Source organism: Defluviitalea phaphyphila, from assembly GCF_001466305.1.
GTDB classification, from domain to species: Bacteria; Bacillota; Clostridia; order Lachnospirales; family Defluviitaleaceae; genus Defluviitalea_A; species Defluviitalea_A phaphyphila.
This window is the reverse complement of the sequence record NZ_JWID01000003.1, coordinates 173,015-259,480: the sequence shown is the minus strand read 5'-3', so window position 1 is coordinate 259,480 and position 86,466 is coordinate 173,015. Positions and strand designations below refer to the sequence as shown.

General features: G+C 27.8%; 81 protein-coding genes and 1 other annotated feature (1 of these 82 running past the window's edge). Of the genes, 72 read left to right on the top strand and 9 right to left on the bottom strand.

The genetic code is table 11. The features are described 5' to 3' along the window. Positions 1 to 180: 180 nt before the first annotated feature. Positions 181 to 403 (top strand) — a binding site (T-box leader). Between the two features lie 47 nt (positions 404 to 450). Together ileS and OM90_RS03920 are read left to right on the top strand one after the other, a co-directional pair. Continuing rightward, positions 451 to 3,567, top strand: a complete 3,117-nt coding sequence (ileS, locus tag OM90_RS03925; RefSeq protein ID WP_058485580.1) for an isoleucine--tRNA ligase — start codon at positions 451 to 453, stop codon at positions 3,565 to 3,567. Positions 3,568 to 3,755: 188 nt separating this feature from the next. Next, a complete protein-coding gene (locus OM90_RS03920; RefSeq protein WP_058485579.1) occupies positions 3,756 to 4,340 on the top strand; it encodes a hypothetical protein in 585 nt (194 codons plus the stop codon). A 16-nt stretch (positions 4,341 to 4,356) separates the two neighbouring features. Here the strand turns inward: OM90_RS03920 and OM90_RS03915 are convergent, their stop codons facing one another. Continuing rightward, positions 4,357 to 5,463, bottom strand: a complete 1,107-nt coding sequence (locus OM90_RS03915) for an HD-GYP domain-containing protein (RefSeq protein WP_058485578.1) — start codon at positions 5,461 to 5,463, stop codon at positions 4,357 to 4,359. A gap of 249 nt (positions 5,464 to 5,712) precedes the next feature. Here OM90_RS03915 and OM90_RS03910 point away from each other — a divergent pair, with 249 nt between their 5' ends. The 14 genes from OM90_RS03910 (at position 5,713) to OM90_RS03845 (ending at position 21,816) form a co-directional block, all read left to right on the top strand. After that, positions 5,713 to 6,267: a rubrerythrin family protein gene (locus OM90_RS03910; protein ID WP_058485577.1), complete on the top strand. Its 555-nt coding sequence runs from the start codon at positions 5,713 to 5,715 to the stop codon at positions 6,265 to 6,267. 347 nt (positions 6,268 to 6,614) lie between these two features. Next, on the top strand, positions 6,615 to 7,946 hold the full coding sequence (locus tag OM90_RS03905) for an ABC transporter substrate-binding protein (protein ID WP_058485576.1): 1,332 nt from the start codon (positions 6,615 to 6,617) through the stop codon (positions 7,944 to 7,946). Positions 7,947 to 8,038: 92 nt separating this feature from the next. After that, positions 8,039 to 8,914 (top strand): carbohydrate ABC transporter permease, encoded by an 876-nt coding sequence (locus OM90_RS03900; protein ID WP_058485575.1) that lies wholly within the window; start codon positions 8,039 to 8,041, stop codon positions 8,912 to 8,914. A gap of 67 nt (positions 8,915 to 8,981) precedes the next feature. Next, a complete protein-coding gene (locus OM90_RS03895) occupies positions 8,982 to 9,782 on the top strand; it encodes a carbohydrate ABC transporter permease (protein ID WP_058485597.1) in 801 nt (266 codons plus the stop codon). Positions 9,783 to 9,810: 28 nt separating this feature from the next. Then, the gene (locus tag OM90_RS03890) at positions 9,811 to 11,151 is read left to right on the top strand and encodes a glycoside hydrolase family 30 protein (RefSeq protein ID WP_058485574.1); all 1,341 of its coding nucleotides are present in this window, start codon (positions 9,811 to 9,813) and stop codon (positions 11,149 to 11,151) included. A gap of 98 nt (positions 11,152 to 11,249) precedes the next feature. Further along, positions 11,250 to 13,046, top strand: a complete 1,797-nt coding sequence (locus OM90_RS03885) for a sensor histidine kinase (protein ID WP_058485573.1) — start codon at positions 11,250 to 11,252, stop codon at positions 13,044 to 13,046. A 14-nt stretch (positions 13,047 to 13,060) separates the two neighbouring features. Continuing rightward, positions 13,061 to 13,801 (top strand): response regulator transcription factor, encoded by a 741-nt coding sequence (locus OM90_RS03880; protein WP_058485572.1) that lies wholly within the window; start codon positions 13,061 to 13,063, stop codon positions 13,799 to 13,801. A 114-nt stretch (positions 13,802 to 13,915) separates the two neighbouring features. Continuing rightward, complete coding sequence (locus OM90_RS03875) at positions 13,916 to 14,773, top strand: amino acid ABC transporter substrate-binding protein (protein WP_058485571.1); 858 nt, start codon at positions 13,916 to 13,918, stop codon at positions 14,771 to 14,773. A gap of 10 nt (positions 14,774 to 14,783) precedes the next feature. Next, on the top strand, positions 14,784 to 15,428 hold the full coding sequence (locus tag OM90_RS03870; RefSeq protein WP_242860857.1) for an amino acid ABC transporter permease: 645 nt from the start codon (positions 14,784 to 14,786) through the stop codon (positions 15,426 to 15,428). Between the two features lie 16 nt (positions 15,429 to 15,444). Then, complete coding sequence (locus OM90_RS03865) at positions 15,445 to 16,200, top strand: amino acid ABC transporter ATP-binding protein (protein ID WP_193391924.1); 756 nt, start codon at positions 15,445 to 15,447, stop codon at positions 16,198 to 16,200. Between the two features lie 238 nt (positions 16,201 to 16,438). Continuing rightward, positions 16,439 to 17,059 (top strand): metallophosphoesterase, encoded by a 621-nt coding sequence (locus OM90_RS03860; protein ID WP_330381823.1) that lies wholly within the window; start codon positions 16,439 to 16,441, stop codon positions 17,057 to 17,059. A gap of 536 nt (positions 17,060 to 17,595) precedes the next feature. Further along, positions 17,596 to 18,021 carry a universal stress protein gene (locus tag OM90_RS03855; RefSeq protein WP_058485569.1) on the top strand — a complete coding sequence of 142 codons (426 nt, stop codon included), beginning with the start codon at positions 17,596 to 17,598 and terminating at the stop codon, positions 18,019 to 18,021. A gap of 274 nt (positions 18,022 to 18,295) precedes the next feature. Then, positions 18,296 to 20,029 carry an ABC transporter ATP-binding protein gene (locus OM90_RS03850; RefSeq protein WP_058485568.1) on the top strand — a complete coding sequence of 578 codons (1,734 nt, stop codon included), beginning with the start codon at positions 18,296 to 18,298 and terminating at the stop codon, positions 20,027 to 20,029. Next, positions 20,029 to 21,816: an ABC transporter ATP-binding protein gene (locus OM90_RS03845; RefSeq protein ID WP_058485567.1), complete on the top strand. Its 1,788-nt coding sequence runs from the start codon at positions 20,029 to 20,031 to the stop codon at positions 21,814 to 21,816. The genes OM90_RS03850 and OM90_RS03845 overlap by 1 nt, the downstream gene beginning before the upstream one ends. Positions 21,817 to 21,819: 3 nt before the next feature. Here OM90_RS03845 and OM90_RS03840 read toward each other — a convergent pair whose 3' ends face one another. After that, positions 21,820 to 22,032, bottom strand: a complete 213-nt coding sequence (locus OM90_RS03840) for a helix-turn-helix domain-containing protein (RefSeq protein WP_058485566.1) — start codon at positions 22,030 to 22,032, stop codon at positions 21,820 to 21,822. 150 nt (positions 22,033 to 22,182) lie between these two features. Between OM90_RS03840 and OM90_RS03835 the strand changes: the two genes are divergently transcribed. The 12 genes from OM90_RS03835 to OM90_RS03785 all read left to right on the top strand — a co-directional run bounded on the left by OM90_RS03835 (position 22,183) and on the right by OM90_RS03785 (position 34,666). Beyond that, on the top strand, positions 22,183 to 22,911 hold the full coding sequence (locus tag OM90_RS03835; RefSeq protein ID WP_064505486.1) for an N-acetylmuramoyl-L-alanine amidase: 729 nt from the start codon (positions 22,183 to 22,185) through the stop codon (positions 22,909 to 22,911). Positions 22,912 to 23,096: 185 nt separating this feature from the next. Further along, positions 23,097 to 23,306: a FeoA family protein gene (locus OM90_RS03830; RefSeq protein WP_058485565.1), complete on the top strand. Its 210-nt coding sequence runs from the start codon at positions 23,097 to 23,099 to the stop codon at positions 23,304 to 23,306. A 10-nt stretch (positions 23,307 to 23,316) separates the two neighbouring features. Continuing rightward, entirely contained in the window at positions 23,317 to 23,538 is a 222-nt protein-coding gene (locus OM90_RS03825) for a FeoA family protein (RefSeq protein ID WP_058485564.1), read from the top strand. Between the two features lie 6 nt (positions 23,539 to 23,544). Next, positions 23,545 to 25,686, top strand: a complete 2,142-nt coding sequence (feoB, locus tag OM90_RS03820; RefSeq protein WP_058485563.1) for a ferrous iron transport protein B — start codon at positions 23,545 to 23,547, stop codon at positions 25,684 to 25,686. 12 nt (positions 25,687 to 25,698) lie between these two features. Further along, positions 25,699 to 25,839 (top strand): FeoB-associated Cys-rich membrane protein, encoded by a 141-nt coding sequence (locus tag OM90_RS12340; protein ID WP_084757955.1) that lies wholly within the window; start codon positions 25,699 to 25,701, stop codon positions 25,837 to 25,839. Between the two features lie 333 nt (positions 25,840 to 26,172). Further along, positions 26,173 to 27,186: a LacI family DNA-binding transcriptional regulator gene (locus tag OM90_RS03815; protein WP_058485562.1), complete on the top strand. Its 1,014-nt coding sequence runs from the start codon at positions 26,173 to 26,175 to the stop codon at positions 27,184 to 27,186. Between the two features lie 81 nt (positions 27,187 to 27,267). Beyond that, positions 27,268 to 28,638 carry a GH1 family beta-glucosidase gene (locus OM90_RS03810; RefSeq protein WP_058485561.1) on the top strand — a complete coding sequence of 457 codons (1,371 nt, stop codon included), beginning with the start codon at positions 27,268 to 27,270 and terminating at the stop codon, positions 28,636 to 28,638. A gap of 239 nt (positions 28,639 to 28,877) precedes the next feature. Beyond that, positions 28,878 to 29,366, top strand: a complete 489-nt coding sequence (locus OM90_RS03805) for a QueT transporter family protein (protein ID WP_058485560.1) — start codon at positions 28,878 to 28,880, stop codon at positions 29,364 to 29,366. A gap of 282 nt (positions 29,367 to 29,648) precedes the next feature. Continuing rightward, entirely contained in the window at positions 29,649 to 30,998 is a 1,350-nt protein-coding gene (gdhA, locus tag OM90_RS03800; RefSeq protein ID WP_058485559.1) for an NADP-specific glutamate dehydrogenase, read from the top strand. Positions 30,999 to 31,228: 230 nt separating this feature from the next. After that, positions 31,229 to 32,062 carry a sulfide/dihydroorotate dehydrogenase-like FAD/NAD-binding protein gene (locus OM90_RS03795; RefSeq protein WP_058485558.1) on the top strand — a complete coding sequence of 278 codons (834 nt, stop codon included), beginning with the start codon at positions 31,229 to 31,231 and terminating at the stop codon, positions 32,060 to 32,062. Then, positions 32,055 to 33,446, top strand: coding sequence for an NADPH-dependent glutamate synthase (gene gltA, locus OM90_RS03790; RefSeq protein ID WP_058485557.1), 1,392 nt, complete (start codon positions 32,055 to 32,057; stop codon positions 33,444 to 33,446). The genes OM90_RS03795 and gltA overlap by 8 nt, the downstream gene beginning before the upstream one ends. A 158-nt stretch (positions 33,447 to 33,604) precedes the next feature. After that, positions 33,605 to 34,666: an NAD(P)-dependent alcohol dehydrogenase gene (locus OM90_RS03785; RefSeq protein ID WP_058485556.1), complete on the top strand. Its 1,062-nt coding sequence runs from the start codon at positions 33,605 to 33,607 to the stop codon at positions 34,664 to 34,666. Positions 34,667 to 34,769: 103 nt separating this feature from the next. On the opposite strand, the gene OM90_RS03780 is transcribed toward OM90_RS03785, so the two are convergent. Both OM90_RS03780 and OM90_RS03775 read right to left on the bottom strand, forming a co-directional pair. Next, on the bottom strand, positions 34,770 to 36,044 hold the full coding sequence (locus OM90_RS03780) for a sensor histidine kinase (RefSeq protein ID WP_058485555.1): 1,275 nt from the start codon (positions 36,042 to 36,044) through the stop codon (positions 34,770 to 34,772). Further along, positions 36,045 to 36,722 carry a response regulator transcription factor gene (locus tag OM90_RS03775; RefSeq protein ID WP_058485554.1) on the bottom strand — a complete coding sequence of 226 codons (678 nt, stop codon included), beginning with the start codon at positions 36,720 to 36,722 and terminating at the stop codon, positions 36,045 to 36,047. A 120-nt stretch (positions 36,723 to 36,842) separates the two neighbouring features. On the opposite strand from OM90_RS03775, the gene OM90_RS03770 reads away from it, so the two are divergent. From OM90_RS03770 to spoIVA, 30 genes are all read left to right on the top strand, one after another. Further along, entirely contained in the window at positions 36,843 to 37,520 is a 678-nt protein-coding gene (locus tag OM90_RS03770) for a polyphosphate polymerase domain-containing protein (protein WP_330381821.1), read from the top strand. A 27-nt stretch (positions 37,521 to 37,547) separates the two neighbouring features. Next, on the top strand, positions 37,548 to 38,234 hold the full coding sequence (locus OM90_RS03765; protein ID WP_058485552.1) for a DUF4956 domain-containing protein: 687 nt from the start codon (positions 37,548 to 37,550) through the stop codon (positions 38,232 to 38,234). Positions 38,235 to 38,271: 37 nt separating this feature from the next. Then, entirely contained in the window at positions 38,272 to 40,137 is a 1,866-nt protein-coding gene (locus tag OM90_RS03760; protein WP_058485551.1) for a CotH kinase family protein, read from the top strand. Positions 40,138 to 40,292: 155 nt separating this feature from the next. After that, positions 40,293 to 40,637 carry a 50S ribosomal protein L19 gene (gene rplS / locus OM90_RS03755; protein ID WP_058485550.1) on the top strand — a complete coding sequence of 115 codons (345 nt, stop codon included), beginning with the start codon at positions 40,293 to 40,295 and terminating at the stop codon, positions 40,635 to 40,637. 48 nt (positions 40,638 to 40,685) lie between these two features. Continuing rightward, complete coding sequence (gene lepB, locus OM90_RS03750) at positions 40,686 to 41,210, top strand: signal peptidase I (RefSeq protein ID WP_058485549.1); 525 nt, start codon at positions 40,686 to 40,688, stop codon at positions 41,208 to 41,210. 25 nt (positions 41,211 to 41,235) lie between these two features. Beyond that, positions 41,236 to 41,778: a signal peptidase I gene (gene lepB / locus OM90_RS03745; protein WP_058485548.1), complete on the top strand. Its 543-nt coding sequence runs from the start codon at positions 41,236 to 41,238 to the stop codon at positions 41,776 to 41,778. A gap of 18 nt (positions 41,779 to 41,796) precedes the next feature. Beyond that, complete coding sequence (gene lepB / locus OM90_RS03740; RefSeq protein WP_058485547.1) at positions 41,797 to 42,333, top strand: signal peptidase I; 537 nt, start codon at positions 41,797 to 41,799, stop codon at positions 42,331 to 42,333. A gap of 32 nt (positions 42,334 to 42,365) precedes the next feature. Beyond that, positions 42,366 to 43,235 carry a ribosome biogenesis GTPase YlqF gene (gene ylqF, locus OM90_RS03735; protein WP_058485546.1) on the top strand — a complete coding sequence of 290 codons (870 nt, stop codon included), beginning with the start codon at positions 42,366 to 42,368 and terminating at the stop codon, positions 43,233 to 43,235. Continuing rightward, positions 43,228 to 44,007 carry a ribonuclease HII gene (locus OM90_RS03730; protein ID WP_058485545.1) on the top strand — a complete coding sequence of 260 codons (780 nt, stop codon included), beginning with the start codon at positions 43,228 to 43,230 and terminating at the stop codon, positions 44,005 to 44,007. Before ylqF ends, OM90_RS03730 begins: the two co-directional genes overlap by 8 nt. Positions 44,008 to 44,077: 70 nt before the next feature. Then, the gene (gene fliK / locus OM90_RS03725; protein ID WP_058485544.1) at positions 44,078 to 45,568 is read left to right on the top strand and encodes a flagellar hook-length control protein FliK; all 1,491 of its coding nucleotides are present in this window, start codon (positions 44,078 to 44,080) and stop codon (positions 45,566 to 45,568) included. A 2-nt stretch (positions 45,569 to 45,570) separates the two neighbouring features. Continuing rightward, entirely contained in the window at positions 45,571 to 45,849 is a 279-nt protein-coding gene (locus tag OM90_RS03720) for an EscU/YscU/HrcU family type III secretion system export apparatus switch protein (protein ID WP_058485543.1), read from the top strand. Then, complete coding sequence (locus tag OM90_RS03715; protein ID WP_058485542.1) at positions 45,842 to 46,207, top strand: YraN family protein; 366 nt, start codon at positions 45,842 to 45,844, stop codon at positions 46,205 to 46,207. The genes OM90_RS03720 and OM90_RS03715 overlap by 8 nt, the downstream gene beginning before the upstream one ends. A gap of 23 nt (positions 46,208 to 46,230) precedes the next feature. Further along, the gene (gene pgeF / locus OM90_RS03710) at positions 46,231 to 47,061 is read left to right on the top strand and encodes a peptidoglycan editing factor PgeF (RefSeq protein WP_058485541.1); all 831 of its coding nucleotides are present in this window, start codon (positions 46,231 to 46,233) and stop codon (positions 47,059 to 47,061) included. Positions 47,062 to 47,144: 83 nt separating this feature from the next. Next, positions 47,145 to 48,485: a DUF512 domain-containing protein gene (locus OM90_RS03705; protein WP_058485540.1), complete on the top strand. Its 1,341-nt coding sequence runs from the start codon at positions 47,145 to 47,147 to the stop codon at positions 48,483 to 48,485. Continuing rightward, on the top strand, positions 48,478 to 49,803 hold the full coding sequence (der, locus tag OM90_RS03700; RefSeq protein WP_058485539.1) for a ribosome biogenesis GTPase Der: 1,326 nt from the start codon (positions 48,478 to 48,480) through the stop codon (positions 49,801 to 49,803). The genes OM90_RS03705 and der overlap by 8 nt, the downstream gene beginning before the upstream one ends. A gap of 4 nt (positions 49,804 to 49,807) precedes the next feature. Beyond that, entirely contained in the window at positions 49,808 to 50,425 is a 618-nt protein-coding gene (plsY, locus tag OM90_RS03695) for a glycerol-3-phosphate 1-O-acyltransferase PlsY (protein WP_064505494.1), read from the top strand. Between the two features lie 2 nt (positions 50,426 to 50,427). Next, positions 50,428 to 51,468, top strand: a complete 1,041-nt coding sequence (locus OM90_RS03690; RefSeq protein ID WP_058485537.1) for an NAD(P)H-dependent glycerol-3-phosphate dehydrogenase — start codon at positions 50,428 to 50,430, stop codon at positions 51,466 to 51,468. 293 nt (positions 51,469 to 51,761) lie between these two features. Continuing rightward, positions 51,762 to 52,586 (top strand): nitrogenase iron protein, encoded by an 825-nt coding sequence (gene nifH / locus OM90_RS03685; protein ID WP_058485536.1) that lies wholly within the window; start codon positions 51,762 to 51,764, stop codon positions 52,584 to 52,586. A 118-nt stretch (positions 52,587 to 52,704) separates the two neighbouring features. Continuing rightward, positions 52,705 to 53,031 (top strand): P-II family nitrogen regulator, encoded by a 327-nt coding sequence (locus OM90_RS03680; protein WP_058485535.1) that lies wholly within the window; start codon positions 52,705 to 52,707, stop codon positions 53,029 to 53,031. A gap of 12 nt (positions 53,032 to 53,043) precedes the next feature. Beyond that, positions 53,044 to 53,430 (top strand): P-II family nitrogen regulator, encoded by a 387-nt coding sequence (locus OM90_RS03675; RefSeq protein ID WP_058485534.1) that lies wholly within the window; start codon positions 53,044 to 53,046, stop codon positions 53,428 to 53,430. 25 nt (positions 53,431 to 53,455) lie between these two features. Beyond that, entirely contained in the window at positions 53,456 to 55,057 is a 1,602-nt protein-coding gene (nifD, locus tag OM90_RS03670) for a nitrogenase molybdenum-iron protein alpha chain (RefSeq protein WP_202813783.1), read from the top strand. 1 nt (position 55,058) lies between these two features. Next, a complete protein-coding gene (nifK, locus tag OM90_RS03665) occupies positions 55,059 to 56,423 on the top strand; it encodes a nitrogenase molybdenum-iron protein subunit beta (RefSeq protein ID WP_058485533.1) in 1,365 nt (454 codons plus the stop codon). A gap of 97 nt (positions 56,424 to 56,520) precedes the next feature. Next, the gene (gene nifE / locus OM90_RS03660; RefSeq protein ID WP_058485532.1) at positions 56,521 to 57,921 is read left to right on the top strand and encodes a nitrogenase iron-molybdenum cofactor biosynthesis protein NifE; all 1,401 of its coding nucleotides are present in this window, start codon (positions 56,521 to 56,523) and stop codon (positions 57,919 to 57,921) included. Beyond that, complete coding sequence (locus OM90_RS03655; protein WP_058485531.1) at positions 57,878 to 59,263, top strand: nitrogenase component 1; 1,386 nt, start codon at positions 57,878 to 57,880, stop codon at positions 59,261 to 59,263. The genes nifE and OM90_RS03655 overlap by 44 nt, the downstream gene beginning before the upstream one ends. A gap of 41 nt (positions 59,264 to 59,304) precedes the next feature. Next, positions 59,305 to 60,195 (top strand): nitrogenase cofactor biosynthesis protein NifB, encoded by an 891-nt coding sequence (gene nifB / locus OM90_RS03650; protein WP_058485530.1) that lies wholly within the window; start codon positions 59,305 to 59,307, stop codon positions 60,193 to 60,195. Positions 60,196 to 60,206: 11 nt separating this feature from the next. Further along, on the top strand, positions 60,207 to 60,341 hold the full coding sequence (locus tag OM90_RS03645; protein WP_330381820.1) for a hypothetical protein: 135 nt from the start codon (positions 60,207 to 60,209) through the stop codon (positions 60,339 to 60,341). Between the two features lies 1 nt (position 60,342). Beyond that, positions 60,343 to 61,143 carry a molybdate ABC transporter substrate-binding protein gene (modA, locus tag OM90_RS03640; RefSeq protein WP_058485529.1) on the top strand — a complete coding sequence of 267 codons (801 nt, stop codon included), beginning with the start codon at positions 60,343 to 60,345 and terminating at the stop codon, positions 61,141 to 61,143. A gap of 8 nt (positions 61,144 to 61,151) precedes the next feature. Further along, complete coding sequence (locus OM90_RS03635; protein WP_084757954.1) at positions 61,152 to 62,006, top strand: molybdate ABC transporter permease subunit; 855 nt, start codon at positions 61,152 to 61,154, stop codon at positions 62,004 to 62,006. Between the two features lie 13 nt (positions 62,007 to 62,019). Then, positions 62,020 to 63,117: a homocitrate synthase/isopropylmalate synthase family protein gene (locus OM90_RS03630; protein WP_058485527.1), complete on the top strand. Its 1,098-nt coding sequence runs from the start codon at positions 62,020 to 62,022 to the stop codon at positions 63,115 to 63,117. A 98-nt stretch (positions 63,118 to 63,215) separates the two neighbouring features. Beyond that, positions 63,216 to 64,694 carry a stage IV sporulation protein A gene (spoIVA, locus tag OM90_RS03625; protein ID WP_058485526.1) on the top strand — a complete coding sequence of 493 codons (1,479 nt, stop codon included), beginning with the start codon at positions 63,216 to 63,218 and terminating at the stop codon, positions 64,692 to 64,694. A 13-nt stretch (positions 64,695 to 64,707) separates the two neighbouring features. Here spoIVA and OM90_RS13435 read toward each other — a convergent pair whose 3' ends face one another. The 3 genes from OM90_RS13435 to OM90_RS03610 form a co-directional block, all read right to left on the bottom strand. Continuing rightward, positions 64,708 to 64,974: a DUF1294 domain-containing protein gene (locus OM90_RS13435; RefSeq protein ID WP_242860856.1), complete on the bottom strand. Its 267-nt coding sequence runs from the start codon at positions 64,972 to 64,974 to the stop codon at positions 64,708 to 64,710. Positions 64,975 to 65,024: 50 nt separating this feature from the next. Next, on the bottom strand, positions 65,025 to 66,416 hold the full coding sequence (argH, locus tag OM90_RS03615; RefSeq protein ID WP_058485525.1) for an argininosuccinate lyase: 1,392 nt from the start codon (positions 66,414 to 66,416) through the stop codon (positions 65,025 to 65,027). Between the two features lie 89 nt (positions 66,417 to 66,505). Then, complete coding sequence (locus OM90_RS03610; protein WP_058485524.1) at positions 66,506 to 67,714, bottom strand: argininosuccinate synthase; 1,209 nt, start codon at positions 67,712 to 67,714, stop codon at positions 66,506 to 66,508. 197 nt (positions 67,715 to 67,911) lie between these two features. On the opposite strand from OM90_RS03610, the gene argJ reads away from it, so the two are divergent. The 3 genes from argJ to OM90_RS03595 all read left to right on the top strand — a co-directional run bounded on the left by argJ (position 67,912) and on the right by OM90_RS03595 (position 71,069). After that, positions 67,912 to 69,132, top strand: coding sequence for a bifunctional ornithine acetyltransferase/N-acetylglutamate synthase (gene argJ, locus OM90_RS03605; protein ID WP_058485523.1), 1,221 nt, complete (start codon positions 67,912 to 67,914; stop codon positions 69,130 to 69,132). Positions 69,133 to 69,143: 11 nt separating this feature from the next. Beyond that, positions 69,144 to 70,004, top strand: coding sequence for an acetylglutamate kinase (argB, locus tag OM90_RS03600; protein WP_058485522.1), 861 nt, complete (start codon positions 69,144 to 69,146; stop codon positions 70,002 to 70,004). A gap of 141 nt (positions 70,005 to 70,145) precedes the next feature. Then, positions 70,146 to 71,069 (top strand): cation diffusion facilitator family transporter, encoded by a 924-nt coding sequence (locus OM90_RS03595; RefSeq protein ID WP_058485521.1) that lies wholly within the window; start codon positions 70,146 to 70,148, stop codon positions 71,067 to 71,069. Between the two features lie 22 nt (positions 71,070 to 71,091). Here OM90_RS03595 and OM90_RS03590 read toward each other — a convergent pair whose 3' ends face one another. Beyond that, positions 71,092 to 71,958: a patatin-like phospholipase family protein gene (locus OM90_RS03590; protein ID WP_058485520.1), complete on the bottom strand. Its 867-nt coding sequence runs from the start codon at positions 71,956 to 71,958 to the stop codon at positions 71,092 to 71,094. A 141-nt stretch (positions 71,959 to 72,099) separates the two neighbouring features. On the opposite strand from OM90_RS03590, the gene OM90_RS03585 reads away from it, so the two are divergent. The 10 genes from OM90_RS03585 to OM90_RS03540 all read left to right on the top strand — a co-directional run bounded on the left by OM90_RS03585 (position 72,100) and on the right by OM90_RS03540 (position 84,563). Continuing rightward, positions 72,100 to 72,666 (top strand): HD domain-containing protein, encoded by a 567-nt coding sequence (locus tag OM90_RS03585; RefSeq protein WP_058485519.1) that lies wholly within the window; start codon positions 72,100 to 72,102, stop codon positions 72,664 to 72,666. A gap of 166 nt (positions 72,667 to 72,832) precedes the next feature. After that, the gene (locus OM90_RS03580) at positions 72,833 to 74,023 is read left to right on the top strand and encodes an aspartate aminotransferase family protein (RefSeq protein ID WP_058485518.1); all 1,191 of its coding nucleotides are present in this window, start codon (positions 72,833 to 72,835) and stop codon (positions 74,021 to 74,023) included. A 2-nt stretch (positions 74,024 to 74,025) separates the two neighbouring features. Next, positions 74,026 to 75,093 (top strand): glutamine-hydrolyzing carbamoyl-phosphate synthase small subunit, encoded by a 1,068-nt coding sequence (gene carA / locus OM90_RS03575; RefSeq protein ID WP_058485517.1) that lies wholly within the window; start codon positions 74,026 to 74,028, stop codon positions 75,091 to 75,093. Further along, complete coding sequence (carB, locus tag OM90_RS03570) at positions 75,086 to 78,280, top strand: carbamoyl-phosphate synthase large subunit (protein WP_058485516.1); 3,195 nt, start codon at positions 75,086 to 75,088, stop codon at positions 78,278 to 78,280. The genes carA and carB overlap by 8 nt, the downstream gene beginning before the upstream one ends. Before the next feature lie 51 nt (positions 78,281 to 78,331). After that, positions 78,332 to 79,267: an ornithine carbamoyltransferase gene (argF, locus tag OM90_RS03565; protein ID WP_058485593.1), complete on the top strand. Its 936-nt coding sequence runs from the start codon at positions 78,332 to 78,334 to the stop codon at positions 79,265 to 79,267. A gap of 159 nt (positions 79,268 to 79,426) precedes the next feature. After that, positions 79,427 to 80,509, top strand: coding sequence for a 3-phosphoserine/phosphohydroxythreonine transaminase (serC, locus tag OM90_RS03560; protein ID WP_058485515.1), 1,083 nt, complete (start codon positions 79,427 to 79,429; stop codon positions 80,507 to 80,509). A 10-nt stretch (positions 80,510 to 80,519) separates the two neighbouring features. Next, entirely contained in the window at positions 80,520 to 81,683 is a 1,164-nt protein-coding gene (locus tag OM90_RS03555; RefSeq protein WP_058485514.1) for a phosphoglycerate dehydrogenase, read from the top strand. A 123-nt stretch (positions 81,684 to 81,806) separates the two neighbouring features. Continuing rightward, positions 81,807 to 82,595, top strand: coding sequence for a DUF1189 domain-containing protein (locus OM90_RS03550; RefSeq protein ID WP_058485513.1), 789 nt, complete (start codon positions 81,807 to 81,809; stop codon positions 82,593 to 82,595). A gap of 163 nt (positions 82,596 to 82,758) precedes the next feature. Beyond that, positions 82,759 to 83,562, top strand: coding sequence for a DUF1189 domain-containing protein (locus OM90_RS03545; RefSeq protein ID WP_058485512.1), 804 nt, complete (start codon positions 82,759 to 82,761; stop codon positions 83,560 to 83,562). 191 nt (positions 83,563 to 83,753) lie between these two features. Further along, the gene (locus OM90_RS03540) at positions 83,754 to 84,563 is read left to right on the top strand and encodes a DUF1189 family protein (RefSeq protein WP_058485511.1); all 810 of its coding nucleotides are present in this window, start codon (positions 83,754 to 83,756) and stop codon (positions 84,561 to 84,563) included. Here OM90_RS03540 and pdxR read toward each other — a convergent pair whose 3' ends face one another. Next, the gene (gene pdxR, locus OM90_RS03535) at positions 84,564 to 86,021 is read right to left on the bottom strand and encodes a MocR-like pyridoxine biosynthesis transcription factor PdxR (RefSeq protein ID WP_058485510.1); all 1,458 of its coding nucleotides are present in this window, start codon (positions 86,019 to 86,021) and stop codon (positions 84,564 to 84,566) included. A gap of 204 nt (positions 86,022 to 86,225) precedes the next feature. Between pdxR and pdxS the strand changes: the two genes are divergently transcribed. Beyond that, a protein-coding gene (gene pdxS / locus OM90_RS03530) for a pyridoxal 5'-phosphate synthase lyase subunit PdxS (RefSeq protein ID WP_058485509.1) crosses the window boundary here: on the top strand, positions 86,226 to 86,466 show its 5' portion. The gene runs 632 nt beyond the window's last position; 241 of the gene's 873 nt are visible here — the first part of the coding sequence; it begins with the start codon at positions 86,226 to 86,228; its stop codon lies off the right edge, out of view.

The window sequence follows — 86,466 nt, the reverse complement described above, 5'->3', positions numbered from 1 at the left end:
CACCTAAATCATACATGATTTCTCACTATGGTTGTCAATTATTTTTTTTATATTTTTTTATCTGTTGCATTTAATTTTACAACGAACCTTTATTTAATAAAATTACAAAAAATTAAAAATCCCTTTACAAATATAAAAAATCTTTTTATAATAATGTATTGAGTTATATAGGAATAAATTATAAACACAAAGAAAAGGACAAGTAGATATCTTTGGAGTCCATAGCGAATTGGGGATGGTGGAAGCCCAAGATGAAGAAGATATCGAAAATCACCTTGGAGTGGCAGACTGAAAAATAATAGTAGGCTCTGACGGCATTCCACCGTTAACAGGAAGGCATATAAATGGTATGTGAGAAGCTTGATATCAGGTGGTATAGCGAAAGATGCCTTTCGTCCTGTTTAGGGATGAAGGGTTTTTTTATTATAAAAGAGGAATGGAGGGTGTATCGTGTATAAAAAAGTTTCTACAGATCTTAATTTTGTCGAACGGGAAAAACAAATATTAAATTTTTGGAAAGAAAACAATATATTTGAAAAAAGTTTATCAGCTAGAAAAGATGGACCTACATTTACTTTTTATGATGGTCCTCCAACAGCTAATGGGAAACCACATATAGGGCATATTTTAACTCGTGTTATAAAGGACATTATTCCAAGATATAAATCTATGAAAGGATATAATGTTCTTAGAAAAGCAGGATGGGATACCCATGGACTTCCAGTAGAATTAGAAGTAGAAAAAATGCTTGGTATAAGTGGAAAACCTCAAATAGAAAATTATGGAGTAGAACCATTTATTAAAAACTGTAAAGAAAGTGTTTGGAAGTATAAGAGTGAATGGGAAAAAATGAGTGATAGAGTAGGTTATTGGGTAGATATGAAAGACCCTTATATAACCTATGATAATAATTATATTGAATCTGTTTGGTGGTCTTTAAAGAAAATATGGGAGAAAGGATTATTATATAAGGGACATAAAATAGTTCCTTATTGCCCAAGATGTGGAACATCCCTATCAAGTCATGAAGTAGCTCAAGGATATAAAGATGTAAAAGAAGCTTCAGTATATGTAAAATTCCCAGTAAAAGGGGAAAAACAAGTATATTTAATGGCTTGGACAACAACTCCATGGACACTGCCTTCTAATGTGGCTTTAGTAGTTAATCCTAAAGAAACCTATGTAAAAGCAAAATGCTCTGATGAAGTTTATATCTTAGCAGAAGCTTTAGCTGATACTGTATTAAATGAAGAATATGAAATAATAGATAAAATAGTAGGAGAAAAATTAGTTGGACTAGAATATGAACCAATATTTGATTTTGCTAAGGTAGATAAAAAGGCATATTATGTTGTAGCTGATGATTATGTAACTTTAACAGATGGTACAGGTATAGTTCATACAGCTCCAGCTTTTGGGGAAGATGATGCTAGAGTTGGACGTATCTATGACCTTCCTTTTGTTCAACTTGTTAATGAGCAAGGAAAGTTTGTAGATGAAGTAACACCTTGGAAAGGTGTATTTGTAAAAGATGCAGATCCAGAGATTATAAAGAATTTAGATGAGAGAAATCTTCTTTATAAAGCAGCGGATTATGAACACTCTTATCCATTTTGCTGGAGATGTGATACCCCACTCTTATATTATGCAAGAGATACTTGGTTTATAAAAATGACAGAAGTAAGAGATAAATTAATTAAAAATAATAAGAAAATTAACTGGCTTCCTGAAAATATTAGAGATGGACGTTTCGGTAATTTCCTTGAAAATGTTATAGACTGGGGATTAAGTCGTGAAAGATATTGGGGAACACCTCTTCCAATTTGGGAATGTAGTTGTGGACATCGTCATGTTATAGGTAGTATAGAAGAATTAAGAAAGATGGGTAAAGATGTTCCAGAAGATATAGAGCTTCATAAGCCATATATTGATAATGTATACCTTACTTGTCCTAAGTGTGGAAAAGATATGAAAAGAGTACCAGAAGTTATTGACTGCTGGTATGATTCTGGGTCTATGCCTTTTGCACAATGGCATTATCCTTTTGAAAATAAAGAAAAATTTGAAGCACATTTCCCAGCAAATTTTATTAGTGAAGCAGTAGACCAAACAAGAGGATGGTTTTATACTTTACTTGCTATTTCAACTCTTTTATTTGATGAGCCTCCTTATAAAAATGTAATTGTTTTAGGTCTTGTACAAGATAAAGATGGACTTAAGATGAGTAAACATAAGGGTAATGTAGTCGATCCTTGGTCCGTTTTAGATAAACAAGGAGCAGATGCTGTTAGATGGTATTTCTATACTAATAGTGCGCCATGGCTTCCAAGTAGATTTTATGGAGAAGCTGTAAGTGAAGCTCAAAGAAAATATATGGGTACTTTATGGAATACCTATGCCTTTTATGTACTATATGCTAATATTGATAAATTTAATCCAACAGAATATAAATTAGAATATGATAAATTATCTTTAATGGATAAATGGATTTTATCAAGACTTCATACTTTGATTAAATTTGTAGATAAAAGTCTTGAAAATTATAAAATAATAGAATCCGCAAGAGCTCTACAAGAATTTGTAGATGATTTAAGTAATTGGTATGTAAGAAGAAGTAGAGAACGTTTTTGGTATAAAGATATGCCTCAAGATAAAATTAATGCATATATGACTCTTTATACTGTATTAGTGGAACTTACAAAGTTAACTGCTCCATTTACTCCATTTATGGCTGAAGAAATTTATCAAAACCTTGTGATTAATGTGGATAAAAATGCTCCAGAAAGTGTACATTTATGTGATTATCCACAGGTAAATGAAGATTTTATAGATAAGTCTTTAGAAGAAAATATGAATGAAGTATTAAAAATAGTAGTTCAAGGTAGAGCTTGCAGAAATACTGCTAATATAAAAAATAGACAACCTATCGGAAAAATGTATGTAAAATCAAATAAAGAATTACCAGAAAGCTTTAAAGAAATAATAGCTAATGAATTAAATGTAAAAGAGGTAATATTTACTGAAGATGTATCTGATTTTACTACTTATTCATTTAAACCACAGTTAAAAACTGTAGGGCCTAAATATGGCAAATTAGTAAATAATATAAGACAATCTTTAGCTGAAATTGATGGAAATAAAGCAATGGATGATTTAAAAAGTGGTAAACCATTAACTTTTGACTTTAATGGAGAAATAGTAGAATTATATGAAGAAGACCTTTTAATAGAAACAAAACAAAAAGAAGGTTTTGTAGCAGAAAGTGAAAAAGATGTAACAGTAGTCTTAGATACTCATCTTACTGAAGAATTAATAGAAGAAGGTTTTGTAAGAGAAATTATTAGCAAGATTCAGACTATGAGAAAAGAAGCTAATTTTGAAGTACAAGATTATATTAATGTATATTATAGTGGAAATGAAAAATTGGCAAAAATCATAGAAAAAAACAAAGAAAAAATAGCTGGAGAAGTGCTAGGTAAAGTAATTACCGAAGGAGATGGCCAAGGATATAAAAAAGAGTGGAATATAAATAAAGAAAATATTAATTTGGCAGTAGAAAAAGCTTAAAAAAGCAGGAATATTCCTGCTTTTTTATTTGTGCTTATTAAGTTAATATTTAAAAATCATTTTTAGTTAATTTAATAGTTTTACTTTTATAAGAAGTTACCCTCCTCATATTTTTATAATACGAACCAAATAGAATAAAATGAATATATTGGTATTGAGTAAAAAATATGGTATAAGGAGGAGGAATAATGCCTAAAAATTATAAGCAAGATAGATCTTGTTATAATGAAAAACAACAGCAAATGAAACAAACAGAAAATCAACAACCGATGATGCAGCAGCCAGCAATGCAACAACCAATAATGCAACAACCGATGATGCAACATGGGATGTATCCAGGAATATGCCAAATGAATATGTATGAATATATGTGTGATATGAATGAAAGAGATTTAGAACATATTAAAAAAATGCATTCAGATCTTAATAAAAAAATTCAAAGACACATAGAATGTGAATGTGATAGAATGGATTATGAGGGTAGTCCTATATATGATGAATATTTAGATAATAATATAATAGAACAAATAGTAGATAGGGTTTATGAGAGAATAGTAAACGAAATGCCTGAGATTTTAGAAGAAGAGGATATGGATAGACAAAGGATTCCAAGAAGTCGTTTAGTTCGTTCACTAGCAGGGGCTCTTTTACTTACTGAAATATATGGAAGAAGACAAAAATACAGAAGAAGATATCCATATTACGGAACTCCATATTATGGAAATTACTACTATCAAACACCATATTATGGATATCCATATTCATATTATTAAAAAAAGGGCTAAAAATTTAGCCCTCTTTTGCTTTAATAATACAAGAATTATCTATATATTCTTCTAATACTATTTCTTTTTCTATTTCTAAATTTTTTTCTATATGTAAATCTACTTGTTTAAAGACTTCTTGTTGTGTATTTAAATCAAATATCACTCTTACAATAGGAGCATCTATGTAATCAGGTCTGTTTTGTTCCACTATGGCTATAGTATTATCATTTAATAAAACAGTTGAGCCTACGGGATAATAGGAAATAATACTACGAAATACTTTAAATATGTCAGCATCCAATTTATTTTTAGTCATTTCTTCCATTTCGCTTAGAGTATCTACAACACTAAAAGCTTTTTTATAAACTCTTGTACTAGTCATAGCATCAAATACATCACAAATAGCACAAATTCTTGCACTTTCATGAATATTATCTTTAGATACACCTAAAGGATATCCACTTCCATCTATTCTTTCATGGTGTAAAAGAATCATAACCTTACTTATTGGAGTAAGCATAGAGCTTTCTTTAAGGATTTCATATCCGATGATAGTGTGTCTTTTAATAATTTCATATTCTTCATTGGATAGTTTGTCAGGTTTATTTAAGATTTCGTCAGGAATTAATAATTTTCCAAAGTCGTGGAGTATTCCTCCTATAGCTAATTTTTCTAAATACTCCCTATTAGCTCCCATTTTTATACCAACCATTACACATAATATACTAACGTTAATACAGTGAAGATAAGTATAATTATCTTTAGTTTTTAAATCTGCTACATTATATAATAGTTCTTTATTTTCTAATATACTATCTACAATTTCCATAGCAGCATTTTGTATTTTTTCTATTTTTATTTTTTGGGTAGATTTAAATAAAGAAACCATATCTTTTATAGATTTTAAAGATTGAACTCTTATTTTATCAGGGATTACATCCTTAACTTCTATACCCTCAGAAAAGTAGTCAGTAATATATACTCTACTAATGCCGCGTTCTTCCAATTTGAATCTATAAAAGTTCTTAAATTTTGTGTTCTTTGCAAGAAGGAGGTTTCCATTTTCGTCAAAAATATCTTTAGCAATTATCTCTCCGCCATATAAATGTTGTAATGGAACTAAACGCATAGTAAGCCTCCTCAAGTAAATAAAAATTAATTTATATGTAAGCTAAATTAATTATAAAACAAAATTTAATTATTTTCCACAGTGATTTTAGCCTATAAATGTTGAAAATTATAAAAATTTGATGAATTATGTCGAAAAAATGTATTTAAAATATTATAAATATTAAAAAAATAAATACATATGTATAGATATGGTATAAATTATGTAATATAATAAATATACAATAAAATATCAATAAGGAGGAATAATATGGTTAATAATGCTATGACTGCGGATTTTTTACGTTCGGCTTATGGTGGAGAGAGTATGGCTCATATGAGGTATCTTATCTGGGCTGAAGTGGCAAGAAAAGAAGGCTTTAAAAATATAGGTACATTGTTTGAAGCTATAAGTTATGCAGAATATGTTCATGCTAATAATCATTTTAACGTACTAAAAGAACAAAAGGGAGATTATACTGTTCCTGCTGGTGGAGTTTTTGGAGTTGGGAATACAGTAGAAAATCTTCAAGGAGCAATTGATGGAGAGCTTCATGAAGTAGAACAAATGTATCCAGTTTATCTAAATACTGCAGAATTACAAGAAGAAAAAGGAGCAAAACGTTCATTTCATTATGCATTGGAGGCTGAGAAAATCCATGCTAAGATGTTTAAAGAATCGCAAGAAGCAGCGAAAAATGGGAAAGATTATGATCTTGAAGCTGTTTACATATGTTCTGTTTGTGGTTATACAGTTCTTGATGAAGCGCCAGAGGTATGTCCAATCTGTGGAGCTAAAAAGAAAGTATTTAAAGAATTTAAATAATTTTAGTAATTTAAGTAATACAAACAATTAAGAGGTACTTTTAAGTACCTCTTTTTTACTTTTAAATAAACAATGATTTTAAATAAAAAATTTATTAATAATTTATAAATAGTATTTGTGTAATTTACATTAAATAGATTTATAAATATTATTTTATTTATATGATATTACAAAAAAATAATAGTAGCAATCAAAATTTCTAAAAAAATATCATTTAATTTAAAAATAGTCCACTATTTTATAAATTTATTATCTGTTATGCATAAAAATATAGTGTTATAATCCTAATACAATTAAGATAATATACAAAAATATTTTAAGTAAAATAAAAAAAGGAGGAAAATAGTATGAAAAAAAAGTTGTTATCAGCACTAATTATGGTAATGTTATCAATTTCATTAGTTGCTTGTGGAGGGAATCAAATGAATTCTGATTCAGATAGTACACAATCTCAAACTGATAATGAAAATGCATCGGAAGAAATTATAACCATACACGTATTTACAGGTTTAGCAGATAGAAAAACAGGAACAGGATTGATTGAAGAAATACTTTTTGAACAGTATATGAAAGAAAATCCCAATATCAAAATTGAAGTTGAAGCATTAGATGGTGAAACTTATAAAACTAAATTTAAAGCTTATGCAACATCAAGTGAAATGCCTGATTTACTTGGTGTGTGGGGACAGCCAGCATTTATAAATGAAATAATTGATGCGGGACTACTAGCAGAATTAAATCCTGAAGATTATAAGGATTATGGGTTTGTTAAAGGTGCTTTAGATGGTTTTAGTAAAGATGGTAAATTATACGGACTTCCAAGAAGTACGGATATTATGGGATTTTATTATAACAAAGCAATATTTGAAGAAAATGGATGGGAAGTTCCTAAGACATATAATGAACTTATAGAATTAGCAGGGAAAATAAGAGAAGCGGGGTTAATTCCAGTTAGTATGGATGGAGCAGATAAATGGCCTCTTGCTATTTATCTTAATGATTTAATAGCTAAGATAGACGGAGATAATGGAGATAAAATAAGTCAATCTATTGCTAATGGGGATTTTTCTGATCCTACTTATAAAAAAGCAGCAGAACTTTTGAGAAAATCTGTAGAAGCAGGATTATTTCAAAATGGTTTTGAAACAACAGACTATGCTACAGCCTTTAATTTATTTGCTAATGGTCAAGCAGCTATGTACTATATGGGTAATTGGGAAATGTCCATAGCTACAAATCCGGATGTTTTACCCGAAATTCGTGAAAATATAGGAGTATTTGCTATGCCAGAAGTAGAGGGAGGAAAAGGAAAAGTAACAGATATTGCAGCATGGAATGGTGTAGGATATTCAATTTCAGCTAATTCACCTGTAAAAGAAGAAGCAATTAAGTTATTAAATTATATGATGAAACCAGAAAACTTGTCAAAACTTACTTGGCAAAATGGAGTAGGTATGTCAGCTCAAGATTATTCAGGATATTTAACAGGAGATGAAACTGTTCCCCAAAAAATTTTTACAAATATTTTAATGGAAGCTACAAGTATTACTGGTACACCAATTAATGACCTTGGAACATCTGCATTTAAAACAGTTTGTGAGGATTTATGTCAAGAACTTGCTATAGGAGCTATAACACCAGAAGAATTTATTCAAAAATTAGAAGAAGCTACTAAGTAGTAAAATAAATTTTAAAAATAAAAGGCTGTCTTAAAGTATTAAAATATTTTAAGACAGCAATATTTTTAATGATAAAGGAGAGGAGAAAGTTAGTGAAAAAATTATATAGTAATAAATGGATAATATTAAGTTTAGTAATTCCAGGGATTATAACCTTTGTATTTGCTATATTAACTCCAATTTTATTAAGTTTATATTATAGTTTAACAGATTTTGCTGGTATAGGAAAGGCAAATTTTATTGGATTTGAAAACTATAAAAATTTAATAAAAGATAAAGTATTTTGGGTATCTCTTAGAAATTCTTTATTTTTAGCTTTAGGATTTATATTCATTCAACATCCTATAGCAATTATTACAGCAGCTATTTTAGATAAACTTCAAGGAAAGGCAGAAGGATTTTTTAGAACCATATATTTTATTCCTAATGTTATTTCAGTTGCTATTATAGCGTATCTTTGGAAGTTCATATACAATCCAAATTTTGGACTTCTAAATAATATTCTAAAATTGTTTGGATATACTAATGAAATAAATTGGTTAGGAAAAGGGATGGCTATTTGGTCAGTTATTATTGTTCTTATTTGGCATGGATTTGGTTGGGGAATGTTAATTTACTATGCAGGAATTAAAAATATAAATCCTATTTTGTATGAAGTTGCTGCTATTGACGGAGCAGATGCAAAAACTACATTTTTAAAGATTACATTACCCCTTATGAAACCAGTTATTCAAGTTAATGTAACTCTTGCTATTATTGCGGCTTTAAAACAAATGGAAACCGTGTATCTTTTAACTAATGGAGGACCGGGAAACGAAACACAGTTTTTAGCTAATTATTTATATAAACAGGCATTTAATTCCTTTAAATATGGTTACGGTAATGCTATAAGTGTTGTATTTATTATTATTTGCCTTGCGTCAACTATAATTTTAAATAAAATCTTTTCAGAAAAAGAATATGCATAGAAGGGAGGAGAGATAGGTGACAACTAAAATAAAAAATAATAAAAAAACTAAAGTAAGTAAGATAATTATGATGATATGTCTTAGTATTGTAGCTGTAATTCAAATTTTTCCTCTTATTTGGCTTTTAGATTTTTCCTTAGCAAGTAGTAATGAACTTTTTACTACTGGACTTTTAATTATTCCTAAAAAAATTCAATGGGGAAATTATGTAAAAGCCTTTGTTGATGGAAATTTTTTACTTTATTTAAAAAATAGTTTACTTATTAATGGTTTATCGCTGGTATTGGTAATATGCATTTCTATTATCACTGCTTTTGCAACTACTCGCATGATATGGAAGTTAAAAACAGCAGTAAAAACTTTTTTACTTCTTGGAATGATGATTCCTATTCATGCAACACTTTTACCTAATTATATAATATATGACAGAGTAGGTTTAACAGATACTATATGGGCATTATTAATTCCTTATGTGGCCTTTTCTCTTCCACAGGGATTATTTTTAACTTCAGGATTCATGGAAGCTATTCCAAAGGAATTAGAGGAAGCAGCTTTAATTGATGGATGTGGAGTATATAGAATAATTTTAATAATTATAGCTCCTTTAATGAAATCTTCAGTTGCTACAGTAGCAATTATGACTTATTTAAACAACTGGAATGAATTTATGATGGCTAGTACATATTTAAGAAGTAAAACATGGAAGACATTACCGTTTTCTGTATTAGAATTTACAGGACAGTATTCTTCTGATTATGCAGTGCAGTTTGCTGTAATGGCTTTAACTGCTCTACCAGCAATAATTATTTATATTATATTAAATAAGCACATAACAAAAGGAGTTGCTATGGGAGCTGTTAAAGGATAAAATATATCAATCAAAGGAGTAGAATTATATGAATTTAAAGTGTGTAGTTACTAGATTTTTAAATAATAAAAAAAATGAATTTGTTCAATATATGAAATTTATAAAAGATAATGGAGTAGAACATAAAGTAATTAATATTTATCCCAATATGAGATATCAAACCTTTGAAGGATTTGGAGGTGCTTTAACGGAGTCTAGCGGATATGTTTATAGTAAAATGGATAAAAAACAAAAGCATCAACTTATTAGTACTTATTTCGATGAAGATAATATGAATTATCGTTTAGCACGTATTCATCTTGATAGTTGTGATTTTTCCTTAGGGCATTATGAAGCCATGTCTGATAAAGAAGATATAAATATGTACTCTTTTAGTCTTAAACGTAGTGAGAAGTATATTTTTCCCCTTGTAGATGATGTGCAAAAATATATGGGAAGACCGATAGAAATTATGGTTAGTCCTTGGTCTCCACCAGCTTTTATGAAAACTAATGGAGAAAGAAATCATGGTGGAAGTCTTAAAGAAGAGTATAAAGAATTTTGGGCAAGATATTTATGCAAGTATATTGTAGAGTTTAGAAATAGGGGCTATAATGTTAAAAGAATGTCTATCCAAAACGAACCAAGAGCAGTACAAATATGGGATTCTTGCATTTATTCAGCAAAAGAAGAAAAAGAATTTTTAAGAGATTATTTGTATCCTGAAATGATAAAAAATAATCTTACTGATGTAGAAATATTTATATGGGATCATAATAAAGAAAGAATTTTTGAAAGAGCTTGTGAAATTATTGATGAAGATACTAATCATATGATAACAGGTATAGCTTTTCATTGGTATAGTGGGGATCATTTTGAGGCTTTAAATTTAGTAAATGAAAAGTTTCCTGATAAGAAATTAATTTTATCTGAAGCTTGTATAGAATATTCTCATTATAGTAAAGAAGATAGACTTTTTAATGCACAAAGATATGCCCACGATATAATAGGAAATCTTAATAATGGAATGAGTGCTTTTTATGATTGGAATATTCTATTAGATGAAAATGGAGGGCCTAATCATGTTGGCAATTGCTGTGATGCTCCTTTTTTATATGATATACAAGAGGGTAAATTAATAGAACGTAAAACTCTTAGTTATATTAAACATTTTAGTCATTATATAAAGCCGGGAGCGGTTAGAATTGGATATTCTAAATATACTGATGCCTTAGACGTTACAGCTTTTGAAAATCCAGATAAATCTATAGTTTTAATTATTTTAAATAGATTTAGTGATGATTTTCAAACCTCTATTAGACTTTATGAAGAATATACTAATCTTTTTATTCCTTCAGAATCAATCATTACTTGTGTTATTAATAGATAAATTAAATGTAAATAAATTCAAAATTATTTAATTGGAGAAGGGAAAACTGTTATTTAATAATAAATTTTTTTATGTATAAATAGGAGGGGGAGGCTTTTGTGCGATGGATAAAAAATTGGTTTTTAAAACTTAAGATAAAATATAAAATGATTATATCCATGTATTTGGTTATAGTGCCAATACTTTTATTTATAAGTAGTTACATGTATATAAAAAGCTCTAGAGAAGTAGTAGATAATATGTCTAAGCTTTATCAAAATTTAGTTAATAGTATTAACGAAAATATCAATTATCTTCAGTCGGATGTTGAAGATTTATTAACATATTTATGTATAAATAGTGATATACGTTATATTTTAAACGCACAAGAAAACTCCCCTATTATAGATAATACTCTTATATGGGAAAAGAATTCTCCTATGAATTTAGTAAAAGATATGATATCCGTTAAAGGTTATATTAAGACAATGATATTATACCCAGAAAATGGGGTTACAATATTTTCTTTTAGCGGAGATACTAGTGTACTAAATAAAGATATTGATAAAATTCATAATACTGAAATATATAAAAAAGCCTATGAAGTTCAGGGAGATTATGTATGGACTAGGATTAGTAAAGATGATAGTGATTTATTTATTAATAATAAATCTGATAAAATTATAGTATCTAGGGTCATCTTTAATTATTCAAAAAGTAAGCCTCTTGGATATTTAGTAATAGGGATAGATACTGATAAATATAGAGAACTATTAAAAAATGGTTTATATAAAGAAAATGAAGGAATAATTATATTTAACAAAAATAAAGAAGAATTAATAAATTTTGGAGAAATTAATAGTTTAGTTTATGAATATATAAAAAATTTAGAGTATTATGAAATATCTAAGGAAAAATATTTAGAGTATAATAATTACTATATATTTTCTAGTCAAAATAAAAATGAAGATGGATATATATTTTATATAGTTCCTAAAGAAAATTGGTTTTCTCAGATTCAAAGTGCTAAAATTTTTCCTATAATATTTCTTGTTGTTTTGCTAGTGTTTTCATGGCCTTTAATCATGTTAGCTTCTAATATAATTTCAAAACCATTATATAGGCTTTATAAATCTATGGAAAAATTTAAAAAAGGAGATTTTAATCAGAAAGTAGAAGTAGTAGCCTATGATGAGATAGGAGAAGTATCAGCTTGTTTTAATGATATGGTTAAGGATATAAAAAAATTAATTGAACAAAATTATATTATGGTTTTAAGAGAAAAACAAAGTGAATATGATGCTTTACAAGCTCAAATAAATCCTCATTTTTTGTATAATACCTTGGATTCTTTGTATTGGCAAGCTTTAAATGGGGGAAGTGAAAAATTAGCAGAAGATATTTTTTCTTTGTCTCAATTATTTCGTTCCATATTAAGTAAAGGTGAAAGTATAATTTCTGTAAAGCAAGAAAAAAACTTGATTTTTCATTATTTGCAAATTCAAAAAATGCGTTTTAACAAAAAGTTAGATTTTTTAATTGATATTGATGATAATATATTAGAATATAAGATACCGAAATTAATATTGCAACCTTTTGTAGAAAATGCTGTTGTTCATGGGTTAGAAAATACAGGAAGAAAGGGATTTATTAAAGTTACTGGAAAACTTAATAAAGGATATTTATTATTTAAAATAAGTGATAATGGAATTGGGTTAACTAAAGATCAAATTAATAGTATATTAGAAAAAGAAGAACCAATGAAATATTCAAGTAAAAGAATTAGTGGATATGCTATAAAAAATGTAAAAGAAAGATTAAGATTAAAATATCAAGGAAATTTTAAGCTAGATATTAAAAGTAAAATTAATAGAGGAACGATAGTAATAATAGAAATCCCTTCTAATGAAAATTAAGGAGGTATCTTATTATGGAGTCTATAGTAAAATTATTAATTGCAGATGATGAAGATAACATCCGTAATGGTATTAAAACATATATAGAGTTACACAGTAAATTAATAAATAAAATATATACAGCAAGTAATGGTAGAGAAGCTATAGATAAAATATTTAAGTATAAACCACAAGTTATGTTAATTGATGTACAAATGCCTTATAAAAATGGTCTTGTGGTAATGAAAGAAGCTAAGGAAGCGGGGATTTGTCCTAAAACCATTATATTAAGTGGATATGATGAGTTTTCCTATGCCCAAAAGGCCCTTAGATATGGAGCAGAGGATTATCTTTTAAAACCTTGTAGATCTACAGAAATTTTAGCTAAAGTAGAAAATATGATAAAATCAGATAATAATATAGACGATAATTCATCAGAATACAGGATAGATAAACACGGAAATAGATTTGTAGATATAGCTATAGAATATCTTAACGAACATTATATGGATAATATTTCTTTAAAAGAAGTGGCTGAAAAAGTAGGAGTTACTCCAGGATATTTAACTACATTGTTTGCAAAAACTATAGGGTGTAGTTTTATTGAATATTTAAATAAAGTTAGAGTAGAAAGGGCTTGTAACTACTTTTATGATAATACACTTAAAACTTATGAAGTAGCTTACAAAGTAGGATTTAGTGATGAGAAATATTTTTCTAGAGTATTTAAAAAAATAAAGGGAATAAGCCCTTCTAAATTTAGAAAGAGTTTATAAACCTGTGTATAAATAAAATGCACAGGGTTATTTTTTTAATAGTTTACAAATTTAATATAGTAAAGTATAATAGTATCTGCAGTGTAAATATAAATACTTACAGGGGGATTTAAAATGAAAAAGAATATTATACTTTTACTATGTAGTATTTTAGTTATAGCTTTATTTTCTGTAGGATGTGGTAGTAAAGATACAGAAGAAACTCTTAAAGAAGACAATTCTTTAGCAGAAGATACTTCCTTAGAAGAAATAGATAATTCTTTAGAGGAAATAAAAGAAAAGGGAGTTTTAGTTGTTGGTTTAGATGATACTTTTGCACCTATGGGCTTTCGTGATGAAAGTGGAGAGATAGTAGGTTTTGATATAGACCTTGCAAGAGAAGTAGCAAAAAGAATGGGAGTAGAAATAGAATTAAAACCTATTAACTGGGATGCAAAGACTATGGAGCTTAATGGAAAAAATATTGATGTTATATGGAATGGATTATCCATCACAGAAGAGAGAAAAAAAGAAATAGCTTTTTCTGACCCATATTTAAATAATAGACAAATTATAATAGTAAGAAGTGATTCAGATATTGAAACTAAAAAAGACTTAGAAGGTAAAATCGTAGGACTTCAAACAGGAAGTAGTGCAGAAACGGCTTTAAATGCTGATAGTGAAACAGCCAGTTCCATTAAAGAAATAAGTGATTATCCAGATAATACTACAGTACTTATGGAACTTGAAGCAGGACGTTTAGACGCAGCAGTTATGGATGAAGTTGTGGGAAAATACTATATATCTAAAAAACCTGATAATTTTAAGGTTCTAGAAGAAGACTTTGGAAGAGAATCCTATGGTATAGGATTTAGACTAACTGATAAAAAGTTAGTTGAAGAAGTAAATAAGATTATGGAAGAGCTTAAAGAAGACGGTACAGCGGCAGAAATATCTAAAAAGTGGTTTGGAGAAGATATTGTCGTAAAATAGGAGGATAATTGTGTCTGATATTTTAGGAATGATTATATATATATTAAAGGGAAGTTTAATTACCTTAAAACTTTATATAGTTACTATAGTTTTATCTATTCCTTTAGGGGTTTTAGGAGCTTTAGGGAAGATTTCTAAATCTAAGTTATTATCTTCTTTTGTTGGATTTTATACTTGGATTTTTAGAGGAACTCCCCTTTTGCTTCAATTATTTTTTATTTATTTTGGACTTCCTCATTTTCTAGGAATTAATTTTAGCAAATTTCAAGCAGCCTCTTTAACATTTATTTTAAACTATGGAGCTTATTTTACAGAGATATTTAGGGGTGGAATACTATCTATTGATAAGGGACAGTATGAAGCAGCTAAGGTTTTAGGGCTGAGTTATCCCCAAACTATGAGAAGAATAATACTTCCCCAAACTATAAGAAGAGTGCTTCCTGCTACTTCTAATGAAGCTATTACTTTAGTAAAAGACACAGCCTTAGTAACTGCTATTAGCATGGAAGACTTATTAAGAAATGCCAATCAGATAGTGGCTAGGGAATATACAATTATTCCTTTTGTAATAGCTGGAGTGATCTATTTAGTTTTAACCTCTATTATTGTATGGATATTTAGAAAGTTAGAAGAAAAGTATTCCATTTATGAGTAGGAGTTTTAATATGAAAATGATTTATGTTGACAATATAAGTAAAAAATTTGGGAGTTTAGAAGTTTTAAAAGATATATCATTAGAAGTTAAAAAGGGAGAAGTTATTTCTATTATAGGGCCTTCAGGTTCAGGGAAGAGCACATTTCTTCGCTCTCTTATTCTTCTTGAACAAATTGATAAAGGGAGAATTGAAATAGAAGGAATTCCTATATCAGCTTTTGATGATAAAGGGAAAAGGATATCTCTTCCTCGTAAAGATGTTAAAGATGGAGTTAGAAAAATGGGGATGGTATTTCAAAATTTTCATCTTTTTCCCCATAAAACAGTTTTAGAAAATGTAATAGAAGCTCCTATAATTGTAAATAAATTAGATAAAAAAGAAGCTGTATCATTAGGAGAAGAACTTCTTAAAAAAGTAGGACTTCTAGATAAAAAAGATTCTTATCCTTCTCAAATTTCAGGGGGACAAAAACAAAGGGTAGCCATTGCTAGGGCTCTTGCTATGAAGCCAGATATCATGCTTTTTGATGAACCGACATCAGCCCTAGATCCTGAATTAGTGGGAGAAGTTTTAGGAGTTATAAAAAATCTTGCCAAAGAAAATATGACAATGCTTATAGTAACCCATGAAATGGGATTTGCAAAAGAAGTGTCGGATAGAGTAGTATTTATGGACAAAGGAGAAATAATAGAAGATGCTCCACCAAATAAACTATTTAATAATCCAGATCATCCTAGGATTAAAGCTTTCCTAGAAAAAATTTTAAAATAAAAAATATAACTTAACACTACTAAATATATTTTTTATTTATTACCATAAATCAAAAAGAGTAGTAGGAAGATAATTTCTTACTACTCTTTTAACATTTTTTATTAAGTTATTGGATATTACAAATTTAAAAAAGATATTAAAATTAATTTTATTAAAAAATAGAAAAGTTTTAGATGTTATTTATAAATGAATTAAGGAATATATTATAGTATAAAAAATTATAAATAGTGGGGGAAAAATGGATAGATTAAAACATATATCCCAAGTTTTTAATTCCGCAGACGAAATTCTCTTTGATGATTCGTCTAAATTTATTTTAATGAGTGATTGTCATAGAGGAGATGGAAGTTGGTCCGATGATTTTGCAAGAAACCAAAATATTTATTTTTCAGCTTTAGTTAAATATTACCATGAAAATTATACTTATATAGAATTAGGGGATGGAGATGAACTTTGGGAAAATAATATTTGTGAGGCCATACAAACCCATAATGATGTTTTTTGGCTTCTGTCTAAATTTTATAAAGAAGGCAGGTTATTTTTTATTTATGGGAATCACGATATGGTGAAAAAAAGTAAGAGATTTGTCAAAAAACATTTATTTCAATATTTTAACGAATCTAGTAAAGAATATTGTTTTTTATTTCCTAATATAAAAATTCATGAAGGATTAGTTTTAAAACATAGGATTACAGGGAGAAAAATTCTTTTAATACATGGGCATCAAGTAGATTTTTTAAATTATACTTTATGGGAAATAGCTAGGTTTTTAGTGAGATATATATGGAGACCTTTAAATTTATTTGGAGTAAATGACCCTACAAGACCAGCAAAAATTATCGTAAAAAAGAAAAAATAGGTAAGAGATTAATAGAATGGGTAATTAAAGAAAAATGTATACTCATTGCAGGACACAGCCATAGACCTTCTTTTCCAGATTTATGGGAGCCGCCATATTTTAATGATGGTTGCTGTGTTCACCCTAGGGGAATAACAGGGATAGAAATAGTAAATGGTTGCATTATGTTAGTTAAATGGAGTGTAAAAACAAAACAAGATGGGATAATGTTTATTGATAGAGATATTATTGAAGGACCAGTAAAATTAGAACATTATTATAATTTTTTTAAATAACTAGCCAAAAATTTACTAATTAGTATTTAATACAAAATTTTTACAGTTTAATAACACATATAATTTAATTAAGAATTTTATCATACAAAATAATTTTAAATACGTATTAATTATTGATGAAAAGTAAGAATAAAATTTAAAATTAAAATAGAGGAGGATTATAATATTAAATTTAAACTGTATAATAGTATATCCTTATAGATTATGGTATAATCAAAGAGAGATGAAAAATTTATTAACATCTCCAAGAGGAGGGATCTAATGACACAAAAGATATTAGTCTGCATTACTATTCAGCAAAATAGTAGGAGACTAATTAAAAAGGGTGCAGAATTAGCTAATAGAGTTGGAGGGGAATTACACATACTTCATGTAGAACATGGAAATAGTATTTTATCTAAAAATGATTCGGCTCAGTTATTTGAAGAGCTATTTGATTATGCTTCAGAATTAGGTGGAGAAGTTCATGTAGTATGTGATGATAAAGTGCCAGAGAGAATAGTTAAGTTTATAAAAGATATGAATATTACACAGTTAGTATTAGGAGAAACTATGAGAAGTAAAATTCATAGGCTTATAACAAAAGATATAAAAAATTATATTACATCAACTACTCCTGAAGTAGAAGTTATGGTTTTAGAAAGAGAGAAACCTTTAAATATAAAAGATGAAAAGGCATTTTCGTAATTAATTTATAAAAAATCTTGACAAGTAAGTTTAAAAAAATTATGATAGATATCATAGAATTTTCGAAAAGGAGGTAGGATTATGTTAATCATTAAAACAACAAGAAAAACCAATAGAATAATTAACTTAAATAAGATTTATAACAACCCTACCTCAAGTAGGTATATTATTTGATAATAATATATCTATTTTCATACGATAAATTAGGTCATGGGTATTGTTATCCATGGCCTTTTTGCGTCTTTTAATAGGGTTGTTACATAAGGAGGAAATTATGAAAAGAGTAGCTAAATATTTTTTTAGATACTGGAAGATTTATTTTTTAGGATTTATGGCTATGATGATAAGTTTAATACTTGATATGTTTAATCCTCAATTAAATAAAATTATAATTGATGATGTTATTTTAGGAGGAGATCTTAGTATTTTTAAAAGAACTCTTTTAGCCTTAATAGGAATTACCATTAGTAGAGGAATATTAGGTTATGCTAAAGAGATGATTTTTGATGTAGTTAGTTCTAAGGTAGTAGTTAATATCAGGAAGGATTTATTTGAACATATCCAAAGCTTATCTTTTTCCTTTTTTGATGGAATTAATACAGGAGAACTTATGTCTAGGATAAAAGAAGATGTAGATAATATTTGGAAAGCTGTGGGCTTTGGAATAATGCTTTTTTTAGAACAAGGTTTATATTTTATAGTTGCTTCTATTATGCTTTTTACTTTGAACTTTAAATTAGCCTTAATTTGTTTAGCATTTATGCCCTTTATTGGATTTATTGCTCTAAAGCTAGAAAAAAAGATAGGAGAAGCCTATGAGAAAATAAGTGACCAAGGTGCTGTACTTAATACTACTGCCCAAGAAAATATTGCAGGGGTTAGATTAGTTAAAGCTTTTGGAAGAGAAAGATATGAAATAGAGAAATTTTTAAAGGAAAATGAAAAAAACTTTAATCTAAATTTAGAACAAGCTTCTATTTGGGGTAAATATAATCCAAGGATTGAGTTTTTATCTAATTTAGTTATAGTTGCAGTAACTACTATAGGAGGATTTTTAGTTATTAAAGAAGATATGTCCATAGGAACCTTGGTAGCTTTTAGTAATTATATATTTATGCTTATATGGCCTATGAGAATGCTTGGATGGCTTACAAATATTTTAGCTCAAGCTATGGCATCTAGTAAAAAACTAGAAAAAATATTTAAAGAAAAACCTAAAATAACAAGCCCTAAAAACGCTATAAAACCAAAGAAAATAAAAGGACATATAGTATTTGATAAAGTAGGCTTAGAACTTAATGAAACAAAGATTTTAGAGGATATTTCATTTGAAGCTAAACCAGGACAAACCATAGGAATAATGGGAAGTACAGGTTCAGGGAAAAGTTCTATTATAAATCTTATTGGACGTTATTATGATAGTACTAAAGGTAGGATTTTAGTAGATGGAATAGATGTAAAAAATATGGATCTTAAAACTTTAAGAAAAAATTTATCAGTAGTTATGCAAGATACCTTTTTATTTTCTGATACCATAGAAGAAAATATTAAATTTGGTAATATGGAAGCTACTAATGAAGAATTAATAGAAGCGGCAAAGGATAGTGATGTTCATTCCTTTGTACTTAAGATGCCAGAGGGCTATAAAACAGTTATTGGAGAAAGGGGATTAGGATTATCAGGAGGACAAAAACAAAGAATATCCATTGCAAGAGCTCTTATTAAAAATAGTCCTATTCTAATACTAGATGATGCAACATCAGCCCTTGATATGGAAACAGAATATCAAATTCAAAAAGCAATAGAAAGAAGAAAAGGAATAACTAAGATAATAATTGCTCATAGAATATCTGCAGTAAAAAATGCCGATGAAATATTGATATTAGAAGGAGGAAAAATAGTAGAGAGAGGTAATCATAAGACTCTTTTAAAGAAAAAAGGGAGATATTATGATATTTATTGCCAGCAGTTTAAAGGATTTAAAAGTGTAAAAGAGGAAGTGATATAATGGCTAGAAATAATTATAAAGAAGATGAAAAACTAGAAGAAAAATTAAACATAGAGATTATTACTAGACTATTATCTTATTTAAAAGATTACAAATTAGAAGTTATAAAAACATTAATGTTTATGGGAGTAGTTATAGCTGCAGAACTTTTAAATCCATATTTTCTAAAAATAGGGATAGACCATTATATTTTAAAAAAAGATATAAAAGGATTATTTTTATTAGGGGGTTTAATAGTTTTAGCTAATCTTATTGCCATGTTTTGTAGTAGAAAAAGGATAATGATTATGTCAAGGGTAAGTAATAAAATTCTTTTAACTATTAGGCAAAATCTATATACTCACATACAGAGTTTATCCTTTTCATTTTTTGATAATAGGCCTGTAGGAAAAATATTAGCTAGGATTATAGGTGATGTAAATTCCTTAAATGAATTATTTACTAATAGTGTAACAAATCTTATTCCTGATCTTATAAAGATTATAACAGTAGTTGTTATTATGATGTCTATGAATTTTAAATTAGCATTAATTTCTCTTACTACCCTGCCTTTTTTACTTATAACTATGTTTATTGTCCAGATAGTATCAAGAAGAAGATGGCAAATATTTCGTAAAAAGAATTCAAATATGAATGCTTATACCCATGAAGATTTTTCGGGGATTAGGGTTGTGCAGAGTTTTACATTAGAAGAACATACTAGTAATGTTTTTTATAAACTTTTAAGTGATGTGAAAAATTCTTTTGTAGATGCTGTTAAGATGAATGATTTATTTTGGCCTTTAACAGAGATTTCTTGGGGAATTGGTTCTGTAATAGTATTTTGGTTCGGAGTTAATATGTTAAATACAGGGGATATTACTGTGGGGCTTTTAGTTGCCTTTACAGGATATATTTCAATTTTTTGGCAGCCGATTGTAAATATAAGTAACTTTTATAATACCCTTATAACTAATATGGCAGGAGCCGAAAGAATCTTTGAAATATTAGATATACAACCAGAGATAAAAGATAGTAAAAATGCTTATCCTCTTCCTAAAATAAAGGGAAATGTGACCTTTAAAAATGTATCTTTTTCATATGATGAAGAAAAACTTATTTTAAATAATATAAATTTTCATGTTAATGCTGGGGAAACTATAGCTTTAGTAGGTCCTACAGGTGCAGGGAAAACTACTATTGTTAATTTAATAAGTAGATTTTATGAAAATCAAAAAGGTAAAATATTAATAGATGGACATGATATTAATTCTGTTACAATAGAAAGTCTTAGAAGTCAAATGGGAATTATGACTCAAGATACATTTATGTTTTCTGGAACTATAAAAGATAACATAAGATATGGTAAATTGGACGCTACAGATGAAGAAATAGTAAAAGCTGCAAAGGCAGTTTGTGCCCATGATTTTATTATTAAATTAGAAAAGGGCTATGATACTAACGTAAATGAGAGAGGTTCAAGATTATCTGTAGGGCAAAGACAGCTTATTGCCTTTGCAAGAACTTTACTAGCTGACCCTAGGATATTGATTTTAGATGAAGCTACATCAAGTATAGATACAAAAACAGAGAGACTAATTCAAAAAGGCATAGAAAAACTTCTTTATGGAAGGACAGCCTTTGTAATTGCCCATAGACTTTCTACCATACAAAATGCCGATAGGATAATGGTTATAGATGATGGAGAAATAAAAGAAATGGGAAATCATGAAGAATTAATAAAACAAAGAGGATTATATTACGAATTATTTAATGCCCAATTTAAATTCATAAAGGAACATAATTAATACCTACCAAGGGATTTTATTCATATAATCTCCTCTTAATACAGGAAGTATCTTAGCTTTTATAGGCTTTGGTACTTCTTTTAATTTTAAAGAATCTATCCTAGCTATATCAGAAGAATCTAATTTAAGTTTAAAAGCTAATTCTTTAACTGTATATCCTTGATTTTTTCTTAATTCTTTTACAGTTTTATTTCTATTTATAAATTCAAAAAACATAATATCCTCCTATATTTAATAAATATTTATATTCTTTTATTAAATAATAATACGTTTAAATAAAAAAAACAAGAAATTAAAATATATCATTGAATTTTAAAACAAATTAGTAATATAATGTAATTAAAAAAGAGGATAGGTGTTTTAATAATGAATATAAAAAAAGATTTATTAAGTATTAACAAATACAGTCGTCCAGGAGAAAAATTAAAATCTGTAAAAGGGATAGTAGTACATTGGGTAGCCAATCCTAATACTTATGCAAAAGCTAATAGAGATTTTTTTGAAAATCGTAAATATGGGGAAATGGGATATGGCTCTGCTCATTATATAATAGATTTAAATGGGGATATAATACAGTGCATTCCCCTATCAGAAATAGCTTATCATGTGGGAGCTGATAGTTATAAAGAGGAAGCAATTAAAAAACTAGGAAACTATCCTAATAATACTACTATAGGAATAGAATGCACTCATATAGATTGGGATGGAAAGATGACAGAAGAAACTTATAATTCTTTGGTTGAATTATGTAAAGATTTATGTTTAACTTATAAATTAAATCCATTAACAGATTTATATAGACATTATGATATTACAGGTAAAGATTGTCATAAATGGTTTGTAGATAATTTGGATGAATGGGAAAAATTTAAAAATAAAGTTAGAGATAAGATGATAAATAATAATAAAGAAATACAAAAAAATATAATTTATAAAAATATAGTTAATTTTGACTTTGAAGGAGAAAAATTTGGAGTACCAGGCTTTTTAAAGGAAGGAATTAGTTATGTGCAAGTAAGAGGACTGCTTGATAGATTAGGATATATAGTAGAATGGGATAATGAAAGTAAAACAGTAATAATAAAAAAAGAATAAATTATATAAATAGGATTTTTAAAATACTTGCAAGAGCAGAAAAAATATTGCTTTTGCAAGTATTTTTATATAAAAACATAGAATTATTGACAAAGGGTTATTTTGTGATATAATATACTATGATATTGATAATTAATATCAATTATTAATTATTTGCAAATCAATTGAGAGTGAGGAGGATGGATATGTTACTTACTATGGCAAAACATGGGGAAGAAAATTACATAAAAAAGATTACAGGAAAAGATGAAGTTAGAAAATTTTTAGGAAGTTTAGGATTTGTAGAAGGAGAAAAAGTGAAGGTTGTTTCAGAAATGGGAGGAAATGTTATTTTAAATATTAAAAATACAAGGGTAGCTTTAGACAAATCTATGGCTAATAGAATTTATATTTAGAGGTGAGCATATGAAAACTTTAAGAGATGTTCAATGTGGAGAAAAAGTTAAAGTCTTAAAACTCCATGGAAAAGGAGCAGTTAAAAGAAGAATTATGGATATGGGAATTACTAAGGGAGTAGAAATTTTTGTTAGGAAAGTAGCACCTTTAGGAGATCCTATAGAGGTTAATGTAAGAGACTATGAGCTTAGTATTAGAAAGTCAGATGCGGAAATGATAGAGGTAGAGTAAAGGAGGATTATGATGAATATTGCTCTTGTGGGTAATCCTAATAGTGGAAAAACTACTATGTTTAATAACTTAACAGGAAGTTCTCAGTATGTAGGGAACTGGCCTGGAGTAACAGTTGAAAAAAAGGAGGGAAGATTAAAAGGGCATAAAGAAGTTAATATTATCGATTTACCTGGAATTTATTCTTTATCTCCATATACTTTAGAGGAAGTAATTTCAAGAAATTATCTTATTAAGGAAAAGCCAGATGCAATTATAAATATTGTAGATAGTACTAATATTGAAAGAAATCTTTATCTTACAACACAGTTAATTGAAATAGGCATTCCTATGGTTATAGCTCTTAATATGACAGATATTATTAGAAAAAATGGAGATAAAATTGATATTGAAAAACTCAGTAAAGATTTAGGTTGTGAAATAGTTGAAACATCTGCTCTTAAAGGAGAAGGATGTATAGAAGCAGCTAAAAAAGCTATAGAATTAGCTAAACAACATAAAAAGGTGGAATCTAAACTTGTTTTTTCTAAGGAAGTGGAAAAAGCTATAAGCGATATTAAAGATATTATTCAAAATGAAATTGATAATGATAATCTTTATTGGTTTAGTATAAAGGTATTTGAAAGAGATGAAAAAGTTTTAGAACAGTTGAACTTATCTGATAATATTATGCAGAAAATAGAAGAAGTTATCGTAAAATGTGAAGAAGCATTAGATGATGATAGTGAAAGTATCATAACTAATGAACGTTATAATTATATAAGTGGTATTGTTAAGAAATCCGTACATAGAAGAAACAATACTAATATGACTACATCAGATAAAATTGATAGAATAGTTACTAATAGATTTTTAGCTCTTCCTATTTTTGCTTTAGTAATGTTTCTTGTATACTATTTATCTATATCTACTGTAGGTGCATGGGGTACGGATTGGGTTAATGATGCTTTGTTTGGAGAAATTATTCCTCCTGCAGTAGAAGGTTTTTTAAATTCTGTAGGTACTGCTCCTTGGCTTACTTCTCTTATTCTTGATGGAATTATAGCAGGAGTAGGTGCAGTTTTAGGATTTTTACCTCAAATGCTAGTATTATTCTTTTGTTTAGCCATTTTAGAAGATAGTGGATATATGGCACGTGTAGCTTTTATAATGGATAGGATTTTCCGTAAGTTTGGTCTTTCAGGTAAATCTTTTATTCCTATACTTATTGGAACAGGTTGTGGAGTTCCAGGAGTAATGGCTTCTCGTACTATTGAAAACGAAAGAGACCGTAAAATGACAATTATAACTACTACATTTATACCTTGTTCTGCAAAATTACCCATTATTGCTCTAATTGCGGGAGCATTATTTCCAGAATCTACTTGGGTAGCTCCATCAGCATATTTTGTAGGAATGGGAGCTATTATTTCCTCAGGAATTATTTTAAAGAAGTTTGATAGTTTTGCAGGAGAACCTGCACCATTTGTTATGGAACTACCAGCATATCATATCCCAGGGATTAAAGGAGTATTAACCCATATGTGGGATAGGGGAAAATCCTTTGTTAAAAAAGCTGGAACCATTATTTTTCTTGCTAGTGCTTTAGTATGGTTTTTAAGTTCCTTTAGTTGGTCTATGAAAATGGTAGATACTTCAGAATCTATATTAGCTTCCCTTGGTAATATAATTGCTCCAATATTTAGTCCTCTTGGATGGGGAGATTGGAAAGCGGCAGTAGCTACTATAACAGGATTAATCGCTAAAGAAAATGTTGTAGGAACCTTTGGAATTTTATACGGTTTTGAAGAAGTGGCGGAAGATGGAATGGAAATTTGGGCTGCTCTTCAAGCTTCCTTTACACAAGTTTCTGCATATTCATTTTTAGTTTTCAATCTTCTTTGTGCTCCTTGTTTTGCAGCTATTGGAGCTATTAGAAGAGAAATGGGTAGTGGAAAATGGACCCTTATTGCTGTCGGGTATCAGACAGGATTTGCTTATGTAATATCCCTTATAATATATCAATTAGGTAAACTTATAACAAGAAATGGATTTGGAATAGGAACAATTGTGGCCATTATTCTAGCATTATTATTCTTCTACTTATTATTTAGACCATATAATAGTAGTAGAAGGGAAATTTATAATGCAAATAAAGTAAGTGTTTAAGGAGATGATAATATGGCAACATGGATTATAGGAAGTATAGTTTTAGCATCACTGATTTGGGCTGGATATAGAACATATAAGGAGCATAAAAGTGGAGATAGTTGCCATAGTGGATGTTCAAGTTGTCCTCATGGAAGTCAATGTGGTAAGTGATTTAAGCATGTTCTCCTCTTAATATTATATAAAAGAAGCACTTGGAATTTCTGTATAGCAAGTGCTTCTTTTTATTTTGAATTATGGAGAGATAATAAATTTATAAAAAAGATAATAAATTTTATCAGATATATATTTACATGTACAAAAAAATATGATAATATATGACTACGAAATCGATTTCGGAAATATATATTATTAAAAAGTGTAAAATTATTTTTTTAAATTCTTTCGAAAACGGTTTCGAAAAAATAATTTATTGCATATTAATGGAAAAGTATAGTATAATTTTTTACAAAAAAACGAAATCGATTTCGAAAGAAGGTAGCTTATATGATTACTATATATGATATTGCAAAGAAGGTTGGATGTTCAAGTGCAACAGTATCTAAAGCTTTAAATAATTATCCAGATGTAAACCCTAAGACAAAAGAAAAAATTATAAAAACAGCAAAAGAGATGGGATATATCCCGAATTCTCAGGCTCAATTTCTTACTAAGAAAAAAACTTGGAATATAGGAGTTCTTTTTGAGGTAGAAACAGATAAAGGAATAACACATTATTTTTTTGCAGAAATTCTTCAAAGTTTTAAAGAATATGCTGAAGCAGCAGGATATGATTTAACATTTGTTTCAAGGAAGATAGGCAAAGATAAACTTTCTTTTCTTGAATATGTAAGAAGAAGAAGATGTGATGGAGTTATTATAACAAGCTTTGATTATAAGAATAAACAAATTTTAGAACTTATTAATAGTTCTATTCCTGTTGTTGTTATTGATTATAATTATAGTAATGTAAGTGGAGTGTTTTCTAAAAATTATAGAGGAATGGAGCTTTTGACACAATATCTAATTGATTTAGGACATCGAGAGATTGTTTATATACATGGAACTATAAATGATTATGTTACAGGTGCTAGAGTTAAGGGGTTTAAAGATACCCTTAGGAAAAATAATATAATTTTAAATAATAATAATTTAGTAGAAGGAATGTATTATGATAGAAAAACAACTCAAGATAAGGTTTTTGAAATTCTAAAAAGGGACCATATTCCAACAGCTATTATTTTTTCTGATGATTATGCAGCTGTAGGAGGAATAAAGGTAATTAAAGAATTGGGATATAAAATACCCAAGGATATATCTGTAGCAGGCTTTGACGGTATAGAACTTGGAGAGATGGTATACCCAAGATTAACTACTATTAAGCAAAATACAAAGTTAATTGGAAAATCTGCTGCTAAAAGACTTATAGAAATTATTGAAACAAAGGATTTTACTAAAAAAGATATATATGTGGATGTAGAGTTAATTAAAGGAAAGTCTTGTGCAAAAATAATAAAATAATTTTATTAAAAAAGTTAAGACAAAATAATTTCAAGTTTATGTGTTTAGTAGTAAAAAATACTTGAAAATAGGAGGATTAATATGTTTAAAAAAGACTTTGTATGGGGAGTAGCTACTGCTTCTTATCAAATAGAAGGAGGAGCTTATGAAGATGGTAAAGGACTTTCTATATGGGATATGTTTTGTAAAGAACCTGGTAGGGTTTATGATGGAAACACAGGAGATTTTGCTTGTGATTCCTATCATAGAATAGATGAAGATGTTAAATTATTAAAAGAACTAGGAGTAAAGGCATATAGATTTTCTATATCTTGGCCAAGAGTTCTTCCAAATGGTATAGGAGAAATTAATGAAAAAGGATTAGAATATTATGAAAAATTGGTAGATGCTTTAATAGAAGCAGGAATTGAACCATATATTACCTTATTTCATTGGGACTATCCCTATGAATTATATAAAAGAGGGCAATGGTTAAATCCAAAATCTTCTAATTGGTTTGAAGAATATGTAACAGTAGTTTTAAAAAGATTGGGAAGTAAAGTTCGATATTGGATGACATTAAATGAGCCTCAATGTTTTATTGGGTTAGGATATTATACAGGGGAACATGCTCCAGGACATAGATATAGTGTTTATGATATTATTCAAATGATTCATAATACTCTCTTAGCCCATGGAAAAGCAGTTAGAGCTATAAGAAAATATGGAAGAAAAGATGCTAAAGTAGGATTTGCATTTGTAAATTATGTGAATATTCCTAATACATTTAGTGAGGCTGATATTGAAGCAGCAAAAGAGATGATGTTTAATGGATATTTAAGTTCGGAGAAAAATCCCAATCATAATTTTATATTTGATAATGACTACTGGTATGATCCTATATTACTTGGTAAATATCCTAATTGGTTAATAGAAGATTTTAGAGAATACCTACCTAAAGAAGAACAATTAAAAAAGGATTTAGAAATTATTTCTACTGATATAGATTTTATTGGATTAAATATTTATCAAGGAGTAAGGGTAGAAAAAGCTAAAAAAGGAATAAAAATTTCTAAATTAAAAGAAGGGCATGCAGTAACAGGATTTAATTGGAAAGTATCTCCAGAAGCTTTATACTGGGGACCAAAATTTACTTATGAACGTTATAAAAAACCAATTTATATAACTGAAAATGGTCTTTCAAATAAGGATTGGGTAGCTCTTGATGGAAAAATTTATGATCAGGCACGTATTGACTTCTTACAAAGATATTTATTAGAGCTTAAGAAAGCCTATGACGAAGGAATACCAGTAGAAGGGTATTTCCATTGGTCATTTCTTGATAATTTTGAATGGGCTGAAGGTTATAAAGAACGTTTTGGTTTAGTATATGTTGATTTTGAAACAGGAGAAAGAATACCTAAAGAATCTTATTATTGGTATAAAAAAGTATGTAAAGAAAATAAATTTTAGAGATAAAATTATTGTTTATAAAAAAGAGTAGATTAAATTTAATATTTGTAAAAAAATTATAATCTATAGTCTTAAGGGGGGTTGGAATATTTATTTTCCCATCCTCCTTTTTTAATTTAGGCATTTATTTTTTAAAATATTAAAAAACGCTTTTTTTTACATAATAAATATGTTATATTACTACTTAAAGTCAGTTCGAAACCATCCTGACTATAAACAAAACTAAGGGGGAATTTTAAATGAATAAGAAAATTTTATTTTTGGTGCAATCAGCACTTATTGCTGCAATTTATGTAGTGCTTACGTTGCCATTTGCAGTAATTAGTACGGATTATTTGCAGGTGAGAATATCAGAAGCTTTAACGGTATTACCATTTTATACTCCTGCAGCAATTCCGGGATTATTTATAGGGTGTTTATTATCTAATATTTTTGTAAGCAAATTTGGTATGGTAGATATAGTGTTTGGTAGTTTAGCTACTTTAATAGCAGCTTTTTTATCTTATAAAATGCCGAAAAAAATATTAGTTCCCATTCCGCCTATTATAGTAAATGCTGTTATAGTAGGTTTTTTGATTTATTATGGGACTTTTGGAAATATAAAAGTTAATACAACTCTTTTCGTATTTATGGGAGGAGTTGGATTAGGACAACTTATTGCATGTTATGGATTAGGATATCCTTTAATGTTGATAATAGATAAATATAAAAATTATATATTTAAATAAAATGAAAATAAGGAATATATTTTTATATATTCCTTATTTTATTATAACCTTTGAATTTTAAAATATTAAATGCTTCATTTTAATAATTTATTTAGAGATGGATAAATTTGGAACAAATCATTTTAGAATAGATAAAAATATAATAAAATTTAAAAAAAATTATTATAAATTATGTTTGAAAATTGAAAGTTATGTGTTAAAATATTGCTGTTAACTGATAATTGTTTACAATTAATTTAAACAATATCAGATTACATAAGATATTAGGGGAGGAATTACACAATGGAGTGTAAAAATGCGTATTTACAAGGAATTATGGACAAGGTGATTGCCAAAAATCCGGCAGAGCCAGAATTTCACCAAGCAGTAAAAGAGGTGCTACAATCTTTTGAACCAGTTATTGAGAAGCATCCTGAGTATGTAGAAGCTGGTATAATTGATAGGATTGTAGAACCAGAAAGAGTTATTATGTTTAGAGTACCTTGGGTTGATGATAATGGTAAGGTACAAGTAAACAGAGGGTTTAGAGTACAGTTTAATAGTGCTATAGGACCTTATAAAGGAGGTCTTAGATTTCATCCTTCTGTAAACCTTGGAGTTATTAAGTTTTTAGGATTTGAACAAATATTTAAAAATTCTTTAACAGGTCTTCCAATGGGGGGAGGCAAAGGTGGAAGCGATTTTGATCCTAAGGGTAAATCTGATGGAGAAGTTATGCGCTTTTGCCAAAGTTTTATGACAGAGCTTTTTAGACATATAGGACCGGATACAGATGTTCCAGCTGGAGATATGGGAGTTGGAGCTAGAGAAATAGGGTATATGTACGGACAATATAAAAGACTTAGAAATGAATTTACAGGAACTTTAACAGGAAAAGGATTAACTTATGGAGGAAGTTTAGTTCGTAAAGAAGCAACAGGATATGGTTGCTGTTATTTCACACAAGAAATGTTAAATGCTAAAGGAGATTCCTTTGAAGGAAAGACAGTAGTAATTTCTGGGTCTGGAAATGTGGCAATTTATGCTGCAGAAAAAGCACAACAATTAGGAGCTAAAGTAGTTGCTCTTAGTGATTCTAATGGATATATTTATGATAAAGAAGGAATTAAATTAGATACAGTAAAGAAAATTAAAGAAGTAGAAAGAAAAAGAATAAAAGAATATGTAAATTATCATCAAAATGCAGAATATCATGAAGGAAGTTCTGGAATATGGACTATTCCTTGTGATATAGCTCTTCCATGTGCAACACAAAATGAGTTAGACGGCGAAGCGGCTAAGACACTAGTTAAAAATGGATGTATTGCTGTGGCAGAAGGAGCTAATATGCCATCTACTCCAGAAGCTATAGAAGTATTTTTAAATAATGGAGTTTTATTTGGGCCAGCAAAAGCAGCTAATGCAGGAGGAGTAGCAGTTTCTGGTTTAGAAATGAGTCAAAATAGTTTAAGATATTCTTGGAGTTTTGAAGAAGTAGATGAAAAATTAAAAAATATTATGAAAAATATTTATAAAAATACAAGTGAAGCAGCAAAAGAATATGGACATGAAAACAATTTTGTAGTAGGAGCTAATATTGCTGGATTTTTAAAAGTAGCAGAAACAATGCTTGCTCATGGAGTAGCGTATTAAAAATTATTTCTTAAATTTAATAAAGTATGTTACAATAAGAGAAGTTCTATATAATTAGTAGAACTTCTCTTGTTATACTTAAATAAAAATTAAAAATACATTGATTTGAATATATTTTATTTAGTAAAAGGGGATGAAAAGATGTATAAAATATTAGATAAGAGAAAATTAAATAAGACCGTGGAACTTATGGTAGTTCATGCTCCTTTTGTAGCACGAAAATGTGAACNATGTATAAAATATTAGATAAGAGAAAATTAAATAAGACCGTGGAACTTATGGTAGTTCATGCTCCTTTTGTAGCACGAAAATGTGAACCGGGTCAATTTATCATACTTCGTGTAAATGAAGATGGAGAAAGAATACCTCTAACTATTGCAGATTACAATAGGGAAGAAGGAAGTGTAACCATTATATATCAAGTGGTGGGATATTCTACAAAACTGTTAAGTGAAAAAGAAGTAGGAGATAGTATTGCAGATTTTGTAGGTCCTCTAGGAAGACCAACAGACCTTAAAAAACATAAAAGAGTACTAGGAATTGGAGGGGGAGTTGGAGCAGCACCTCTATATCCCCAAATTAGAAAGTTAAAAGAAATGGGAGTAGAAGTAGATGTAATCCTAGGAGGAAGAAGTGAAGAGTTCATAATTTTAGATAAAGAATTTAAAGAAATATGCAGTAATGTTTATTATGCAACTAATGACGGGACAAAAGGGAAAAAGGGATTTGTAACAGATGTTTTAGTTGATTTGTTAAATGAAGGAAAAGAATATGATGAAGTTATTGCAATAGGTCCCCTTGTAATGATGAAAGCGGTAGTAGATGTTACAAAACCAAAGAATATTCCTACATCAGTATCCTTAAATCCTATTATGATAGATGGGACAGGGATGTGTGGAGGATGCAGAGTAACAGTAGGAGGAGAAATAAAATTTGCTTGTGTTGATGGTCCGGATTTTGATGGATTTTTAGTAGATTTTGACGAGTGTATAAGAAGACAAGGAATGTATAAAGAGGAAGAGCATGCTTGTCGTATTGGACTAGGAGGGAAAGAAAATGCCTAATATGAGTTTAAAAAAGGTGGCTATGCCAGAACAAGACCCTAATATAAGAAATAAAAATTTTAATGAAGTAGCACTAGGATATACAAAAGAACAAGCAATAGAAGAAGCTACAAGATGTCTTAACTGTAAACATAAGCCTTGTGTAAGTGGATGTCCTGTTAATGTACCTATACCAGAATTTATTAAGGAAGTAGCAGAGGGAAATTTTGAAAAAGCCTATGAAATAATTACAAAGGAAAATAATTTACCTGCCATTTGTGGAAGAGTGTGCCCTCAAGAAAATCAATGTGAAGGGAAATGTGTTAGAGGAATAAAAGGAGAACCAGTAGGAATAGGAAGATTAGAAAGATTTGTTGCAGATTATCATATGCAAAATACAGAAAGAAAACAAATGAAGATAGAAAAGAATGGAATAAAAGTAGCAGTAGTAGGAGGAGGTCCTGCAGGACTTACCTGTGCTGGAGATTTAGCAAAATTAGGATATGAAGTTACAATATTCGAAGCTCTTCATGCTTTAGGCGGAGTTTTAATGTACGGTATACCAGAATTTCGTCTTCCAAAAAGTTTAGTAGAAAAAGAAATTCAAACAATAATAGATTTAGGAGTAAAAATAAATAAAAATGTAGTAGTAGGGCGTTCTATTACTATTGATGAACTTCTTGAAGAAGGATATAGTGCTGTATTTATAGGAAGTGGAGCTGGTCTTCCCAAATTTATGGGAATAGAAGGAGAAAATTTAAATGGAGTTTACGCAGCCAATGAATTTTTAACAAGGGTTAATCTAATGAAAGCTTATGATTTTCCTAATAATCCAACACCTATAAAGATTGGTAAAAAGGTAGCTGTAATAGGTGGAGGAAATGTTGCAATGGATGCTGCTAGAACAGCAAAACGTTTAGGAGCAGAAGAAGTTTATATTATTTATCGCCGTGGAGAAGAAGAATTGCCAGCAAGAAAAGAAGAAATTCATCATGCAAAAGAAGAAGGAATAATATTTAAATTGCTTACAAATCCTAAGAAAATATTAGGAGAAGATGGATGGGTTAAAGGTATAGAATGTGTGAATATGGAATTAGGAGAAGCAGACGAATCAGGAAGAAGAAGACCTGTTGAGATAAAAGGAAGTAATTTTGTAATGGATATGGATACAATAATTGTTGCTATTGGACAAAGTCCAAATCCACTTATTAGACAAACTACCAAAGGTCTAAAAACTCATAGCTGGGGAGGAATAATAGTAGAAGAAGAAACCATGCATACTAGTAAAGAAAATGTTTATGCTGGAGGAGATGTAGTAACTGGAGCAGCTACTGTTATTTTAGCTATGGGAGCAGGTAAAAAGGCGGCTAAANTAAAGAAAATGTTTATGCTGGAGGAGATGTAGTAACTGGAGCAGCTACTGTTATTTTAGCTATGGGAGCAGGTAAAAAGGCGGCTAAAGCTATAGATTTAAAATTAAGTAAATAAATTACATATAATTAGTTTAATTTATTATATGTAATATAAAGAAATATAAAATATAAAGTAAAGGAGATTATTGTTATGAAAGGTTTTGCGATGTTAGAAATTGGTAAAGTAGGTTGGATAGAAAAAGACAAGCCTGTAGCAGGTCCATTAGATGCAATAGTTAGGCCTCTTGCAATAGCACCATGTACTTCAGATATTCATACTGTATGGTCAGGAGCTATTGGTGAAAGACATAATATGATTTTAGGTCATGAAGCAGTTGGGGAAATAGTTGAAGTTGGTTCCCATGTAAAAGATTTTAAACCAGGAGATAAAGTTATAGTGCCTGCAATTACACCAGATTGGGGATCATTAGAAGCTCAATCAGGGTATTCACAACACTCAGGTGGTATGTTATCAGGTTGGAAATTTTCAAATTTTAAAGATGGAGTTTTTGCAGAATATTTTCATGTAAATGAAGCAGATGCAAATTTAGCACTTTTACCAGAGGGTATCAAACCACAGGATGCAGTTATGTTGTCTGATATGGTTGTTACAGGTTTTCATGGAGCAGAAATGGCAGATATTAGATTAGGAGATAGTGTAGTAGTCATAGGAATAGGACCTGTAGGACTTATGGCAGTAGCTGGTGCAAATTTAATGGGAGCTTCTCATATATATGCAGTGGGTTCTAGACCAAATTGTGTTAAAATTGCAAAGGAATATGGTGCAACAGAAATTATCAACTACAAAAAAGGTGATATTGTAGAACAAGTTATGAGTCTAACAAATGGAAAAGGCGTGGATAAAGTTATAATTGCAGGTGGAAATAATGATACTTTTGCTCAAGCTATAACAATGTTAAAACCAGGTGGTAAAATTGGTAATATAAACTATCTTGGTGAAGGTGAATTTATTAAAATTCCAAGAGTTGAGTGGGGAGTAGGTATGGGACATAAACAAATCGTAGGAGGACTTACTCCAGGTGGAAGATTAAAAATGGAAAAATTAGCTTCATTAATGGTAACAGGAAAATTAGACACTAGTAAATTAGTTACACATGTTTTTAAAGGATTTGAACATATTGAAGAAGCTTTAATGTTAATGAAAGATAAACCAGCAGATTTAATTAAGCCTGTAGTAATTTGTGAAGATTAAATTAATTAATACAAAATATAAAGTCAATATAAAAAACTCCTTTCTGGTTTTATAATTATATACAGAAAGGAGTTTTTTATTTAATCATAGATTTTTATATTATTTAAACATATGGTAATAATACTTCAAATGTGGTTTTTTCATTTTTTATGCTTTTAACAGATATTTTACCTTTATGCTGTTCAACAATAACTTTTGCTATTGATAAACCTAATCCGTACCCACCAGTATTTCTATTTCGAGATTTATCTATTCTATAAAATCTATCAAAAATTTTGTCAACATGTTCTGCAGGAATTCCTTTCCCTGTATTAGATACAGATAATTTTATTTTATTCTGATTTTTAAATAATTTTAAAAAGATATCGATTTGTCCATTATTATTAGTATGTTTAACAGCATTATCAAGTAATATTAATGTAAGTTGTTTAATTTCTTCTTCATTACCTATGAAATATATATCAGGGTCTATTTCTATATTTAATTTTTTACCTGTTTCAAATACAACTGATTCAAATGGAAGAACTTCACTCATTACAGCATCACTAAGATTAAATTTTTTCCAATTAATAATGTCAATACTGTGATCAATTTTTGCCATATAAAGTAAGTTGTGTATTAATTTTGACATTCTTTCTGTTTCAGATTTTATATATCTTAGCCATTTAGATTGACTTTTAACAGTTTCATTTTGGTTTGACAAAATGGCATCTACATTAGTAGATATTATAGTTAAAGGAGTTTTTAATTCATGGGATGCGTCTGTAATAAATTGTTTTTGTTTTTCCCATACTATTTCAACGGGTTTAATTGCCCAGTTGGCAAAATATAAACTAATAATGAATAGACCTATAATACTCATAATTCCAATAATAAGCAAAGTCATAATTAATCTATTAAGTGTTGATATTTCAAAGGAACGATTCAAAAAAACTATAATTTGTCCATAAGTTTTTTGCATTGTTAAAAAACGAAGTTGAACATCATTAGTTTTAATTATTCCGTTATCTTTATTTTGATCAAATACTTCTTTTAATGCTATTTCTATATTTTCCATATTATCTTCCATATTAAAATTTGAAAGAATTTCTAATATTTCTCCTTGTTCATTAAGTTTTACTGAAAAACTATTTAAAATTAGCATATTATCATTTGGAAGTGATAGTGTATCATTTGTATTTTTATTGTTAGGCTCTATAGGAAGTTTTGGTTTTGGTAAATTGCCATCATTTCTTGCAAGTTCATTCATAAGCCTAATAGATTGTCTTTCTACACCATAATACATGAAAAAATATATACTAAAGAAAACACTAATAAGTACTAAAAAAAGAAGAAACATATTTATGGCAACAAATTTTATTTTTAGTTTTTTAATCATTTATATACTCCCTTCAATACTGTAACCTATTCCACGAAGAGTTTTTATATTTATTCTAGAGTGAAGATATGCTAACTTTTTTCTTAAAAATGAAATATATACTTCAACATTATTATATTCTGCATCAGAATCAAATCCCCATATTTTTTCTAAGATTTCTTCTTTACTTACAACTTGTCCTTTTCTTTTTATTAAAAATTCAATAATATGACATTCTTTTAAACTAAGTTTAACAGATTTATTACCGCAAATAAGTTCATATGTTGAAAGATTTAATTTTATATCTTCTATTTCAATAATATCATCTACAATAATATCTCCACGACGTCTACTCAAAGCTCTTATTCTAGCAAGTAGCTCATCTATGGAAAAAGGTTTTGTAAGATAGTCATCAGCCCCATAATCTAATCCTCTAACTTTATCTTGTATTTCATCTTTGGCTGTAAGTAATATTATAGGTGTAAATATTTTATTTTTACGTAATTCCTTTAAAACATCTAATCCATTCATTTCAGGTAACATGATATCCAATATAATGATATCATATATTCCAGTTAACCCATAATCTAAACCTGATATACCATCATGTACCATATCAACAATATATTTATTCTTTACAAGTATGTGTTTAATTGCTTCAGCTAATTTTTTTTCATCTTCTATAATTAAAATACGCATATATCACACCTCCTGAAGTTATTTTATCATAGGAATCTTAAAATAGTCTTGAATTTTTAAGATTAATTTAAGATTTATATATTAAAATACATATACGAAAGGTTAAAGGAGGTGAGAAAAATGAAACTAAGGCATGAATTAAAGTATTATATAAATAAAGCTGATTATTTGATAATCAAAAATCGTATTAAGCATGTTGCATCTCAAGATAAGAATGCAGATAAAAATGGAGAATATATGATAAGAAGTCTTTATTTTGATAATTATAAAGACAAAGCTCTTATAGAAAAACTAACAGGAGTTAATAAAAGAAGTAAATTTCGTATACGTTTTTATAATAATGATGCTTCTTTTATAAAACTTGAAAAAAAGAGTAAAATAAATGGGCTTTGCCATAAAGTTAGTGCTCCTATAACAAAGGAACAATGTGAAAAAATTCTTAAAGGAGATATTGATTTTCTTAAAGAATCAGAGCATATGCTATTTAAAGAACTTTATGTAAAAATGAAAACAGAAGTTTTAAGGCCCAAAACTATAGTAGATTATATTAGAGAAGCATATGTGTTTGAGGTAGGAAATGTAAGAATAACTTTTGATAAATCAATAAAAACAGGGATAACCTCAACTGATATGTTTGATAATAATTTACCTACAATAGAAAGTTTAGATAATAGGTATATAATTTTAGAGGTAAAATTTGATGAATTTTTACCTGAAATTATATCTGATGTAATTCAAACTAATGAACGTAGAAATTCATCAATTTCAAAATATGTATTATGTAGAGCATATAATTAAAAATTATATTTTTATGGAGGGATAAATATGAACAATACATTTACTTTTAATGATATATTTAAATCAAGTTTTATTGATAATTTATCTGCTTTTTCTTTTTTAGATATGGCTATTGCATTAACTCTTGCATTTGTAATAGGACTTTTTATTATGACAGTGTATAAAAAGACTTTTAAAGGAGTTATGTATTCTCAAAGTTTTGGAGTATCTCTTATGACTCTTACATTAATATCTACATTTGTTATTTTAGCTGTTACATCAAATGTAGTATTATCTTTAGGTATGGTTGGAGCATTATCTATTGTACGTTTTAGAAGTGCAATTAAAGAACCAATCGATATAGCTTTTCTTTTTTGGTCAATTAGTGTAGGGATTGTACTTGGAGCAGGATTAATTCCTCTTGCTGTTTTAGGGTCGGTTTTAATTGGGGTTATTTTAATATTATTTATAAATAAGAAAAGTATCGATAACCCATATATACTTGTTATTAATTGTGATAATGATGAAAGCGAACAAAAAGCCATAGATTTAGTTAGTAAAAGTGTTAAAAAACATGTAGTTAAATCTAAAACCGTATCTTCAAGCAATGGAACAGAATTAACTATAGAAATAAGATTAAAAGATCAAACAAGTGAATTTGTAAATCAAATAAGTAAGATATCAGGAATTAATAATGTAGTTCTTGTAAGTTATAATGGAGAGTATGCAGGTTAATAATATTAATAAATGCCAATGAAAGAAGGTGAAAACCTTGATTAAAGAAAAATATATTGGGCCAATATCTATTATACTAATAATAATAACTACAATAATAGTAACTGGAATTTATATATTTACACCTAGTAATTTATCAAATAATACAGAAATTGATCAACCGGATTATATAAATAAAGTATTTGATAAAGATCAAGTTACACAAATTAATATTGAAATTGATGAAGAAAATTGGAATTGGCTATTAGAAAATGCTGCACAGGAAGAATACGTAGTTGCTGATATAACTATAAATGGTGAAACTTTTAATAATGTTGGAATAAGAGCAAAAGGGAATTCTAGTCTTAATATGGTAGAGTCAGATCCTACTACTGATCGTTATAGTTTTAAAATTGATTTTGATCAATATATTGAAGGACAAACTTTATATGGATTAGAAAAATTAGCTCTTAATAATATGATACAAGATACAACATATATGAAAGAATATATATCTTATAGTATGTTTGAAGAAATGGAGATACCAACTCCTGCTTATGCATTTGCTAATATAACGATAAATGGAGAACCATGGGGTCTTTATCTTGCTGTTGAAACAATAGAAGAAAGTTTTTTAGAACGTTATTATGGTAGTATAGATGGAAATTTATACAAACCAGAAGGGGGACAAGATAGGAATCAAGGAGGAGGAGACATGCCTCCAAGACAGAATTTTAATTTAAATAATAATAATGAGAATTTAAATGAAATGCCACAACCCCCTAATATGGAAATTGCAGAAGATATTAATGTAAGGGATCCTGTAAGAAGAAATGAAATAAGAAATCCTATAGAAGATGAAAATCTTGTAGGAGATGAGGTAAGAGATCCTATAGAAAATGGAATAATAGACAATGATGCAAGACCTATGGAAGAGAATATAATTCCAGGTAATTCAGAAAATAGAACAAGTAGTGGAGGAACTAATTTAGTATATATAGATGATGACTTATCAAGTTATGAAAATATATTTAATAACGCCGTATTAAAAACTACCAATGAGAGTGATTATCAAAAAGTTGTTGATATGATACGAAATTTAAATGAAGGAACTAATCTTGAAGAATATATTGATGTTGATGAGGTATTAAGGTATTTTGCAGTAAATACTTTTTTAGTAAACCTTGATAGTTATGCTAGCAGTATGAAACATAATTATTATTTATATGAAGAAAACGGTCGTTTCCAAATATTACCTTGGGATTTCAATCTAGCGTTTGCAGGATTTCAAGTAGAAGATGCAAAAACTGCTATTAATTTCCCTATAGATACTCCTGTAGTAGATAGTATGGAAAATAGCCCTCTTATTTCTAAACTTTTAGAAGTAGATGAATATAAAGAAAAATATCATCAATATTTAAGTGATATTGTTATAAATTATATTGAAAGTGGGAAATATGAAAATACAATAAACCAATTAAATGAATTAATTAAAGATTATGTTAAAAATGATGCTACAGCTTTTTATTCTTATGAAGAATATACTAGTTCATTATCTCATTTAATCCAGTTTGGCAAAGATAGAGCAAAGAGTATAATAGCTCAACTTTCTGGAGAACAACCATCTACCACATATGGAGATATTGATACGACTGTTGATTTATCTAAATTAGGAGGAACAGGGGGAAAAGGAGGAGGAAAACCTAATAGAACAAATAATAGAGGAGAAGGTTTAGATAATTCACAAGATATGCCAAATATGAATAGAGGTCCTCAAACATCCCCTAGAAATAATCAATTAAATCTTAACTTCACCCCAACATATAATTTAGAAATATTAATTACATTAATATCAGTTATAGTACTTGTTATAGGGTTAGTATTTGCTTTAAAATTTAAAAAGAAAAAATACACTAGCAAATAATAACCAATAAATTAGTTATAAATAAATATAGAAAACATTAAAATATCGTTGCATTTAATTTAATAATATGATATACTTCTAAATTGTGAGTACGGGCGGTCCTCTGTCTAGAATTAGTAATAGGCATGAACGTCTAAGATGGAAGGAGGGTACTTATGAATCAAATTATTAAAGAAATTGAGCAAGAACAATTAAGAAGTGACATTACTCCTTTTAATGTTGGTGATACTGTTCGTGTATATGCAAAAGTAAAAGAAGGAAATCGTGAAAGAATTCAGATGTTTGAAGGAATTGTACTTAAAAGACAAAATGGAGGAAATCGTGAAACTTTTACTGTAAGACGTGTATCTTATGGTATTGGTGTTGAAAGAACATGGCCACTTCATTCTCCCAATATTGATAGAATTGAAGTAATAAGAAAAGGTAAAGTAAGAAGAGCTAAATTAAATTATCTTCGTTCTAGAGTTGGTAAGGCGGCAAAGGTTAAAGAGCTTATTTAAAAAAGGGGACTACATGGTCCCTTTTTGTATATATAAGAGGTGTAGTATATGAAAAAAGCTGAATTTTTGGGGATGATAAAAGAGATTATAATTGTAATAATAATAGTTTTTTTTGTGAGAACTTTTATTTTTGAAAATACCAAAGTGATTGGTCCTTCTATGGAGCCTACTTTGTTAGAAAATGATATATTGATTATAAATAAATTTGAATATTATTTTACTGAACCTGAAAGAGGAGAAATTATTGTATTTCCTTATAAAGGAGATCCTTCTAAACATTATATAAAAAGAATTATCGGTTTACCTGGAGAAACGATTGATATTAAAAATGGAGTTGTTTTTATTGATGGTAATCCTTTAGAAGAAGATTATATTTTAGAACCAATGCAACAAAGAGGAGATATTTCTTTTCCGTTTGTAGTTCCTGATAATACATATTTTGTTATGGGAGATAATAGAAATAACAGTTCGGATAGTAGATATCAAGACGTAGGAACTATTGAAAAATCGAAAATTATAGGACATGCAACTATGAGAATATGGCCTTTAAATAAATTTGGAATTGTGAAATAAATTATTTATAAGTAGTGAATGGGATATGAAAAGAGATAACATAATGAAAGAACTTTATAATTGGCTTAAAGATATGTTTATTGCTTTATTAATTACAATATTTATTACTACTTTTATTTTTCAAAATACCCAAGTTAAGGGGGATTCTATGAATCCTACTTTACAAGATGGAAATTTTGTTATTGTAAATAAATTTATTTATAATTTTTTTTCACCAAAAAAAGGAGATATTATTTCTTTTAAATACTCTGATAATCCGCCTCAATATTTTATAAAAAGAATAATTGCAACAGAAGGAGATAAAATAGATATAAAAAATAATAAAGTATATATAAATGATAAAGAAATAGAAGAAAATTATATCCTTGAGCCTATGGAAGAATTAAACATAGGAGACATGGAATTTCCTATAATAATACCAAAGGATAATTATTTTGTTATGGGAGATAATAGAAATTTAAGTTTAGATAGTAGATATAAAGAAGTTGGATTAGTACATATATCTAAAATTACAGGAAAAGCTTTTTTTAGGATATGGCCTCTCAATAAAATAGGTTTTTTAAAGTAAATATTAGGAGGTGGATATATGGAAAAAAATAATAAGTATTTTAATATTACAAATGAGGTTATAAGTTGGATAAAAGATATTTTAATAGCAATTATTATTGCTATTTTTATAAGACAATTTGTTTTGGCACATACAATTATTCCTACAGGTTCTATGATACCAACTATCCAAATTAATGATCATATTATCGTAAATAAATTATATTATCTTTTTAATGAACCAAAACGTGGAGATATTGTTGTATTTCATGATGATGTAGATATTATTAAAAGAGTCATAGGACTTCCAGGAGAAACAATTGATTTAAAAGATGGAAAAGTATACATTAATGATAAACCCCTTGAAGAAGATTATTTAAATGGTCCTATGGATACAGATATTAAAGGTATTTTAGAATTTCCTTATAAAATTCCTGAAGGAACATATTTTGTTATGGGAGATAATAGAAATATAAGTCAAGATAGCAGATATATAGGACCAATTAGAAGGGAGCAAATATTTGCTAAAGCAGGTCTTAGAATTTGGCCTTTAAAATCTTTTGGATTTATTAAATAGATAATATATTATAAATGAATGGTGATTAAATTATGAATATACAGTGGTATCCTGGACATATGTCCAAAACAAAGAAATTAATAATGGAAAATTTAAAACTAGTTGATATTATTATTGAATTAGTAGATGCTAGAATTCCTTATAGTAGCAAAAATCCAAATATTGACGAGCTATCAAAACATAAACCAAGAATTATTGTAATGAATAAAAGTGATTTAGCAGATGAAAATGTTACATCTAAATGGGTTGATTGGTTTAAAAATCAAGGATATGGAGTTGTTGTTATTAATTCTATTACAGGAAAAGGAATTTCAACTGTATATGATTTAGCTAAAAAAATGTTGAAAGAAAAAATAGAAAAAGATAAAAAAAGAGGAAGGATTTTTAGACCGATTAGAGCTATGGTAGTAGGAATTCCTAATGTAGGAAAGTCTACATTTATTAATAAATTAGTAGGAAAAGCTAGTGCAAAAACTGGAGACAGACCAGGAATAACTAAAGGTAAACAGTGGATAAAAATAAAAAAGGATTTTGAATTATTAGATACTCCTGGGATTCTTTGGCCTAAATTTGAAGATGTTAATGTAGGAATTAAATTAGCTTTTACAGGAGCGATTAAACAAGAAATACTTGATATACAGACATTGTCATTAAAACTTTTAGATTTTCTTTCTAAAAATTTTCCCAATAATATAAAAAACAGATACAAAATAACGGATATTTCTTTTAAAACTTCTACAGAACTTTTGAAGGAAATAGGGTTAAAAAGAGGTTTTTTAATTTCAGGAGGAGAAGTTGATTACGATAGAACTTCTCAAATATTATTAGATGAATTAAGATCTGGAAAATTAGGGAATATTACATTTGAAATACCGGAGGATATAGAAGAGAAAAATGAGTAATATGTCAATAAAATCTATGGAAAATTTATTAAAGGAAGTTTCTTATGAGGAACTTCCTAATATTTTAGAAAAAATAAGAATAGATTCTAGAAAAGGAGTACAGAATTTAGTTAAAAAGTACGAAAAAAAATATAAGACGTATTGTAAAGAGTTAGATAGATTGAAGAAGCTAAAATATTATGAAAATCAATATTATAATAAAGGATTTAATTTGGTGGGAGGAATAGATGAAGTAGGGAGAGGCCCTTTAGCTGGTCCAGTTGTAGCAGCAGTTGTAATTTTACCTCAAGATTGTAATATAATAGGGATTAAAGATTCTAAAAAACTATCTATTGCCAAAAGAGAAATTCTTTTTGATATAATACAAGAGGAAGCTTTATCAATAGGGATAGGAATAGTTGATCCTCAAACAATTGATGAAATTAATATTTTGCAAGCTACTTATAAAGCTATGAAAATGGCATTAAATAAACTAGATAAAAAACCTCAAGTTGTTTTAGTCGATGGAAATAATGAAATTCCTAATATTTCTATACCACAACAGACTATTGTTGGAGGAGATAATAAAAGTATTTCTATTGCAGCTGCAAGTATTATAGCAAAAGTAACAAGGGATAGATTAATGGACTCCTATCATGAACTTTATCCAGAATATGATTTTATTAAAAATAAAGGATATGGCACAAAAAGTCATATTGATGCAATTAAAAAAAATGGCTTATGTCCAATACATAGAAGAAGCTTTACTAAAAATATTATATTAAACTTATGAAATTGTGATAAATACAAAAAAATTTTCTAATTTATATTTTGTGCTATCCCTTATTTTGTGAGGTGCTATTATGAGAATAAATAAATATAATGAATTAAATTCAATTCAAAAGTTTAATTTACCTTTAGAAAAGTCTTTTTTAAAATTAAAACTAGGAGATATTTTTAAAGCTCAAATTATAGATATTCAACAAGATAAGGTATTATTGTGTTTAGATAATGGCATGTCTATAGAGGCAAAATTACAAAATGAATTATTAGAGATGAAAATAGGAGAAACTATGCTTTTTAAAGTAAAATCTAATTCAAATGAACAAATTTTACTTGAAACATTGAAAAATCAAAATGAAAATCCAAAATTAAATATTATTTTAGATGCTTTAGATTCAGCTAATCTTTTAGCCACTTCAGAAAATATCGAAATGGTAGAAAAACTTTTAGATAATCATTTATCAATAGATAAAAGTAGTTTGCAAGATATTTTTTTAAAACTTAAAAATAATCCAAATCTTAAATTAGAAGAAATAATATTTTTTATCAATAATGAAATACCTATTAATGAAGAAAATATTAATCAATTAAAAAATTATGTTCTCCATAATTTTAATTTAGAAGAACAAATTAATGAATTTATGGGTAAAATAAATAATATAAAAGATTATAATTTAAAATTAGAACTTTTAAATAGCTATGATATTGCAGACTCCTTACCTTTTACTTCTCTTCAAAAAGAAATAAAAAGTTTAATTTATATATATGAGAATTATGAATTTTTAAACGATATAATTATTGATGAAAGAAATCTTAACAATAATTTAACTTTATTAAATAATAATAAAATAAAATCTTTTTTATTAGAAGATAACGAAATATTAAATTTTTTTAAACAGCATATTAAAGAATTTATGATAAATAATAAAGATAAAAGTCATTTAGAAATTACTTTATCAGATAAATTTAAAAGTCTTTTTAAAGTAGTACAAAACGATATAAATATTCCTTTAGAGCAATTAAAAGATCAAAAAAAATTAGATGAAACTTTGAATAAATTATATAAATTTGTTATTGATATAGAAAATAGAATAGGCTCAAATGATGAAAATGAAATTACAAATATATCAAAACAAATTAAAAATAATTTAGAATTTATGAATCAATTAAATAAATATGAAACTTATGTTCAAATTCCTATTAATATTAATAATAACAATACTCAAGTGGAAATATATGTTTTTAGAAGAAATAAAAATAAAAGGAATAAATCTAGTTCTATATCTGCTTTTATAGCATTAGACTTAAAAAATTTAGGACATTTAGAAATATTTTTACAAAAAAATTTAAAAGATATATACTGTCAATTTAGATTAGAAAATGAGATTTATAAAGATATTATTAAAAAACATATACAAAAATTAATTAATAGTTTATCTAATAAAGGATATAATTTAAAAAATATTACTTTTGAAAAATTAGAAGAAAAGTTTAATATATTAAAACCTACGGAGAATAATTCTGATTTAAATGAAGAGTTAAAGAGATATTCTTTTGATATGAGGGTGTAACTATGGATAAAAAAATAAGAAAAGCTGTAGCTATTCGATATGAAAAAGGTAATACTGCTCCAGAAGTTTTAGCAAAGGGTAAAGGAGTTATTGCTGAGAATATAATGAATAAAGCAAAAGAAGAGAATATTCCTATTTATGAAGACCATAAATTAGCAGATATGTTAACTGAATTAGAAATAGGAGATCTAATTCCTCCCGAATTATATGAAGTTGTGGCAGAAATTTTAGTTTTTGTTGGAAATATTGATAATTTACAGGAGAAATTTAAAAATGATTAATAAAAGAAGTATTGGAGAATGGGGCGAAAAATTAGCAGTAAAATTTTTGGAAAAACAAGGAATCACTATTTTAGAAAAAAATTTTAGATGTAAAATTGGCGAAATAGATATAATAGCAAAAGAAAAAGAATATTTAGTGTTTATAGAAGTAAAATATAGAAAAAATCTTTCCCGTGGATATCCTAGAGAAGCAGTAAATTATTATAAGCAAAGAACTATATCTAAAGTGGCTTTATGGTATATTCAAAAATATAAATTATGGGATAAACCTTGTAGATTTGATGTTCTTGAAATTTTGGGTGAATATCCAAATTTGAAAATAACTTTAATAAGAAATGCTTTTTATCCTATTTTATGATTTTATAAAGGAAGAGGATTAGAATGTATCAAAATCGTACACAGACCTTATCTTTTCATCAAAAAAATAACCTTTTCTATATTACATTTCCTAGCTTTGATAAAACTGATCTTGTAAATCATTGTTTTAGTACTCGATTAGGAGGAGTTAGTAAAGGAATTTATGAATCTCTTAATTTAGGTTTTGGACGTGGGGATAATGAGGAAAATGTTAAGACAAATTATAAAATTTTATGTAGTGCCATAGGAATTGATTATAATAAACTCATTTTTTCAGATCAAGTACATGGAAAAAAAATAAGAGTTATAAAAAAAGAAGACATAAGTGATAATTTTAATTTCATTAAATATAGTAAAGAAATCGATGGACTAGCTACTAATATCCCTAAAATTCCTTTAATAACCTTTTATGCAGACTGTGTTCCACTCTTTTTTTTAGACCCAGTAGCTAAAGCAGTGGGACTTGCTCACGCTGGATGGAGAGGAACAGTTAAGAAAATAGGACTAGAAATGATAAAAATATTTAAAAAGGAGTTTAATTCAAACCCTAAGGATACATTAGTAGGGATAGGTCCTTCTATCGGGAAATGTTGTTTTGAAGTAGATAAACCAGTAGTTGATGAGTTTGAAAAAATTTTTGTAGATACAAAAAATATAATTTATTCTCAAAATAATGGGAAATATGTTATTGATTTATGGAAAGCTAATGAGAAAACTTTGCTAGAAGGAGGGATTTTACCTTCTAATATTACAGTAACAGATATGTGTACTAAATGTAATAAAGATATTTTCTTTTCTCATAGAGGACATAATGGGAAAAGAGGAAATTTAGCAGCAATTATTGAATTAAAATAAATAATAAATTTAATTGATAAATTTATTATTTTAGATATAATAAAGACATAGTAATTATTAAGCATACAGGAGTTGTCGAAATTTTGAAAAGATATAAAGAACATAAGATTGTAAAAGTACTACCTCAAAGTATTGGGGAGGAACTAGGAATTGAAGCAGGAGATATTCTTCTTTCTATTAACAATTCAATAATAGAAGATGTTTTTGATTATAGATATTTATTATCCGATGAAGAAATAACTTTATTAATTCGTAAAAACGATTCTAATGAAGAATGGGAATTTGAAATTGAAAAAGACATAAATGAAGATTTGGGATTAGTATTTGAAAATGAACTTATGGATAATTTAAAAGCTTGTAAAAATAAATGTGTTTTTTGTTTTATTGATCAATTGCCTCCTCATATGAGAAAAACAGTATATTTTAAAGATGATGATTGGAGAATGTCTTTTTTAAATGGGAATTACATTACATTAACTAATATGAGTGATGAAGATATAGACAGATTAATATATTATCGCTTATCTCCTATGAATATTTCTATTCATGCTACAGATCCTGAAGTAAGAAAGAAAATGTTAAAAAATCCTACTGCAGGAGATTTTTTAGGTAAAATAAAAAGGATGGTAGATGCAGGAATTGAAGTAAACGGACAAATAGTTTTATGTAAAGGTTTAAATGATGGAAATATTTTAGATAAAACAATTAGAGACTTAGAACAATTTTTACCAAATATGAAAAGTACATCTGTAGTTCCCGTAGGACTTTCTAAATTTAGGGATAATTTATATCCTTTAGAACCTTTTACAAAAGAAGATGCAAGGGAAGTTATAGAAATTATTCATAAATGGCAAGATTATTATAAAGCAAAATATAATAATACTTTCATTTATGCAGCTGATGAGTTTTATTTAACAGGAGAAATAGAAGTTCCTGATTATAAAAGATATGAAGATTTCCCTCAGATTGAAAATGGAGTAGGAATGATTGCATTAATGAAGCATGAGTTTAATGAATATTTTAAAAAATTGCCAGATAAATTAGAAGAAAATATAGAAATTTCAATGGCTACAGGAGTTATTACTTATCCATTTATAAAAGAATTAGTTAATAAGTTAGAAAATAAATACTCGAATCTTAAGGTTTATATATATCCTATTATAAACTATTTTTTTGGAGAACAAATTACAGTGGCAGGACTTATGACAGGACAAGATATATTAAATCAATTAAAAGATAAAAAATTAGGAGGGAGATTATTACTTCCTCAAAATACTTTTAGAGATAATGATACTATACTTTTAGATGATATGTATGCTAAAGACCTAGAAGAAAAATTAAAAGTTCCTATAGAGATAGTAGGAACATCTGGAGAAGATTTTATTAAAGCAATACTAAATATAAAGGAGAATACAAATGAGTAAACCTATTGTTGCGATTGTTGGAAGACCTAATGTAGGAAAATCTACATTGTTTAATCGATTAGCAGGAGAAAGAATAGCTATAGTTGAAGATACTCCTGGAGTTACTAGAGATAGAATATATGCAGAAGCTGAATGGTTAAATCATAAATTCACATTGATTGATACAGGAGGAATTGAACCTAATGCAGAAGATATTATTTTAAAGCAGATGAGAAGACAAGCAGAAATAGCTATTGAAACTTCAGATGTAATAATCTTTTTAGTAGATGTAAAACAAGGACTTACAGATTCAGACCATGAAGTAGCTAATATGCTTAGAAAATCCCAAAAACCTGTAGTTCTTGTAGTAAATAAAGTAGATAATATGGTAAAAGATAATATGGATATATATGAATTTTACAATTTGGGATTAGGAGATCCTATTCCTATATCAGCAGCTCAACCTTTAGGATTAGGAGACATGCTTGATGAGGTTGTAAAATATTTTGATAAAACTGAAGAAACTAATTATGAAGATGAAGTAATAAAAGTGGCTATAATAGGTAAGCCTAATGTAGGAAAATCTTCATTAATCAATAAAATATTAGGAGAAGAAAGAGTTATTGTAAGTGATATTCCTGGTACTACAAGGGATGCTATAGATACACCTGTTACAATTGGAGAAGATAAGTTTGTTTTTATAGATACGGCAGGGATAAGAAGAAAAAACAAAGTAAAAGAAGATATAGAAAAATATAGCATAGTAAGAACTGTAGCGGCAATAGAAAGAGCTGATGTATCAGTATTGCTTATTGATGCAGAAGAAGGTATTACAGAACAAGATACTAAAATAGCAGGAATTGCTCATGAAAGAGGAAAGGCATCAATAATAGTAGTTAATAAATGGGATAAGATAGAAAAAGATGATAAAACAATGAATAAATACTTGAAAGATATTGAATTTAAGTTAAGTTATATGCCGTATGCACCTAAATTATTTATATCAGCACTCACAGGTCAACGAGTTCATAAATTGTTTGAAATGATTAAAATAGTATCTCAAAATCATTCTCTTAGAATTAGTACAGGTCTTTTAAATGAAGTTTTATATGAGGCTATGGCAATGAATCAACCACCTTCAGATAAAGGAAAACGTTTAAAAATTTATTATATGACTCAAGTGGGTATAAAACCACCTAGTTTTGTATTATTTGTAAATGATAGAGAATTAATGCATTTCTCTTATAAAAGGTATATTGAAAATCAATTAAGAGAGGCTTTTGGATTTAAAGGTACCCCTCTACATTTTATTGTTAGAGAAAAGAGAGGAAAGGAATAAATATATGTTTAGAATAATATGCATACTAATAGGATATATAATAGGATGTTTTCAAACAGCATATATTTTAGGAAGAGCATTACAAAAAATAGATATAAGAAATTTTGGTAGTGGTAATGCAGGAACAACTAATGTCATAAGGGTAATGGGTTGGAAAGCAGGCGTTATAACTTTTATAGGTGATCTTTTAAAAGGAATAATTGTAGTTATGTTATGTAAATTAATATTTCCTAATAATCCTCTAGCTCTTTTATATGGAGGAATAGCAGCAGTTATAGGACATAATTGGCCTGTATTCCTAAACTTTAGAGGTGGAAAAGGCATTGCTACTACTATGGGGATATTATTATCCTTTGATTATAAAATAGGATTAATTTGTATAGGAATAATGATTCTTATTATAGGTATAACTCGTTTTGTATCTCTTGGGTCTATCATTATGGCAATTGCAATTCCAATATTATTTAGTATATTTTGGAAAGGTAATTATGAGATTTTGTTACTAGGAATTTTTTTAATGATTTCAGCTTTAGTTAGACATAGAACAAATATTAAACGTTTACTTACAGGAGAAGAAACAAAATTAGGACATCGTTCCAATAAACAAGTGGAGGAGAAGTAAAAATGAAAAGAGTAGTTGTTATGGGAGCTGGAAGCTGGGGAACAGCTTTAGCTATACTTCTTAATAAGAATGGTAATAAAGTAACATTATGGTGTTTTAGTGAAGAAGAAAAAAAAGTAATAGAAAAAACTAGAGAAAATTTGTCTTTTCTTCCTGGAGTTCTCATTCCCAATGATATAGAAATTACTTCTGATTTTGTTGAAGCTCTTTTTAATAAAGACATAGTGGTAATTGCCATTCCTTCTAAATTTGTACGTGATAATATGGAAAATTTTGCGCCATACATAAATTCAAAACAGATAATTGTAAATGCTTCAAAAGGTTTAGAAAATGACACTCTTTTAACTATGTCGCAAGTAATTTCAGAAGTTGTTCCACATTGTTTAGTATCTACCTTGTCTGGACCTAGTCATGCAGAAGAAGTGGCAAAAGATATTCCAACAGCTTGTGTTATTTCTTCTAAATCTAAAAAAGTTGCAGAAATAGTACAGGATACATTTATGACTCCTAAATTTAGGGTTTATACAAATCCAGATTTAATAGGAGTTGAACTTGGTGGAGCATTAAAAAATGTAATTGCATTAGCTGCTGGAATAGTTGATGGTTTAGGGTTTGGAGATAATACAAAAGCTGCTCTTATGACAAGGGGAATGGTAGAAATTACTAGATTAGGAGTAGCTATGGGAGCAGATTTTCAAACTTTTAATGGATTATCAGGAATTGGTGACTTAATTGTTACTTGTACTAGTATGCATAGTAGAAATCGTAGAGCAGGAATATTAATTGGACAAGGAAAATCTTTAGAAGAAGCTTTAAAAGAAGTTAAAATGGTAGTAGAAGGAGTTAATAGTGCAACAGCGGCATACAAATTATCTAAAAAATATAATGTAGAAATGCCTATTATACAAGAAATTTATAAAGTTCTTTTTGAAGGGAAATCTCCTAAAGAAGCTGTAGTAGACCTTATGATGAGAGATAAAAAGATTGAACATCAAAAAGAAGAAATTCATTGGAATCATTATGTATCATGGGAAAAAGAATAATAAAAATATTTTAACTAATAAAAAAATTATTTTTTATTAAAAAAATACTTGCAAAACTTCGATATTTATGTTATTATTTTCCCATAAAAATGAAAATTGTTTAATAATTATAAAGACAAGGGAGTCTTAAGCAAATTGAGTGTTGCTTAAGACTTTTTTAATTAAAAAAATTGAATAAATTTAAAAATGTACTCTCAAGTTCATAAGTTGACAAAGGGGTCTATAAAACATATTAATTTGTTTTATAGACCCCTTTAACAATATATAAAAAATTTTTAGAAAGGATGATGTTAATGAGACAAGTAGCTATTTATGGAAAAGGTGGTATAGGAAAATCAACAACAACACAAAATTTAACAGCGGCATTAGGAGAAATGGGAAAAAAAATTATGATTGTTGGTTGTGACCCTAAAGCAGATTCTACAAGATTAATTCTTGGTGGATTGGCTCAAAAGACAGTATTAGATACTTTACGTGAAGAAGGAGATGATATTGATTTAGATGAAATTATGAAAATAGGATTTAAAGGAATTAAGTGTGTTGAATCCGGTGGACCAGAACCAGGAGTTGGATGTGCTGGTAGAGGAATTATTACTTCAATTAGTATGTTAGAAAGTTTAGGAGCTTATAAAGAAGATTTAGATTATGTTTTTTATGATGTTTTAGGAGATGTTGTCTGTGGAGGATTTGCAATGCCTATTAGAGAAGGAAAGGCACAAGAAATATATATAGTAGCTAGTGGGGAAATGATGGCTATGTATGCAGCAAATAATATATCAAAAGGAATTCAAAAATATGCAAAAACAGGAGGAACTCGTTTAGGAGGAATTATATGTAACAGTAGAAAAGTTGATAATGAATTAGAAATGTTAAAAGCCTTTGCTAAAGAATTAGGAACTCAATTAATTCATTTTGTTCCTAGAGATAATATTGTTCAAAGAGCCGAAATAAATAGAAAAACAGTAATCGATTTTGACCCAACATCAAATCAAGCTGATGAATATAGAAAACTTGCAAAAGCTATAGATGATAATGACATGTTCGTTATTCCAAAACCCATGACTCAAGAAAGATTAGAAGAAATTTTAATGGAATTTGGAATTTTAGATGTAGCGTAAAAAGTATATTATCTAATATACTTTTTACGCATACAAAATAAAAAATATACAGCATAAAAATTATAACAAAATACTACAAAAAAATCAATTATTTTATCTAATAAAAAGGAGAATTATTATGAAAATGATAAGAGCGATTATTAGACCAGATAAAGTTCAAGAAGTATTATCGGAGTTAAGTGATGCAGGATTTCCTGCAGTTACTAAAATAGATGTAGCGGGTAGAGGAAGACAACGAGGAGTTAAAGTTGGAAATATTCATTATGATGAAATTTCTAAAGAAATGTTAATGTTAGTAGTTGATGATGAAAATAAAGATGATGTTGTTAGAATTATTATAAAAAATGCAAGAACAGGAGAAGAAGGCGCTTTTGGAGATGGAAAGATTTTTATTAATAGTGTAGAAGAAGTATACACTATAAGTACTGGAGAAAGTGAGTTATAAGGAGGGAAGATAATGAAAGAAATAATAGCAATTATTAGAATGGATATGATTAATCAAACAAAAGAGGCTTTATCTATAGCTGGATTCCCTTCTATGACTTGCAGAAAAGTGCAAGGTAGAGGAAAGAAAAAAGTTGACTATGAACTAATTGAATCTTTAATATCTGGGGAAAAAATAGAAACATCTAGTAAAAAAATGGAGATGCTTTCTGAGGCACATCGTTTAATTCCTAAAAGAATGATTACAATGATTGTAAAAGATGAGGATGTAAAGAAAGTAATAGATATAATTATTGAAGTAAACCAAACAGGAAATATGGGAGACGGAAAAATATTTGTAATACCTATTGAAGAGGTTATAAGAGTAAGAACGGGAGAAACAGGAGAGATTGCCATATAAAAATTTTAAAAATGGGGTGATTAGGATGAATGCAGAAAAAGCTATGGAGAAAATTTTAGACAGTTATCCGGCAAAAGTAATGAAAAACAGAAAAAAACATATGTTAATAAAAAAATCTGATGAAAAACAAGAAATAACTGCTAATACAAGAACAATTCCAGGAATTATTACAAATAGAGGATGTTGTTATGCTGGGTGTAAAGGTGTTGTTGTAGGTCCACTTATTGATATGGTTCACATTGTTCATGGGCCAATAGGGTGTTCTTATTATACTTGGAATACTAGACGAAATAAAGGAAAAGCAACTAGAGGAGAAAAAAATTTCTTGCATTATTGTTTTTCCACAGATATGCAAGAGAGTGATATTGTTTTTGGAGGAGAAAAAAAGCTTCGTCAGGCAATTAAAGAAGCAGTTGAAATTTTTAAACCGGAAGCAATAACTATAAGTGCTACTTGCCCTGTAGGTTTAATAGGTGATGATATACACACTGTAGCAGCAGAAGCAGAAAAAGAATATGGAATAAAAGTGGTTGCTTTTAGTTGTGAAGGATATAAAGGAGTAAGTCAGTCAGCAGGACATCATATAGCAAACAATGGATTAATGAAACATATTATTGGAACAGGAAATGATGAAAAAATTCCTTATTCAATTAATCTTCTTGGAGAATATAATATTGGTGGCGATGAATGGGAAATATCTAGGATATTAACTAAAATTGGATACAACATTATTTCTACTATGACAGGAAATGGAAGTTATGAACGTCTTAAAAATGCTCATAATGCAGATTTAAATTTAGTACAATGTCATCGTTCCATTAATTATGTTGCAGATATGATAGAAAAAAAATATGGTACTCCTTGGCTAAAAGTTAATTTTATTGGAATACAATCTACTATAGAAACTTTAAGAAATATGGCTAAATATTTTGGAGATGAAGACTTAATTAAAAGAACAGAAGAAGTAATAGCAGAAGAATTAGCAGATATTAAGGATGAAATGGAATATTATAGGAATATGTGTTCTGGAAAAACTGCTATGCTTTTTGTTGGAGGGTCAAGAGCTCATCATTATCAAGATTTATTTAAAGATTTGGGCATTGAAACAGTTTTAGCAGGGTATGAATTTGCTCATCGAGATGATTATGAAGGAAGAGATGTTCTTCCACATATTCAAATTGATGCAGATAGTAGAAATATAGAAGAACTTCATGTTGAAAAAGATGAAAAAAGATATCGTTTATATTTATCTCCAGAAAAACTTGAACAGCTAAAAAAAGAAATGCCTTTAAGCAATTATGAAGGGTTAATTAAAGCTTCTAAAGAAAACACTGTTATTATAGATGACTTAAATCATTTTGAAACTGAAGAATTTATAAAAGCTTTAAAACCAGATGTATTTGGTTCAGGAATAAAAGATAAATATGTTATCCAAAAAATGGGAGTATTTTCAAAACAAATGCATTCATATGATTATAGTGGTCCATATGCAGGATTTAAAGGAGCAGTAAATTTTGCAAGAGATATATCAGCTGGAATTTTTACTCCTGCATGGAGTTATGTAGTTCCACCATGGAAAAAAGAACCTTTATTAGAAGCTTCCATGGTAGAAAAGGAGGTTGGCTAAAATGTTAGAATTAACGCCTAAAGAAATATCAAAAAGAAAAGCTTTAACAATTAATCCAGCAAAAACTTGTCAACCTATTGGAGCAATGTATGCTGCTTTAGGGATTCATAAATGTTTACCTCATAGTCATGGTTCACAAGGATGTTGTTCTTATCATCGTATGCATTTAACAAGACATTATAGAGACCCTATTATGGCATCAACAAGTTCTTTTACGGAAGGAGCAGCAGTATTTGGGGGAAAACCAAATTTACAAACTGCTATAAAAAATGTATTTAATATTTACAAGCCAGATGTTATAGCTATTAATACTACTTGTTTATCAGAAACTATAGGAGATGATATCCCTTCTATTATTCAATCAACAGATATTCCAGAAGGGAAATATGTTATACATGCTAATACTCCTAGTTATGTAGGTTCACATATAACAGGATTTTCTAATATGGTTAAAGCAATGGTTTCTTATTTCTCGGAAAAAGAAGAAAATGTTTTAACTAAAAAAGTAAATATTATTCCTGGATTTGTAGAACCTAGTGATATGAGAGAAATAAAAAGAATAGCTAAAATAATGGGATTAGATATTATCATGTTCCCAGATACTAGTGGAGTTCTTGATACTCCTAATACAGGAAAGTTTATTATGTACCCTGATGGAGGAACAACTGTGGAAGAACTTAAAGCTACAGGTATGTCTAGAGCTACTATTGCATTAGGAAAATTTGCTTCAGAACAGGCTGCTTATGAATTAGAAAAAAAATGTAATGTGACTCCATATGTTTTAAAAAGTCCTGTAGGAATTAAAGCAACAGATGAGTTAATTATGAAAATGGCTAGTTTAACAGGAAAGGAAATACCATATGAGTTAGAAGAAGAAAGAGGACAATTAGTAGATTTAATGATTGATATTCATCAACATTATAGTGGGAAAAAAGTTGCTATTTTTGGAGACCCAGATATAACCATATCAATGACAGAATTTGCTATTAGTCTTGGAATGAAACCAATATATGTGATTACAGGAACCCCTGGTAAGGATTTTGATGATATAGTAACTAAAATGTTAGAAGATGCAGGAATAGAAGGAAAAGTAAAATCTGCAGGAGATTTATTTGAACTTCATCAATGGATAAAAAATGAACCTGTAGATTTATTAATTGGAAATACCTATGGTAAATATATATCTAAAGCAGAAAATATTCCTTTAGTCAGAGTAGGATTTCCAATCTTAGATAGAGTAGGACATACCTATTTGCCAACTGTTGGATATAAAGGAGCTATAAGAATAATAGAAAAAATCAGTTCAGCTTTATTAGATAAATTTGACCGTGAATGTGCAGATGAAGATTTTGAGCTTGTAATGTGATTCAGCCCTTCCTAAACTGTGTAGAGAACATATATTAAAATATTTTTTAATATTGTTCTCTACACATAAAATATATAGGTATGTAGAGGTGATTAAAATGACAAATCATGAAAATTTTAAAACTTTAGATGAACGCAAGGAATCAATTATATGTAATTCTAAGTTTGAAAATAGAAATATCAAATGTGATACCAATAGTGTTTCAGGAGCAGTAAGTCAAAGAGCTTGTGTATATTGTGGGGCCAGAGTTGTATTAAACCCAATTACCGATGCATATCACATTGTCCATGGTCCTATAGGGTGTGCAAGTTATACGTGGGATATTAGAGGAAGTTTAAGCAGTGGAGAAGAGGTATATAGAAATAGTTTTTCTACGGATCTTAGAGAACAAGATATTATTTTTGGAGGAGAAAAGAAATTATCCAATGCTATAGATGAAATTGTAAATAGGTATAATCCTAAGTTAATATTTGTATATGCTACTTGTGTAGTAGGAGTAATTGGTGATGATATAGAAGCAGTTTGTAAAAGAGCTCAAGAAAAATATGGAATAGAAATTATACCTGTACAATCTTCAGGATTTGCAGGTAACAAAAAAAGTGGATATAAAGCTGGGTGTAATGCTATCTTAAACTTAATATCTAGATACCCAAAGCACAAAAAAGAATTTGGAATTAATTATTTGGGAGATTTCAATTTAGCAGGAGAAATTTGGATTATAAAAAATTATTTAAAGAAAATAGGAGTTCCTATTATAACAAAATTAACTGGAGATTCTTCTTTTGAAGAAATAACTAAAGCTACTAAGGCATCCTTAAATATTGTTCAATGTGCTGGGTCTATGGTTTATTTAGCAAAACAATTAGAAAAAAAATATGGAATTCCTTATATAAAAGTTAGTTTTGTAGGAATTGAAGATACTATTAATTCTCTTAGAAATATTGCTAAACAATTAGGTAATAAAGAAGTCATTGACAATGTTGAAAAATTTATTTCAGTTCAAAAAAAGAAATTTGAAAAAGAATTATCTTATTATAAAAAAAGATTATATGGGAAAAGTGCTGCTATTTATGTTGGAGGTGGATTTAAAGCTATATCTCTTATTAAACAATTTAAAGAATTGGGAATGAAAACAGTAATGGTAGGAACACAAACAGGAAGTCAAGATGAATATGATTTGATTAAAAGTCTAACAGATGAGGGGACAGTTATCTTAGATGATGCGAATCCAACAGAATTAGAAATGTTTATAAAAGAAAAGGGAGCAGATGTCTTAGTAGGAGGAGTAAAAGAAAGACCACTAGCTTATAAATTAGGAATTGCATTTTTTGACCATAATCATGAACGCAAGCATCCTCTGTCTGGTTTTGAAGGAGCTATAAACTTTGCAAAAGAATTAGATATAACTGTTAACAGCCCTGTTTGGGAGTATGTAAAAAAAGAAGGTGAAAAGGATGTCAAAAAGAAATTTTACAAATTTGAATATGAATCCGTGTAAAATGTGTATGCCAATGGGTGCAGCTATCGCTTTTAAAGGAATAGAAGGATGCATGATGCTTCTCCATGGTTCTCAAGGATGTAGCACATATATTAGAAGACATATAGCAACCCATTATAATGAACCAATGGATATTGCTTCTTCTTCTTTAAATGAGAAAGGAACGATTTATGGAGGAGCTAGAGATTTAAAAAAAGGATTAAAAAATTTAATTAAACTATATAATCCTCAAATTATAGGAATATCTACTACCTGTTTAGCTGAAACCATAGGAGAAGATATAGATAATATTGTAAAGGATTTTATAGAAGAAGAAAATATTAAAGATATTCAATTTATAACAGCGTCAACTCCAGGATATGGAGGTTCACATTATGAAGGATACTATTATGCTTTAAGAAAAATTGTAGAACACCAGACAAATATTTCTTATCCTAATAATACTTTAAATATCATTGTAGGAAATATTTCTCCTGCAAATGTAAGGCAAATAAAAAAATGGTTAAAAGATTTTGGGATACAATATACTTTACTACCAGATATATCAAATACTTTAGATGCTCCATTTAATAATTCATATAAGAAAATTACTCCAGGAGGAACATCTCTTGAAGATATAAAAAAGATGAGTGGCGCTAAAGCTACAATTGAGATTGGATTATTTGTACCAGAAAAATATTCTCCTGGTAAATATCTTGAAGATACCTATGGTGTTCCTTTATATAGATGTCCATTACCCATAGGTATTGAGAATACAGATTATTTTTTTAATATTTTGTCAGAAATTTCTGAAAAAGAAATACCTCAAGAATATCTTGAAGAAAGAGGAAGAATGTTAGACGCAATGATTGATTCACATAAATATAATTCTGAAGGTAAAGCAACCATATTTGGAGATCCGGAAATAGTTTATGCAATTACAAAACTTTGTATGGAAAATGGTATAGAGCCTAGGATTGTTGCAACAGGTACTAAATCAGATTTATTAAAAAAGATGTTAATTGAAGATTTATGCCAAAAAAATTATAATTCAGTTGTTTTAGAAAATGCGGATTTTGATACTATACATTCATATATAAAAAAGAATTCAATAAATCTTTTAATTGGCCATTCAGACGGAAAATTTATTGAAGAAAAAGAAAACATTCCTCTTATAAGAATAGGGTTTCCAATTCATGATAGAGTAGGTGGACAGAGATTATTAACCATAGGCTATGAAGGATCTACAAGATTATTAGATACAATAACAAATACCCTATTACAAAGAAAGTATTCTTCTTATAGGAGTGATTTATATAGACGTTATTATCTTACATCAGTAGATTATAGTGAGTTGAAATAATAAACTGGAATATTAAAAAAATGTAGAAAAGGAGGATAAATATGTCCGATTTAAATAAAAGGTCAATATCAAAACATCCTTGTTATAATATAGAAGCTCATAATTATGCAAGAATGCATGTACCAGTAGCACCTGATTGCAATATTTTATGTAATTATTGTAATCGTAAATATGATTGTGCTAATGAATGTCGTCCTGGTGTAACTAGTCAAGTACTTTCGCCTAGAGAAGCTTTAGAAAAATATAAATATGTTAAAAATCAACTTAAAAATTTAACGGTTCTAGGAATAGCTGGGCCAGGAGATGCATTAGCAAATTTTGATAAAACCAAGGAAACTATAGAAAGAATTAAAGAATATGATCCAGAAGTTATTTTCTGTTTATCTACTAATGGTCTTATGTTGCCAGATTATGCAGAAGAAATTATTAATTTAGGAGTGGAATATGTAACTATAACAATTAACGCAATTGACCCTTTAATAGGAGCTAATATTTATAGAAAAATTAATTATAAAAATAAGGAGTATTCAGGAAAAGAAGGGGCAAAGATTTTGATAGATAATCAATTAGAGGGATTAAAATATTTAAGTGATAAAGGAGTATTTTGTAAAATAAATACTGTATTTATTAAAACAATTAATGATGATCATATAGAAAAGTTAGTAATTGAAGTAAAAAATAAAGGAGCTTTTATGACGAATATTATGCCATTAATTCCTGTAAAAGGGAGTTTCTTTGAACATATGCCTATAGTTTCAAATAAAGAATTATATATTGTAAGAGAGAACTGTAAAAAATATATAAAACAAATGTCTCATTGTAGACAATGTAGAGCAGATGCCATAGGTAAACTTTCACATGATATATCAAAGAATTTTGAACATAAATGTTATACTCATATGTCAGATAATATTTTAACAAAAATTAGTTAAGGAGGGTAAATATGAATAAATTTAAACCAATTGTTATAGTTTATCCAGAAGGGGTTTGGTATGGAGGTGTTACGTATGATGATGTAGAAGAGATTTTTGATTCTCATATTGAAGGCGGAAAAGTAGTGGATAGATTGGTGATATAAAATGATAAAGAAAATACTTAGTTTTATATTAGTATGCTTTATATTATTAATAGGATGTACTAAAAACGAAACATCTTCAAGCCAAACAAAGGTTACTAATATTAGAGTTATGGCAGCAGCAAGCTTGACAGAAGTATTTACAGAAATAAAAGAAAAATATGAAGAAAAAAATCATGATATTAATATAGAATTAAATTTTGCAGGAACTCAGTCTTTAGTTAATCAAATTGAGGAAGGGATAGAAGCAGATATTTTTGTATCTGCTAATATTTCTTATATGGATTATTTAACTGAAAAAAAGTTAGTAAAAGATTCTATAATTTTTGCAGAAAATGAATTAATAATAGGAATAAATAATGAAAATGATAGTATTAAAGAAACAAAGGATTTAGGAAAAGAAGGAATAAAATTAGCCATAGCTGATTCATCTGTTCCTGTAGGAAAATATACATTACAATGGTTAGACAATATAGAAAAAAGCGGAAATTTCTCGAAAGAATTCATAGAAAATTTCATGAATAATGTGGTATCTCATGAGTTAGATGTAAAAAGTATTGTATCAAAAATTGAATTAGGAGAAGTAGACGCAGGAATTGTGTATAGGACAGATATTTTATATGAAAATAGCAAAAATCAAATCAGAAGTGTTGAGATTGATGATCAATATAATGTAAAAGTACAATATCCTATTGGTTTAATAAATGAATCAAAAAAACAAGAAGAAAGTAAGAAATTTTTAGAATTTATTTTATCAGATGAAGGAAAAGCTATATTACAAAAGTATGGGTTTAATACAGAGTAAATATAAAGATGGTGATAAATATGTCTGGATATTCTTTGGATTCAGCAATAAAATCTAATGTTGTAAAAAATAAAAAGAAAAAAAAATTAATAAAATTTAGTTCTATTTTTTTTAATATTGTAGGGTTTTTAGAAATTAGTTTTATAATATTAGTTATTTCTTCATTATTTATAAGACCTTCTTTAACAGATTATAAACAAATATTATTTAATACTAATACTATAAATACAATTATTATTACATTAATTTCTGTAGTAATATCTACTACTTTAATAATATTAATTGGAATTCCTACAGCATTTTTTATAGCAAATAAAAATAATAGAACTTATGCCTTAATGACAGGTATAATATCTATCCCATTATCTTTACCACCATCTATTGCAGGATTAGCTTTATTAATGACTTTAGGAAGAAAAGGAATATTAGGAGATGTACTTAATTATTTTAATCTTAATATTCCTTTTACATTTTTAGCAATTGTAATTGCACAAATATTTGTTAGTTCTCCACTTTTTATTCAAAGCGTAAAAGAGGGATTTGCAGAAATTGACGATAGTATTAAAGAAGCTGCATTAGTTTATGGAGCAGGATATAAAGAACTACTTTTATATATTTATATTCCTATGAGTAAGAGAAATATATTAACAGGAATCACCATGAGTATGTTACGAAGTTTTGGAGAATTTGGAGCTACAATGATGTTTGCAGGGAACCTTCCAGGGAAAACTCAAACTTTATCTACTTTAATTTATACTTATGTGCAAAAAAATACATTACAAGCAGTAGCCTTAGCAGGAATACACGTTTTATTTTTTCTATTCCCTATTTTATTTATTAACTTAATTTTTTCTAACAAATAGGGGGGATTAAACAATGAATATAAAAATAATAGATACAACTTTAAGAGATGGAGAGCAAGCTGCAGGAGTAGCTTTTTCAAAAGAACAAAAATTAGGTATTGCTAAAAAGCTAGATGACATAGGCGTTCATGTTATAGAAATTGGGATTCCAGCTATGGGAATACAAGAAATACAAATGATTTCAAAAATTAATAGTTTAGGGTTAAGGTCAGAACTTTTAACTTGGAATAGAATGTTAAAAGAAGATGTAGATTGTTCTTTAAAATGTGGAATAAAAAATATACATTTATCCATGCCTACTTCAGATATTCAAATTTATAATAAATTTAATAAAAGTCGAAAATGGATGTTAGAAAAGACTAAAGAAGTAATTAATTATGCTATATCTAAAGGATGTGTCGTATCTGTTGGAGCAGAAGATGCTTCAAGAACTGAAATAGAAGATTTACTTGAATTTTTTTATTTAGCAGAAAGAGAAGGAGCTCAAAGAATACGATATGCAGATACTTTAGGAGTCCTTGACCCTATAACTACCTATGATGTTATAAAAAAAGTTAAAAATAATATTTCTTTAGATTTAGATTTTCATGGTCATAATGATTTTGGTATGGCTACTGCTAATGCTTTATGTGCTTTTAAAGCTGGAGCAGAGTATATTAGTTGTAGTATAAACGGTTTAGGAGAAAGAGCAGGGAATACTCCCTTAGAAGAGATTGTAGTAAGATTAGAATTAATGGAAAATGTGAGTACAAATATTAATTTAAAACAATTAACTAAGTTATGTGAAATGGTTCAAATAGCTTCAAAAAGACATATTGGTGATTTAAAACCTATTACTGGTAAATTTGTTTTTTCTCATGAGTCAGGTATTCATATAGATGGATTGTTAAAAAACAGTAAAAATTATGAAATATTCCCTCCAGAATTATTAGGGAGAAAAAGAGAAATTGTAATAGGAAAATTTTCAGGTTCAGCTTCTATAATTTATAAATATAAACAATCCGGAAAAGAAATAGATAAAAAGAAAGCAAAAGAAATATTAGAAGATATAAGAAAAATTTATTATGATAGTAAGGATGTGGAAAATTTAGTTTTGAGTAAGGATATATAAAATTTTTTATATATCCTTTATTATTTGTAATAATACATTTTTTTAAACATATATTTTTAATGTATCCATACAATAATAGATTGATTAGGAGGGAATACATGGAAAATTTTAATATTTATCAAGATATAGCTCAAAGGACAAATGGAGATATTTACATAGGGGTAGTAGGACCAGTTCGTACAGGGAAATCAACTTTTATTAAACGATTTATGGATTTACTAGTAATACCTAATATATCTGATAGTTATAATAAAGAAAGGGCAAAAGACGAACTTCCTCAAAGTGCAGGAGGGAAAACTATTATGACTACGGAGCCAAAGTTTATTCCTAATGAGTCAGTAACTATTTCTTTAAATGATAATTTAGAATTTAATGTTCGAATGATTGATTGTGTAGGATATATGGTTCCTAGTGCTATAGGGCATTTAGAGGGAGAGAATCCTAGGATGGTTAATACTCCTTGGTATGAATATGAAATTCCTTTTACAGAAGCAGCTGAGATAGGGACAAAAAAAGTAATTAATGACCATTCTACGATAGGGATTGTTGTAACTACTGATGGGACAATAACTGATATTCCAAGAGATGATTATGAAGAAGCAGAACAAAGAGTTATAAATGAATTAAAAGAAATTAATAAACCTTTTGTCGTATTATTAAATTCTACTAAACCGTATGATGCAGATACACAGGAATTAAAGGAAGAATTAGAATCTAATTATAATGTACCTGTTATTGCTTGTAATTGTGCACAATTAAAAGATGATGATATAAATAAAATAATGGAAAGTGTTTTATATGAATTCCCTGTTCAAGAAATTCAATTTATTTTACCTAAGTGGATTGAAGCCTTAGATAAGAATCATTGGTTAAAAAATAAAATAATATCTGCCGTAAAAGATACTATATATCCCATTCATAAATTAAGAGAATTAAAAGATTCTATAAAAGAATTTAATAATTATGATTTTATAAAAAGAGTATATCAAGAAAAGATTAATTTAGGAGAAGGAATTGTAAAAATTGATTTAAATACAGAAGATAAGTTATTTTATCAAGTTCTGTCAGAAACAACAGGAATAGAAATAGAAGGGGAACATCAATTAATTTCTTTAATTCGTAAATTGGCTGATACAAAAAGAGAGTATGATAAAGTTTCTTATGCACTTCACGAAGTAAAAGAGAAAGGATATGGGGTAGTTACTCCTATGTTAGATGAACTAAAATTAGAAGAACCCGAAATAGTTAAACAAGGAAATAGATTTGGAGTTAAACTTCGTGCTAGTGCTCCATCTATTCATCTTATAAGGGCTGATATAGAAACTGAAGTATCACCTATTGTAGGAACTGAAAAACAAAGTGAAGAATTAGTTAGCTATTTAATGAGTGAATTTGAAACAGACCCTAAAAAGATATGGGAATCTAATATTTTTGGTAAATCTCTTCATGAACTAGTCAATGAAGGATTACAAAACAAATTATATCGTATGCCTGAAGATGCTCAAATGAAACTTCAAGAAACATTACAAAAAATTATTAATGAAGGAAGTGGAGGATTGATTTGTATTATTTTATAAAAAATCATAATTTTTAAACTAGGTATATTAAATAAAGATATACCAAAATACACATTTGAATAACAAGAAATAAAGGAATTAAAATATTAAACTTTAATTTTTTAGTTTTATGGTGAAAAATACGCATACCTATTAAAGCTCCTAGTGGAGCGAAAAAAGATAAAAAAATAAGCTTTTTCTCAGAAATTCTCCATTTATTTTTTATTGCCTTTCTTTTATCTAAACCGAATACAATAGAAGTAATAAAATTAATTAATATAAAAAAAATTAAAATTTTCACTATATAATTTCTCCTTAATTTTTATATATTTATTATGCATTAAATCCCTCTTAAGAATAGAGGGATTTTTCTTCATTAATAAACTTTTCAGCAATTTCTATGTGTTTAAGTATAATTTCTTCAGAAGGACCACCTATAATATTTCTTTTGTTAACACATTCTTCTAGGGAAATGGCTTTAAAAATACCTTGGTCAAAAATGGGTGAAATTTTTCTATATTCATCAAGAGTCAAATCTTCTAATGATTTATTATTTTGAATACAATATAATACTAATTTTCCGATTATTGCATGAGCATCTCTGAAAGGAACTCCTTTTTTCACTAAATAATCAGCAGCATCTGTAGCATTAGTAAAGCCTCCACCGGCAGCATTATACATACTATCTTTTAACACTGTCATAGTTTCAATCATAGAAGTAAATATAGGTAAGCACATTTTTATAGTATCAATGGCATCAAACACTGCTTCCTTATCTTCTTGCATATCTTTGTTATAAGCTAAAGGTAGGGATTTCATAGTTGTTAAAAGACTTATTAAATCCCCATATGTTCGTCCTGTTTTTCCACGAACCAATTCTGCAATATCTGGATTTTTCTTTTGAGGCATAATACTACTTCCTGTGGAATAAGCATCATCTAATTCAATAAAATGAAATTCATGGGAACTCCATAAAATAATCTCTTCAGAAAAACGACTAAGATGCATCATTGTAATAGAAATAGCACTTAATAGTTCAATACAAAAATCTCTATCAGAAACCCCATCTAAACTATTATAAGTAATATCAGAAAAACCTAATTCTTTTGCAACAAAATATCTATCAAGAGGATAAGTAGTTGCAGCTAAAGCTCCTGAACCTAATGGCAAAATATTAGTTCGTTTATAAACATCATTTAACCTTTCATAATCTCTTTTTAGCATTTCAAAATAAGCCATTAAATGATGAGAAAAAGTAATTGGTTGAGCTCTTTGAAGATGGGTATATCCAGGCATAATAGTTTTAGTATGTTCTTTAGCAAGTTTAACTAAAACAGATTGAAGATTTAAAATCATAGATTGTATTTTTATAATTTCATCTTTTACATACATACGCATATCTAATGCTACTTGATCATTACGACTTCGTCCAGTATGAAGTTTTTTACCAATATCTCCAATTCTTGATATTAAAATTTTTTCTATATTCATATGAATATCTTCAGCTTCTACATCAAATTCGATTTTACCTGCTTCAATGTCTTCTAATATATTTTGGAGTTCTTTTTTTATTATTTTAGCTTCTTCTAAAGGAATAATATTTTGTTTTCCCAGCATAGAAACATGGGCTATACTTCCTAAAATATCTTGTTTGTATAGTCTTTGGTCAAAGGAAATAGAAGAATTAAAATCATCTACTTTAGAATTAGTTGTTTTAGAAAATCTGCCACCCCATAACTTCATTATATCACATCCTAATATTTAAATTTTCATTAATAGAACCAACCCAATTTTAAGCAGTAGAGTTGGTTCTATTTATTATTTTTATAAAGTTATTTGTTATTTTTTTGCATCATCATAGCTCTTACTTTAGATGGAAGACCATATAAGTTTATGAAACCTTCCGCATCTTTATGGTTATATAATTCTCCTGTAGTAAAGCTTGCAATAGATTCATTATATAAAGAATAGGGAGAAGTTGTACCAGCAGGAATAATATTTCCTTTATATAATTTTAATTTAACTTTACCAGATACAGTTTCTTGAGTAGAATCAACAAATGCAGCAAGCGCTTCTCTAAGAGGAGTAAACCATTCCCCATTATAAATAAGTTCTGCATATTTTAAAGCAATTTGTTGTTTATAGCTATAAGTTTGATGGTCTAAACACATATGTTCTAGTTCTTCATGAGCTGCATATAAGATAGTTCCACCAGGAGTTTCATATACTCCTCTAGATTTCATTCCAACTACACGGCTTTCTACAATATCGGATAGTCCAATACCATTTTTACCTCCAATTTCATTAAGCTTAAACATCATATCCACAGGAGACAGAGCTTTACCATTTAATTTCACAGGAATTCCCTTTTCAAATTCTAATTCTATATAAGTAGGTTCATCTGGAGCTTTGTCAGGAGCTACTCCTAATTTAAGTAATTTATCATAATTTGGTTCCCTACTTGGGTCTTCTAAGTCTAAGCCTTCATGACTTAAATGCCACATGTTTCTATCACGGCTATAACTTTCTTCTCTTGTCATAGGAACAGGAATTCCTCTTTTTTCAAGATATTCTATTTCATCTTCACGAGATTTTATATCCCATATTCTCCAAGGAGCAATAATTTTAAGTTGTGGAGCCAAAGCTTTTATAGCAAGTTCAAAACGAACTTGGTCATTTCCTTTACCAGTGCAACCATGACAAATCGCTTCTGCACCTTCTTTTAGAGCAATTTCAACAAATTTTTTAGCAATAAGAGGTCGTGCAATGGAAGTTCCAAGGAAATATTTGGATTCATATACAGCTCCAGCTTTAATCATTGGGAATACATAGTCTTTCATAAATTCTTCTTTTGCATCTTCTATATAAAGTTTACTTGCACCATTTGCAAGAGCTTTTTCTTCCATTCCTTCTAATTCTTTTCCTTGACCTACATCTACACATACAGCAATCACTTCATAGTCAAAATTTTCTTTTAGCCAATGTAATATAACCGTTGTATCTAATCCACCTGAATATGCTAATACGACTTTTTTCTTCATATTAAAGCCTCCTAATTAATTAATTTTAAATAATTATACACATTATAAACTTTTTATGCAAGTATATTTTAAAAAATACTTGCATAAAATTTCATAACAATGTATAATTATTTAAAGTTGAATGTTAATTTTAAAATAGAAGTATATAGAATTATAATAGTGATGTATGAATTTTTTTATTTTAAGGGGAGATAATTATGCAAATAATTGATGGAGGAATAACTAGTCCTAAAAAATTTAAGGCAACAGGAAATTATATAGGAATTAAAAGAAAAAGAAAAGATTTAGCCATAATTTATAGTGAAATTCCAGCAAAATCAGCTGCTACTTTCACTACTAATGTAGTAAAAGCAGCACCAGTTTTATGGAATCAAAAACTTATTAATCAAAAAGAAAATATACAGGCTATTGTTGTCAATAGTGGAAATGCTAATGCTTGTACAGGAGATAGAGGTATGGCCGACACTATAAAAATGGCTCAAACTGTGGCAGATTGTCTTAATTTAAAAAAAGAAGAAGTTTTAGTTGCTTCTACAGGAGTAATAGGAGTCCCATTACCTATGGATATTATTTGTACAGGAATAAAAAAAACTGTTATTGATTTAAATTCTTCAAGAGAAAGTGCTAAACAAGCAGCAGAAGCAATTATGACAACAGATACCTTTCCTAAAGAAATAGCTGTAACTTTTAATATACAAGGGAAAACTATAACAATTGGAGGGATGGCTAAAGGTTCAGGAATGATTCATCCTAATATGGCAACTATGCTTTCTTTTATAACAACGGATTTAAATATTTCACAGGAACTATTAAGAAAAACATTAAAAGAAAGTGTTGTGGATTCTTATAATATGATTTCAGTAGATGGTGATACTAGTACAAATGATATGGTTTTAGTATTAGCTAATGGAGCAGCAGGGAACGAAATAATTGATACTGAAAATGAAGATTATAAAATTTTTAAAGAAGCCTTTGATTATGTAAATACTTATTTAGCAAAACAAATAGTAAAAGATGGAGAAGGAGCAGGAAAATTTATTGAAGTAAAAGTAAAAGGAACAAAAACTAAAGATGATGCTCGTATTTTATCTAAATCTATTATTACTTCTAATTTAGTAAAAACTGCTTTTTTTGGAGCAGATGCTAACTGGGGAAGAATAATGTGTGCTATGGGCTATTCAGGTGTAAATTTTAATACTAATAAAGTAACTATTAAATTTATTTCAAAAAATGGAGAAATCACTCTAATAGAAAAAGGATTACCATTAAATTTTGATGAAGATTTGTCTCTTAAAATATTACAAGAAAAAGATATTAAAGTGATTGTCCTTTTAGAAGAAGGACAAGAAGAAGCGACAGCTTGGGGATGTGACTTAAGTTATGAATATGTAAGAATTAATGCAGAATATAGGACGTGAGGAGGAATTAAATGAATCAGTATATTGAAAAAGCAAAAATATTAATAGAAGCACTTCCATATATTAAAGAGTTTTATGGGAAAACAGTGGTAATAAAATATGGCGGAAGTGCTATGATTGATGAAAAAATTAAAGAAACAGTAATGCAAGATATTATTTTGATGAAATTAGTTGGAATCAATCCTGTAATTGTTCATGGAGGAGGACCAGAAATAAATAAGACTTTAGAAAAAATGAATAAAAAGTCTGAATTTATAAATGGTCTTAGGGTTACAGATAAAGAAACTATGGAAATAGTAGAAATGGTTTTAGCAGGGAAAGTTAATAAAAGTATAGTAAGTCATATTCAAAATCAAGGAATTAATGCAGTAGGCATTAGCGGTAAAGATGGTGCCACTTTACAAGTAGAAAAAAAGATGGTTAATGGAATAGATGTTGGCTTTGTGGGAGAAGTAGTAAATGTTAATACAAAATTAATTAAAACACTTATTGCAACAGATTTCATACCAGTAGTTGCTCCCATAGGCATTGATAAAAATGGTAATTCTTACAATATAAATGCAGACTATGCTGCAGTAGCAGTAGCTGGAGCTTTAAAAGCTCAAAAACTTGTATTTCTAACGGATGTAGAAGGAGTACTAAAAGATGTATCTGATAGTTCTTCTATTATTTCTAGGCTCTCTATAAATGAAGTTGATAAATATATTAAAAACGGAATTATATCTGGAGGAATGCTTCCAAAAGTAGAATGTTGTGTACAAGGAGTAAAAGAAGGAGTAGAAACAGTTCATATATTAGATGGTAGGGTAGAGCATTGTTTACTTCTTGAAATATTTACTCAAAAAGGTGTAGGAACTATGATTGAAAAATAAAGGAAGAGTGCGTATAAGACGCACTTTTTTTATTAAAAGAATAAATTTTTTTTTTATTTATATTTACTTTGATTTTAATTTTTTGTATTATAATAGCTATATGTATAAAAATATGTATATAATTAAAAAAGGAGTTATATAATGCAAGATAGAAAAAAAGAAATTACGAAAGCTTCCTGGGTTGGAATTATAGGAAACAGTATATTAGCTTTACTTAAAATAATATTTGGAATAATTTCAAGAAGTATGGCATTAATAGGTGATGGAATAGATTCATCTACCGATATTGTAATAAGTATTATTACTTTATTTGCTGCTAAAATAATATCAAAGCCACCGGATAGAGAACATGCCTATGGTCATCATAGAGCAGAAACAATAGCAACTATTATACTAGCTTTTATTATTTTTTTCGCAGGAGCGCAACTTTTTATGAATTCAATAAGTAAGATATTTTTTAAAAAAACTATAGAAGTGCCTTCTAATATATCCATATATATAACTATTATTTCTATTATTGGTAAAATATTTTTAGCTTTTTATCAATATAGAGTAGGGAAGAAAACAAATAGTTCTATGCTTATAGCTAATGGGCAAAATATGAGAAATGATATTATTATTTCAAGTAGTGTATTAGTTGGTCTTATGTTTACATTTTGGTTTAATCTTCCAATATTAGATTCTATAACAGCAACTATTATAAGTTTATGGATTATAAAAGTAGCTTATGATATAGTTATAGAAACAAATATAGAGTTAATGGATGGAGTTGAAGATACGACAATATATGAAGAAATATTTAGAGCTATTGATTCTATAAAAGGAGCCTATAATCCTCATCGTACAAGAGTAAGAAAACTTGCTAATTTTTATATTGTGGACACAGATATTGAAGTAGATGGAAATTTGAATGTATTAGATGGACATAAAATAGCAATGGAAGTAGAAAAAAGTATAAAAGAAAATGTAGAAAATGTATATGATGTTATAGTTCATGTTGAACCTATAGGGAATGTAGAACACGATGAGAGTTTTGGATTAACAGAAGATATGTTAGAAAAATAATATATTAAACAGATAGAACTATTTAACTTAATAGTTCTATCTGTTTTTTTAACCATTGACTTAATTTAAAATATATTTTTTCAGCATCTTTATAACCTTTTTTATATAAATCAGCAAGTTTTTTAGGATTTCTATCTATTTTGTTTACTTTTAAAGGTTCAGACGGAGCGATAATAAACACTTTTCCTATTCTTTCTAGCATCCTAATATATTCTAATGTTTTATTATACATAATATGACGATTACAAAGTGCTTCTATTAATTTTGGATATTGGGGATAAAATTTATCTGCTATTTTTTTTATTTCAGTAGGATTTTTTCTATATCCTCTGTGTCTAGTAAGAATAATTACATTTTTACTGTTGCCGTCAAATATAGATTTTTTAATAGGAATAGCATCTGTAATTCCACCATCTAATAGAGGATATCCATTTAAATTAACTATTTTATTTACAAATGGAAGGCTCATAGATGCTTTAATAGCTTCAAAAAATTTATCAGATTTATTTTTATAAAAATACATAGGTTTACCAGTATTACAATTAGTTGTACATACAACAACTGTTTCTTTTGAATTATAAAAAGCATTATAATCAAAAGGGCATAATTTATTAGAAATATCTTCAAAAAGAAATTTAGTTTCAAAAAGTTCCTTATCTTTAATTAAATTTTTAAAACTAATATATTTTTTATCTCTAACATAATTAGCATTTATATCTTTGCTTTTTTCTTTTTGTTTTAAAATATACGAAATAGCATTACAAGCTCCGGTAGAAACTCCTATTATATATGAGAAATATATGTTATTATCAATGAAAAAATCTAGCACTCCTGAAGTATATAAGCCACGCATTCCTCCTCCTTCTAATACCAACCCAATTTTTTTCATAGGCTTACCTCCTAAAATATTGTAACAATTTGTAATAATAAATATATTTTTAAAAATTGTCAAGTATTTAGCTTAAAAAATATTGACATATTAAAAAAAAATAATTAAATTTTTAATTAAATATAAAAGGAGATGATATTTATGGTTACAAGAGAAGAAGCTTTAAATTTATTAATGGAATATACCAAATCTCGTAGTTTAATAAAGCATGCTTTAGCTGTAGAAGCTGCTATGCGAGGATATGCCAAAAAATATAATGAAGATGTAGAATATTGGGGAATTACCGGTCTTATTCATGATCTAGATTATGAAATGTATCCTAAAGAACATCCTCTAAAAGGAGTAGAGATCCTTAAAGAAAAAGGATATCCAGAAGATATTATAAATGCTGTAAAAGGACATGCCGATAATACTAATACGCCAAGAGAGACTCTTTTAGCTAAAGTGCTTTATGCAGTAGATGAGTTGTCTAGTTTTATAATAGCATACATATTAGTTAGACCTAATAAAAGTTTTGAAGGCATAAAAGTAAAATCAATTAAGAAAAAATTAAAAGATAAAGCTTTTGCAAGAGGAGTAGATAGAGAAATTGTAAAACAAGGGGCTAAAGAATTAGGAGTAGAAATGGATGAGCATATAAAAACAGTGATAGAAGCATTAGTAGAAAGAGAAAAAGAATTAAATAAAATAGGAGAAAGTTTAATATAAATTTATAAAGGCCTGTGAGTTTTCACAGGTCTTTATATTTATGCATAATAATTATGATTTTCAAAAGAATTAAAGGATAATTATTGCATAAAAAAACAAATAGATGTATAATTATAAAAAGATATAAAAGGTATTGAATTTAAGTTAATATAGAGGAGTGATATATATGGCACAAGATAAATGGATAGAACGAGGTAAAAATGTAATTATGAATACATATAATAGATTTCCTATAACATTATCCGATGGGGAAGGAGTATATTTAAAAGATATTGATGGTAAAAAATATTTAGATTTTGTTTCAGGAATTGCCGTTAATAGTTTAGGATATAAAAATCAAACCTTAATAAATGCTCTTTATAATCAGATGAAAAATTTAATACATTGTTCTAATCTATATTGGAATATTCCTAATATTGAAGCAGCAGAAATTTTAATAAAAAATAGTATTTTCGACAAGGTTTTCTTTTGTAATAGTGGAGCAGAAGCTGTAGAAAGTGCTATAAAATTAGCAAGAAAATACGGTAAAAAATTTCATGGCGAAGATTGTTATGAAATAATAACTATGAAACAATCATTTCATGGAAGGACTATGGGAGCTATTACAGCAACAGGACAAAGTAAATATCAAAAGGATTTAAATCCTCTTTTAGATGGAATATTATATGCTGAGTATAATAATTTTGAATCAGTTAAAAAAATAATTTCTAATAAAACTTGTGCTATTCTTCTTGAACCTATTCAAGGAGAAGGCGGAATAAGACCAGCTGATAAAGAATTTTTAAAGAATATACGAGAACTTTGTGATGAAAAAAATATTTTGCTTATGTATGATGAAGTTCAATGTGGAATAGGTCGTACAGGTTATTTGTTTGCTTATGAAGCTTATGAAGTATTTCCAGATGTAATTTGTCTTGCTAAAGGATTAGGAGGAGGATTTCCTATTGGAGCTATGATGGCAAATAAAAAATGTTCTTCTGTATTTCAACCAGGAGACCATGCCTCTACCTTTGGAGGAAATCCAGCAGCATGTACAGCAGCTAAAATAGTTTTAAATACTTTAATTAATGATAATATATTAAAAAATGTAAAAGAACAAGGAAAATATTTAAGAGAAAAACTTTTAAATTTAAAAGAAAAATTTAACATAATTATAGATGTTAGAGGAATAGGATTGATGCAAGGTATTGAATTATCCATTCCTATAGGAGATATTATTAAATCTTGTATTGAAAAAGGGTTATTACTTGTAGGAGCAGGGTCGAATGTTATTAGATTCGTTCCCCCTCTTATAATAAAAGAAAATGAAATAAATGAAGCAATAGATATACTTGAGGAAGTTTTAAAGGGGGTTTAAAAATGGACGCATATATATTACTAGAGGATGGAACAGTTTTTAAAGGTAAAGCCTTTGGAGCAAATAAAACGGTATTTGGAGAAATTGTTTTTAATACATCTATGTCAGGATATCAAGAAATTCTTACAGATCCTTCTTATGCAGGGCAAATAGTAGTAATGACTTATCCCCTTATAGGTAATTATGGGGTTAACAAAGAAGATGTTGAATCAAATAAAATACAAGTTAGAGGATTTGTGGTTAAAGAATATTCTAAACATGATAGTAATTGGAAAAGCGAAGAAAATTTATCAGATTATTTAAAAAAAGAAGGAATATTTGCTATTTCTAATGTTGATACCAGAATGCTTACTAAAAAAATTAGGAATCAAGGTACTATGAATTGTGTTTTAACAACAGAAAAAATAGATGATAACATAAAAAAACAATTAAAAGAATATTCATTTCCTAAAAATATTGTATCTAATGTATCTATAAAAGATATAAAAAATATAAAAGGGAAGGGTAAACATATAGGAATAATTGATTTAGGATTAAAAAAAGGTATAGAAAAACAATTAAAAAATCTTGGATGTTCTCTTACCATATTCCCATGGGATACATCTTATGAAAAAATTCTTTCTTATAATTTAGATGCTGTTTTATTTTCTAATGGCCCTGGAGATCCTAAAGATGTAAAAGTTGCCATTAATACAGCTGAAAAATTAATAGGCAAAATCCCATTATTTGGAATATGCTTAGGGCATCAAATTCTTGCTTTAGCTTTAGGAGGAGATACTTATAAAATGAAATTTGGGCATAGAGGAGGAAATCATCCAGTATTAGATTTAAGAACTAATAAAATTATGATAACCGCTCAAAATCATGGATATGCTGTAAAAGATAGTATCACAAAAGAAATAGAAATAACTCATATTAATATAAATGATTCTACCGTAGAAGGATTTTGCAATAAAGGATTAAATATTAATGCGGTTCAATTTCATCCTGAAGCAGGGCCAGGTCCTAATGATGCCAGTATAATTTTAAAACATTGGGTTGATTTAGTAGAGGAGGGAGACAATGCCTAAGAATAAAGACATAAAAAAAGTATTAGTAATTGGTTCAGGTCCTATTATTATTGGTCAAGCCGCAGAATTTGATTATGCAGGGACTCAAGCTTGTAAAGCATTAAAAGAAGAAGGAATAGAAGTTGTTTTAGTAAATAGTAATCCTGCCACTATTATGACTGATGAAAATATAGCTGATAAGGTATATATACAGCCTTTAAATATAGAAGCTCTTTCTTATATTATTGATAAAGAAAGACCTGATGGTCTGCTTCCTACTTTAGGAGGACAAACAGGGTTAAATCTTGCTGTAGAATTAAAAGAAGCACAAATATTAGATAAATATAATGTAAAACTTTTAGGAACATCTTTAGATGCTATTCAAAATGCAGAAGATAGAGAAAAGTTTAAAGAATTAATGCAAGCTATAGGAGAGCCTATTCCAAAAAGTAAAATAGTATCTTCTATAGAGGAAGGAGTAAAATTTGCAAAAGAAATAGGTTTTCCTATAATAGTAAGGCCGGCATATACTTTAGGAGGGACTGGTGGAGGAATTGCTAATAATATGGAAGAATTAGAGAAAATTCTCTATAAAGGATTAATGCATAGTAGGATTCATCAAGCCCTCTTAGAACAAAGTGTTGCTGGATGGAAAGAAATAGAATATGAAGTTATGCGAGATAGTAATGATACTTGTATTATTGTATGTAATATGGAAAATATAGACCCTGTAGGAATTCATACAGGAGATAGTATTGTTGTAGCTCCTTGTCAAACATTAAGAGACGAAGAGGTACATATGCTAAGAAGTTCTGCTATTAAAATTATTCGTGCTCTTAAGATAGAAGGAGGTTGTAATGTACAGTTTGCCCTTAACCCAAATAGTATGGAGTATGTAGTAATAGAAGTAAATCCTAGAGTAAGTAGGTCTTCCGCTTTAGCTTCAAAAGCTGCTGGATATCCTATTGCTAAAATTGCAGCTAAAATTGCCATAGGATTACACTTGCATGAAATCCCCAATTATGTTACAGGAAAAACTAAAGCTTCTTTTGAACCTACTTTAGATTATGTAGTAACTAAAATTCCTAAATGGCCTTTTGATAAGTTTAGTTATGCGGATAGGTTATTAGGAACACAAATGAAAGCTACAGGAGAAGTTATGGCAATTGATAGAAATTTTGAAAGTTCTTTTTTAAAAGCTGTTATTTCATTAGAAGGAAAAGATACAGGATTAAGAAGAGAAGATTTAGCAAAACTACCTGATGAAAAAATAAAAGATAAGTTAAATATTCCAGATGATCAAAGAATTTTTGTAGTAGCTGAAGCTTTAAGAAGAGGAATAAATATTGATATTATTTATGATATAACAAAGATTGATAAATGGTTTTTACATAAAATAAATCATATAATAGAACTTGAGAAAAAACTTTCTAAAGAACCATTAACTGCAGAATTATTAAAAGAAGCAGAAGAGATGGGATTTACTGATATAGAAATTCAATCATTATCAAAACAACCTATTTCCATGTTAGATACTTTAAGAAGAGCTCACAATATGTATCCAGTATACAAAATGGTTGACACTTGTTCGGCTGAATTTGAATCAAATACTCCTTATTATTATTCCACTTATGAACAAGAAGATGAAAATATAATAAGTAAGAAGGAAAAGATTATTGTTATAGGTTCTGGACCTATAAGAATAGGACAAGGAATAGAATTTGATTATTGTTCTGTTCATGCAGTTTGGGCTATTGAAGAAGCTGGTTATCAATCTATAATTATTAATAATAATCCTGAAACTGTAAGTACAGATTTTGATACTGCAGGAAAACTTTACTTTGAGCCTTTATATATTGAAGATGTTTATAATGTTATTAGAAAAGAAATGCCTAAGGGAGTTATTGTGCAATTTGGAGGACAAACAGCAATTAATTTAGCACCAAAGCTTTTAAAAAGAGGAGTACAAATATTAGGAACATCGGTAGATTCTATAAATATGGCTGAAGATAGAAAACTTTTTGAAGAATTACTTCGTGAAATTAATATTCCACAACCTAAAGGATGTGCAGTAACTAATATGGATGAAGCTATAAATGCTGCAAAAGAAATAGGATATCCGGTATTAGTTAGGCCTTCATATGTTATTGGTGGAAGAGCTATGCAAGTAGTGTATTCAGAAGAAGAATTAATAGAATATGTAAAAGAAGCAGCTTCTATTTCAACAGAACATCCTATTTTAATTGACCAATATATAGAAGGAAAAGAAGTAGAAGTAGATGCTATTTCAGATAAAGAAGATATACTTATTCCAGGAATCATGGAACATATTGAAAGAACAGGAGTTCATTCTGGCGATAGTATTTGTGTATATCCATCTCAAACTCTTTCTAAAGAAGTTATTGATACTATAATTTTATACACTAAAAAAATAGCTAAAGCTTTACAAGTAATAGGACTTATGAACATACAATTTGTAGTAAAAGATGAAAAAGTATATGTAATAGAAGTTAATCCAAGAGCTTCTAGAACAGTGCCTATTTTAAGTAAAGTAACCAAAATACCCATGGTTAAAGTGGCAATAAAAGTTATTTTAGGAGAAAAAATAATAGATCAAGGATATGGAGTTGGTCTTTATAAATCAACCAATTTAATTGCTGTTAAAGCTCCTGTATTTTCATTTCAAAAGCTTCATAATGTAGATGTTGCCTTAACTCCTGAAATGAAATCCACAGGCGAAGTATTAGGAGTAGATTCTGTTTATGACAAAGCATTGTTCAAAGCTTTTAGTGGAGCAGGATATACATTTCCTAATAAAGGTAAAGTTTTTGTATCTTTACGAAAAAAAGATAGAGAAGAAGCTTTAAAAATAGTAAAAGATTTTATAAATTTTGGATTTGAAATTATTGCAACTGATGGAACAGCAAAATATTTTAAAAATTGTGGTATAGAAGTAGAAATAATTTCAATAAATAATTTTGATACAATTTATGAAATGATGAAAAATAAAGAAATATCTATTGTTCTTAATACTCCAACTCAGGGAAGAGATCCAAGTAAAAATGGATTTAAAATTCGTACTACAGCAGAACAAATGAAAATCCCATGTTTTACTTCATTAGATACAATAAAAGCTTATATATTAGCTTATAAAATTTATAATTCTAAAAATTCTTTAACTTATGATACTTTAGATTACTATATGTAAATATAAAATAGATTTTAAATAATAGTTTATTTAAGGAGGAACATAATGGGAATAAATTTAAAAGGCAGGAGTTTATTAACTTTAAAAGATTTTACTTTTAAAGATATTGAATATTTATTAGATTTAGCAGAAGATTTAAAAAGAAAAAAAAGAATGGGAATACGAGGAGAACTTCTAAAAGGAAAAAATATAGCTTTAATTTTTGAGAAACCTTCAACTAGAACAAGATGTGCTTTTACAATAGGATGTATTGATGAAGGGGCTCATCCAGAATATTTAGGAAAAGATGATATACAATTAGGACATAAAGAATCTATAGAAGATACTGCAAGAGTATTAGGAAGATTGTTTGATGGAATACAATTTAGGGGATTTAAGCAAGAAACAGTAGAAAAATTAGCTAAATATAGTGGAGTTCCAGTTTGGAATGGATTAACGGATCTTTATCATCCAACACAAGTTCTTGCTGACTTTTTAACAATAAAAGAAAAATTTGGGCATTTAAAAGGTATTCGTTTTGTTTATGTAGGAGATGGAAGAAATAATATGGCCAATAGTTTAATGATAGGAGCCTCAAAAATGGGTATGGATTTTTCTATAGCTGCTCCTAAGAATTTATGGCCAAAAGAAGAACTTGTTTTAGAATGTAAAAAATTCGCAGAAAAATCAGAAGCTAAAATTACTATTACAGAAGATGTTAATTCTGTAGTGATTGGAGCAGATGTAATTTATACAGATGTATGGTGCTCTATGGGAGAAGAAGAAAAGGCAAAAGAAAGAATTAAACTTTTAAAACCTTATCAAGTTAATACTTCATTGATGAAGAAAACAGAAAAAAATACAACTATTTTTATGCATTGTCTTCCTGCAGTAAAAGGTAATGAAGTAACGGAAGAAGTCTTTGAAAGTGATGCTTCTGTAGTATTTGATGAAGCAGAAAATAGAATGCACACTATAAAAGCAGTAATGGTTGCCACATTATCTTAAAAGTTATTATTTTAAGAATTAAATTTATCTTATAAAAGTTTGAAACAATATAAAATAATAATACATTGACTAAATTTATATTTTTAGATATAATTTTCAACAAACATTGTTATCAAAATATCAAATAATTTAAAATAATTATTGTTTAGGAGGGGTAAAATGAATAGAGTTTATAATTTTTCAGCAGGACCTTCTATGCTTCCAGAAGAAGTATTAAAACAGGCCCAAAAGGAACTAGTTGTTTATGGTGATACAGGAATGTCTGTAATGGAGATGAGCCATCGCTCAAAGGATTTTAAAGATATTATTGATGAAGCGGAAAGTCTGTTAAGAGAAATCATGAATATTCCAGATAATTACAAGGTGCTTTTTTTACAAGGGGGAGCATCTAGTCAATTTGCTATGGTTCCTTTAAATCTTTTTAGAAATAGTAAAAAAGCTGATTATGTAAATACAGGACAATGGTCTAGAAAAGCTATTGCTGAAGCTAAAAGATATGGGACAGTAAATATAGTTGCTTCATCTGAAGATTCAACTTTTAATTATATTCCAGAATTAGACCCAAATACTTTTTCTAAAGATGCAGATTATTTTTACATAACTACTAATAACACAATTTATGGAACAAGATATACTGAAATTCCAGATACAGGGGATATTCCTTTAGTTGCTGACATGTCTTCTAATATTCTTTCTGAAGAATATGATGTTACTAAATTTGGAGTAATTTTTGCAGGAGCACAAAAAAATATGGGACCTGCAGGACTTACTGTTGTTATTATACGTGAAGATTTGATAGGACATGCAATGGACATTACACCCACTATGTTTAATTATAAGACTCATGCAGATAATGGATCTATGTTTAATACCCCTCCAACGTATAGTATTTATATAGCAAAACTAGTTTTTGAATGGGTAAAAAAAATGGGTGGAGTATCTGCTTTAGAAAAAATAAATAAAGAAAAAGCGTCTATTTTATATGATTTTTTAGATAATTCTAATTTTTATAAAGGTACTGTTGTTCCTAAAGACCGTTCATTAATGAATATACCTTTTGTTACAAATTCTAAAGAATTAGATGAAAAATTCGTTAAAGAAGCGGCTAAAAAAGGGTTAGTTAATTTAAAAGGACATAGAACTGTTGGAGGAATGAGAGCTAGTATTTATAATGCTATGCCTATTGAAGGAGTAAAGGCATTAGTGGAATTTATGAAAGAATTTGAAATAGAAAATCGTTAGGGGGGTAAGTATGTTTAAAATAAAAACTTTAAATAATATTTCTGAAAAAGGATTAGAATTGTTTCCAAAGGATAATTATGAGATTTCAGACGATTTTAATGAACCAGATGGAATATTGGTTAGAAGCGCAAAAATGCATGATATGGAACTTCCAGATTCATTAAAAGCAATTGCAAGAGCTGGAGCTGGAGTAAATAATATTCCAATAGATAAATGTTCTGAAAAAGGAATTGTTGTTTTTAATACTCCTGGCGCCAATGCTAATGGAGTAAAAGAATTAGTTTTAGCAGGTCTTTTACTTTCTTCTAGAAAAATTGTAGATGGAATTATGTGGACAAAAAGTTTAAAAGGAAAAGGAGCAGAAGTTCCTAAATTAATAGAAAAAGGGAAAAAAAATTTTGCAGGACCAGAAATAATGGGTAAAAAATTAGGTGTAATTGGATTAGGAGCAATAGGAGTTTTGGTAGCTAATGCAGCTCATTCCCTTGGAATGGATGTACAAGGATATGACCCTTATATTTCTGTAGATGCTGCTTGGGGATTATCAAGAGCAGTTAATAGAGCAGTTAGTTTAGAAGCATTAATTAGTGAATGTGATTATATCACAGTTCATGTTCCTTTACTCGATGAAACGAAAAATATGTTTAATAAAGATACTTTTGCTTTAATGAAAAAAGGAGTAAAACTTCTTAATTTTTCAAGAGGAGAATTAGTAAATAATTGTGATTTAAAAGAAGCTATTAAATCTGGAATTGTATCAACTTATGTAACAGATTTTCCAAGTGAAGATTTACTTGATGTAGAAAATGTTATTACAATTCCTCATCTAGGTGCTTCTACTCCCGAATCAGAAGATAACTGTGCAATAATGGCAGTACAAGAACTAAGAAACTATTTGGAACATGGTAATATTAAAAATTCAGTGAACTTTCCAGACTGTGAAAAAGAGAGGTCTACTGATAATCGTATAGTTGTAGCTCATAAAAATATTCCTAATATGGTTGGACAAATTGCTACAATTCTTGCAAACGCTGATGTTAATATTATGGATATGGTAAATAAAAGTAAAAAACAATGGGCGTATACTATAATAGATTGTGATAAAAAGGTAAATAAAGAAGTTGTAGAAAAATTAAAAGGAATCAATGGAATTGTTTTGGTTAGAAGTATATAAAAAAGGAGCTATTTCAGAAATCATTCTGAGATAGCTTCTTTTTTATATACTTGAAAAAATATTATATTTAACATATAATATTTTTAATACCAAAAATAGTAGGAAAAGTATAGGGGGAATGTTATGAAAAATGCAAAAATTAATTTTTTACAAAGAGTAGAAAAAAGCTTATCAGATTTTAGTTTTTATAAAGTTATAGTACAAGAATCTGTAGGAAAAGCTATCGGTTACTTAATATTATTATCATTTATTTTAGGTATAATAAGTATTATAAAACCTCTTTATGAAATCAATGAAGAAATGAAAGAGTATGAAGAAAATATTCCAGATGTTATTATAAAAAATGGAGAGTTAAATATAAATACAAAGATGCCGATTATACTAAATAGTGACGATAGTGTAATTATTATTGATACTAGAGAAGGAATTAATAAAGACATAATTAATGATTATAATACAGGTTTATTAATTACAAGAAAACAAATATTATTTAAAAATGGATTTAGTATACAAGAGGTTTATTCATTTAATGAAATAAAATATGCAGAATTTGATAAAGAAAAATTCAAAAATTTTTTATTTATTTTTAAATTGATATTAATGCCTATTTATGGTTTGGGAACAGTATTATCAGTTATTATAGGAAAGTTAATAGGTTCTTTATTTGTTAGCTTGATTGGATTAATTATAAATGAGATTTATAAAGCTAATCTAAGATATAAAGCAATATATAAAATAGGAGTTTATTCTATGACATTATCTTCCATAATAAAAGTCGCAATAAATCAATTATCATTTGAAATTCCATTTTTTTATTTATTATTATTATTTATTTATTACGGAGTAATTATATTCTATATGATAAAAGCTATTACTGAAATAAAAAAAGAAAAAGAAGTAAATTTGTCTTAAAATATTTAAATACATAATTTTAGTTAGAGAGCCATTAATATTTATTTGAAAATAAAAAATAGCAGTATAGATATTATACTGCTATTTTTCTTGAAAAAATGTTATATTTAACATATAATATTTTAAATGTAGAAATATTAACATAAATGTAGGAGAGAAGGTTATGGAAAATACTAAAATTATTTTTTTACAAAGGGTAAAAAAAAGTTTATCAGATTTTAGTTTTTATAAGGTTATAGTTCAAGAATCCATAGGAAAAGCTGTAGTTTATTTAATATTATTATCATTAATTTTAGGTATATTAAATTATATAAAACCCTTTTATGAAATTAACAAAAGTATAAAAAAATTTGAACAAATCATTCCTAATATTACATTAAAAAATGGAAAGTTAAATGTAGATGCAAGGATGCCTATTATAATGGGAGATTTTGATGATGTAATTATTGTTGATACAAGAGAAGGAACTGATGAAAATATACTTTATAATTATAAGCAAGGAATCTTAGTCACAAAAAGAGAAATATTCATAAAATATTCAACAAACACGAAAAAATCTTATTTATTTAATATATGGAAAAACGAAGTATTAAACAAACAAAATTTAATAAATTTTTTAAGTTTTTTTAAATTTATAGTAATACCTTTTTATGGTTTGATAATAGTATTATTAACTATTATAGTTAAATTGATAGGATCATTATTTGTTAGTTTGATTGGATTAATTATAAATGTAATTTATAAAGCTAATCTAAGATATAAAGCAATATATAAAATAGGGGTTTATTCTATGACATTATCTTCTATAATAAAGATTGCAATAAATCAATTATCAATTGAAATTCCATTTTTTCATTTATTGTTTTTATTTGTTTATTATGGAGTTATTGTATTTTATATAACAAAAGCTATTAAAGAAATAAAGAAAGAATATGAAATAAATTTATCTCAGGATATTAATATTTAATTAATAAATACTTTTTTTATAAATAGTATTATTAACTTAAAAAATTAAAAATTAATTATAAATAATATTTTAATTTAAATAATTTTATGAAAAATAAAAATCAGTAATATATTTTATAAATATACAAATTTTATTTTATATAATTTACAAAATATTGTTATATATAAAATACAAAACAAAGGAGAATAAATATGGCGATAAGTAAAATTGGTTTTTTTAAAAAAATAAATATGAGTATTACGGATTTTAGTTTTTACAAAGTTATAATTCAAGAGTCCACAGGAAAAGCTATAATTTACTTGATATTTTTATCAATGTTGTTGTCCATATTACCTTCTATTAAAATTGCTTATTTAATAAATGATGAAATTAATTATATAGAACAAAAGATTTCATATTTTGAATTAAAAAATGGAGAATTAAATGTAGTTGGTGATATGCCAATCTTTATAGAAATTTATGATAATTTAGCCATTATTGATACTACAAATCAAACAAATGAATCTATATTAAATAATTTCCAACATAAAAGAGTATTTTTAATAACAAATAAAAAGATTTCTGGAAGAATAGGAACGCAATACAGAGAAATTTTACTCAAGAATTTAAAGATTAAAGATTTTAATAAAGATGATTTAAAATTAATATTATTTATTATTAAATTTATAGTAATTATTCTATGTATATTATGGGTTGTATTATCAACTATTATACATAAATTGATGAATTCTTTATTTATTAATGTAGTTGGAGTAATTGTAAATTTAATTTATAAGGCTAATTTAGAATATAAAGACATATACAAAATAGGTATTTATTGTATGACATTACCTTCTATATTAATATCTATAATAGGTCAAATAGATTTTCCAAATTTAAATTTTTTATTGTTCTTTGCTTATTATATAATAGTTATACTTTATTTAATAAAAGCTATTACTGAAATAAAAAAAGAAAATGAGATAAATTTATCTCAAAATATAAATAATACTGTAAATTAATTAAAGAAAAGGTGTAGTAGAAGATGGTGAATTATCGATCATTTTTTCTATTACATCTTTTATTATTTTTAATCCCTTTTCTATTTCTTTTTCATCTACTGCTGCAAAGCTAAGTCTTATAAAAGAAGAAAAATTTTGAGAAGTTGAAAATAATGAACCGGGAGAAATAATAACGTCTTTTGATAATAATTTATCACATAGAGTTTTGGTAGATATAGAAGGTATTAATTTTAACCATAAACTTAGACCACCATTAGGTTTAGTATAAGTAACATAATTATCTAAATATTTATTTATGTTATGTATAAAACAATCATATCTTTTATTATATATATTACAAATTTTATTTATATGATTTTTCCATAATTCTTTTCTTAGATATAAATCAAATACTCTTTGTATAAAACTAGATGTAGAGATATCTGTTGTATGTTTAGCAGATAATATATGATTTAGAAGAGGTTTTGGGGCGACTAAAAAACCTAATCTAAGTCCTGGCATTAATATTTTAGAAAAACTTTTTATATATATAACTCGATTTCTATGATCTAATGCTTTTAGAGGGATATTAGGTTCTTTTGAATAATTTAAATCACTTAAATAATCATCTTCTATTATGTAAGTATTATATTTTTCAGCTAAATCTAATAATTTTCTTTTTTTATTTAAAGAATAAGAATATCCTGTGGGATTTTGATAATAAGACATCATATATATAAATTTAGGATTATATATTTTTAAATAATCTTCTAATAAAGGGATATTTATTCCATCGGATTCTAAAGGAATTTCTACAATTCTTGCTCCACGGTTTTGAAAGACAGCTATTGCACCATGATAAGTAGGTTGTTCAACAAATAAAATATCTCCAAATTGAAGTAATGCTTTTGATAATATATCTATTCCCTGTTGAGCACCGGAAATTATTTGTATATTATCTGATTTAGTATTAATTCCATAATTTTTTAAATAGTCTACTATGGATTCTCTAAGACCATAATATCCTTGACTTTCTTGATAGCTAAATGCATCTCCTTTATCTCGTTCTAAAACTTGATTAAAAACTTCTTTAAAATCTTCTACGGGAAATAAATTAGTAGTAGGAGAAATGCTGGCAAAGTTAATTGTATTTTTTGTTATAGTAATTTGTTTTAATTGTATATCTGTATCAATTTTTCTAGATATTGGAGGCGAAATAATTTCAGAAGGTAGAGGAGAAACATAGGTACCACTACCTATTTGTGCATATACTACTCCTTTATTTTCCAAATATTTATATGCATTTACAACAGTTACATTATTAATTTTTAATTGACTTGCAAGGGTACGGATGGTAGGAAGTTTTGTATTAGGTTTTAAAACTCCTTTTTGAATAAAATTATATAAAGCATCGCCTAATTGTTTATAAAGAGGAGTTTTGCTTTTTTTATCCAATTGTATCGATACAAAATGATTCATTTTATAAAATCCTCCTTTTTGTATTGATTAAGACTATTATATAATTATAATAAAGAATATATAAAAATGCATTTTTATATAAAAGTTATAATATTGTATCGATACAATATTTTATCATCATAAATTAATGTTGTCTATAAACTTGTATTTGATATTCTGAAAAAATTAAAATTTTTATTATTATGTTAAATAAGGAGGATAAAAATGAGCACCCAATATGAGTTAAATAAAAATTTAGCCCAAATGTTAAAGGGCGGAGTAATTATGGATGTAACCAATGCAGAACAAGCTAAAATAGCTGAAGAAGCTGGAGCAGTAGCAGTTATGGCACTTGAAAGAGTTCCGGCAGATATAAGAAAGCAAGGGGGCGTGGCAAGAATGTCAGACCCTAAATTAATTAAAGAAATAAAAAAAGCAGTTAGCATTCCAGTTATGGCTAAATGTA

Bases quoted from the DNA above. Each gene is read 5' to 3' on its own strand.
- nifB (WP_058485530.1), top strand. From the start codon at position 59,305: ATGTCCGATTTAAATAAAAGGTCAATATCAAAACATCCTTGTTATAAT.
- OM90_RS03920 (WP_058485579.1), top strand. From the start codon at position 3,756: ATGCCTAAAAATTATAAGCAAGATAGATCTTGTTATAATGAAAAACAA.
- OM90_RS03610 (WP_058485524.1), bottom strand. From the start codon at position 67,714: ATGAAGAAAAAAGTCGTATTAGCATATTCAGGTGGATTAGATACAACG.
- spoIVA (WP_058485526.1), top strand. From the start codon at position 63,216: ATGGAAAATTTTAATATTTATCAAGATATAGCTCAAAGGACAAATGGA.
- OM90_RS03645 (WP_330381820.1), top strand. From the start codon at position 60,207: ATGAATAAATTTAAACCAATTGTTATAGTTTATCCAGAAGGGGTTTGG.
- OM90_RS03830 (WP_058485565.1), top strand. From the start codon at position 23,097: ATGTTACTTACTATGGCAAAACATGGGGAAGAAAATTACATAAAAAAG.
- OM90_RS12340 (WP_084757955.1), top strand. From the start codon at position 25,699: ATGGCAACATGGATTATAGGAAGTATAGTTTTAGCATCACTGATTTGG.
- pgeF (WP_058485541.1), top strand. From the start codon at position 46,231: ATGTATCAAAATCGTACACAGACCTTATCTTTTCATCAAAAAAATAAC.
- nifH (WP_058485536.1), top strand. From the start codon at position 51,762: ATGAGACAAGTAGCTATTTATGGAAAAGGTGGTATAGGAAAATCAACA.
- OM90_RS03815 (WP_058485562.1), top strand. From the start codon at position 26,173: ATGATTACTATATATGATATTGCAAAGAAGGTTGGATGTTCAAGTGCA.
- serC (WP_058485515.1), top strand. From the start codon at position 79,427: ATGAATAGAGTTTATAATTTTTCAGCAGGACCTTCTATGCTTCCAGAA.
- nifE (WP_058485532.1), top strand. From the start codon at position 56,521: ATGACAAATCATGAAAATTTTAAAACTTTAGATGAACGCAAGGAATCA.
- OM90_RS03545 (WP_058485512.1), top strand. From the start codon at position 82,759: ATGGAAAATACTAAAATTATTTTTTTACAAAGGGTAAAAAAAAGTTTA.
- OM90_RS03675 (WP_058485534.1), top strand. From the start codon at position 53,044: ATGAAAGAAATAATAGCAATTATTAGAATGGATATGATTAATCAAACA.
- OM90_RS03865 (WP_193391924.1), top strand. From the start codon at position 15,445: ATGATTTATGTTGACAATATAAGTAAAAAATTTGGGAGTTTAGAAGTT.
- OM90_RS03855 (WP_058485569.1), top strand. From the start codon at position 17,596: ATGACACAAAAGATATTAGTCTGCATTACTATTCAGCAAAATAGTAGG.
- OM90_RS03850 (WP_058485568.1), top strand. From the start codon at position 18,296: ATGAAAAGAGTAGCTAAATATTTTTTTAGATACTGGAAGATTTATTTT.
- OM90_RS03835 (WP_064505486.1), top strand. From the start codon at position 22,183: ATGAATATAAAAAAAGATTTATTAAGTATTAACAAATACAGTCGTCCA.
- OM90_RS03775 (WP_058485554.1), bottom strand. From the start codon at position 36,722: ATGCGTATTTTAATTATAGAAGATGAAAAAAAATTAGCTGAAGCAATT.
- OM90_RS03690 (WP_058485537.1), top strand. From the start codon at position 50,428: ATGAAAAGAGTAGTTGTTATGGGAGCTGGAAGCTGGGGAACAGCTTTA.
- carA (WP_058485517.1), top strand. From the start codon at position 74,026: ATGGACGCATATATATTACTAGAGGATGGAACAGTTTTTAAAGGTAAA.
- lepB (WP_058485548.1), top strand. From the start codon at position 41,236: ATGAAAAGAGATAACATAATGAAAGAACTTTATAATTGGCTTAAAGAT.
- OM90_RS03915 (WP_058485578.1), bottom strand. From the start codon at position 5,463: ATGCGTTTAGTTCCATTACAACATTTATATGGCGGAGAGATAATTGCT.
- OM90_RS03875 (WP_058485571.1), top strand. From the start codon at position 13,916: ATGAAAAAGAATATTATACTTTTACTATGTAGTATTTTAGTTATAGCT.
- OM90_RS03765 (WP_058485552.1), top strand. From the start codon at position 37,548: ATGAACAATACATTTACTTTTAATGATATATTTAAATCAAGTTTTATT.
- gdhA (WP_058485559.1), top strand. From the start codon at position 29,649: ATGGAGTGTAAAAATGCGTATTTACAAGGAATTATGGACAAGGTGATT.
- plsY (WP_064505494.1), top strand. From the start codon at position 49,808: ATGTTTAGAATAATATGCATACTAATAGGATATATAATAGGATGTTTT.
- argH (WP_058485525.1), bottom strand. From the start codon at position 66,416: ATGAAGTTATGGGGTGGCAGATTTTCTAAAACAACTAATTCTAAAGTA.
- OM90_RS03880 (WP_058485572.1), top strand. From the start codon at position 13,061: ATGGAGTCTATAGTAAAATTATTAATTGCAGATGATGAAGATAACATC.
- OM90_RS03715 (WP_058485542.1), top strand. From the start codon at position 45,842: ATGATTAATAAAAGAAGTATTGGAGAATGGGGCGAAAAATTAGCAGTA.
- OM90_RS03580 (WP_058485518.1), top strand. From the start codon at position 72,833: ATGGCACAAGATAAATGGATAGAACGAGGTAAAAATGTAATTATGAAT.
- OM90_RS03905 (WP_058485576.1), top strand. From the start codon at position 6,615: ATGAAAAAAAAGTTGTTATCAGCACTAATTATGGTAATGTTATCAATT.
- OM90_RS03805 (WP_058485560.1), top strand. From the start codon at position 28,878: ATGAATAAGAAAATTTTATTTTTGGTGCAATCAGCACTTATTGCTGCA.
- OM90_RS03895 (WP_058485597.1), top strand. From the start codon at position 8,982: ATGATGATATGTCTTAGTATTGTAGCTGTAATTCAAATTTTTCCTCTT.
- OM90_RS03635 (WP_084757954.1), top strand. From the start codon at position 61,152: ATGGTGATAAATATGTCTGGATATTCTTTGGATTCAGCAATAAAATCT.
- OM90_RS03845 (WP_058485567.1), top strand. From the start codon at position 20,029: ATGGCTAGAAATAATTATAAAGAAGATGAAAAACTAGAAGAAAAATTA.
- pdxR (WP_058485510.1), bottom strand. From the start codon at position 86,021: ATGAATCATTTTGTATCGATACAATTGGATAAAAAAAGCAAAACTCCT.
- argJ (WP_058485523.1), top strand. From the start codon at position 67,912: ATGCAAATAATTGATGGAGGAATAACTAGTCCTAAAAAATTTAAGGCA.
- modA (WP_058485529.1), top strand. From the start codon at position 60,343: ATGATAAAGAAAATACTTAGTTTTATATTAGTATGCTTTATATTATTA.
- OM90_RS03785 (WP_058485556.1), top strand. From the start codon at position 33,605: ATGAAAGGTTTTGCGATGTTAGAAATTGGTAAAGTAGGTTGGATAGAA.
- OM90_RS03720 (WP_058485543.1), top strand. From the start codon at position 45,571: ATGGATAAAAAAATAAGAAAAGCTGTAGCTATTCGATATGAAAAAGGT.
- OM90_RS03860 (WP_330381823.1), top strand. From the start codon at position 16,439: ATGGATAGATTAAAACATATATCCCAAGTTTTTAATTCCGCAGACGAA.
- OM90_RS03655 (WP_058485531.1), top strand. From the start codon at position 57,878: ATGTCAAAAAGAAATTTTACAAATTTGAATATGAATCCGTGTAAAATG.
- OM90_RS03890 (WP_058485574.1), top strand. From the start codon at position 9,811: ATGAATTTAAAGTGTGTAGTTACTAGATTTTTAAATAATAAAAAAAAT.
- OM90_RS03585 (WP_058485519.1), top strand. From the start codon at position 72,100: ATGGTTACAAGAGAAGAAGCTTTAAATTTATTAATGGAATATACCAAA.
- OM90_RS03540 (WP_058485511.1), top strand. From the start codon at position 83,754: ATGGCGATAAGTAAAATTGGTTTTTTTAAAAAAATAAATATGAGTATT.
- OM90_RS03630 (WP_058485527.1), top strand. From the start codon at position 62,020: ATGAATATAAAAATAATAGATACAACTTTAAGAGATGGAGAGCAAGCT.
- OM90_RS03595 (WP_058485521.1), top strand. From the start codon at position 70,146: ATGCAAGATAGAAAAAAAGAAATTACGAAAGCTTCCTGGGTTGGAATT.
- OM90_RS03910 (WP_058485577.1), top strand. From the start codon at position 5,713: ATGGTTAATAATGCTATGACTGCGGATTTTTTACGTTCGGCTTATGGT.
- rplS (WP_058485550.1), top strand. From the start codon at position 40,293: ATGAATCAAATTATTAAAGAAATTGAGCAAGAACAATTAAGAAGTGAC.
- OM90_RS03825 (WP_058485564.1), top strand. From the start codon at position 23,317: ATGAAAACTTTAAGAGATGTTCAATGTGGAGAAAAAGTTAAAGTCTTA.
- OM90_RS03590 (WP_058485520.1), bottom strand. From the start codon at position 71,958: ATGAAAAAAATTGGGTTGGTATTAGAAGGAGGAGGAATGCGTGGCTTA.
- OM90_RS03810 (WP_058485561.1), top strand. From the start codon at position 27,268: ATGTTTAAAAAAGACTTTGTATGGGGAGTAGCTACTGCTTCTTATCAA.
- carB (WP_058485516.1), top strand. From the start codon at position 75,086: ATGCCTAAGAATAAAGACATAAAAAAAGTATTAGTAATTGGTTCAGGT.
- OM90_RS03550 (WP_058485513.1), top strand. From the start codon at position 81,807: ATGAAAAATGCAAAAATTAATTTTTTACAAAGAGTAGAAAAAAGCTTA.
- argB (WP_058485522.1), top strand. From the start codon at position 69,144: ATGAATCAGTATATTGAAAAAGCAAAAATATTAATAGAAGCACTTCCA.
- ylqF (WP_058485546.1), top strand. From the start codon at position 42,366: ATGAATATACAGTGGTATCCTGGACATATGTCCAAAACAAAGAAATTA.
- OM90_RS03555 (WP_058485514.1), top strand. From the start codon at position 80,520: ATGTTTAAAATAAAAACTTTAAATAATATTTCTGAAAAAGGATTAGAA.
- OM90_RS03780 (WP_058485555.1), bottom strand. From the start codon at position 36,044: ATGATTAAAAAACTAAAAATAAAATTTGTTGCCATAAATATGTTTCTT.
- OM90_RS03730 (WP_058485545.1), top strand. From the start codon at position 43,228: ATGAGTAATATGTCAATAAAATCTATGGAAAATTTATTAAAGGAAGTT.
- fliK (WP_058485544.1), top strand. From the start codon at position 44,078: ATGAGAATAAATAAATATAATGAATTAAATTCAATTCAAAAGTTTAAT.
- nifD (WP_202813783.1), top strand. From the start codon at position 53,456: ATGAATGCAGAAAAAGCTATGGAGAAAATTTTAGACAGTTATCCGGCA.
- OM90_RS03770 (WP_330381821.1), top strand. From the start codon at position 36,843: ATGAAACTAAGGCATGAATTAAAGTATTATATAAATAAAGCTGATTAT.
- nifK (WP_058485533.1), top strand. From the start codon at position 55,059: ATGTTAGAATTAACGCCTAAAGAAATATCAAAAAGAAAAGCTTTAACA.
- lepB (WP_058485549.1), top strand. From the start codon at position 40,686: ATGAAAAAAGCTGAATTTTTGGGGATGATAAAAGAGATTATAATTGTA.
- OM90_RS03795 (WP_058485558.1), top strand. From the start codon at position 31,229: ATGTATAAAATATTAGATAAGAGAAAATTAAATAAGACCGTGGAACTT.
- lepB (WP_058485547.1), top strand. From the start codon at position 41,797: ATGGAAAAAAATAATAAGTATTTTAATATTACAAATGAGGTTATAAGT.
- der (WP_058485539.1), top strand. From the start codon at position 48,478: ATGAGTAAACCTATTGTTGCGATTGTTGGAAGACCTAATGTAGGAAAA.
- OM90_RS03840 (WP_058485566.1), bottom strand. From the start codon at position 22,032: ATGTTTTTTGAATTTATAAATAGAAATAAAACTGTAAAAGAATTAAGA.
- OM90_RS03680 (WP_058485535.1), top strand. From the start codon at position 52,705: ATGAAAATGATAAGAGCGATTATTAGACCAGATAAAGTTCAAGAAGTA.